Origin of the sequence: Streptomyces sp. NPDC102467, assembly GCF_044765445.1 — a bacterium.
Taxonomy (GTDB): domain Bacteria; phylum Actinomycetota; class Actinomycetes; order Streptomycetales; family Streptomycetaceae; genus Streptomyces.
Genome location: NZ_JBIWKA010000002.1, coordinates 342,104 through 440,545 on the forward strand (window position 1 = coordinate 342,104; position 98,442 = coordinate 440,545).

General features: G+C 71.3%; 93 protein-coding genes and 1 riboswitch (1 of these 94 running past the window's edge). Of the genes, 44 read left to right on the forward strand and 49 right to left on the reverse strand.

The features are described 5' to 3' along the window. The 3 genes in view from dhaK to ACIREE_RS04755 are tightly spaced (at most 53 nt apart) and all read left to right on the forward strand, a layout consistent with a single transcriptional unit that may run on beyond the window. Positions 1–455 carry the 3' end of a dihydroxyacetone kinase subunit DhaK gene (gene dhaK / locus ACIREE_RS04745; protein WP_404146201.1) on the forward strand. Its footprint begins 538 nt before the window's first position, so only the last 455 of its 993 coding nucleotides appear in the window; the start codon falls outside the window, past its left edge; it ends in the stop codon at positions 453–455. A 53-nt stretch (positions 456–508) separates the two neighbouring features. Beyond that, the gene (dhaL, locus tag ACIREE_RS04750) at positions 509–1,117 is read left to right on the forward strand and encodes a dihydroxyacetone kinase subunit DhaL (protein WP_404146204.1); all 609 of its coding nucleotides are present in this window, start codon (positions 509–511) and stop codon (positions 1,115–1,117) included. Then, positions 1,114–1,527, forward strand: a complete 414-nt coding sequence (locus ACIREE_RS04755) for a PTS-dependent dihydroxyacetone kinase phosphotransferase subunit DhaM (protein WP_404146207.1) — start codon at positions 1,114–1,116, stop codon at positions 1,525–1,527. Before dhaL ends, ACIREE_RS04755 begins: the two co-directional genes overlap by 4 nt. Positions 1,528–1,567: 40 nt before the next feature. On the opposite strand, the gene ACIREE_RS04760 is transcribed toward ACIREE_RS04755, so the two are convergent. Beyond that, positions 1,568–2,353 (reverse strand): glycoside hydrolase family 75 protein, encoded by a 786-nt coding sequence (locus ACIREE_RS04760; protein WP_404146210.1) that lies wholly within the window; start codon positions 2,351–2,353, stop codon positions 1,568–1,570. 212 nt (positions 2,354–2,565) lie between these two features. Here ACIREE_RS04760 and ACIREE_RS04765 point away from each other — a divergent pair, with 212 nt between their 5' ends. From ACIREE_RS04765 to ACIREE_RS04775, 3 genes are all read left to right on the forward strand, one after another. Beyond that, positions 2,566–3,561, forward strand: a complete 996-nt coding sequence (locus tag ACIREE_RS04765; protein WP_404146213.1) for a fibronectin type III domain-containing protein — start codon at positions 2,566–2,568, stop codon at positions 3,559–3,561. A gap of 174 nt (positions 3,562–3,735) precedes the next feature. After that, positions 3,736–4,242, forward strand: a complete 507-nt coding sequence (locus ACIREE_RS04770) for a hypothetical protein (RefSeq protein ID WP_404146216.1) — start codon at positions 3,736–3,738, stop codon at positions 4,240–4,242. Positions 4,243–4,384: 142 nt separating this feature from the next. Beyond that, positions 4,385–5,485, forward strand: a complete 1,101-nt coding sequence (locus ACIREE_RS04775; protein WP_404146219.1) for a Gfo/Idh/MocA family protein — start codon at positions 4,385–4,387, stop codon at positions 5,483–5,485. Between the two features lie 42 nt (positions 5,486–5,527). Here the strand turns inward: ACIREE_RS04775 and ACIREE_RS04780 are convergent, their stop codons facing one another. The 3 genes from ACIREE_RS04780 to ACIREE_RS04790 form a co-directional block, all read right to left on the reverse strand. Further along, positions 5,528–6,163, reverse strand: a complete 636-nt coding sequence (locus ACIREE_RS04780) for a PadR family transcriptional regulator (protein WP_404146222.1) — start codon at positions 6,161–6,163, stop codon at positions 5,528–5,530. 79 nt (positions 6,164–6,242) lie between these two features. Further along, positions 6,243–8,258: an FAD-dependent oxidoreductase gene (locus tag ACIREE_RS04785; protein ID WP_404146225.1), complete on the reverse strand. Its 2,016-nt coding sequence runs from the start codon at positions 8,256–8,258 to the stop codon at positions 6,243–6,245. 131 nt (positions 8,259–8,389) lie between these two features. Next, positions 8,390–8,659: a hypothetical protein gene (locus tag ACIREE_RS04790; RefSeq protein ID WP_404146228.1), complete on the reverse strand. Its 270-nt coding sequence runs from the start codon at positions 8,657–8,659 to the stop codon at positions 8,390–8,392. Between the two features lie 91 nt (positions 8,660–8,750). On the opposite strand from ACIREE_RS04790, the gene ACIREE_RS04795 reads away from it, so the two are divergent. Continuing rightward, positions 8,751–9,200, forward strand: a complete 450-nt coding sequence (locus ACIREE_RS04795) for a MarR family winged helix-turn-helix transcriptional regulator (protein WP_404146231.1) — start codon at positions 8,751–8,753, stop codon at positions 9,198–9,200. 35 nt (positions 9,201–9,235) lie between these two features. Here ACIREE_RS04795 and ACIREE_RS04800 read toward each other — a convergent pair whose 3' ends face one another. Further along, positions 9,236–10,009: a GNAT family N-acetyltransferase gene (locus ACIREE_RS04800; protein WP_404146234.1), complete on the reverse strand. Its 774-nt coding sequence runs from the start codon at positions 10,007–10,009 to the stop codon at positions 9,236–9,238. Between the two features lie 222 nt (positions 10,010–10,231). Here ACIREE_RS04800 and def point away from each other — a divergent pair, with 222 nt between their 5' ends. Then, positions 10,232–10,900, forward strand: a complete 669-nt coding sequence (gene def, locus ACIREE_RS04805) for a peptide deformylase (protein WP_404146237.1) — start codon at positions 10,232–10,234, stop codon at positions 10,898–10,900. A gap of 3 nt (positions 10,901–10,903) precedes the next feature. On the opposite strand, the gene ACIREE_RS04810 is transcribed toward def, so the two are convergent. Beyond that, entirely contained in the window at positions 10,904–11,698 is a 795-nt protein-coding gene (locus tag ACIREE_RS04810; RefSeq protein WP_404146239.1) for a VOC family protein, read from the reverse strand. 225 nt (positions 11,699–11,923) lie between these two features. On the opposite strand from ACIREE_RS04810, the gene ACIREE_RS04815 reads away from it, so the two are divergent. The 7 genes from ACIREE_RS04815 to ACIREE_RS04845 all read left to right on the forward strand — a co-directional run bounded on the left by ACIREE_RS04815 (position 11,924) and on the right by ACIREE_RS04845 (position 21,071). Further along, a complete protein-coding gene (locus tag ACIREE_RS04815; RefSeq protein ID WP_404146242.1) occupies positions 11,924–13,024 on the forward strand; it encodes a LacI family DNA-binding transcriptional regulator in 1,101 nt (366 codons plus the stop codon). Between the two features lie 69 nt (positions 13,025–13,093). Further along, positions 13,094–14,692: an FAD-dependent oxidoreductase gene (locus ACIREE_RS04820; protein WP_404146245.1), complete on the forward strand. Its 1,599-nt coding sequence runs from the start codon at positions 13,094–13,096 to the stop codon at positions 14,690–14,692. Positions 14,693–14,864: 172 nt separating this feature from the next. After that, positions 14,865–16,997, forward strand: a complete 2,133-nt coding sequence (locus tag ACIREE_RS04825; RefSeq protein ID WP_404146248.1) for a hydantoinase/oxoprolinase family protein — start codon at positions 14,865–14,867, stop codon at positions 16,995–16,997. After that, on the forward strand, positions 16,994–17,569 hold the full coding sequence (locus ACIREE_RS04830) for a hypothetical protein (protein WP_404146250.1): 576 nt from the start codon (positions 16,994–16,996) through the stop codon (positions 17,567–17,569). The genes ACIREE_RS04825 and ACIREE_RS04830 overlap by 4 nt, the downstream gene beginning before the upstream one ends. A 3-nt stretch (positions 17,570–17,572) precedes the next feature. Continuing rightward, positions 17,573–18,859: a transporter gene (locus ACIREE_RS04835; protein WP_404146253.1), complete on the forward strand. Its 1,287-nt coding sequence runs from the start codon at positions 17,573–17,575 to the stop codon at positions 18,857–18,859. A gap of 60 nt (positions 18,860–18,919) precedes the next feature. Then, a complete protein-coding gene (locus ACIREE_RS04840) occupies positions 18,920–19,924 on the forward strand; it encodes a hypothetical protein (protein WP_404146256.1) in 1,005 nt (334 codons plus the stop codon). A 334-nt stretch (positions 19,925–20,258) separates the two neighbouring features. Beyond that, complete coding sequence (locus ACIREE_RS04845) at positions 20,259–21,071, forward strand: class I SAM-dependent methyltransferase (RefSeq protein WP_404146259.1); 813 nt, start codon at positions 20,259–20,261, stop codon at positions 21,069–21,071. A 132-nt stretch (positions 21,072–21,203) separates the two neighbouring features. On the opposite strand, the gene ACIREE_RS04850 is transcribed toward ACIREE_RS04845, so the two are convergent. Next, a complete protein-coding gene (locus ACIREE_RS04850) occupies positions 21,204–22,475 on the reverse strand; it encodes a phosphatase PAP2 family protein (protein ID WP_404146831.1) in 1,272 nt (423 codons plus the stop codon). 403 nt (positions 22,476–22,878) lie between these two features. Then, positions 22,879–24,372, reverse strand: a complete 1,494-nt coding sequence (locus ACIREE_RS04855) for a SulP family inorganic anion transporter (protein WP_404146262.1) — start codon at positions 24,370–24,372, stop codon at positions 22,879–22,881. A gap of 188 nt (positions 24,373–24,560) precedes the next feature. Here ACIREE_RS04855 and ACIREE_RS04860 point away from each other — a divergent pair, with 188 nt between their 5' ends. Continuing rightward, positions 24,561–24,962, forward strand: coding sequence for a MerR family transcriptional regulator (locus ACIREE_RS04860; RefSeq protein WP_404146264.1), 402 nt, complete (start codon positions 24,561–24,563; stop codon positions 24,960–24,962). 301 nt (positions 24,963–25,263) lie between these two features. Then, positions 25,264–26,058, forward strand: coding sequence for a VOC family protein (locus ACIREE_RS04865; RefSeq protein WP_404146267.1), 795 nt, complete (start codon positions 25,264–25,266; stop codon positions 26,056–26,058). Between the two features lie 36 nt (positions 26,059–26,094). Here ACIREE_RS04865 and ACIREE_RS04870 read toward each other — a convergent pair whose 3' ends face one another. Beyond that, positions 26,095–26,790 carry an Asp/Glu racemase gene (locus tag ACIREE_RS04870; protein ID WP_404146270.1) on the reverse strand — a complete coding sequence of 232 codons (696 nt, stop codon included), beginning with the start codon at positions 26,788–26,790 and terminating at the stop codon, positions 26,095–26,097. 85 nt (positions 26,791–26,875) lie between these two features. Here ACIREE_RS04870 and ACIREE_RS04875 point away from each other — a divergent pair, with 85 nt between their 5' ends. Next, on the forward strand, positions 26,876–27,940 hold the full coding sequence (locus tag ACIREE_RS04875; protein ID WP_404146273.1) for a Ku protein: 1,065 nt from the start codon (positions 26,876–26,878) through the stop codon (positions 27,938–27,940). A 21-nt stretch (positions 27,941–27,961) separates the two neighbouring features. Here the strand turns inward: ACIREE_RS04875 and ligD are convergent, their stop codons facing one another. From ligD to ACIREE_RS04890, 3 genes are all read right to left on the reverse strand, one after another. Beyond that, positions 27,962–28,888 (reverse strand): non-homologous end-joining DNA ligase, encoded by a 927-nt coding sequence (gene ligD, locus ACIREE_RS04880; RefSeq protein WP_404146276.1) that lies wholly within the window; start codon positions 28,886–28,888, stop codon positions 27,962–27,964. A 111-nt stretch (positions 28,889–28,999) separates the two neighbouring features. Further along, a complete protein-coding gene (locus ACIREE_RS04885; protein WP_404146279.1) occupies positions 29,000–29,470 on the reverse strand; it encodes an MSMEG_6728 family protein in 471 nt (156 codons plus the stop codon). 88 nt (positions 29,471–29,558) lie between these two features. Continuing rightward, the gene (locus ACIREE_RS04890; RefSeq protein WP_404146281.1) at positions 29,559–30,797 is read right to left on the reverse strand and encodes a DUF418 domain-containing protein; all 1,239 of its coding nucleotides are present in this window, start codon (positions 30,795–30,797) and stop codon (positions 29,559–29,561) included. Positions 30,798–30,976: 179 nt separating this feature from the next. Between ACIREE_RS04890 and ACIREE_RS04895 the strand changes: the two genes are divergently transcribed. Further along, positions 30,977–31,642: a response regulator gene (locus tag ACIREE_RS04895; RefSeq protein ID WP_404146284.1), complete on the forward strand. Its 666-nt coding sequence runs from the start codon at positions 30,977–30,979 to the stop codon at positions 31,640–31,642. Further along, positions 31,639–32,751, forward strand: a complete 1,113-nt coding sequence (locus ACIREE_RS04900; protein WP_404146287.1) for a sensor histidine kinase — start codon at positions 31,639–31,641, stop codon at positions 32,749–32,751. Before ACIREE_RS04895 ends, ACIREE_RS04900 begins: the two co-directional genes overlap by 4 nt. Before the next feature lie 3 nt (positions 32,752–32,754). Here ACIREE_RS04900 and manD read toward each other — a convergent pair whose 3' ends face one another. The 6 genes from manD to ACIREE_RS04930 all read right to left on the reverse strand — a co-directional run bounded on the left by manD (position 32,755) and on the right by ACIREE_RS04930 (position 39,113). Further along, a complete protein-coding gene (gene manD, locus ACIREE_RS04905) occupies positions 32,755–33,969 on the reverse strand; it encodes a D-mannonate dehydratase ManD (protein ID WP_404146289.1) in 1,215 nt (404 codons plus the stop codon). A gap of 47 nt (positions 33,970–34,016) precedes the next feature. Then, positions 34,017–34,886, reverse strand: coding sequence for a carbohydrate ABC transporter permease (locus ACIREE_RS04910; protein ID WP_404146292.1), 870 nt, complete (start codon positions 34,884–34,886; stop codon positions 34,017–34,019). Continuing rightward, entirely contained in the window at positions 34,883–35,848 is a 966-nt protein-coding gene (locus ACIREE_RS04915; protein WP_404146294.1) for a carbohydrate ABC transporter permease, read from the reverse strand. Before ACIREE_RS04915 ends, ACIREE_RS04910 begins: the two co-directional genes overlap by 4 nt. Continuing rightward, the gene (locus tag ACIREE_RS04920; protein ID WP_404146296.1) at positions 35,848–37,167 is read right to left on the reverse strand and encodes an ABC transporter substrate-binding protein; all 1,320 of its coding nucleotides are present in this window, start codon (positions 37,165–37,167) and stop codon (positions 35,848–35,850) included. Before ACIREE_RS04920 ends, ACIREE_RS04915 begins: the two co-directional genes overlap by 1 nt. Before the next feature lie 171 nt (positions 37,168–37,338). Further along, positions 37,339–38,145 (reverse strand): FadR/GntR family transcriptional regulator, encoded by an 807-nt coding sequence (locus ACIREE_RS04925; RefSeq protein ID WP_404146298.1) that lies wholly within the window; start codon positions 38,143–38,145, stop codon positions 37,339–37,341. Between the two features lie 188 nt (positions 38,146–38,333). Next, complete coding sequence (locus tag ACIREE_RS04930; RefSeq protein ID WP_404146301.1) at positions 38,334–39,113, reverse strand: ANTAR domain-containing protein; 780 nt, start codon at positions 39,111–39,113, stop codon at positions 38,334–38,336. 129 nt (positions 39,114–39,242) lie between these two features. On the opposite strand from ACIREE_RS04930, the gene ACIREE_RS04935 reads away from it, so the two are divergent. Next, positions 39,243–39,602 (forward strand): helix-turn-helix transcriptional regulator, encoded by a 360-nt coding sequence (locus ACIREE_RS04935; protein WP_404146304.1) that lies wholly within the window; start codon positions 39,243–39,245, stop codon positions 39,600–39,602. 172 nt (positions 39,603–39,774) lie between these two features. Here ACIREE_RS04935 and ACIREE_RS04940 read toward each other — a convergent pair whose 3' ends face one another. Further along, a complete protein-coding gene (locus ACIREE_RS04940; RefSeq protein ID WP_404146307.1) occupies positions 39,775–40,149 on the reverse strand; it encodes a VOC family protein in 375 nt (124 codons plus the stop codon). Positions 40,150–40,397: 248 nt separating this feature from the next. Here ACIREE_RS04940 and ACIREE_RS04945 point away from each other — a divergent pair, with 248 nt between their 5' ends. Further along, positions 40,398–40,820: a carboxymuconolactone decarboxylase family protein gene (locus ACIREE_RS04945; RefSeq protein ID WP_404146309.1), complete on the forward strand. Its 423-nt coding sequence runs from the start codon at positions 40,398–40,400 to the stop codon at positions 40,818–40,820. Between the two features lie 48 nt (positions 40,821–40,868). Here ACIREE_RS04945 and ACIREE_RS04950 read toward each other — a convergent pair whose 3' ends face one another. The 4 genes from ACIREE_RS04950 to ACIREE_RS04965 form a co-directional block, all read right to left on the reverse strand. Then, on the reverse strand, positions 40,869–42,008 hold the full coding sequence (locus tag ACIREE_RS04950) for an RNA polymerase sigma factor (RefSeq protein WP_404146833.1): 1,140 nt from the start codon (positions 42,006–42,008) through the stop codon (positions 40,869–40,871). Between the two features lie 8 nt (positions 42,009–42,016). Continuing rightward, positions 42,017–42,424 (reverse strand): YciI family protein, encoded by a 408-nt coding sequence (locus ACIREE_RS04955; protein ID WP_404146312.1) that lies wholly within the window; start codon positions 42,422–42,424, stop codon positions 42,017–42,019. A gap of 105 nt (positions 42,425–42,529) precedes the next feature. Further along, the gene (locus ACIREE_RS04960) at positions 42,530–42,952 is read right to left on the reverse strand and encodes a cupin domain-containing protein (RefSeq protein ID WP_404146315.1); all 423 of its coding nucleotides are present in this window, start codon (positions 42,950–42,952) and stop codon (positions 42,530–42,532) included. A gap of 67 nt (positions 42,953–43,019) precedes the next feature. Beyond that, positions 43,020–43,343, reverse strand: a complete 324-nt coding sequence (locus ACIREE_RS04965) for a carboxymuconolactone decarboxylase family protein (protein ID WP_404146318.1) — start codon at positions 43,341–43,343, stop codon at positions 43,020–43,022. Positions 43,344–43,594: 251 nt separating this feature from the next. Between ACIREE_RS04965 and ACIREE_RS04970 the strand changes: the two genes are divergently transcribed. Further along, complete coding sequence (locus ACIREE_RS04970; protein WP_404146321.1) at positions 43,595–44,509, forward strand: helix-turn-helix domain-containing protein; 915 nt, start codon at positions 43,595–43,597, stop codon at positions 44,507–44,509. A 40-nt stretch (positions 44,510–44,549) separates the two neighbouring features. Here ACIREE_RS04970 and ACIREE_RS04975 read toward each other — a convergent pair whose 3' ends face one another. Beyond that, a complete protein-coding gene (locus ACIREE_RS04975; RefSeq protein ID WP_404146324.1) occupies positions 44,550–46,103 on the reverse strand; it encodes a hypothetical protein in 1,554 nt (517 codons plus the stop codon). Between the two features lie 174 nt (positions 46,104–46,277). Between ACIREE_RS04975 and ACIREE_RS04980 the strand changes: the two genes are divergently transcribed. Together ACIREE_RS04980 and metE are read left to right on the forward strand one after the other, a co-directional pair. Next, on the forward strand, positions 46,278–46,490 hold the full coding sequence (locus ACIREE_RS04980) for a hypothetical protein (RefSeq protein WP_404146326.1): 213 nt from the start codon (positions 46,278–46,280) through the stop codon (positions 46,488–46,490). Between the two features lie 60 nt (positions 46,491–46,550). Continuing rightward, positions 46,551–46,800, forward strand: a riboswitch (cobalamin riboswitch). Positions 46,801–46,965: 165 nt separating this feature from the next. Continuing rightward, positions 46,966–49,293 carry a 5-methyltetrahydropteroyltriglutamate--homocysteine S-methyltransferase gene (metE, locus tag ACIREE_RS04985; RefSeq protein ID WP_404146329.1) on the forward strand — a complete coding sequence of 776 codons (2,328 nt, stop codon included), beginning with the start codon at positions 46,966–46,968 and terminating at the stop codon, positions 49,291–49,293. Between the two features lie 55 nt (positions 49,294–49,348). On the opposite strand, the gene ACIREE_RS04990 is transcribed toward metE, so the two are convergent. Then, positions 49,349–50,905 carry an LCP family protein gene (locus tag ACIREE_RS04990; protein WP_404146332.1) on the reverse strand — a complete coding sequence of 519 codons (1,557 nt, stop codon included), beginning with the start codon at positions 50,903–50,905 and terminating at the stop codon, positions 49,349–49,351. A 155-nt stretch (positions 50,906–51,060) separates the two neighbouring features. On the opposite strand from ACIREE_RS04990, the gene tatA reads away from it, so the two are divergent. After that, positions 51,061–51,264, forward strand: coding sequence for a Sec-independent protein translocase subunit TatA (gene tatA, locus ACIREE_RS04995; protein WP_404146335.1), 204 nt, complete (start codon positions 51,061–51,063; stop codon positions 51,262–51,264). On the opposite strand, the gene ACIREE_RS05000 is transcribed toward tatA, so the two are convergent. The 9 genes from ACIREE_RS05000 to ACIREE_RS05040 form a co-directional block, all read right to left on the reverse strand. Further along, the gene (locus ACIREE_RS05000) at positions 51,261–51,542 is read right to left on the reverse strand and encodes a hypothetical protein (RefSeq protein WP_404146338.1); all 282 of its coding nucleotides are present in this window, start codon (positions 51,540–51,542) and stop codon (positions 51,261–51,263) included. The genes tatA and ACIREE_RS05000 overlap by 4 nt on opposite strands. Further along, a complete protein-coding gene (locus ACIREE_RS05005; protein ID WP_404146836.1) occupies positions 51,542–52,231 on the reverse strand; it encodes an HNH endonuclease family protein in 690 nt (229 codons plus the stop codon). Before ACIREE_RS05005 ends, ACIREE_RS05000 begins: the two co-directional genes overlap by 1 nt. 81 nt (positions 52,232–52,312) lie before the next feature. Then, on the reverse strand, positions 52,313–54,889 hold the full coding sequence (gene mgtA, locus ACIREE_RS05010) for a magnesium-translocating P-type ATPase (protein ID WP_404146341.1): 2,577 nt from the start codon (positions 54,887–54,889) through the stop codon (positions 52,313–52,315). Between the two features lie 8 nt (positions 54,890–54,897). After that, a complete protein-coding gene (locus ACIREE_RS05015; RefSeq protein WP_404146343.1) occupies positions 54,898–55,275 on the reverse strand; it encodes an ArsR/SmtB family transcription factor in 378 nt (125 codons plus the stop codon). Between the two features lie 36 nt (positions 55,276–55,311). Then, on the reverse strand, positions 55,312–56,151 hold the full coding sequence (locus ACIREE_RS05020; RefSeq protein ID WP_404146346.1) for a GNAT family N-acetyltransferase: 840 nt from the start codon (positions 56,149–56,151) through the stop codon (positions 55,312–55,314). 142 nt (positions 56,152–56,293) lie between these two features. Further along, the gene (locus ACIREE_RS05025) at positions 56,294–57,019 is read right to left on the reverse strand and encodes a chitinase (RefSeq protein ID WP_404146349.1); all 726 of its coding nucleotides are present in this window, start codon (positions 57,017–57,019) and stop codon (positions 56,294–56,296) included. A 115-nt stretch (positions 57,020–57,134) separates the two neighbouring features. Further along, on the reverse strand, positions 57,135–57,653 hold the full coding sequence (locus ACIREE_RS05030) for a lytic polysaccharide monooxygenase auxiliary activity family 9 protein (RefSeq protein WP_404146352.1): 519 nt from the start codon (positions 57,651–57,653) through the stop codon (positions 57,135–57,137). Positions 57,654–57,843: 190 nt separating this feature from the next. Continuing rightward, on the reverse strand, positions 57,844–58,089 hold the full coding sequence (locus ACIREE_RS05035) for a hypothetical protein (protein WP_404146354.1): 246 nt from the start codon (positions 58,087–58,089) through the stop codon (positions 57,844–57,846). A 316-nt stretch (positions 58,090–58,405) separates the two neighbouring features. Beyond that, entirely contained in the window at positions 58,406–58,816 is a 411-nt protein-coding gene (locus ACIREE_RS05040) for a hypothetical protein (RefSeq protein WP_404146357.1), read from the reverse strand. A 290-nt stretch (positions 58,817–59,106) separates the two neighbouring features. Between ACIREE_RS05040 and malX the strand changes: the two genes are divergently transcribed. Together malX and ACIREE_RS05050 are read left to right on the forward strand one after the other, a co-directional pair. Then, positions 59,107–60,699, forward strand: coding sequence for a maltose/glucose-specific PTS transporter subunit IIBC (malX, locus tag ACIREE_RS05045; protein ID WP_404146360.1), 1,593 nt, complete (start codon positions 59,107–59,109; stop codon positions 60,697–60,699). A 3-nt stretch (positions 60,700–60,702) separates the two neighbouring features. Further along, a complete protein-coding gene (locus ACIREE_RS05050) occupies positions 60,703–61,878 on the forward strand; it encodes a MalY/PatB family protein (RefSeq protein WP_404146363.1) in 1,176 nt (391 codons plus the stop codon). Between the two features lie 88 nt (positions 61,879–61,966). On the opposite strand, the gene ACIREE_RS05055 is transcribed toward ACIREE_RS05050, so the two are convergent. Further along, on the reverse strand, positions 61,967–62,332 hold the full coding sequence (locus tag ACIREE_RS05055) for a hypothetical protein (protein ID WP_404146366.1): 366 nt from the start codon (positions 62,330–62,332) through the stop codon (positions 61,967–61,969). 177 nt (positions 62,333–62,509) lie between these two features. Between ACIREE_RS05055 and ACIREE_RS05060 the strand changes: the two genes are divergently transcribed. From ACIREE_RS05060 to ACIREE_RS05070, 3 genes are all read left to right on the forward strand, one after another. After that, positions 62,510–64,006, forward strand: coding sequence for a carotenoid oxygenase family protein (locus ACIREE_RS05060; RefSeq protein WP_404146368.1), 1,497 nt, complete (start codon positions 62,510–62,512; stop codon positions 64,004–64,006). 257 nt (positions 64,007–64,263) lie between these two features. Continuing rightward, positions 64,264–64,638 carry a helix-turn-helix transcriptional regulator gene (locus tag ACIREE_RS05065; RefSeq protein WP_404146839.1) on the forward strand — a complete coding sequence of 125 codons (375 nt, stop codon included), beginning with the start codon at positions 64,264–64,266 and terminating at the stop codon, positions 64,636–64,638. 10 nt (positions 64,639–64,648) lie between these two features. Beyond that, the gene (locus ACIREE_RS05070) at positions 64,649–65,068 is read left to right on the forward strand and encodes a VOC family protein (RefSeq protein WP_404146371.1); all 420 of its coding nucleotides are present in this window, start codon (positions 64,649–64,651) and stop codon (positions 65,066–65,068) included. Positions 65,069–65,087: 19 nt separating this feature from the next. Here the strand turns inward: ACIREE_RS05070 and ACIREE_RS05075 are convergent, their stop codons facing one another. Then, positions 65,088–66,101 carry a LacI family DNA-binding transcriptional regulator gene (locus ACIREE_RS05075; protein ID WP_404146374.1) on the reverse strand — a complete coding sequence of 338 codons (1,014 nt, stop codon included), beginning with the start codon at positions 66,099–66,101 and terminating at the stop codon, positions 65,088–65,090. A gap of 158 nt (positions 66,102–66,259) precedes the next feature. Between ACIREE_RS05075 and ACIREE_RS05080 the strand changes: the two genes are divergently transcribed. The 5 genes from ACIREE_RS05080 (at position 66,260) to ACIREE_RS05100 (ending at position 72,943) form a co-directional block, all read left to right on the forward strand. After that, complete coding sequence (locus tag ACIREE_RS05080) at positions 66,260–68,086, forward strand: glycoside hydrolase family 2 protein (protein WP_404146377.1); 1,827 nt, start codon at positions 66,260–66,262, stop codon at positions 68,084–68,086. An 87-nt stretch (positions 68,087–68,173) separates the two neighbouring features. After that, entirely contained in the window at positions 68,174–69,517 is a 1,344-nt protein-coding gene (locus tag ACIREE_RS05085) for an ABC transporter substrate-binding protein (RefSeq protein ID WP_404146380.1), read from the forward strand. Positions 69,518–69,545: 28 nt separating this feature from the next. Further along, positions 69,546–70,451 (forward strand): carbohydrate ABC transporter permease, encoded by a 906-nt coding sequence (locus tag ACIREE_RS05090; protein ID WP_404146383.1) that lies wholly within the window; start codon positions 69,546–69,548, stop codon positions 70,449–70,451. A gap of 2 nt (positions 70,452–70,453) precedes the next feature. Continuing rightward, complete coding sequence (locus ACIREE_RS05095) at positions 70,454–71,395, forward strand: carbohydrate ABC transporter permease (RefSeq protein ID WP_404146386.1); 942 nt, start codon at positions 70,454–70,456, stop codon at positions 71,393–71,395. A gap of 102 nt (positions 71,396–71,497) precedes the next feature. Continuing rightward, positions 71,498–72,943 carry a glycoside hydrolase family 43 protein gene (locus tag ACIREE_RS05100; RefSeq protein WP_404146389.1) on the forward strand — a complete coding sequence of 482 codons (1,446 nt, stop codon included), beginning with the start codon at positions 71,498–71,500 and terminating at the stop codon, positions 72,941–72,943. 267 nt (positions 72,944–73,210) lie between these two features. Here ACIREE_RS05100 and ACIREE_RS05105 read toward each other — a convergent pair whose 3' ends face one another. Then, positions 73,211–75,421, reverse strand: a complete 2,211-nt coding sequence (locus ACIREE_RS05105; RefSeq protein WP_404146392.1) for an MMPL family transporter — start codon at positions 75,419–75,421, stop codon at positions 73,211–73,213. A gap of 321 nt (positions 75,422–75,742) precedes the next feature. Between ACIREE_RS05105 and ACIREE_RS05110 the strand changes: the two genes are divergently transcribed. After that, positions 75,743–76,216 (forward strand): MarR family winged helix-turn-helix transcriptional regulator, encoded by a 474-nt coding sequence (locus ACIREE_RS05110; RefSeq protein WP_404146395.1) that lies wholly within the window; start codon positions 75,743–75,745, stop codon positions 76,214–76,216. Positions 76,217–76,383: 167 nt separating this feature from the next. Next, a complete protein-coding gene (locus ACIREE_RS05115) occupies positions 76,384–77,970 on the forward strand; it encodes a DHA2 family efflux MFS transporter permease subunit (protein ID WP_404146398.1) in 1,587 nt (528 codons plus the stop codon). 92 nt (positions 77,971–78,062) lie between these two features. Here the strand turns inward: ACIREE_RS05115 and ACIREE_RS05120 are convergent, their stop codons facing one another. Beyond that, the gene (locus tag ACIREE_RS05120) at positions 78,063–78,500 is read right to left on the reverse strand and encodes a glutaredoxin domain-containing protein (protein WP_404146401.1); all 438 of its coding nucleotides are present in this window, start codon (positions 78,498–78,500) and stop codon (positions 78,063–78,065) included. A gap of 174 nt (positions 78,501–78,674) precedes the next feature. Here ACIREE_RS05120 and ACIREE_RS05125 point away from each other — a divergent pair, with 174 nt between their 5' ends. Then, entirely contained in the window at positions 78,675–80,249 is a 1,575-nt protein-coding gene (locus tag ACIREE_RS05125) for a subtype B tannase (protein ID WP_404146404.1), read from the forward strand. An 83-nt stretch (positions 80,250–80,332) separates the two neighbouring features. Here the strand turns inward: ACIREE_RS05125 and ACIREE_RS05130 are convergent, their stop codons facing one another. The 6 genes from ACIREE_RS05130 to ACIREE_RS05155 form a co-directional block, all read right to left on the reverse strand. After that, positions 80,333–81,667 (reverse strand): MFS transporter, encoded by a 1,335-nt coding sequence (locus ACIREE_RS05130; RefSeq protein WP_404146407.1) that lies wholly within the window; start codon positions 81,665–81,667, stop codon positions 80,333–80,335. Between the two features lie 211 nt (positions 81,668–81,878). Continuing rightward, positions 81,879–82,847 carry a catechol 2,3-dioxygenase gene (locus ACIREE_RS05135; protein WP_404146409.1) on the reverse strand — a complete coding sequence of 323 codons (969 nt, stop codon included), beginning with the start codon at positions 82,845–82,847 and terminating at the stop codon, positions 81,879–81,881. An 11-nt stretch (positions 82,848–82,858) separates the two neighbouring features. Further along, positions 82,859–84,004, reverse strand: coding sequence for a 4-oxalomesaconate tautomerase (locus ACIREE_RS05140; protein ID WP_404146412.1), 1,146 nt, complete (start codon positions 84,002–84,004; stop codon positions 82,859–82,861). Next, positions 84,001–84,726 carry a 4-carboxy-4-hydroxy-2-oxoadipate aldolase/oxaloacetate decarboxylase gene (locus ACIREE_RS05145; RefSeq protein ID WP_404146414.1) on the reverse strand — a complete coding sequence of 242 codons (726 nt, stop codon included), beginning with the start codon at positions 84,724–84,726 and terminating at the stop codon, positions 84,001–84,003. Before ACIREE_RS05145 ends, ACIREE_RS05140 begins: the two co-directional genes overlap by 4 nt. Next, positions 84,726–85,484, reverse strand: coding sequence for a PIG-L deacetylase family protein (locus tag ACIREE_RS05150; protein ID WP_404146416.1), 759 nt, complete (start codon positions 85,482–85,484; stop codon positions 84,726–84,728). The genes ACIREE_RS05145 and ACIREE_RS05150 overlap by 1 nt, the downstream gene beginning before the upstream one ends. A gap of 43 nt (positions 85,485–85,527) precedes the next feature. Continuing rightward, positions 85,528–86,181: a GntR family transcriptional regulator gene (locus tag ACIREE_RS05155; RefSeq protein WP_404146419.1), complete on the reverse strand. Its 654-nt coding sequence runs from the start codon at positions 86,179–86,181 to the stop codon at positions 85,528–85,530. A gap of 309 nt (positions 86,182–86,490) precedes the next feature. On the opposite strand from ACIREE_RS05155, the gene ACIREE_RS05160 reads away from it, so the two are divergent. After that, positions 86,491–87,795: a phytase gene (locus ACIREE_RS05160; protein ID WP_404146421.1), complete on the forward strand. Its 1,305-nt coding sequence runs from the start codon at positions 86,491–86,493 to the stop codon at positions 87,793–87,795. Here the strand turns inward: ACIREE_RS05160 and ACIREE_RS05165 are convergent. Then, positions 87,773–88,231: a MarR family winged helix-turn-helix transcriptional regulator gene (locus tag ACIREE_RS05165; protein ID WP_404146424.1), complete on the reverse strand. Its 459-nt coding sequence runs from the start codon at positions 88,229–88,231 to the stop codon at positions 87,773–87,775. The genes ACIREE_RS05160 and ACIREE_RS05165 overlap by 23 nt on opposite strands. A gap of 127 nt (positions 88,232–88,358) precedes the next feature. Between ACIREE_RS05165 and ACIREE_RS05170 the strand changes: the two genes are divergently transcribed. From ACIREE_RS05170 to ACIREE_RS05180, 3 genes are all read left to right on the forward strand, one after another. Continuing rightward, positions 88,359–88,916, forward strand: coding sequence for a quercetin 2,3-dioxygenase (locus tag ACIREE_RS05170; protein ID WP_404146427.1), 558 nt, complete (start codon positions 88,359–88,361; stop codon positions 88,914–88,916). Continuing rightward, entirely contained in the window at positions 88,913–89,791 is an 879-nt protein-coding gene (locus tag ACIREE_RS05175; RefSeq protein ID WP_404146430.1) for an alpha/beta hydrolase fold domain-containing protein, read from the forward strand. The genes ACIREE_RS05170 and ACIREE_RS05175 overlap by 4 nt, the downstream gene beginning before the upstream one ends. Positions 89,792–89,931: 140 nt before the next feature. Next, the gene (locus ACIREE_RS05180) at positions 89,932–91,095 is read left to right on the forward strand and encodes an alpha-hydroxy-acid oxidizing protein (protein WP_404146433.1); all 1,164 of its coding nucleotides are present in this window, start codon (positions 89,932–89,934) and stop codon (positions 91,093–91,095) included. 6 nt (positions 91,096–91,101) lie between these two features. On the opposite strand, the gene ACIREE_RS05185 is transcribed toward ACIREE_RS05180, so the two are convergent. The 4 genes from ACIREE_RS05185 to ACIREE_RS05200 all read right to left on the reverse strand — a co-directional run bounded on the left by ACIREE_RS05185 (position 91,102) and on the right by ACIREE_RS05200 (position 97,623). Continuing rightward, positions 91,102–92,208, reverse strand: a complete 1,107-nt coding sequence (locus ACIREE_RS05185; RefSeq protein WP_404146435.1) for a hypothetical protein — start codon at positions 92,206–92,208, stop codon at positions 91,102–91,104. After that, positions 92,199–93,374, reverse strand: coding sequence for a hypothetical protein (locus ACIREE_RS05190; protein WP_404146438.1), 1,176 nt, complete (start codon positions 93,372–93,374; stop codon positions 92,199–92,201). The genes ACIREE_RS05185 and ACIREE_RS05190 overlap by 10 nt, the downstream gene beginning before the upstream one ends. A gap of 74 nt (positions 93,375–93,448) precedes the next feature. After that, positions 93,449–94,339 carry an N-formylglutamate amidohydrolase gene (locus tag ACIREE_RS05195; RefSeq protein WP_404146440.1) on the reverse strand — a complete coding sequence of 297 codons (891 nt, stop codon included), beginning with the start codon at positions 94,337–94,339 and terminating at the stop codon, positions 93,449–93,451. A gap of 101 nt (positions 94,340–94,440) precedes the next feature. Continuing rightward, the gene (locus ACIREE_RS05200; RefSeq protein ID WP_404146443.1) at positions 94,441–97,623 is read right to left on the reverse strand and encodes an amidohydrolase family protein; all 3,183 of its coding nucleotides are present in this window, start codon (positions 97,621–97,623) and stop codon (positions 94,441–94,443) included. A 325-nt stretch (positions 97,624–97,948) separates the two neighbouring features. On the opposite strand from ACIREE_RS05200, the gene ACIREE_RS05205 reads away from it, so the two are divergent. Further along, entirely contained in the window at positions 97,949–98,239 is a 291-nt protein-coding gene (locus ACIREE_RS05205; protein ID WP_404146841.1) for a tetratricopeptide repeat protein, read from the forward strand. The last annotated feature ends 203 nt before the right edge of the window (positions 98,240–98,442 follow it).

The window sequence follows — 98,442 nt, forward strand, 5'->3', positions numbered from 1 at the left end:
TCAATGAGAGCGCGCGCAGTTTCGGGGTGGCGCTGAGCGCGTGCAGCACGCCCGCGAAGGGGTCGCCGACCTTCGATCTGCCCCCTGGTGAGCTGGAGTTGGGCATCGGCATCCACGGCGAGCCGGGCCGCGAGCGGCGTCCGATGATGACATCGAGGGAGATCGCCGATTTCGCCGTCGACGCCGTCCTGGAAGACCTGAACCCGACAAGTCCCGTACTCGCCCTGGTCAATGGGATGGGAGCGACCCCCCTGCTGGAGCTGTACGGGTTCAACGCCGAGGTGCAGCGGGTGCTCGGTGAGCGCGGGGTGCCCGTCGCCCGCACCCTCGTCGGCAACTACGTGACGTCCCTCGACATGGCCGGTGCGTCTGTCACGCTGTGCCAGGTGGACGAGGAGCTGCTGCGCCTGTGGGACGCGCCGGTCAGTACGGCCGGTCTCCGCTGGGGCATGTGACGGACGGCGCCCCCGTGCCCCTCGTCAACGTATCTACCACGCAAGGAGATCATGTGCTCGACGCCGACTTCTTCCGACGCTGGATGGCGGCGACCGCGGCTGCGGTGGACCGCGAGGCCGCCCGGCTCACCGAACTCGACTCGCCGATCGGCGACGCCGACCACGGCAGCAATCTGCAGCGCGGTTTCACCGCGGTGCGGGCCACCCTCGACAAGGACGCGCCCGAGACACCGGGGACCGTACTCACGCTCGCCGGACGGCAGTTGATCTCGACGGTGGGCGGCGCGTCGGGGCCGTTGTACGGGACGTTGCTGCGGCGCACCGGCAAAGCGCTGGGCGATGCCGCGCAGGTGAGCGAAGCGGAGCTGGCGCAGGCGCTGCGCGTCGGGGTGGACGCCGTGGCCACGCTCGGCGGGGCCGCGCCCGGTGACAAGACGATGCTGGACGCGCTGATCCCGGCGGTGGACGCGCTGGACGGCGGGGACTTCGCCGCGGCGCGGTCCGCGGCGGAGCACGGCGCGGAGGCGACGACCCCGCTCCAGGCCCGCAAGGGCCGGGCCAGTTATCTGGGTGAGCGCAGCATCGGGCACCAGGATCCCGGCGCCACGTCGTCGGCGCTGCTGATCGGCGCGCTGGCCGAGGCCGCGGAGGGCACCTCGTGACCGCCCCCGACAAGGCGGTCGGCGTCGTGCTCGTGTCGCACAGCCGGGACGTCGCCGAATCCGTGGCGCGACTCGCCGCCGGGCTCGCCGGAGGCGGAGCCACCGCTCCCGTGGCCGCGGCGGGCGGCACGGAGGACGGCGGCTTCGGTACGAGTGCGGAGCGGATCTCGGCGGCTGCCGCGGAGGTCGATCGCGGCTCGGGCGTCGCGGTCCTGGTCGACCTCGGCAGTGCGGTCCTGACCGTGAAGGCGCTGCTCGCCGAGGGCGACGAACTCCCCGACGGCACACGCCTGGTGGACGCCCCGTTCCTGGAGGGCGCGGTCGCCGCCGTGGTCTCCGCCTCGGCGGGGGCGGACCTGGACGCGGTCGTGGCAGCGGCGTCGGAGGCGTACACGTACCACAAGGAGTGAGAGCCGGCCCCTGAGAGCCTGTCTTTGAACGGCTCGGCGGTCAGTCGGCGCGGCGGAGGAGTTTGCGCGCCGCCGTCCGACCGGCCTCGGCGGCCGCCCGGTGGCTCTCGATGGGGCGGGCGGTCGCGCCGGGGAAGAGGATGTACGTCACCTCACCGGCGGCGCCGCCGCGCACCGGGTCCGGATCGATGCCGAGGCCGCGCGCGGCGGCGTACGACGCCTCGCCGATCAGGCCGCTCGGCCCGCTGTCACCCACGACGGCGTACAGGACCTTGTTCCGGTGGACGAGCGCCGCGACGGTGCCGCCGCGGATGCCGGAGCGGGCCGGGCTCCAGATGCGGCTCGCGCCGGGCACGACGACGTACGGCAGCCGTTCCGCGCTCAACTGCCGCCCGTCGGACTGCTGGTGGGCCGTCGCGTGCTGGTAGACCGGGTCGGTGCGGCGGTTGCAGTGCCGCCCCGCGCGGCCGTCGCAGTCGACGTCGAGGTCGGCCTTCCAGTGCACGGCACCGTGCTGGGCGCAGACCGGGATGGACGCGGGGGCGCCCTCGTCGGTGCGGTAGCGGCCGTGGGAGATCTGGCGGCAGCCGCGTACCGCGGCGAGCAGTTCAGCGGCTCGGACCTCTCTTTTCCGCTGGGAGTGCCTGGAGGGCCTGGAGAGTCGCGAGAGCCTGGAGGGCACGGAGGTCTCGGCGGACACGGAGGCCACCGTGGTCGTGGCCTGCGCCTGGATGTCACTCGGTCGGGCGTCCGCCGCGGGCAGCGCGGCGGGGGCGAGGAGGGCCGCGCCACAGGCGGTGGCGAGCGTCAGGATGCGGGAGTGCACAGCGAGATGCCTTTGCTCGAGGACGGGGGCGGCCGGGGCGGCGGCCGTCGGGACGGCGGACGGACATAAGCGCCCCATCTGTGCCCCTTGTGCGGCGATCTCTACCAGTGGAGGCGGGCAGGCCCGCCCGCCCTCTTGATGAGGACCCGTCATTCGTGCCATACAGGTCTGTACCAATTCGGGTCCATCTGGTTCGAGCGGAAGGCACGCCCGTGAGACGCGTCCCCCTACGCACTCTGCTCCCCCGCGCGGCCTGCGCCGTCGCGCTGCTGACGGCCCTGACCGGCTGCGGCCCCTTCTCGGACGGCGACGATTCGGACAGCGGACCGGCCCTGTCCGAACCGGTCGGTGTCACCGCGCAAGCGGGCAGCGCCACGTCCGTGCACATCATGTGGAACCGGCCGGTGAGCACCACGGACGTCACGGGCTACGAGGTGTACCGGGGTTCGGTGCGCGTCAAGGAACTGACCGCCCAGCAGCACATGGTGGACGTCACCGGCCTGCGGGCGACATCCCGTTACGTGTTCACGGTCCGAGCCCGCGGCAAGGACGGCTCCCTCGGGCCCGCGAGCCGCCGCGTCACCGTCACCACCCCGGCCGCCGTCGCCGCGGACCGCTCCGCGCCGGACCGGCCCAGCGGACTGCGCGGGCACGTGGACGGCGGCCGCGCGGTGTCCCTGACATGGCGGAAGGCATCCGATGACAAGGGCGTCGTCTCGTACGACATCTACCAGGGCACCACAAAGATCCACAGCGTCGCCGGTACGCAGACGCGGGCACTGCTGACCGGGCTGCGGCCGGGCACCGCCTACAAGTTCAGCGTGCGGGCGCGCGACGCCGCCGACAACGTCTCCGCCGCCGGAGAGACCGTGCGGCTGACCACCGCGCAGGGCAAGGACGAGGGGCCGGGGACCGCGCCCAGCGGCTTCCGGGCCACGGCGCGCGGTGCGGACGGCGCGTACTACATCGATCTCGCGTGGACACCGCCGGACACCGGGGGCGAGGTGCCGGCGTACCAGGTGTTCCTGGACGGGCGGCAGGCGACGACCGTGATGTGGGGGGACAGCGCACCCTCCGACGCGGCGAAGTACAGCTTCTACATCGGCGAGGACGCGGGCGCCAGGCACCGGGTGAAGATCCGGGCGCAGCTGCCGGACGGGACGTGGGGCGCCTTCTCGCCGGAACGCGCGGTGACCACGGGGAGTTAGGGGGAGGCGGGGCGGGCCAGGGGGCCGGACGATGGAACCCGTCACCTGCCCGGCCGCGGTCCGCATGCGCGCGCTGTCGTGCGCACGTTGAGTGAGCGTCAGGCAGCACGGGCTTTGCCTACTCGGGCGGGGCACGGGACGTACCGCCTCCCGTGCCGCCGGAGAGCAGACATCATGCGCACCGCTTCACTTCTCGCTCGCTGCGGTCTCACCGTCGCAGCCGCGGCCTCGCTTCCGCTGACCCTCGCCGCGCCCGCCGCGTTCGCCTGGGACAACCTCGACGTCACGGCCAGCGGCTCCACGGTGACGGCCACCACGACCGCCTGCCCGAAGGGCGGCAACGCCTCGCTCCTGACGGCAGGACAGGCGAACTTCGCCCAGGGCAGACAGACACCACTCAACTCCGGCAGCGCCAGCTGGCAGGGGATCGGCTCGGGCTCCTACCAGGTGTTGGTCGCCTGCGCCGACGGGTCCACGGTGGGCCCGGCGTCCGTGACCGTCACCGCGGGCTCGACCATCTCCGCGACGTCCAGCCCCCTCGGCGGTGTCCGGGGCGGGCTCGGTGGCGCGGCGGAGGACTTCGGCACGCTCACGCTCGCCGCGGGCGGCACGCTGGTCGCCGCGGCCGTGGTGGGCGGCGCCTGGTACCTGCGGCGCCGTTCGACCGGTCAGCGCACCTGACCGCTCCCCACCCCGCACGACGGCCGCCGCCCGGTTCCGGGCGGCGGCCGTCACACGTGTGAGGCCCTCTTGTGGGCGCGGCGCGCCCCGGCTTACCGTCCCGGGAGCCGTGTGATCGTCCGCCAACATCCGTGGGGGCTAGGTGAGTTCAGATCCGGTGGGGGTCGCCGTCGTCGGGGCGGGTGTGATCAGCAAGGAGTACCTGCGCACTCTGTCCGGTTTCCCGGACGTACGTGTTCTCGCCGTCGCCGATCTCGATGTACGCCGCGCCGAGGCCGCGGCACGCGCCCATGACGTCCCGTTCGCCGGGGACGTGGACACGGTGCTGGCCGTGCCGGAGGTCGAGCTCGTGGTGAACCTGACGGTGCCGGTGGCGCACGTCGAGGTGGCCGGGGCGGCACTGCGCGCGGGCAAGCACGTGTACGGCGAGAAGCCGATCGCGCTGCTGCCGGGCGAGGCCGAGAAGCTGCTCGACGAGGCGGCCGAGCGGGGGCTGCTGGTGGGCAGCGCGCCGGACACGTTCCTCGGTGCGGGCCTGCAGTCCGCCATACGGGCTGTCGCCGCCGGGCACATCGGGGCGCCGGTCGCGGCGTCGACGGCGGTACGCAGCCTCGGCCCCGAGGGCTGGCATCCGGACCCGGCGTTCTTCTACCAGCCGGGCGCGGGCCCGCTGTTCGACCTCGGCCCGTACCACCTCACGGCGCTGGTGGCGCTCTTCGGCGGCGTGGAGCGGGTCGCGGCGTCGGTGCGGCGGGCCCGCGAGGACCGGGTGGCCGGGGCGGGCCCGGCGGCCGGGCAGTCCTTCCCCGTCGCCGTCCCGACCCATGTCTCGGCGCTGCTCGACTTCGCCTCGGGGCCGACGGCGACGTCCGTGTTCAGCTGGGACTCGGCGCGGCCGCACATCGGCTTCGAGGTCATCGGCGCGGAGGGCACGCTGTCGGTGCCCGATCCCAACACGTTCGGCGGCCCGCTGCTGCTGCGCCCCAACGGCGCGTCCGACTGGACCGAGCTTCCCGTACGCGGACGCACGGACGGCCGTGGCCTCGGCGTCGTCGACCTGGCCCGCGCGATCCGGGCGGGGTCCGCTCCGCGGGCTTCGGGGGCGCTGGCTCTGCATGTGCTGCGTGTGATGGCGGCGGTGACGGATTCCGCTGCCCGGGGGGAGTTCACGCGGGTGGCTGCCCCGGTGGGGGCGCCGACGCCGCTGCCTGTCGACTGGGATCCCACCAGTCCTGGCCTGTAAGGGTGCGGGCGGGCCTCGGGGCTCCGCCCCGGACCCCGCTCCTCAATCGCCGGAGGGGCTTGAGGAACCGGAGGGGCTTGAGGAACCGGAGGGGCCTGAGGAAGCGGACGGGCCTGAGGAAGCGGAGGGGCCTGAGGGACCGGAGGGGCTTGCTTCGAGCTCGGTCAGCGTTCGCTCCAGCCACTCCACCCAGAACGTCTCCAGGTCGATCCCGGCCCGCAGCACCGCATGCTGCAAGCGGTCCGGCACCGTGTCCTTCTCCGGCGGGAAGTCGCGCTTCTCGATGTCCCGGTAGGTCTCCAACTGCAGCCGGTGCAGGTCGAGATGGCGGCGCAACTCGGTGTCGATGCCGTCCGTGCCGACCACCGCGGCGGAGCGCAGCCGCAGCAGCAGCGGGTCCCGCAGCGTGCGCGGGTCCTGCGGTGCGGCCGTCCACCGGGCCAGCTCGGCGCCGCCCTCCGGCAGGACCTCGTACTCCTTCTTCTGACCGCGCGCCGGCACCGTGGCGGGCAGCGCGCGGATCATTCCGTCGCGCTCCAGTTTGCCCAGCTCCCGGTAGATCTGCTGGTGCGTGGCCGACCAGAAGTAGCCGAACGACCTGTCGAAGCGGCGGGTCAGTTCGAGCCCCGACGACGGCTTCTCCAGGAGGGCCGTGAGGATCGCGTGCGGCAGTGACATGACGCCAGGGTAGGTGAGGGTGGTCACGCGGCCGGCGGGCCCGGCCACGTGACCACCCGGTTTCAGGGGTGCAGGGGCTTTAGAGGGCGGCCGCGACCTCGGTGCCCTGCTTGATGGCGCGCTTGGCGTCCAGTTCGGCCGCGACGTCGGCGCCGCCGATCAGGTGCGGGGCGCGGCCGGCGGTGACCAGGTCGTCGTAGAGGGAACGCTTCGACTCCTGGCCCGCGCAGAGGACCACCGTGTCGACGGGGATCAGCGACTGCTCGCCGTCGACGGTGATGTGCAGGCCGGCGTCGTCGATCAGGTCGTACGTCGCGCCCGCGATCATCGTGACGCCGCGGTGGCGCAGCTCGGTGCGGTGGATCCAGCCGGTGGTCTTGCCGAGGCCCGCCCCGACCTTGGACGTCTTGCGCTGGACGAGGTGCACCTGGCGCGGCGGCGCCGGCCGCTCGGCGCGCCTGAGGCCGCCGCGGTCGGCGTAGTCCATGTCGACGCCCCACAGCCGGAAGTACGTCGCCGGGTCCTGGCTCGCCTTCTCGCCGCCGTCGGTGAGGTACTCGGCGACGTCGAAGCCGATGCCGCCCGCGCCGATGACGGCGACGCGGTCGCCGACGGGCGCGCCCTCGCGCAGCACGTCGAGATAGCCGACGACGCTGGGGTGGTCGACGCCGTCGATGGCCGGGATGCGCGGGCTGACGCCGGTGGCGACCACGACCTCGTCGTAGGCGTCGAGGTCGGCCGCGTTCACGACGGTGTTCAACTCGACGGTGACGTCGTGCAGTTCGAGCTGCGTACGGAAGTAGCGCAGCGTCTCGTCGAACTCCTCCTTGCCGGGCACCTTGCGGGCGACGTTCAGCTGTCCGCCGATCTGTCCTGCGCCGTCGAAGAGGGTGACGTCGTGCCCGCGCTCGGCGGCGGAGACGGCACAGGCGAGGCCCGCCGGTCCGGCGCCGACGACGGCGACACGCTTGCGGACCCTGGTGGGCGACAGGACGAGTTCGGTCTCGTGACAGGCGCGCGGGTTGACGAGGCAGGAGGTGATCTTGCCGCTGAAGGTGTGGTCGAGGCAGGCCTGGTTGCAGCCGATGCACGTGTTGATCGCGTCGGAGCGGTCGGCCGCGGCCTTGTTCACGAAGTCCGGGTCGGCGAGCATCGGACGCGCGAGGGAGACCATGTCGGCGGCGCCGTCGGCGAGCAACTCCTCGGCGAGTTCCGGGGTGTTGATGCGGTTGGTGGTGACGAGGGGGACGGACACCTGGCCCATGACCTTCTTGGTGACCCAGGTGTACGCGCCGCGCGGTACGGACGTGGCGATGGTGGGGATGCGGGCCTCGTGCCAGCCGACGCCGGTGTTGATGATGGTGGCGCCCGCCGCCTCGATCTCCTTGGCGAGCTGAACGACCTCTTCCAGGGTCGAGCCGCCTGGTACCAGGTCCAGCATGGACAGCCGGTAGATGACGATGAAGTCGGGCCCCACGCGTTCACGTACGCGCCGCACGATCTCGACGGGGAAGCGGATGCGGTTCTCGTACGAGCCGCCCCAGCGGTCGGTGCGCTTGTTGGTGTGGGCGACGATGAACTCGTTGATGAGGTAGCCCTCGGAGCCCATGACCTCGACGCCGTCGTAGCCTGCCGCCTTGGCGAGTTCGGCGGCGCGCGCGAAGTCCTCGATGGTCTGCTCGACGTCGGCGTCGCTCAGCTCGTTCGGGACGAACGGGCTGATGGGCGCCTGGATCGGGCTCGGCGCGACGAGCTGCTCGTGGTAGGCGTAGCGGCCGAAGTGCAGGATCTGCAGGGCGATCTTTCCGCCCGCCGCGTGCACGGCGTCGGTGACCTCGCGGTGCTGTCCGGCCTCCGCCTCGGTGGTGAGTTTGGCGCCGCCGTCGTAGGGGCGCCCGGCTTCGTTGGGGGCGATGCCGCCGGTGACCATGAGGCCGACGCCGCCGCGGGCGCGGGTCGCGTAGAACTCGGCCATGCGTGCGAAGCCGTTCTCCGCCTCCTCCAGACCCACGTGCATCGAGCCCATCAGGACGCGGTTGGGCAGGGTGGTGAAGCCCAGGTCGAGGGGGGCGAGCAAGTGCGGGAAACGGGTCATGGGGGCCTCCGGGCGCAGCGGACGTCGTCACTGTTCTAGACGACCCCGAGCTCTTTGTGCAACAAGTTGCAAAAGAGAGTTGCACCACGCAGGTGAGCCTTACCGGTCCCTTCCCGAGGGGTCCTCCGGGCCTATCGCTCGTCGGCGACCTCGGCCACCCACCCGTACGGCAGCTCCTCACCGTCGACGGTCAGCGCCTCGACGGTGCGTGTACGCGGGTCGATCTCGGCCTGCACTCCCTCCCCCTCGTACCGCGGATAACCGGATTCCCCCACGGCGCCGGTGGCGGCCACCGTCAGGGACCGCAGCACATTGCCGTGATCGGTACGACCCTCGGCGTCGGTCAGGCGGGGCTTGAGGACGATGGTGCGACGGGCGGGCACATCGGGCGTATGACTCATGTTCCGGAGGCTAATGCGCGACGACCGGGGCCGCCCGTCGCCCGCTCATCGGTTGTAGAGTGCAACCAGCGCTTCGGAAAGGAGCCCGCCCGTGCCAGAGCCCGACCGTCCGGCCGGCCGCGAGTCGGCCGTGGAGACCATCCAGCGTGAACTGACGTCCTTCGCCCGGCGGGCCAGAGCGACGGCCGCCCGGATGCACCCCGAGTTGTCGCTCGTCTCCTACACCCTGCTCAGCCACCTCGACGAGCGGGGCGGCTGCCGCGCCACCGACCTCGCCGCGCACTACGCGCTGGACAAGTCGACGGTCAGCCGGCAGGTCGCCGCCCTCGAACGGGCCGGTCTCGTGATGCGCCGCGTGGACCCGGACGACCACCGCGTCCAGGTCCTGCTCCCCACCCCGGCGGGAGCGGAGATCCTCGCACAGGTCACCGTCAGCCGCCGGCAGATCTTCGGGGAACGGCTCGCGGACTGGCCCGCCGAGGACCTGACGCGTTTCGCCGCGTACCTCACGCGCTACAACGAGTCCTCGCGCGACGACTGACCCCTGTCGACTTCGCCGGCCGCACGGTCCAACTCCTAGGCGTGCGCGAGGTCCGGCACCCGGGCGGCTCGGAAGCGCGTCGTGCGGCGCAGCTGGAAGCCGAGCGACTCGTAGAGCCGGATCGCGCTCGCGTTGCCCGCGCCGGTGTGCAGGAACGGGGTCTCGCCGCGCTCCCTGATCCCGGCGGCGACAGCCCGTACGAGCCGGCCCGCGAGGCCCTGACCCCGCTGGTCGGCGTCGGTGCACACGGCGCTGATCTCGGTCCAGCCCGGCGGGCGCAGCCGCTCCCCCGCCATCGCGACGAGAACGCCACCGCGCCGGATGCCGAGGTAGGTGCCCAGCTCGATGGTGCGCGGCAGGAACGGGCCCGGCCGGGTGCGCGCCACCAGGTCGAGCATCTCCGGCACGTCGGCCGGGGTGAGCAGGACCGCCTCGGGGTCGTGGACCGCGACCACACCCACGTCGACGAGTTGCACACCCGCGATGTCCTGCGTCAGCTCCCAGCCCTCCGGCAGGGTGCGTGTCGTACCGGGCAGCGGCACCTCGGCCCCGGGCCCGGCGAACGCGGCGAGGTCCGCCCAGTCCTCGGGGCCCGGGTCGTCGGGCAGCGCCAGCCACGGCGAGACGTCGAGGGGGTAGCGCAGCACCCGGCCGCGCCGCTCGGCGAGATGCGCGTGCGGCCCGGTCAGCGCCGCGTACGCCGGGTTGTCGAGCGGATGCACGGGCGCGCCGGGGGTGGGCGCCGACGAGGTCCCCTCGTACGTCTTCTCGTACGCCTGCGACCCCGTCGCCGTGTCGGTCTCGGTCATCCGGACCCTTCTCTCATGGCTCGACCCGTGATTCTCGTACGGCGCGCCATGCCGATCACAGTCGATCACACAGCCGCCGCCGCACCATGAAACCCCCAGGTCAGGGCCGCACATTCCCCGGCACACACAGTGTTCACGAGGTCGCAACGCGTTCACATGGGCGCCATGCGCCCGCAAGGTCCGGCGTTGCCGGGCGGAGATCGTTGTTGGCATGCTGGCCCGATGTCGTCCACCTCACTGACCGACCGCGTCGAGGCCCTGCTCGCCGACGCCGCCACCGCCGATGGCGGCGCCCCCGTGCTGCCGATCGTCGCCGCCGGCGATCCCGTCCTGCGCCGCCCCGCCGATCCGTTCGACGGGCAGCTCTCCGACGCCCTGCTGGCCCGGCTGATCGAGGCCATGCGGGTCACGATGCACGCGGCGCCCGGCGTGGGCCTGGCCGCACCGCAGATCGGTCTGCCGCTGCGCCTTGCCGTCATCGAGGACGCGGCGAACGTACCGGAGGAGGTGCGCGCCGCGCGTGGCCGCGTCCCGCAGCCGTTCCGGGTGGTGATCAATCCGTCGTACGAGGACGCGAGCGGGCGCCACGTCGCGTTCTACGAAGGCTGCCTGAGCGTGCCGGGCTACCAGGCCGTGGTCGCCCGGCACGAACGAGTGCGGCTGCGCGCCCTGGACGAGCGGGGGCGCGCGGTGGACGAGGAGGTCGCCGGCTGGCCCGCGCGGATCGTCCAGCACGAGACCGACCATCTCGACGGCACGCTGTACCTGGACCGCGCCGAACCGCGCTCGCTGTCGTCCACCCAGTCACCGGCGGCGGTGGAACGCTGGGCACAGCTCACTCCCCAACTCGCCGCCCAGGAGCTGGGGTTCAGTCTGCCAGAATCCGACTGACCGTCAGCTCAGCTGCGGCATCTCCCCCTTGGCGGCAGTGACGTCGATGATGGAGAACGCCGCGCCCTGCGGGTCCCCGACGGCGGCGAACCTGCCGAACGGGCTGTCCATCGGCCCGAAGTGCAGCCGTCCGCCGAGCCGTTGGACGGTGGCGAGCGCCGCGTCGCAGTCCTCGACGACGAAGTACACGTTCACGTACGACGGCACGTGCTCGGGGAAGTCGTCCGTCATCCGCATACGCCCCAGAGCGGGCTCACCGCCGAGCTCCCAGACGTCGAAGTCGACGTGCTCGTCCGCCACCTTCTTGACTTCGTACGGGAAGACGGAGGTGAAGAACGCGTCGGTCTTCGCGGCGTCACGGGAGTTGACCTCGGCCCAGCAGAAGGCGCCGGGCTCGTCGACCTTCTCGAAGCCCTCGTGCGCGTCGGGCTGCCAGACGCTGAAATAGCAGCCGCTGGGGTCCTGGGCGGTGACCATGGTGCCGAAGTCGCCGACCCGCATCGGTTCCATCGCCGGCATGCCACCGGCGCTTCGGATCCGCTCGGTGGTGGCCGCGATGTCCGACGTGGCGAGGTACAGGTTCCAGGCCGCCGGAACGCCCTCCATGCCGGGCATCTGGGGCGCCAGCGCGGCGACGTGCTTGCCGTCCGCGGTCTTCGCCTGCGTGTAGTTGCCGAACTCCTCGGCGCCCGGATCGTAGGACCAGCCGAACAGCTCGCTGTAGAAGGCCTTCGCGGCCTCCAGATCCGGGAACATGGCGTCGGCCCAGACGGGCGCGCCATCGGGTTGTGCGGGCATGTCACGAAACCCTTCCGACGTTCGCCAGGCGCGACGGGGCCCGGCGGCCACGGTTCCACGCTAGGCGGCCGCGGCCCGCTCCGCTATCCGCGCGGAAAGCCTCGACGCACCGTACGGAAAGTCGTGTCGCGACCCTTGACGCAAGGTCGGAGCGGCCCCCACAGTGCTCGTTAATGCGCATTAGTAATGCGCATTACCAGCGCGGTGAGCAAGGGAGCGGCAGGCGTGGAAGAACCGAAGAAGCGGGCGAAGCCGGGGCGCAGCCCGGCACCCGCGGGCCGTACGTCGCGGCCCCGGCAGGCCGAGGTGGCCCGGCTCGCCGGGGTGTCGCAGGCGACGGTGTCGCTGGTCCTGTCGGCGCGCGGCGACGGCAAGGGGCCGACGATCTCCGAGGAGACCCGTCGGCGGGTCCTCGACGCGGCCGGCAGCCTCGGCTACGTCCCCGATCCCGCGGCCCGGCGGCTCGCGGCCGCCCGCAACAATCTGCTCGGCGTCTTCAGCTTCACCGCCACGTTCCCGACCGACGTGCAGCACTCCTATTACCCGTTCCTGGTGGGCGTGGAGCAGGAGGCGGCCGCGCGCGGCTACGACTTGGTGCTGTTCACCGGTTCGAGCAGCGGCGGCGCGGGGGCCACCGGCCCGGACGCCCTCAGCCGCGTACGGCTCGCGGACGGCTGCCTCTTCCTCGGCCGGCACGCGCCGCGCGCCGAGCTGAAGCGGCTCGTCGCGGACGGGTACCCGGTCGTGCACCTGGGCCGCCGCGAGGAGTTGGAGGGGCTCGCCTGGGTCGGCGCCGACTACGTGAGCGCGAGCCGTGAAGTCGTCGCGCATCTGGCCGAGTTGGGCCACCGTCGCCTCGTTCTCGTACGGGAGGACGACGATGCTCCCGCGTCGACGGACCGTCAGCAGGGCTTCTTGGAAGGCCTCGCGGCAGCGGGTCTCGCGAGCGGCCCGGAAGCGGTGCTGCGCTGCGCCGACCCGGGGCGCGAGATCACGGCGGAGCGGGTGCGGGAGCTGGTCGCCGACGGCGTGACCGCGTTCGTCGCCGAGGAGACGGACACCGGCGCCGCCTGGCGGGCCCTGAGCGCAGCCGTCCAGGAGGCCGGGCTGTCGTGCCCGGAGGACGTCTCACTCGGGCTGCTCGGCAGCCCGCCCGCGGATCTGGCCGGAGGGCCGGTGCCGATGGGCTTCGACATCCCCCGGCACCGGCTCGGCGCCGCGGCCGTACGACTGCTCGCCGCGCTCGTGGCCGGTGAGGAGGCCGAGGAGCCGCTGGTGGCGTGCGAGTTCCGGAGCGGGCACACCGCGGCCGCGCCGAACAGCTGAGTGCGTAGAGCCGTAACCCTCGACCCCCATGCAGCACACGGCAGTTCAGGGACAACCACAAGGAGCACAGTGATACCCGAACCGGACATCCTCATCGTCGGCGGCGGCCTCGGCGGGGTCGCCGCGGCACTCGCCGCCTGCCGTGCGGGGCGGCGGGTCGTGATGACCGAGGAGACCGACTGGATCGGCGGCCAGCTCACGGCGCAGGCCGTGCCGCCGGACGAGCACCCGTGGGTGGAGAGGTTCGGTACGACGGCGACGTACCGGGCGCTGCGCGAAGGCATCCGCGCCTACTACCGCCAGTGGTATCCGATGCGCAGCGAAGCGCTCGGGCTCACGGCTCTCAACCCGGGCGCCGGGCGCGTCAGCAAGCTCTGTCACGAGCCGCGCGTCGCCCTCGCCGTCCTGGAGGCGATGCTGGCGCCGCACCGGGCGGCCGGGCTGCTGACCGTACTGACCGGGCACCGGGCGGTCTCCGCCGAGTGCGACAACGATGTCGTCTCCGCCGTCACGGTGCGCGATCTACGGGACGGCACTCTGCGCACCTTCGCCGCCCGCTATGTCGTCGACGCCACGGAAACCGGTGAGCTTCTCGAACTCGCCGACGTGGAGCACGCCAACGGCGCAGAGGCACAAGGGGAGTTCGGCGAACCGCACGCGCCCGCCGAGGCGCGGCCGGACAACCAGCAGGGCATCACGGTGTGCTTCGCCCTCTCGCACCACCAGGGCGAGGACCACACCATCGACCGGCCCGAGGACTACGACTTCTGGCACTCCTACCGGCCCGACTTCTGGCCGGGCCCGCTGCTCGGTTTCGAGGCGCCGGACCCGCGGTCCCTGGAGCCGGTGCCGCGTACGTTCGTACCCAACCCGGATCTGGACCCCCTCGCCGTCAGCGCGGACCAGAGCGCGGACGCCGGGGACAAGGAACTGTGGGGTTTCCGCCGGATTCTGGCGCGGGGGATGCACCGGCCGGGCTCATTCGAATCGGACATCACGCTCGTCAACTGGCCACTGAACGACTACTGGTTGAAGCCGTACATCGGCCAGGAGACGGAAGCACTGCGCGAGGCACGGCAGTTGTCCCTCTCCGTCCTGTACTGGCTGCAGACCGAGGCCCCGCGCGCCGACGGCGGTACCGGCTTCCCGGGGCTGCGCATCCGGCCGGACGTGACCGGCACCGCGGACGGCCTCGCCAAGTCGGCGTACGTGCGCGAGTCGCGGCGGATCAAGGCGGTGACGACCGTCGTGGAGCAGGACGTCGCCATCGACGTCGTCGGCCCCTACGGCAGGACCCGCTACCGCGACTCGGTCGGTGTCGGCGGCTACCGGATCGACCTGCACCCCTCCACCGGAGGCGACTCGTACATCGACATCGGTTCGGTGCCGTTCGAGATCCCGCTGGGCGCGCTCGTGCCACGGCGGGTACGCAATCTGCTGCCGGCCGGCAAGAACATCGGCACCACCCACATCACCAACGGCTGCTACCGGCTGCACCCCGTCGAGTGGAACATCGGCGAGGTCGCGGGCGCGCTCGCGGCGCACTGTCTCACCGAGGGCCTGGAGCCCCGGCAGGTACAGGCCGAGGACAAGCACGTCGAGGAGTTCGGACGGCTCCTGGACCGGGCGGGCGTACAGCGGCACTGGCCGGACGTCCGCGGTTACTGACTGCCCCGAGGTCTGAGCAGGTCCGCAAGGTCTGAGTAGGTCCACGAGGTCTGAGTAGGTCCACAAGATCTGAGCAGGTCCACAAGATCTGAGTAGGTCCACAAGATCTGAGTAGGTCCACAAGATCTGAGCAGGTCCAGGAATCCGTCAACGCACAAGGAGGTGCCCTGACATGACCCCTGATCGTCGCATCCGCGTCGGCATCGACGTGGGCGGCACGTTCACGGACGCCGTGGCGGTCGACGCCGCGACGCTCGCCCTCGTGGGCCAGGTGAAAGTGCCCACGAGCCATCACCACGAGGACGGTGTCGCGCACGGCATCGTCGAGGCGCTGAGACAGCTCCTGGAACAGGTCGGCCGGGCCCCTGCCGATGTCACGTTCCTTGCGCACGGCACGACCCAGGCCACGAACGCCCTGTTGGAGGGCGACGTGGCGAAGGTCGGGTTGATCGGGATCGGCGGCGGTGCGGGGGCGGTGTTCACGCGCCGGCTCGCCGCGCTCGGCAGACTCGAACTCACCCCGGGCAAGAGTCTGCCGCTCGCGTACGAGCATGTGGCCGACGCGTTCGACGCCGACGCCGTGCGCGCCGCGGTCGCCCGCGTCCAGGCGGGCGGGGCTCAAGTCGTCGTCGCCACCGAACCGTTCGGGGTGGACCGGCCCGAGGGTGAACGGGCCGTGCTCGACGCGGCCCGGCCGACGGGGCTGCCGCTGGCGGCGGCGCACGAGATCACCTCGCTGTACGGGCTGCAGAAGCGGACACGGACCGCTGTGGTGAACGCGGCGATCCTGCCGCGCATGCTGGCGACGGCCGATCTCGTCGACGCGTCCATCACCAAGGCCGGGGTGACGGCGCCCCTGATGGTGATGCGCTGCGACGGCGGCGTCATGTCCCTCGACGAGATGCGCCGCCGCCCGCTGCTGACGGTCCTGTCGGGCCCGGCGGCCGGGGTCGCCGGGGCGCTGATGCAGGAACGGATCAGCGAAGGGGTGTTCCTGGAGACCGGCGGCACGTCGACGGACATCAGCGTGGTGCGGCGCGGCAAGGTCGCGGTGCGGCACGCGACGATCCTCGGCAGGACCTCGTATCTCAACGCGCTCGATGTACGGACCGTCGGCGTCGGCGGCGGGTCCATGGTGCGCGTCGCCGGGGGCCGCGTGGTCGGCGTCGGGCCGCGCAGCGCGCACATCGCGGGCCTGCCGTACGCCTGTTTCGCCTCGCTGGAGGACCTGCGGGACGCGCGGGTCGCGACGGTGCGCCCGATGGAAGGCGACCCCGACGACCATGTGGTCCTCGATGCCGCGGGCGGCCGCTTCGCCCTCACGATGACCTGCGCGGCGAACGCGCTGGGCCGGGTGCCGGAGGGCGACTTCGCGCGCTGCGACCAGCAGGTGGCACGGGCCGCTCTGGCCCCGCTGGCCGCCACCCTCGGCACCGATGTGGCGGGGGCGGCACGGGCCGTCCTCGACGCGGGTACCGCGCAGGTGAGGTCGGTCGTGGACGCGATGGTCAAGGACTACCGGCTCGACCGCGACACGGCCGTCCTGGTCGGCGGCGGTGGCGGCGCGGCCACGGTGACCCCGCATCTGGCGGCGGCCGCCGGTCTCGAAGGGCGGATCGCCCGGCACAGCGAGGTGATCAGCCCGATCGGCGTGGCCCTCGCGCTCGTCCGCGAGCAGGTCGAACGGATCATCCCCGGGGCCACCCAGGAGCAGATCCTCGCGGTGCGCGCCGAGGCCGAGCGGGCCGTGGTCGCGCAGGGCGCGGCGGCCGACGGCGTCGAGGTGGAGGTGACGGTCGACCCGCAGACCAGCACGGTGCGGGCCGTCGCCACGGGCGCGACCGAACTGCGCACGCAGGACCGGGCGCACCGCGCCGACGACGCGGAGCGGCTGCGGGCGGCCGCCGTGAGCCTGAAGGCCCAGGAGGCGCGGGTCCGCGTGCTGGCGGGCACGGACGCGTACACGGTGTACGGCACCGACGTGCGGCGCAGGCTGCGCGCGGACCGGCGTCCTGTGCGGGTGGTGGACGCCGATGGTGTGGTGCGGCTCGGGGTGTCGGACGCGCGGGTGGAGACGACGACGGTGGGCGCGGCCGGTGAGGCGCTCGCGTCACTGGTACGGGACACTACGTCGTACGGAGACGGTGGCATGCGGGCGCCCGCGGTACGGCTGTTGGTCGGCGGGCGGATCGCGGATCTGTCCGGCGTACTCGAACCGGAGGCGCTCCTGGCCCTGGCCCGCAGCGAGTTGCGTTCGCGCGGCGCCGAGGAGCCCGTGGTCGCGGTCGTGGAGTCCCGCACATGAGCGCCGACCACGATCTGGACCTCGCGGTGCGCCTCCTCGCAGCCACGCCCACGCACGAGCACCGCGATCTTCTGACGCTACGTCAATGGGCGGTGACTGCGCAGGAGTTCGGGTCCCATATGACGCCGGAGCCGGTGCCCGTCCGGGTCGTCGAGCGGGACGACGGACTCGCCGCCGGACTTCTCGCGCGCTACCGGTCGAGGCCGCCCGTCGTCGAGGTGTACGTCGACACGCTCGCCCGCGCCGAACAGCTCGTCGCCGAGCGCGGCTGGCGCCACTGGTTCCCCGAGGGCTCCGTACGGGCCGCGGCGCTCGCGCACGAACAGGCGCACGCCTGGCTCCACCACGCCCATGTCCGGGCTGAGTTCAAGCGGGCCCTCGGACACACGGCGCTGCGCATCGGCCGGCGCCGCGTGTACGCCCATGTCGCGGGCGCCGACGAACTCGCGGCGCACGCCTACGCCCGCGCCGCCTGTGGCCTGGGCCGCAGTCCCCTGCTGCTCACGGAGGCGCTGGCCGCCGCCACGCACCCCGCCGCGTATCCCGCCGCGCATCCCGAAAGCGAGAAGTGACCCATGGGTGTCGTCATTCTGCTCGTCATGGCGGCCGGAGTCGCCGCCATGCTCAGCCGCAAACTGCCCACCGCGTTCGCGCTCGTGGTGCTGGCCGTGGTCATCGCGTTCGTCTCGGGCGCTCCGCTGACCGGTAAGAACAGTGTGCTCGACACGGTGCTCCAGGAGGGCGCGCCCGCGCTGGCCGCGACGATGATCGCGATCCTGCTCGGCTCGTGGCTCGGCAAGCTCCTGGAGGAGACCGGCATCGCGGGCACCCTGGTCCGTAAGATCGTCGAGTTCGGCGGCGACCGGCCGGTGCTGGTGGCGTTCGGCGTCCTCGCGGTGTCCGCCCTGGTGGGCACGGTGACGGGCTCGGCGCCCGCGGCGATGCTCGCCGGACTCATCGGCATCCCGGCGATGATCGCGGTGGGCATTCCGAAGGTGACGGCCGCGGGCACGATCCTGATGGGCATCGCGGTGGGCATCCCCTTCGAGCTGCCGGTGTGGCAGTTCTTCTCCACGGCGCTCGAACTGCCGGTGGACACGGTGCGCGGCTTCATGGTCAAACTGTTCCCGTTCGCGCTGGTCGCGGCGGTGGCGTACGTCCTGGTGGAGTCGCGGCGCCGGGGCGTGGAACACACGTGGTCCATCAAGTCGGTCCAGGACAGGCCGACTTCGCGCAGCCGCCGTCAGCTGCTCGGCGACGCCCCGTGGTACGCGCTGCTCACCCCGGTGGTGCCGCTGGTGCTGGCCCTCGGCTTCGAACTGGCCATCATCCCCTCCCTGTTGGCGGGCGTGCTGTACGCGCTGGTGACGACGACGCGGCCGCGCGACATGAACCGGCGGCTCCTGCGCACGCTGTACGGCGGCTTCGAGGTGGCGGCCCCGCCCATCACCTTGTTCGTGGCGATCGGCATTCTGCTCGCCGCGGTGAAACTGCCCGGCGCGGTCGACGCGCTGGAGCCGCTCGTCAAGGCGGTCAGTCCCCAGAACGCGGTGCTCTTCGTCCTGGTCTTCACACTGCTGGTGCCGCTGTGCCTGTACCGCGGCCCGCTGAACGTCTTCGGCCTCGGCGCGGGCATCGCGGGCGTCCTGATCGCCACCGGCATCTACCCGGCCGTCGCCGTCCTCGGCATGGCCACCTCGTACAACCAGGTCTTCGGCGTCGCCGACCCGACCAGCACCCAGACGGTGTGGAGCGCCCAGTACGCGGGTGTGTCCCCGCAGCAGGTGATGGTCAGGACGCTGCCCTACGTATGGGCGGTGGCGCTCGGCGGCCTGTGCGTCACAGCAGCCACGTACCTCTGAACCACAGCAGCCACGTACCTCTGAACTCCCGTAGCACATCACTGACTTCAGGAGCCGATCATGCATGAACCGCAATCCGGCCCGGACCGTCGTATGTTCCTGCGCACCACCGCCGTCACGGGGGCCGCACTCGCCCTCGGTGGCCTCTCGGCGCCTTCCGCGTCGGCCGCGCCCGGCGGTTTCCCCGACTACACCTACGTCCGCACACTTCTGACGCCGTCCCAGCTGAAGTACAACCCGACCGGCGAGATCATCTTCCCGACCGTGCGGGGCGTGTACGACAAGCTGGCCTCCCCGCTGGGCCGTTACTACCTGTACTACGCGCCGCACGACGCGCCGGGCGGGATCTGCCTCGCGTACGGCGACTCGCTGGAGGGCCCGTTCACGGAGTACCCGGCGAACCCGATCGTGTCGAACAAGTGGGATCCGCACTACTCCGTCAGCCATGTGTCGTCGCCGCATGTGCTGTGGAACGCGGACGCGAAGGAGTTCTGGCTGTACTTCCACGGCGAGAACACCACGACCCGCCTGGCCCGTTCAAAAGACGGCGTGCACTTCACGTACGACAAGGTCGTCCTGTCCACATCCATGATGCCGTCGGGGACGACGGAGACCTCGTACGCCCGGGTCTTCCGGCACGACCTGCCGGCCCGCGGCGCGCACTACGTGATGCTGTTCATGCTCAACAACACCACCAACCACCGTGACATCTGCTGGGGTTGGTCGGCCGACGGGCGGACCTGGACCTTCGACCGGACTCCGCTCGTGCGCCACTCCGATGTCGGTGCGGTGAACGTCGGCGGCCCGCACCTGCTGACCCGGAACGGCTCCGCGTACGTCGTCTACAACAAGGACAAGGAGAGCGGTGGCGATCTCATGATCACCGAGGTGGGCGCGGACTTCTCGCTCCGCAGGCACCTGGGCGTCTTCTACAACTCCCGTGCCGGGGCACCCGAGAACGGCCGCTCGGCGTCACCGTCGTTCGGCACACAAGGCGGAGTGCCGTACATGGTGTACGAGGCGGGCGAGCGGCTCGCGGGCGCGATCGCGGTGGCCCGGGGGTAACGGCGGACACCGCGCGGCAGCGGCGGGACCATCGGGGCGATGGTCCCGCCGCTGCCGTGCGCGGCGAGGTCGGGACGCCGAGCGGGGGCTCGGCACGGCACCCCTTCCGCGCTGCCGAATGCGGGCGACGCGGCAATGACGGCGTGACTGGGCCCGTCTTGCCGTGCGGCAGTTCTATCGCAAGATCACCGAGGATGGGGGGCTCGACCAGCCAGGAAACGCATGCGTTTATCGGCCTTTTCCGTCCATAGGTGCCGGCCACGGACGCCGGCCACGGACGGTTGACCGAAAACGGTATCCGCAGAAACACCTTTCACCGCCAGAAGGGGACCAGATGACCCAGACAGCGTTCGACGCGTCCGAGCGGCGTGCGTGGGCGGGGCGGACCGACGCCTACGCCGACAGCTTCGGCAAGCTCTGCGCGTACCCGGTGCCCGACCTCCTCGATGCCGCCGGAGTGCGGGAAGGGGTGCGTGTTCTCGACGTGGGGACAGGGACGGGCACCGCGGCCGCGGCGGCGAGCGCGCGAGGGGCGCAGGTCGCGGCGGTGGACGCCGAACCAGGCATGGTGGCGCGGGCCGCGCAGGCAGTACCGGGAGCTGACATACGATGCGCCGGACTCCCCCGACTCCCCTTTCCGGACGCGTCGTTCGACGCGATTGTCGGCAACTTCGTACTCAACCACGTGGGGCAGCCCCGGGCCGCCCTGAAGGAGCTGCGGCGGCTGGCGCGCCCGGAAGGTCTGATCGCCGTGACGATCTGGCCGGGCTCACCGGCGGCCGGACAGGCGCTGCTGGGCAGGGCGGTCCAGGCGGCCGGCGTCACCCGGCCGGCTCACCTGCCCTCGCTCGCCCCCGAGGAGGACTTCACACGCGATGAGGAAGGCCTCGTCGCCCTGCTGGCCGAGGCGGGGCTGTCGGATGCCGTCTGCACCACCTTGAGTTGGGAGCACCGCACGACTCCCGAAGAGTGGTGGAGCGGCCCGGCGGCGGGAGTGGCGACCATCGGGCAGATCGTCACCGGCCAACACCCGGAGGTGATCGCGCGGATCAAGCAGCACTTCGAGTCCCTGGCCGTGGAATACACCGCTCCCGGCGGTGAACTGGTGCTGCCGCACACGGCGTTGCTCGCGTCGGGCCGGGCATGAGTACACCCTTGGTGCGGTGTGCGGAACTAGCGGTTGCGGCGCTGGTCACCGGGTTCGTCCGAGGGCTGGCCGGCTGAAGCGGGCGCCCGCCCGTCGACTTGTGCGCAACGTCGACGGGCGGGCGGCCGGGGCTCACGCCTGCATGAGCTGGGGTTCCGGGAGCGGGGCCGGCGCCGCCTTCGGGTGCCAGAGCCTGGTGGTCCGCACATAGCCGTAGACCACCGAGGTCATCGCCACTATGAGCAACGGGCCGAACGCCCAGGGGTGTTCGGCCATCCGCACCGGCAGATAGCGGTACATCACCAGCAGCGTGGCGAACACCGCCGTCCCGTAGGTGACCAGCCGGACCGCCGACCGGTCCCAGCCGCGGTCGAACGAGCGCATGGCCGCCTCGACCGTGATCGCGAACACCACTCCGGCGACGAGATCCACACCGTAGTGATAGCCGAATCCCAACGTGGCCGTGAGCGTGGCGACCAGCCAGAAGGCACCGGCGAACCGCATGAGCCGGGAGCCCTTGCGGGAGTGGATGAAGATCGTGGTGGCCCACGCCGTGTGCAGGCTGGGCATGCAGTTGCGCGGGGTGATCCCGTCGAACGGTACGGGGTGCGGGAGGCCGATCGCCAACGGCGTGTTCGGCCACAGATCGGTCACCGCCCAGCTGCCGCCGTCGGCGCCGTAGGCGAAGACCGGTCCGACCACCGGGAAGAGCATGTAGATGCCCGGTCCGAGCAGGCCTATGACCAGGAAGGTGCGCACCAGATGGTGGCCAGGAAAGCGGCGGTCGGCCGCCACGTTGCGCAGCTGGTACAGCGCGATGACGGCCGCCGCCAGCGGGAGTTGACCGTAGACGATGTGCAGGAGGTGCTCACCGATCGGGCCGGTGGCCGCGACCGCCTGGCCCACCAGCCAGGACGGGTTGCCCAGCGCGTGGTCCGCGGTGGCCACGTACGGGTCGAGCACCTCGGGGCGGGTCTTGGACGTGATGAGCAGCCAGGTGTCGCCGGTCTTGTGGCCGGCCACCAGCAGGAGGCCGAGGCCGACGCCCTTCAGCAGAAGCGCACGTTCCGCGCCGGTGCGACGCGTGACCGCGATGACCACACAGCCCAGCATCACCCACAACGCACCGTTGCCGAACATCATCTGGGCGCCGGCCGCCCATCGCACCAGCCAGAAGACGACGTCGATGCCGATGGCGGCGCCCAGCGCGATGAACCGTTGCCGCCAGGTGAGCACCACCATCATCAAGGCGAGACCGGCATACAGCAGCGGCCCCGAACTGGGGATGAAGATGACCTCGCGCGCCTGATTGGTGATCGGCCCGGGAAGGCCGTAGCCACGCGCGATGATCTCCAGGGCGACGAGGAAGCCCAGGGTCGCCACACCTGCCACGGTCCACAGCAGCACCCGTGGTCGACGCCACGCGGGGAGCGCGATTCTGCTTCGTATGCGCGAAGATATTCGCTCTGGTGCGTTCATCAATTATTCAGCCGCTTTGTTAGTTTTAGTAGATATCTCACCCTTCGTGCTAGATAACGTTGTTCTCTAGCGAAGCTCGGGTGCCCAGTGCGACCACTGTGAGATCGCTGTGAGGTCCGATCATGTTACTGGAGCGGTTCGGGCGGCTCACGGAACACGGCGGCGCGCCGCGGTCGTTCGGCAGCGGACCCGGCACGGCACGGCGAAGCCCCGCCACGACGGGGGATGCGTGGCGGGGCCCCAACTACCGGGCGCTGCCCGGCGTACGGCTCCAATATGTCAGCGCTGCCCCGGCGGCGTACCCGGAATCGGATTTCCTCGCGGCGAGTCAGTGGCCGGCCGTGAGATTGCCGCTGAGCGTCCCGTGCAGGACGGCGCTGGGCCGGTTCAGCCCGACGATCTCGACGGTCTTGCCGCGCTGGGCGTACTTGGCCCCGATCGCGTCCAGGGCCGCGACCGACGACGCGTCCCAGATGTGCGCGCCGGACAGGTCGATGACGATCTCGTCCGGATCGGTGGCGTACGCGAACCGGGTCACCAGGTCGTTGGAGGAGGCGAAGAACAGCTCGCCGGTCACGGAGTAGACGACCTGGGTTCCGTCCGGATCCAGGACCGCGGTGACGTCGGCGACGCGGGCCACCCGCTTGGCGAAGATGACCATGGCGGTGACCGAGCCGACGACGACGCCGATGGCGAGGTTGGAGGTGGCGACCACGACAGCGACGGTGATGACCATGACGGCGATCTCACCCGCGGGCATCCGCTTGAGCGTCCTGGGAGCGATGGAGTGCCAGTCGAACGTCGCGAAGGAGACCATCACCATCACCGCCACCAGGGCCGCCATGGGGATGTCGGAGACGACCGGGCCGAAGACGATGCACAGCACCATGAGGAAGGAGCCCGCCAGGAAGGTGGAGAGACGGGTCCTGGCGCCGGAGACCCGCACGTTGATCATGGTCTGGCCGATCATGGCGCAGCCGCCCATGCCGCCGAAGAAGCCGGTGACGATGTTGGCGATGCCCTGACCGATGGACTCGCGGGTCTTGTTGGAGCGGGTGTCGGTGATGTCGTCGACCAGCTTCGCCGTCATCAGTGACTCCATGAGCCCGACCAGGGCCATGGCGAGTGCGTACGGGGCGACGGTGGTGAGCGTGTCGAGTGTGAAGGGCACGTCGGGCAGGCCCGGTACCGGCAGCGAGGAGGGCAGCTCGCCCTTGTCGCCGACGGTCGGCACCGCGATCGCGGCCGCGACGGTGATCGCGGTGAGGACGACGATGGAGACCAGCGGTGCCGGGATCACCTTGGTGAGCTTCGGGAAGAACACCATCAGCAGCAGGCCGCCGACGATCAACGGATAGACGGCCCAGGGCACGTCGTGCATCTCGGGAACCTGCGCCATGAAGATCAGGATCGCGAGGGCGTTGACGAAACCGACCATCACCGAGCGCGGGACGAACCGCATCAGCTTCGCGACGCCGAGCGCGCCGAGCACGATCTGGAAGACCCCCGCGAGGATCACGGCCGCGACGAGATATCCGAAGCCGTGCTCGCGGTTGAGCGGGCCGATCACGAGCGCGACGGCGCCGGTGGCCGCGGAGATCATCGCGCGTCGGCCGCCGACGACCGAGAGGGTCACGGCCATGGTGAAGGACGCGAACAGGCCGATCGCCGGGTCGACCCCCGCGATGACCGAGAACGAGATCGCCTCGGGAATCAGGGCGAGCGCGACGACGAGTCCGGCCAGCACCTCGGTGCGCCACACCTTCGGGTCGGACAGCCAGTCGGGCTTGAGGCCGCGCAGTCGCGCGGCGGGGCTGAGCACGGGAGCAGACAAGAGGGGCAGTACCTGTCGGGTCGTCGGATCGGGCACGCCGGCGAGGTGGGCGTGCGGCAGAGCGCGGCCGAAGCGGGCCCTGACCGTCCCAACTCTACTCTAACGTTACGGTAGAGATGGCGGCGCTTCCGGTGCCGTGGGACGCGATCAGGGCAGAAGACGAGGAAGGCGGGCGCGTGAGCGGCGAGCACATGCAGATCGGCGAGGTCGCGGCACGGACCGAGCTGTCGTTGCGCACCATCCGGCACTATGAGGGGACCGGTCTGGTCATTCCCTCGGCCCGCTCCCAGGGCGGGTTCCGTCTCTACACGGAGGCGGACGTCGCCCGTCTGATGGTGATCCGCCGCATGAAGCCGCTCGGCTTCACCCTCGACGAGATGAGCGACCTCCTCGCGGCCACTGACCGCCTGGACGCCGACGAGGACCTCCCCGACGGCGTACGCGAGCAACTCCTCAACCGTGTAAGGGAGTTCGAGCAGATCACCCAGGAGCGCATCGCGGATCTGCGCACCCAGCTGGCCCGCGCGGAGGAGTTCGCCGACACCCTGGCCCGGCGTCTGCCCGACGACTCCGCTTAGACGGCACCCTCGGTGGCGATCACACGCCCTCGGAGGAAAGGTCGGAGGAAGAGGCTGCCTCAGAAGAGGCGGGCCGGGCGGCAGCCAGCGTTAATGGACCTGTGCGCAGTCGGGTTCTGTCACGTTTCCGCAGTTCGGACAGGTGCGAGAGTGAAGGTTACGCATCTACGCGGCGGGTCGTTCGTTGGAGGGCACGCGCTCTCCCTTTGCTGTGCAAGCCCGCAGTCGCGACCGCAAGGGCTTACGGAACCTCGGGCGAGCGGCGGCGGGGGGCCTCCATCGACCTCAGAACGGTACGGATATGACCAGCGACAACACACCTGCCGGCGCGGGCCCGGCCAGCAGCACGGTATTCGGCGCGCCCTGCTGGGTCAGCCTGTCCACCCGTGATCTGCGTACTGCGGAGAACTTCTACCACGCCGTGCTCGGCTGGGAGTGGCGCACCGGGAAGCTGGGTGACCAGTACCGGTTCGCGAGCGTGGACGGCGTGCCGGTGGCGGGCCTGTCGGCGGTGGAGAGCACGCTGCCGACGACGGTCGCCTGGACGCCCTTCTTCGCCGCGTCCAGCGCGGACGCCACCGTGGCACGCAGTCACGAGCGCGGCGGGACGACCGCCGTGGGCCCGCTCTCCTTCCCGCCAGGGCGGGCCGCCCTGCTGGCCGACCGCGACGGCGCGGTCTTCGGCATCTGGGAGGGCGAGCTGGTGGCCGACTGGGAGAAGTGGCGCCAGGCCGCACCCACCTTCGTGGAACTGCACACCCGCAACGCCTTCGACGCGGCCATCTTCTACGGGGAGGTCCTCGGCTGGGCGTCCGCCGCCCCCGGCTCCTGCGACGTCCAGTACGAGGACGAGGAAGTGGTGCTGCGCAGCGGCGGCGACGTGGTGGCCCGTATCCATTCAGGGGCGGTGGAATCCGCGCCCGATCCCGCGATCCGGCCGCACTGGCAGATCCACTTCATGGTCGCCGACGTGGAGGCGTGCGTCCGGGCCACCAGGGACCACGGCGGCCAGGTCCTGGAAACCGTCAGCGACTCGACCGAAGCAGTACTGACCGATCCCGACGGCGCACGCTTCGTAGTAAACGCACAACAGTGAACGCACAACAGTGAACTCGGGAATCGACAGTGTGGATTACGGCGCCCCGCCCAGCAGCGCCCAAGCAGTGGCTTGGTTCGCGCTGATGACGGGTTTGCCGAGGCGCTCTTCGAGGAGGGGAAGAGCGTCGTAGGTGGGCAGGGTGGTGCAGCTGATGAAGACGGCGTCCGCCTGGGCGTGGTCGCCCCGCACCACGGTGTCCACCACCTGCTGTTCCTGAACGGTGTAGACGTCCTCGACCGTGTCGAGTCCCAGCGCTGTGAGGGCCACGACGTCGAAGCCGGAGGCCGTGAGGTAAGCGGCCAGCAGCCGATCGACCGGTTCCTGATAGGGATGGACGACCGCGACGCGGCGCGCGCCCACCGCACGGAGCGCGTCGACCACCGCTCCGCTGGTCGTCAGCGCCTGCCGGGCGCCGTAGGACAGGATCGCCTCCCGCAACGCCCGCTCGCCGCTCACACCACCGACGAAGCTGCACGCCGCGCAGAGATACCCCACGGTTTCCGCTCCGCGCTCGACGAGTCCGCGGACCGGCCCGGCCAGCAGGCCCGTTCTGCCGAGGCGGGAGACCAGCTCCAGATTGTCCCGGTAGGGGACCTCCTCGGTGAAGGTCAGCGTCCACTCGGCGTCCGGCGGGAACCATCGGCGCAGCTCCTCCCGGCGCGTGAAGTCGTAGGAGGCGACCACGCCGATGTGTCGTTTCCCGTCGCTACGAGGATTCGGCTGACGCATGCTCCGAGGCTAACCGGCGCTCCCCCGGATGCGACGAGGCACCGGCCGGGGTGCCATGGGTGGGACAGAAAGAGGTGGCACGGCCATGGCGCGTCCAGTGTGGAGCGGAACGCTGACCTTCGGTCTCGTCTCCCTGCCCGTCCAGATGTTCACCGCCACGGACAGCCACACCGTCCGGTTCCACCAGTTGCAGCGCGGCACATCGGACCGCGTGCGCAACAAGCGGGTGAATGAGCGCACCGGCGAGGAAGTGCCGCTCGACGAGGTGGTCAAAGCCTTCGACGACGGCGACGAGTACGTGCTGGTCGAGCCGGAGGAGTTGGACGACATCGCCCCCGGCCGCTCCAGGACGCTGGAGATCACGGGCTTCGTCGATCTGCGGGACGTCGAGCCGATCTTCTTCGACAGAACGTACTTTCTCGGCCCCAAGGGCAAGGAGTACACCAAGGTCTACGCCCTGCTCGAGAAGGCTCTCGGTGAAGCGGGCGCGGCGGGTATCGCCACGTTCGTGATGCGCAATCACCAGTATCTGGTCGCGGTGAGGGCCGAGGCCGGTCTCCTGACGCTGCACACCCTCCACTGGGCGGACGAGATCCGCGACCCGCGTCGTGAGATCGACAACCTCCCGGGCAGGACGAAGGTCACCGACCGGGAACTGAAGATGGCGCGTCAGCTCGTGGACACCCTTCGCATCGACTGGAAACCCGAGGACTTCCACGACACATATCAGGAGCGGGTGACCGCTCTCATCGAGGCCAAGCGCACGGGCAAGTCCGTGGAGAAGGCGGAACCTCCGGCCGAGTCCACCAATGTCGTCGACCTGATGGACGCCTTGCGGGCCAGCGTCGACCGGGCGAAGAAACCTTCGGATCAGCCCTCGGGACACGGCGGCAAGAAGCGCGCGAACAGCGGTGACACCTCACCCCCGACGCACATCCGTGACGCCGCCGCCAAGCGCCGGTCCGGCGGCGGGGGCAGACGGAAGGGAGGCGGCGCGGGCAGCTCCAAGGGCGCGTCGCTCGACACCCTGACCAAGGCCGAGCTCTACCGACGAGCCACCGAGGCCTCGGTCCCGGGCCGCTCCTCCATGAACCGGGGGGAGCTCGTCGACGCCCTCCGCGGGGCTCGGCAGCACAGGGCCACTTCCTGATCCAGGCGGGTGTGCCCGTGGTCAGTCCGTGCGTTCCTTGCTCCGCGCCAGGCCCCGCAGGCTCCGGTCCGCCGCGGTCACACCGCGTCCACGACGGGCGAGTCCCGCCCAGGGGTCCTTCTCCAGGCGGTCGCCGAGGTCGGTGACCGTCCAGCGGCGGGCGTGCAGCTCGGCCGCGTCCAGTTCGCTCCAGTCCAGCGGCACGGCCACCGGGGCGCCCGGCCTGGACCGGACGGCGAACGGAGCGACCACGGTCTGGGCGTAGCCGTTGCGTGCGACATCCAGATACAGCCGGCCCTCGCGGGCGTTCTTGCGGGGCTCGGTCGTCAGCTCCCTCGGGTACCGCGCGGCCAGTACCTCCGCGACGGCGCGGGCGAAGGCGAGCACGTCATCCGCGTCATCGCGCCGGTTCAGCGGTACGACGACGTGCAGGCCCCGTGAGCCCGTGGTCATCAGGCCCGACGCGAGGTCCAGCTGATCGAGCAGTTCGTGCAGCTGGTGGGCCGCGCGGCGCACCGGCTCGAAGTCGTCGGCGGGCGGGTCGAGGTCGAAGACCAGGCGGTCGGGGCAGCGCGGCCGGTCGGCGCGGCTCAGCCATCGATGAGGGGTGATACACGCCTGGCTCGCCAGATACACCAGGGTCGCCGTGTCGTCACAGACCACGTGCGTCACCTCGCCGCCCTCCTTGGCCACCGACGCGCGATGGATCCAGTCGGGGAAATAGTCGGAGACCTTCTTCTGGTAAAAGCGCTCCTTGTCGATGCCGTCCGGCATCCGCTCGAGCATCAGAGGCCTGCCTCGCAGCTCGGGCAGCATGCGCGGGGCCACCCGCCGGTAGTGCTCGACGAGATCGGCCTTGGTGATGCCGTCCCGCGGGAACAGCTCCTTGTCGGCCCTCTTCACGTCGACCTTGCGCCGACCGATCCGTACCTCGACGTCGGGGCTCACGTCACCGTCTCCTTCGCACCGGTCCACTCACTCAGCTTGCCGCGCGTTTCGCTGAGTCATGCATGCCCCACCCTGCTCATCTCGGACAAGCCGCGCGGCGGAGGCCACGGCCTAAAAAGGCGCCCGGCCGGAAGCGGGCCAGACGTAGGGGAGGTCGTCGGGAACGTCGGGGAAGAACGGGGTGTACAGCTCCGGCGCCTTGCGCACCAATGCCGACTGGTGGCTGCGGTGGAAGGCGGGGTCGCCCAGCCAGGGCGGCAGCTCACCGTCGGCGGCGAGCTGCTCCTGGACCCGGACAGCGGCGCCGGGGCGGTGCCGGGTGAAGTCGGTGACGAGCGTGCCGGCGCAGGTGTCGGAGCGCCCCTCCGATACCCACATCTCACACATGTCAAGGCCGTAGCGGACCAGAGCCTCCTCGTAGCCGGTCCACATGCGGACCGCCGGGTGGTGCCGCCATCCGTAGCCGGGCACGGTCAGACCGCGCAGCACCTGAAGGGCCTCGACCCGCTGTTTGCCCAGGCGGGCCTGGTCCAGGATTGCGGCGGACTGCATGAAATCGGAGTACGGGAGAAAGGTCTGCACGCAGGATGCCTACCGCGGCCGAGCCGTTCCCATACGGGCGATTCGCCGGATTTTGGGCGGCGTGGGGTGGCCACGGTGAAACCGGCGGTCATTTGACGTAGCGGCTGAGGTCGGTGACGTGGCGCAGCGCGTATTCCAGGGGGCCGCGACGGAAGTGCCGGGTCCACAGGGTGGCCGACAGCGCCGCCGTCACGCTGAAGACGAGCAGCGTGAGCAGGGCGGGGCCGGTCTCCTCCGGCATCCCCACGACGCGGATGGCCAGGATGTGCAGCACGTAGGCGGTCAGCGCGACCGCCCCCACCGCGGAGACCGGAGTGGCCAGGCGGGTGAGGCGCGGCATGCGGTACGTGACCATGACGCAGCCGGCCACCACCAGGAGTGCGAAGCCCGTGTTGCCGAGGATGGAGAACGTCGTCTGGCTGTGCGGCGCGGCGACCAGCAGCCAGGCGGGCGGGACCTGGTCCGGGAGGTCGCCGGCCATGTCGGACCACCAGGCCGAGGCAGCCGCATGGCTGTGCGTGGCGGCGGCGACGCTGCCGACGGCGGAGGGAACGAGACGCAGGGCGAGCCACGAACCGCCGTAGCCGAGCAGGCACAGTCCCCCTCCGGCGAGAGCCAGCCGGGTACCGATCCTGGCGTCGCGGAGGTCGAGGCGGGCCACCGCCATGCCCGCGATCATGAAGGGCATCCAGGTGAGCACCGGGTACTCACCGGTGAACAGCAGCTCGACGAAGCCGTCGGTACCGCTGAACCGGGCCAGCGGATCGCCCGCGATGACGGCGTCCGCCCAGCTCCCGCCCTCGATCGAATTCCGTATCACGTACAGGAGTTGGGGCATGAGCAGTGCGGTCGCCGCGGCGATGACCGCGAGCCTTGTCGCGCTCAATCGGTAGAGCGGCAGGATGAAGAGGAAGGCGAGCCCGTAGAACGCGAGGATGACGTCGACGTCCGTGTCCAGGGCGGTCAGCGCGTAGCCCGCGACGACCAGCACGGCGGAGCGGAGGACGACCCTGGCCACGGCCTGGCGTCCCGCGCGGCCGGTCCGGGGCCGCGGGCGCCCTGTGATGAGCACGAGTGAGAAACCGGCGAGCACGGCGAAGAGGGCGGAGGAACGGCCGCGCGCCAGCTCCGAGACGAATCCCAGCGGCCCGCCCACGGCCGGTTCGGGGCCGACGTGCGCGGCGTACATGCCGAGGACGGCGAGCCCGCGGGCCAGGTCGATGCCGATGAGGCGGGCGGGTGACGGCTTCGGATCAGGGGGGTCGGTGACTCGGCGGCCGTCCTCGAGCGGTAAGCCGGGCCGCGCCGTCGGTGCGTGTTGTGTCATGGGTTTCATCGTCGAAGGTGCGTGGACGGCGGCCCATCCGGCAGGTGGCCGTAGTCGCCCCCGCCGGTCGGCGGGGGCGACTACGGCCACACCAACACCACCGGGGGGACCACGGAACCGAGGCGCGGCGCCTATCGTCGAAAGAGTCCCACCGTGGTTCGACTTCGAGCGGAGCACTTGTGATCCGGGTTCTGGTGGTCGATGACGAGGCGCTGATCCGTTCGGGCTTCCAGCACATCCTCGGCGCCGCCCACGACATCGAGGTGGTGGACGCGGTTCCGGGCGGCCGGGCGGTCAGCACGGTTCAGGAACTGCGTCCCGATGTGGTGCTCCTCGACATCCGCATGCCGGACGTGGACGGACTGACCGTACTGGCCGACCTACGACGTCTGCCGCATCCTCCAGTGGTCGCCATACTCACCACCTTCGACATGGATGAGTACGTCACGTCCGCACTGCGGTGCGGTGCCGCCGGATTCCTCCTCAAGGACACCGACCCGGAGCAACTCCCGCATCTCGTACGCGATTTGGCCCGCGGCGGCATCGCCTTGTCGTCGAAAGTCATCCGTCCCATTGTGGACGGCTTCCTGGACAAGGGGCCGGCGAGCGCGGCCGGTCGCTTCGTCGCCAGGCTCACCGCCCGCGAGCGGGCCGTGCTGCTCCTCGTCGCCGAAGGGCTGCCCAACGGGGGCATCGCCGCGCGCATGCATCTGAGCCCCGCGACGATCAAGGATCACGTCAGCGCCCTCCTCGCGAAGCTGGAGGTCGGCACGCGTCTCCAGGCGGCTCTGCTCGCCGAACGCGCCGGGCTGCTCAGGGCGGACCGGACCCCGGAGAACCGGTGAAGCGCCGCCGCGTACCGGCCCGCGTGGTCGACGCGGGCGCCATCGCCGCCGCCCTGCTGGACTCCTGGGTGCACGTCGACCCCGAGGACCGGATGGCTGTGGTGTGTGCTCTGCTGGCCGTCCTCAGCCTGACGATCCGCCGCCGACTCCCCTTCCTCACCTACGTGTTGGCCCTGCCCGCCGCTTTCGTCACCGACGCGGTCTTCGCGACGCTGGCCGCCCTGTACACGCTCTCTTCCCTGACGCGCCACCGCTCCTTGCTGGTCGTCTGCGCCGGGGCGTTCGTGGCCGGTGACACCACCTCCTGGTCGTGGCCCGCACCGGAGTTCACCGATCTGACCGACACGGCGAACCTGATCACGGTCACTTACAGTCTGGCGACGGCTGCCGCGCCGGTCTTCCTCGGGCAGCTCGTCCAGGCCCGGCGCGAGCTGACGTTGCGGATCGGCGAGATATCGAAGGCCCGGGAGAGCGAGCAGCAGTTGCTGGCCGACAGCGTGCAGGCACAGGAACGCGCGCGGCTCGCCCGTGAGATGCACGACGTGGTCTCCCACCAGGTCAGCCTGATCGCCGTACGCGCCGGAGCACTCCAGATCGGCAACCGCGACCCGGAGACGAAGGAGGCCGCGGCCACGATCCGGCGGCTCAGCGTGCAGACGCTGGACGAGCTTCGGCACATGGTGGGGGTGCTACGCGCCTCCGGAAGCATGCCCATGGAACTGACCCCGCAGCCCTCTCTCACCGACCTGCCGCGGCTGGTCGACAACAGCGGCATCGACGTCGAGCTGCGCACCGACCTGCCCGACGACCTGCCCCCGACGGTCCAACGCGCCGTCTACCGAACCGTTCAGGAAGCCCTCACCAACGTACGCAAACACGCCCCCGGCGCCACCGCCACCATCGGCGTCCGCCACACGGACGGCTTGCTCCGGACGACCGTCATCAACACGGCTCGCACCCGGCCCGCCCTCCCCCTGCCCGGCGCGCATTACGGCCTCATCGGCCTGCGCCAGCGCGCGGAACTCCTCGGCGGAACGCTGAGCACCACCGCGACGGCCGACGGCGGATTCCAACTGTGCCTCGAACTCCCGGTGCAGGGAGCCACCTGAGCGTCACCAGTCGTGGACACTGCCGTCCTGGAGGCGGTTGACCGGAAGGTATGCGGCTTCGTACGGGTGGACGGCCGCCAGTTCCTCGTTCAACTCCACGCCGATGCCCGGGGTTTCACCGGGGTGCAGGTGGCCGTCGGAGAAGGTGTAGGCATGCCGGAACACCTCATCGGTGAGCGGGGTGTGGCCGGAGTACTCCTGGATGCCGAAGTTGTGGACGGCCAGGTCGAGGTGGAGGGCCGCCGCCATGCCGACCGGGGAGATGTCCTCCGGTCCGTGCACGGCGCTCTTGATCTGGTACTGGGCGGCGAAGTCGAAGAGCTTGCGCAGCGGGGTGACGCCGCCGAAGTGGGTGACCGCTGAGCGTACGTAGTCGATCAACTGCTCGGTGATCAGGGCCTGGTAGTCGTGGACCGTGTTGAAGACCTCGCCGATGGCGAGCGGCGTGGTGCTGTGGCGGCGCACGAGGCGCAGCGCCTCCTGATTCTCGGCCGGTGTGCAGTCCTCCAGCCAGAAGGGGCGGTACGGCTCCAGGTCCTTGGCGAGGCGGGCCGCCTGAATCGGGGAGAGACGGTGGTGGGCGTCGTGGAGGAGGGGCAGATCGGGGCCGAACTCGGCGCGCACGGCGTCGAAGACGGCCGGGGTGTGGCGCAGGTAGGCGTCGGTGTCCCAGTCCTCGACGAGGGGGCGGGTCTGCTGGTGGAGGACGGGCGCGCCCTCGTCGTCCGTGCTGTGCACCCCGTAGACGGCCTTGAGTCCGGGGATGCCGGACTGGATGCGGACGGCGTGATAGCCCTCGGCGAGCCGCGCGCGGACCGAGTCGAGGAGTTCGGGCAGGTCGCGGCCGTTCGCGTGGCCGTAGGTGCGCACGCGCTCCCGGCTCGCGCCGCCGAGGAGTTGGTAGAGCGGCAGGCCCGCGGCTTTGGCCTTGATGTCCCACAGGGCCACGTCCACGGCGGCGATCGCGGCCATCGTCACCGGGCCGCGCCGCCAGTAGGCGCCGCGGTAGAGGTACTGCCAGGTGTCCTCGATGCGGTGCGGGTCGAGGCCGACGAGGAGGGGGGCCACGTGGTCGGTGAGGTAGCTGACGACGGCCAGTTCCCGTCCGTTGAGCGTGGCGTCGCCGAGGCCCGTCAGTCCCTCGTCGGTCGTCAGCTTGAGGGTGACGAAGTTGCGACCGGGGCTGGTGACGACGACCTTCGCGTCGACGATCTTCATGGGGATTCTCTTTCGGTTCCGGGAGGAAGGGGGGGCAGGATGTCGGTTCAGCCCTTGGAGGCGCCCGCGGTCAATCCGGCCACCAGGTACTTCTGTCCGAGGACGGCGGCGAGGACGACGGGCACGGTGATGAGGGTGGCGGCGGCCATCAGACCGCCCCAGTCGGTGCTCGCGTAGGAGATGAAGTTGAAGAGGGTGACCGGCACGGTCTGGGTGCGCTCGTCGGCGAAGACCAGCGCGAACATGAAGTTGTTCCAGCTGAAGACGAAGGCGAGGAGCGAGGCCGTCGCGGTGCCGGGTGCGGCGAGCGGGAGCGTGATGCGCCAGAAGGCGCCGAAGGCGCTGAGTCCGTCGGTGCGTGCGGCCTCTTCCAGTTCGACGGGCAGACCCGCGAAGAAGCTGATCATGATCCACATGATCAGCGGTACGGAGACGAACATGTGGCTGAGGATCAGCACGGTGTAGGAGCCGACCAGGCCCATCCGTGCGAACAGGTAGTACCAGGGCACGAGCAGCGAGATCGCCGGGACGATGCGCGCGACGAGGATGACGGAGCCGGTGCGGCGCATCCCGAAGCGGCCCACGGCCCAGGCCGCCGGCACCGCGATGACGGCCGAGAGGACGGTGGACACCACGCCGACGAGCAGGGAGTTGCCCATCGAGCGCAGGATCTGGCCGGCTTCGAGGACGCTGCGGAAGTTGTCGAGGGTGGGGCGGAACCAGAGGCCCACGGTGGGGTCGGTCACCTGAACGTTCGTCTTGAACGCGGCGGCGAACATCCAGATGACGGGCAGCGCGAAGACGAGGGTCACGATGGCGATGGCGACACCGCGAAGCCAGGTCAAGTACCGCCGTTTGGTTGCCTGTTGTGCGCGCGGCGGCGGGGTGGTGACGACAGGGGTGACGGTGGCGCTCATGCGTGCTTCCTTCCGCCGCGGCGGCGCAGCAGCACCACGACACCGATGATGAAGAGCGTGAACAGGACCAGGACGGCGGCCGCGAGCCCGTACTCCTGGTAGTCGAAGGTGAGCCCGTAGGCGTAGACGTTGAGCGTCTCGACCTCGAAGTCGGAGCCGCCGCCGGGCCCCTTGGTCGCGTAGAGGATGTCGAAGGTCTTCAGGCCGTCCACGGCGCGCAGGACGAGCGCGGTGGCCAGCGTCGGGCCGAGCATGGGCAGGATCACGTACCGGAAGCGCTGCCAGCTGCTCGCGCCGTCGACGAGTGCGGCCTCCTCCGGCTCCTCGGGCAGGGTGGTGAGACCGGCGAGCAGCAGCAGGGTCATCATCGGCGTCCACTGCCATACGTCGATGAGCATCAGGGTCGGCAGCGACTGGCTGACGGAGCCGAGGAACTCCTGCGGGGGCAGGCCCACCGAGCTGAGCAGGTGATTGGCGATGCCGTTCGTCGGGTCGAGGATCAGCAGCCACAGGATGCCGATGGCGACCGGCGTGGTGAGCAGCGGGATGATGAGGACGGTACGGACCCAGCGCATGGCGCGGAACGGCTTGCGCATGAGCATCGCGAGGGCGAGGCCGAGCACCGTCTCCAGCACCACCGCGCCCACGGTGAAGACCAGCGTGCGGCGGGCCGCGGGCCAGAACCTGCGGGAGTCGGCCAGCGCGTCGGTGAAGTTGCGCAGCCCGATGTGGTGGGAGTCGGCGTTCACCGCGCCGAAGGCGTCGGTCAGGCTGAGGTCGAGCGTGAAGACCAGCGGGAAGACGATCATCAGGCCGACGAAGAGCAGGGCGGGCGCGAGCATGGCCCACTTCAGCCGCCGGTTGGCCTGCTCGAAGGTGCGGGTCCTGCGGCCTCGCTGGTCCTCAAGTGGCCTATGTGCGCGGGTTGTTGTGCGCGCCGGGGAGACCTCGGTGGCCGGCATCAGGACTCCTTGTGGCGGTTGTCGCGGACGAGGAAATCGGCGAACTCCGCGTCCGCGTCCCGGGCCACGGGCGGTACGGACTGGCCGAGGATGCCGGCGACCAGCGGACGGCCGACGATGTCGCGGGCCCGGCCCACCTGGAGCACGCGGGGCCGGTCGTAGCCGCGGCCCCGCGCCGCGTTGAGGCGCATGGCCTCGGCGAGGTCCGCGGGGAAGGCCGCGAGTGTCTTCGGGTCGGACCACACCGATGTGCGGGCCCCGGGGATGCCTTCCGACTGCAGGGTCGTGGACATCTCGGGGCCCGCCGCCCACCTGATGAACTGCCATGCGTCGTCGCGGAGTTCGGAGAACGTGCTGATGCCCAGGCTCCAGGACGGGATGTTGTGCGGCACCGCGCCCGCGGGGCCCGCGGGGAAGGGTGCGAAGCCCACGCGCTCGCGGACCGTGGATATCTTCGGGTCGAGGAAGTTGCTGTAGATCGCGTCGGCGTCGATGTAGAACGCCGCCTTGCCCTGGGCGAAGATCGGCATCGCCTGTTCGAGGCTCATGTTCGTCGCCCCGGGCGGGCCGGTCCGCGCCAGCAGCTTGCCGTAGTACTCGTACGCGGCCAGCGCCTCCGCACTGCCGATGCCCGACTTGCCCCGGACGACGAAGTCCCCGCCGTGCGAGTACAGGAAACTCGACCACTGGGAGACGGCTCCGTTGCGCTGTCCGCGGCCGACGTACCCGAAGAACCCCTTCTTGCGGGCTGCCAGTTCACCCGCGGCGTCCAGCAGCGCGTCCAGCGTGCGCGGCGGCCCGCCGAGGTTCTCGACCAGGTCCTTGCGGTAGTAGAGCACGGGACGTTCGGTCACCACCGGCACGCTCAGTACCTGACGGCCCGTCACGGAGGCTTCGCGCGGGGCCTTCTGGAAGTCCTGCCAGGCGAAGTGCGCGTCGCTCTCGACCCGGTCGGTGAGGTCGGTGAGCCAGTTGTTGTGCGCGAAGATGAGCTGGTCCTGGAGGGCGCGGACCATCATGACGTCCACGTCGGTGCCGGAGGCGTTCAGTTTGACGTTGTAGCTGCTGGTGAGCTGGTCCGCGGTGAGCAGCGTCATCGAGACGGGCCGCCCGATCAGCTCTTCGAACTCCTGCTTCCGGCGCCGTATCGCCTGGGACCACACGTGATTGATCGCCATGATCCGCAGGGGCGTGTCGGCCGACGGTGTCCCGCCACGGGCCGAACAGGCCCCGAGCGCTCCCGTACCGGCGGCTCCCGCCACCCCTGCGGCCATCCTGCCGAAGGTGCGTCGGCTCAGGAGCGGGCTGCTCGTGGACATCGTCGTCCTCGCCTCTCTGTGGTGCCGTTCTTCCGGGCCGACCTACCGGCCTGGGCCTGCTGGTCCAACTGGTAGTACCAGTTGGACCAGCGAGACAGTAACAAGCGAAAGGCGTGCTGAACAGCCCCCTGCGCGGAAAGTGGAACGTGCGGACCCGAGCGGGACCGCGCGTCAGAGGGCCCGGCCGGGCTGCTCCCTGGCGGGCTCGAGCAGGGTCTCGATGTGATTGCGCGCCATGACGTCGACCTGCAGGTCGAGATCGGCCCCGTAGGTGCGCAGGCCGAGTCGCAGATGCTCCAGCATCCGCGCGCAGGCGAGCTCCACGTCGCCCGCCTCGACGGCCTCGAAGATCTCCGGGTGGTGCGGCACACCCGGCTCACCGATGGACGGGTCCGAGTTCGAGCGGAGCATCATCTCGAACATCATCCCGCTGATCGACGACAGCATGATGCGCAGCACCGGGTTCTTGCTCGCCACCGCGATGGCATCGTGGAACTCCATGTCCGCCCGCGCCTTGACCACCACGTCGGACGCCGACTCCAGGGCGTCCCGGGCGGACCGCATCACCGCGATGTCCTCAGGGGTGGCCCGCTCGGTGGCGAGCCGGACCGTCTCGACCTCCAACGGGATCCGCGCCTCGATGAGCTGACGCACCGTCGGCCGCCCGGCCCGGTACAGCGCGTCGTAGCCACGCGCCTGCCCCGATGTCGGCTCCCGCACGAAGGAGCCACGTCCCGGCTCGACCTCGATCAGATGCTGGGCCTCCAGCCGACGGAGCACTTCCCGTACGACGTTGCGGCTCGCTCCGAACTGCTCGGCGAGTTCACGCTCCGAAGGGAGCTTCGATCCGACGGCGATCTCTCCGGACCTGATGTCGTGCTCGAGCTGACGCGCGATACGTTCCGTCAGGAGCCCTCGTCGGCCGGGCTCCGCAACACGGCCCTGGCGCGACGGATCTGAGGGGGCTGACGACTGCATGACCGCAGCGTACAGGCGACTCGCCGCGGCCGTCGGCGATACCGGCCGCCACCTCGGGCGACGCGCCCGCCGCCGCCGCGACGAGCCGGGCACGACTCGGGTGACGGGCAGGGCGGCACCGCTGCCACGGCTGGCGCCGTCGGTGGCGCGACCGCTCCGAGCGGCGTACACCGGGCCGTCCGCTCGCCCTACTCGCCCTCGCTGATCCTGTCGGCAGGTGAGGGCACCGCGGCGAGGGTGTCCGTGGGCGCGGGCACACCCGCGTGGACCCAGTCCCAGTCGTGCCCGTCGACCGGTTCGCCGATCGCGCCGACCGGTTCGACAGCCGGATCGACCGGGTCGACCGGGTCGTCAGCCGGGTCCTCCTGGTCGGCGCGATCGGCGAACCGGGCCATCACGACGGACAGTTGGGCCTGTACGGCCTTGGGCAGCGGAGCGGTACCCGTGGTCGAATCGACCAGGTGGCCCGCCACCCGGTGCAGCTTTATGTTGGTGCGCTGCGACACGTCGACCAGCACCTCCCAGGCGTCATGCGGGCTGACGCCGAAGGCCGCCACGAGAACGCCCCGGGCCATGTCGATCGTGCCGCGGCTCTGCATCGCCCGCCGCAGCTGCGCGACCTCGCGGCTCAGATCCGCGTCCGAGTCCTCCGTCGGCTCGGCGTGCGGGCCCGCGACCACGGAGTGGTCGATGCTCAGCAGAATGTTCACCCCGGAGTTACCGCAGGCCTCGACCCGGTTCAGGTCCAGGTCGATGCTTCCGTCCGAGGCGAGGAGAAGCGGTCGCAGGACGCTGTCGAGCCGCTGATCGTCGTGCAGATGGAGATCCCCGCGCACGCTGACGACCATCCCGTCGCCGTCCCGGTGGTTGAAGATCGTCAGCCCGGAGAGCCGGTGGGCACCGGCGGAGGAGGCCGGATCGGCGCAGGTGGTGGCCGCCCCGGTCCCGGACTGTGCAGACTCTGGCATGGCCGTCTCCCTCGGTGCAGCCTGGCGGTCCGGTATCAGATTCGCGCGCTATCGTGACACACGTCAAGCGATACCTGAAATTAAGTTCAGGGGTTCTAAGACGTGAACCCTTGGGCCTACGATTCGGGTATGGATGGAGTGCCGGAACCGCATGCTGGATGGACGTTCATCACCAATCACGCACGGGTGCTCGCCGCCATCGCCGACGATCAGAACGCGCGGATCCGCGACATCGCCGCGTACTGCAGGCTCACCGAGCGAGCTGTCCAGAAAATCATCTCGGACTTGGAGGAGAGCGGCTTTCTTTCGCACACGCGCGAGGGGCGCGGCAACACCTACCTGATCTCGCCGGGGATGACCCTGCGCCATCCGGCCGAGGCGGAGGCCGGGCTCACCGTGGCCTCCCTGCTCGGTCTGCTCGCCCAGGACGAGGCGCACCGCGCCGATCAGTACCGCAGCGACGAGCGGCAGGGCGCCGACCGCAGCTGAGCGCACCACGCGGGCCTTCCATGCCGGTCAAGGGCCGGCCCAGCCGTCGAGCGGCAGCCACATCGAGCCGCAGGACGGGAGCGGCCCGGCACCCCGTCGCTCCCCGTCTCAAATCCCACCACGCCGCAGTTCCGTACATCCCCGACCGGCGGCGCTGCCCGGTTCCGGGGCGTCAGGCGCCCGGAAGGAAGAGGCAGAACGGGTGGCCGTGCGGGTCGCGGAGAACGCGTACGTCGTTCTGCGGCTGATGTTCCTCCAGCGTCGCGCCCAAGGCGCAGGCACGCTCGGTCTCTGCCGCCAGGTCGACGACCTGGAGGTCCAAGTGCGCCTGCATCTGCTGAGTGCCGGGGCCCTGGGGCCACACGGGGGGCACGTGGTCGGGCTCCAACTGGAAGCTGAGGCCGGGCCGTTCCCCTTCCGGGGCGCGCAGCCGGACCCACTCCTGCTCGCGCTCGACCTCCTCCCAGCCGAGCAGGGCCCGGTAGAAGTCAGCCAGCGCGGGCGGGTCAGGAGTGCCGAGAACAAAACCACCGAGCGTTGCCGTCATGCCCCGACGATTGCCCATGTCCCCCGCACCTACGCGTACGCCACGCGGTTCGCCCGGCCGGCGCTCCAAGGTCCGGACTACCGGGGCTCGCCGACGCCCGCGCCCCTGCCGGGTGTGGCCCGCTTCGTATGGTGTTCGTAGGGTGGTCGGGCGTGGGTGTGCGCCATGACGCCCGCGCCGGAGGAGGAGATCCACGACTACGAGCGGCTGCTTGCCGGGCTCGGCGGGCCGCCGGAAACGGAGCCATCATGCGTGCTGAACCCGGCGCCGAGAGCCGCCAGGAGCGCTTCGACCGTGGCATGGAAGTGATGGCCCGCGTCGACGGCGAGGGCGGCCCCCGTGTCGTCGACGCGCTCGCCGACGTCAACCCCGAACTCGCCCATCAGATCGTCGCGTGGGGGTTCGGGGAGATCTACAGCCGCCCCGCCCTGCCCCCGCGCGACCGGCAGTTGGTCACGCTCGGCATCCTGGCCGCCCTCGGCGGGTGCGAACCCCAGCTGGAGGTGCACGTCAACACCTCCCTCAACGTGGGCCTCACTCCCGAGGAGATCGTGGAGGCCCTCCTGCACTCGGCCGGTTACTGCGGTTTCCCCCGGGCCCTGAACGCCACCTTCGTGGCCAAGAAGGTGTTCGGCGAGCGCGGTCTCCTGCCGGTGCGGCAGGAGCCGTAACGGGGGGCGGATCGCACCTCTACGGCGGCGCGCGGTCTCCGTTCCCGGTCAACGCCGGGCGTTGAGCCGGGCGGCCTGGCGCGTCAGGTGGTCGCGCTCGGCGAGATTGGGCGCCTTCCCGGCCGCCTCGGCGTAGAGCCGGGCCGCGGCCACCAGGTCGCCGTCGCGCTCATGGAGATACGCCGCCACCGCGGTGTGACGGGGCAGCGCGTCGTCCACGGCCGCGAGCGCCGCCAGTCCGGCGCGCGGTCCGTCGGCCTCGCCGACGGCCACCGCGCGGTTGAGTCGAACGACCGGGCTGTCGGTGAGGCGCGCGAGCTCGTCGTACCACTCGACGATCTGCACCCAGTCGGTCTCCTCGGCGGTGGGCGCGTCGGCGTGCAGTGCCGCGACGGCCGCCTGGGCCTGGAACTCGCCGAGGCGGTCGCGGGCGAGGGCCGCCTGAAGGATCTCGACGCCCTCGGCGATCGACGTGGTGTCCCACCGGCCGCGGTCCTGCTCGGCGAGCGGCACCAGGCTGCCGTCGGGCGTGGTCCGAGCGGCGCGCCGGGCGTGGTGGAGCAGCATGAGGGCGAGCAGCCCCGACACCTCCGGGTGGTCGATCGCGGCCGCGAGCTGCCGGGTGAGCCGGATGGCCTCGGCGGCGAGGTCGACGTCGCCCGAGTAACCCTCGTTGAAGACCAGGTAGAGGACGCGCAGCACGGTGGCGACGTCGCCGGCCCGGTCGAGCCGCACCCCGGAGACGGTGCGCTTGGCCCGGCTGATGCGCTGCGCCATGGTCGCCTCGGGTACCAGGTAGGCCTGGGCGATCTGCCGGGTGGTGAGACCGCCGACGGCGCGCAGCGTGAGCGCGACCGCGGAGGACGCCGTCAGCGACGGGTGGGCGCACAGGAAGTAGAGCCGGAGCGTGTCGTCGGCCGCGGGCGCGGGGCCGGGCGCCGGCTCTTCGTCGAGGCGGTCCTCACGTCGGCGGCGGGACACGTCTGCCCGGGCCGCGTCGAGGAACCGGCGCCAGGCCACCGTGATCAGCCAGCCCTTCGCGTCCCGCGGCGGGTCGGCCGGCCAGACGCGGACCGCCTCGACCAGCGCGTCCTGCACGGCGTCCTCGGCCGTCGCGAAGTCGGCTCCGCGGCGGACGAGGACGGCGAGCACGCTCGGTGTGAGGCTCCGGAGCAGGGCCTCGTCCATCACAGGGGTCACTCCGTGATGGTGTGGCAAGCGCTCATGAAGGGGCGCAGTTCCAGCCACTCGTGGATCGGCTTCCCGCCCGCGCCGGGGGCAGCCGACAGTTCCCCGGCCAGTTCGACGGCGCGCTCGTAGCTGTCGACGTCGATCACCATCCAGCCCGCGATGAGGTCCTTGGTCTCGGCGAACGGACCGTCGGTGACCGGTGGGCGGCCCTCGCCGTCGTACCGGACGAAGGCCCCCTCGGAGGAGAGCGCCTGGCTCTCGACGAACTCACCGCTCTTTTCGAGCCGGGCCGCGAAATCGTTCATGTACTGCCCGTGGGCCGAGATCTCCTCCTGCGTCCACTGGTCCATGGGCGCGTCGTTGACCGACGCCGGGGCGCCTCGGTAGTGCTTCAGCAGCAGGTACTTGGCCATCGCGGTTCTCCTCGATCCTGGTCCGACCCATTGTGGTCGCGTTCATACCAGGGACGGAGCCGGTCACGGGTTCTCGACATCGCCGTACGACTTTTTTCGGGCGGGTCAGTTTCCGGTGCCTCCGGTGCCGGAGAGGGCGGCCGCGTACTGCTCGTCGCTGACGGGCTCGAGCCAGGTGGTGCCGTCGCCGTTGCCGTCACCGACCACGATGGCGATGTGGGCCATGAGGGTGGTGTCCGTGGCGCCGTGCCAGTGCTCCTCGCCGGCCGGGCACTTGACGGTCTCACCGGCGCTGACGCGGACGACATCGCCGTCGCGGGTACCGACCAGGCCGACGCCGTCGGTGATGCAGAGGGTCTGGCCGTTGGCGTGGGAGTGCCAGTTGGTACGGGCCCCCGGGGTGAACCGGACCAGCCCCACCGCGAGACGGGCCGGCTCGGCGGGAGCTTCGAGCAGGTTCAGGTAGACATCGCCGGTGAAGCGTTCGGCCGGGGGCCTGACGGTGGGGGTCGACATGAGGTGTTCCATGTTTTCCTTCTTCTCTTCTGGGTCTCTTCTGGGTCTCTTCTTGGGTGAGCCGGTGGCGGGACAGGAGTCAGGCGGCGCCGCGCTCGTCGGCGATCTTCTTGAGCCGGGTGATCGCGGTCATGGCATTGGGCCAGCCCGCGTAGAAGGCGAGATGCGTGATCGCCTCGGACAGCTCCTCGACACTGAGCCCGTTGTCCAGGGCCACGCCCAGGTGGTAGCCGAGCTGCTCGCCGCGGTAGAGGGCGGCAAGCACGCTCACCGTGACGAGGCTGCGGTCGCGCGGGGAGAGTCCGGGCCGCTCCCACACGTCGCCGAACAGGACATTGTCGGTGACCTCGACGAGCTTCGGCGCGATGTCGGCCAGCTCCCGGGGTGCGGACTGCTTCGGCATGAGGACTCCTGGAACGTAACGCGGCAGAATGGATGAGAACAGAGCAGAACGGAAGATGTCGGCATGAGCCACTGTGCGGCCGGGCCGGTCCCGCGGCAGCCGCTGAGACGCTGGTCCCGACTGCCGCCCGGGGCGTCCCAGCTCCTGCCGGTATCGAGGAAACAGCAGGTCAGTACCGTGGAGGAGGGCCTGGCGTCACAGGTACCGACAGGACCCCCCACAGGTACGCCGTCCGATCTAGCCTGGAATGCGTGAGCACCCAGAGCGACATCCGCGAGTTCCTGGCCTCCCGCCGCGCCAAGATCACCCCTCGGCAGGCGGCCCTGCCGGCGTACGGCGGCAACCGGCGCGTGCCCGGCCTGCGGCGCGAGGAAGTCGCCCTGCTCGCCGGCGTCAGCATCGACTACTACGTCCGCCTGGAACGCGGTCACCTCGCGGGCGCATCGGACGAGGTCCTCGACGCTGTCGCGAACGCCCTCCAGCTCGATGACGCCGAACGCGCGCACCTCTACGATCTGGCCCGCGCCGCCGCCAAGCGGCCTGCCCGGCGCGGCAGGCGCCCCCGCGGGCCGCTACCGGACAGCGTGCTGCGCGTCCTGTACTCCATGACCGACTCCCCGGCGTTCATCCGCAACGGCCGTCTCGACGTCCTGGCGACCAACCGCCTCGGCCGCGCCCTGTACAGCCCGCTGTACGGCGACAAGTACGGCACCGAGTACGGCACCGAGTGCGACGACAGGTACACCGGCAAGGGGCGGCACACGGTGAACATCGCCCGCTTCCAGTTCCTCGATCCCGCCGGGCGCGACTACTTCCCGCACTGGGAGGAGTCCGTGAACACCACGGTGTCGCTGCTGCGCACCGAGGCGGGGCGCGCCCCGGGCGACAGCGAGCTGACCGGGCTCATCGGCGAACTCGTCACCCGGAGCGACGAGTTCCGCACCGCCTGGGCCAAGCACAACGTGCGGCTGCACCACACCGGCCGCAAAGCCTTCCGGCACCCGGCCGTCGGGGCGATCACGCTCGACTTCGATGCCATGGAGCTCCCCGCCCAGCCCGGCCTGACCCTCACCGCCTACAGCGCCCCGCCCCACACCCCCGACCACGACAAGCTCCAGCTCCTCGCCGCCTGGTCCGCCACCGAGGAGACACCGGCCCGGCGGTAGCGGGCCCAGCGGGAGGCCCGAACAGGCCCGCGCCCACGCCCTAACGGCGTCGCAGGTAGAGCCGGAGCATGCCGCTCCGGGTGGCGTGCTCCTCGCTCAGCTCGAAGTCGCGCCGCAGTGCCTCGATCTTGGCCCGGTCCGTGCCGCTCGTGGGCGCCCAGCCCGGGCGCCCGGCCCGGGGATCGATCACCACCCACACCCGGCCGATCTTCCGCAGCCGATGGGCCAGCGTCGCCGCCCCCGTCTCCGCGTCGTACAGTTCACCCGCCTCCGGGCCCGTGCGGGCGAGCGCGACGTCGTGCAGCCGCCGGAAGTCGGCGGGATAAGCGGCGGCCGCGCGCCGCGCGCCCGGGGACGGCACGAACAGCACGGTGTCTCCGGGCTTCAGCTCGCGCGCGGCCAGCACCGCGAGGCCCCGCAGGTCGTCGGATCTCGCCCACGGCCCGCGATCATGCTCATGGGTCGGCAGTTGCGCGACGAACGACGCGCCCACCAGAACCACGCCGCCCGCCGCGAGCAGCCTGCCCACCACCGGATTCCGAGAACGCGTCAGTTCGGGCACCAGTCGCACGATCCGTTCCGCGCCCGCGGCCGCGAGCAGCGGGACGCCTGCCAGGCAGAACAGCAGATAGCGGTCGTAGTAGAGCGGCTGGTACTGCGAAATGCCCAGCAACAGAGCGGGCGGCACGAGCGTCAACGGCAACGCCACCCCGCGCAACGACACCTCCCCCCGGCGAGGAAGCGACGCGCACACCCCGACCACCACCAGCCCCAGCACCACGGCGCACACCACCTCGGTGGGACCGGCGAAGGAGTACACCAGGCCACGCACCTGCTCGCGGCCCGGCTTGTCCAACCAGGCGACCTGAGCGCTCTGCCCGCGCGAGACGAAGAGGAGCGGCAGCAGAGAGACCGACACGCAGGCCACCGCCGCCAGCCAGGCCCTCCATACCGCCCATGGCACCCGGGCGCAGCACAGCGTGCACGCGTGAGCCGCCAGGACGAGCACCGCCATCTCGTGCAACCACGCCGTACCGGTGAGCAACAGCGCGTAGAGCACCCAGTGCCGCCGACCGCGCGCCCGCAGGGCACGCACCAGCGCGACGGTCGCCGCGAGGACACCGGCGGCCACCAACGCGTAGGAGCGGCCCTCCTGCGCGTAGCGGCCGACGAACGGGGTCACCGCGTACAGCAGTCCCGCCCACAGCCCGACCCGGGGCCGCGCCAGCCGTGCGCCGAGCAGGCCCACGAGACCGGCGGCCAGGGTCGCCCCCAGCACCGAGGGCAGCCGCAGCAGCACTTCGCCCGGGTACGGGGCGAGGACGAAGTGCATCAGCGCGTAGTAGAGGCCGTGCACCGCGTCGATGTGCGACACCAGGTGGGCGATCTCCGGCAGTGTGCGGTGTGCCATCTGCAGGGTGACGCCTTCGTCGCCCCACACCCCGTCGCGGTCGAGCCCCCACGTGCCCAGGCCCGCCATCACCACGGACGGCACGGTGACGGCGATCGCGGTGCCGGCCGCCCTGGACCGCGGGTTCTGCCGTCGTGACGGGGGTACGGGCGCGGGATCGTTGCGGACGAGGGCGACGGCCACCGGGCTCTCTCCTGGCTCGAGCCGTGCGCGGCCGACCGCCGGCGCCTGGCGCGCCCATCCTGAAAAGGGCGCGCACACGACAGGTGACGCCACGCGGGGCGGGTCACCTGATGCGCCCAGCCCGCCCCTGCTTCCCAAGATGCAGGAGCGGCGGGCACACCGGACCGTGGAGGCATGAGCAAACCGGTCATCGTCTACCAGCCATCGCCCGACGGAGGGCGCCGTGTCCGCGTGGACGGCGAGATCGTCGGACTCGCGCACGAGCCGCGCGATGTCGCCGAGTTCCTGCGTCGGGCCGGGCACGACATGGACGAGGCGGATGTGGAGGCGTCCCCGTTGATCGACTGGCGCGGCGGCGGCCCCGGCACCTGGCCCGCCCCCTGGTAGCGCCGGGTGGGGTCAGTTGGAGGCGTCGGGTCGGCGTTGAGCACGGGCGGGTGACCCCGTACGCTGGCCGACGCAGCTGGTTCGCCCCGTCCGCCAGGCGGGATGCGTCGCAAGAGGGAACCCGGTGGGAATCCGGGACTGCCCCGCAGCGGTGAGTGGGAACGACCGCCGTCATCAGCACTGGGCCCCGACAAGGGCCCGGGAAGCGACGGCCAGTAGATGTCTCGTACGACTGTCTTGTTACGACTGTCCTGTACGACACGAGGCGCGCCCGCGAGTCCGAAGACCTGCCAACTGCCCGTGTGCGTACGACGCGTGCGCGGACATCCTGGCGACCTCGAGGGCGGGTCGGCGAGCACATCGGGCGGACGACCGTGCCATCGCGCGGCGGTCCGGGTCGCCCGGGCCGTCACCCCTTCGCGTCTCTCGTCCCTTCGCCGGGATCTCAGGGATTCATCTCGCGAAGGAGATCTCCGTGACCAGCAGGAACACAGCCGTGACGGCGCGCGCCACCGTCCACGGCTACCCGCGCCAAGGGCGTGACCGCGAACTGAAGAAGGCCGTCGAGGGGTACTGGAAGGGCCGCGTCGATGCCGACGCGCTGCGCGCCACCGCCGCCGGACTGCGCCGCACGCACTGGCAGGACCTCGCGGACGCCGGAATTCACGAGGTGCCGACCGGCGACTTCTCGTACTACGACCACGTCCTGGACACCACCGTCATGGTCGGTGCCGTGCCCGCGCGCCATCGCGCCGCCGTCGACGCGGACGCCCTGGACGGCTACTTCGCCATGGCCCGCGGCACCCAGGACGTGGCGCCGCTGGAGATGACGAAGTGGTTCGACACCAACTACCACTATCTTGTGCCGGAGTTGGGCCCTGGCACGGTGTTCACGGCCGACTCCGCCAAGCAGGTCCAAGAGGTGCGCGAGGCCCTCGCGCTCGGGCTGACGCCGCGGTCCGTGCTCGTCGGTCCCCTCACCTACCTGCTGCTCGCCAAGCCCGCGCCCGGAGTCGCCGCGGACTTCGTTCCGTTGACCCTGTTGGACCGGCTGCTGCCCGTGTATGCGGAGGTGCTCGCCGACCTGCGCGCCGCGGGCGCCGAGTGGGTGCAGCTCGACGAGCCGGCTCTGGCCCAGGACCGCACCGCGGCCGAACTGAACGCCGCCGAGCGGTCGTTCCGCGATCTCGGCTCGCTCGCGGACCGTCCGCAGCTGCTGATCGGCTCGTACTTCGACCGGCTCGGCGACGCCCTGCCGGTGCTGGCCAAGGCCCCCGTCGAGGGTCTCGCCCTCGACTTCACCGGGGCGGCCTCCGCGAACCTCGACGCGCTCGCCTCGGTCGGCGGGCTGCCCGGCAAGCGGCTGGTCGCGGGCGTCGTCGACGGCCGCAACATCTGGGTGAACGACCTGGAGAAGTCCCTCACCACGCTGGGCACGCTGCTCGGGCTCGCCGGGCGGGTCGACGTGGCCGCCTCCTGTTCGCTGCTCCACGTCCCGCTGGACGCGGCGCGGGAGCGCGACCTCGATCCACAGATCCTGCGGTGGCTGTCCTTCGCCCGGCAGAAGACGGCCGAAGTGGTCACCCTCGCCAAGGGGCTGACCCGCGGCACGGGCGCCATCGCCGCCGAACTCGCGGCCAATCGGGCCGACTTGGCCTCCCGAGCCGCCTCCCCCATCACGTACGATCCCGTCGTGCGGGCGCGCGCCGCCGCCGTCACGGACGCCGACACGCGGCGCTCGACGCCGTACGCCGAACGGGCCGCGGCCCAGCGTGCCCATCTCGGCCTGCCCCTGCTCCCGACCACGACCATCGGCTCCTTCCCGCAGACCGGTGAACTGCGCACGGCGCGGGCGGACTTGAGGGCCGGGCGGATCGGCGCGGCCGCGTACGAGGAGCGCATCGCGGCGGAGATCGGCGAGGTCATCACCTTCCAGGAGAAGGCCGGGCTCGACGTTCTCGTGCACGGTGAGCCGGAACGCAACGACATGGTCCAGTACTTCGCCGAACAGCTCACCGGGTACCTGGCCACACGGCACGGCTGGGTGCAGTCGTACGGCACCCGCTGCGTGCGGCCGCCGATCCTGGCCGGCGACATCTCCCGGCCGGAACCGATGACGGTGCGCTGGACGACGTACGCCCAGTCGCTGACCTCGCGTCCGGTCAAGGGCATGCTCACCGGGCCCGTCACCATGCTCGCCTGGTCGTTCGTCCGCGACGACCAGCCGCTCGGTGACACCGCGCGCCAGGTGGCGCTCGCCCTGCGCGACGAGGTCGGGGACCTGGAGGCGAACGGCACTTCGGTGATCCAGGTCGACGAGCCGGCCCTGCGCGAGACGCTGCCGCTGCGGGCCGCCGACCGGCCCGCCTATCTGCGGTGGGCCACCGAGGCGTTCCGGCTCGCCACCGGCGGGGTGCGTCCCGATACCCAGATCCATACGCACATGTGTTACGCCGAGTTCGGTGACATCGTCGGCGCCATCGACGACCTCGACGCCGATGTCATCAGCCTGGAGGCGGCCCGCTCCCACATGCAGGTCGCGCACGAGCTGGCCGCGCACGGCTACCCGCGCGAGGCGGGGCCCGGCGTGTACGACATCCACTCCCCGCGCGTGCCGGGCGCGGACGAGGTGACCGGCCTCCTGCGCAAGGGACTTGAGGCCGTACCGGCGTCCCGGCTGTGGGTCAATCCGGACTGCGGTCTGAAGACCCGCGGCTGGCCCGAGGTCCGGGCCTCCCTGCAGACCCTGGTCACGGCGGCCCGCACCGTACGCGCCGAACTGCCGGCGGCGAGGGCCGAATGATCGCCTGACACGGCGCGGTGGAGCGGCGCGCGGCGCTCTCCACCGTGGCGGGTGCTCAGCCGTAGGACAGGTTGGAGCAGAGGTCCTCGTCGGCCGAGCGCGCGTCGTCGGCCACGCCCGACGGTACGGATGTGGGGGCCGGTGACGCGGTCGCGGCGCCGGTGTAGTCGGCTCCCAGCACGACGGAGATGCCGTCCGCGTCGGCGGCCCGCACCGCGGCGCCGGGGAAGAGACGGGCGACTTCCTCGGCGTCGGCCCGCTCCCCCGGGCCGTACTCGACCGTGGTGGTGGCCCGGTCCTGGGTGGCGGCGTTGGCGGTGCCGGTGACGGTGAAGTCGTGGCCGGTCAGCGTCCTGGCCGCGCTGGAGGCGAGGCCCTTGGTCAGGGTGCCGTTGTAGACGGCGACGGAGACACCGGCGCCGGACACCTCCCGGACGGTGGGCGACGCGGACGTCTCCACAGTGTTCTTGCCGTTCTTGCCGTTCTTGGCTCCGGCGTTCTTCCCGTCCAGGGTGCGGTCGTCCTTGAGCGCGGCCCACAACGCGTCGGCGTCCGGCTGTACGACGGCGACGCGGTTGCCGTCGTACTTCCAGGGGACGGTGACGAACTTGGTGTTGTGCAGATCCACGTCCTTCAGCCCCATCGCGAACTTCAGCAGCTTGTCCGCCGAGCCGAGGCCGGGGTCGACGGTCATCGACCTGGTGGCGGCGTCGGCGAGCGGCAGGAGTCTGGTGGGGGTGAAACCGTCGTCCTTGATCTTCTTGATGAGGCTGGAGATGAAGGCCTGCTGGCGTTTGATGCGGCCGATGTCGGAGCCGTCGCCGATGCCGTGCCGGATGCGGACGTAGTCGAGGGCCCGCTGCCCGGAGACGGACTGCTCGCCCTTCGCGAAGAGGAGCTTGCCCCGGGTGGCGCGATTCGGGTTGAGGTCGTTCTGGTAGACGTCCTGCGGGAGGCAGACCCGCACGCCGCCGACCACGTCGGTGAGTTGCGAGAAGCCCTTGAAGTCGACGACGACGGTGTGGTCGACGCGCAGCCCGGTCAGGTTCTCCACGGTGTTCTGGGTGCATGCCGGGTTGCCCTCGGCCGTCTCCCCGGTCGAGTAGGCCGCGTTGAACATCACGTTCGTCCGGGTCTTGCTCCACGATCCGTCGGGGAGCTTGCACGGCGGCACGGTGACCAGGGTGTCGCGGGGGACGGAGACCCCGACCGCGTGCTCGTGGTCGGCGTAGATGTGCAGCAGGAACGCGGTGTCCGAGCGGCCGACGTCGTCCTTGTCTCCGCCGCCGAGTTCGCTGTTGCCGCCGGTCCGTGCGTCCGTGCCGATGACCAGGACGTTCTCGCCCTTGGACGCCTCCGCGTCGGGCCGGTTCCTGGATACCCCGTCCGAGGAGAACGTGTCGATGTTCCCGCTCAGCCGCAGGTACAGCCAGCCCGCGCCGGCCGTGACCAGGACGAGGAACGCCAGGCCTGCCGCGAGGCCGAACCGCAGCCTGCCGCGTCGGCGGCGGCGCGTGCCGCGGCGCCCTGGGTCCCGGCGCCTCGTGCCACCGCGCGCCGCCCGGACCGCGCGGCGGGTGCGCTCGGTCGGCGCCTCGGGAGTCTGCGTCATCGACGTGCCCTCATCCTCTGCGTCCCTGTGCGTCCTCCTCGGGGTGACGTGTGACGCCCCCCAAGGTTGTACGGTTGCGCAATGTAGCAAGTAAAGCTGAGGATGCGGTACGCGAACCGTTCCCGTCGGCGCGATCACGACAAGGAGTGCCCACCATGTTCCGCAACGCACTGGAGCCCTGGCACCTGCTCATCCTGGGGCTGGTGATCATCCTGGTCTTCGGTTCGAAGAAGCTCCCGGACACCGCCCGCTCCCTGGGCAAGTCCCTGCGCATCCTCAAGAGCGAGACGCAGGCCATGAAGGAGGAGACCGACAAGAACGCAGAGAGCAGCGGCGAGCGCCGCTCCGCCGGGTCCTAGTACGCGGCCGCGCCGCCCCGCCGGACGCGGTCGATGGCGTCGGCGTGCAGGGCCGCGAGGCCGTCGGGCGGCAGGGTCACGGGGGTGCCGGCGAGCGTGTACCACTCGTCGGCCCGCGTGTACTGGATGGCGACGCGCGCCCGGCCGTCGGGCAGCAGGGTGGTGGCGACGGTGACGTCCCCGGTGATCACTCCGACCTCGTCGGTCATGGCGCCGCCGGGTCCTGCCCGGACCTCGTCCCTCAATGTCCCGTGGTCGCTCGACTCGTGCTCGCTCATCAGGAACAGGTGCCCAGCATGGAGCCGAGCTCCCTCTTCTCCGCGTCCGTCACGGACAGCTCGTAGGTCGCCTTCACCGACACCCACGCCCTCGCGTACGCGCACCAGTACGTCTTCGCGGGCGGCTGCCATGCGTCAGGACCCTGGTCGCCCTTGGCGCGGTTGGTGGCGGCCGAGACGGACAGAAGTTGGGGGTGGGTCAGGTCGTTGGCGAAGGCCTTGCGCCGCTCCTCGGTCCATGAACGCGCGCCGGACCGCCAGGCGTTGGCCAGCGGAACGGTGTGGTCGATGTCCAGATCCTCGGGCTCGGTGAACGTTTTGCCCTCGTAGGCGCTGGTCCAAGTCCCGGACACGGGGCGGCACTCGGCGTCCCGGCGTACGTCCTTGCCGTCCCGTTTCAGGACCACTTCGCGCGTGCTGCAGGAGTCGCCCTGCTCGGCCCAGTGCGGGAACTTGTCGCGGCTGTAGCCGGCCATCGAGCCGTTCGCCGCCACCGTGACCTTGGACAGTTCCTCGCGCGCCTCCCGCACGGTGGGCATGCCGGGCAGGGTGCCGGCCGCCGCCGTCGGCGACGCTTCGGGGCCGTGCGCGCCGTCGCTCCCCCTGTCCTCCGCTGCCGTGCACCCGGCAGCCGCGATGATGGCGAGAACGGTCAGTCCCTGTTGCCACAGCCGTACTTGACGCCCCATGAGCAGCCGGTTCCCCTCGCTCGACACGCACACCCCGCGTCGGGTGCGTTCAGGAACCACCTACCCGCGCCCGCGACGTCCCTACTGGGTCGGGGCATGGGCACATGTGTGCGTGGCCCGTCGCAGCGCCGCCGCGTACAGCGCGAGAACGGCGGCGAGCAGCAGGTAGTAGGCGACGGGCAGACCCGTCATGCCCAGCAGGGGGCCGACCGGGGTCAGCGGGAGCAGGATCCCGATGACCGCGAGGCCGGTGGCCGCCCAGCGCACGGGCCCCGGGGTGCGGCCCTCGGCCGCGCGACGGCCGGTGCGCAGCAGGAGCATGACGAGGGCCTGGGTGAGCAGGTTCTCGGTGAACCAGCCGCCGTGGAAAGCGGCCTCGTCGTGCGGCGCGAGCGTGCCGGGCAGGCAGAGGGCGAGCACGGCGAAGGTGGCGAGGTCCGCGAGGGCGCCGAGCGCGCCGAATCCGGTGATGAAGCGGAGGAAGGCGCGCGGCCGCAGCACGGTCGGGCGGCGCAGGGCGGCCGGGTCGGGCCGGTCGTGGGCGAGGGCGAGCTGCGCCCCGTCGAAGCACAGGTTCTGCACGAGGACCTGCGCCGGGAGCATCGGCAGGAACGGCAGCAGGAGCGCGGCCACGAGCATCGCGATCACGTTGCCGAGGTTCGAGGAGAGCGTGATGCGCAGGTACGAGGCGATGTTGGCGCTGCTGTGCCGGCCCGCGACGACGGCGTGCTCGATGGCCGTGAGGTCCTTCTCCGCCAGGACGACGTCGGCGCTCTCGCGGGCCACGTCGACGCCGTCGCGCGGGCAGATGCCGACGTCGGCGGCGCGCAGCGCGGGCAGGTCGTTGACGCCGTCGCCCAGGTAGCCGGTGGTGCGGCCGTGGGCGCGCAGCGCGGTGACGACGCGGGCCTTGTCCTCGGGGGTGCAGCGGGCGAACACCGTGGTGCGGGCGGCCAGCTCCCCGAGTTGTCCGTCCGTGAGGCCGCTGATCCGCTCGCCCGTGGTCACGTCTGCCGGCGTCAGTTCGATGGACAGGTCACGGCAGACGCGGGCCGCCGTCACCGGATCGTCGCCGGTCAGGACCTTGACGGTGACGCCCCGCGCGGCGAGGGCGCGTACGGCGTCGTACGCGGTGTCGGCCGGGGCGTCATGGAAGGCGACGAAGCCGCGGAAGGTCAGGCCGCGCTCGTCGGCCGGGGTGTAGGCGCGGGTGCGGGCCGGGCGCCGCGCGGTGGCGACGGCCAGCAGCCGGACCCCGTCGGCCGCGCGCCCGGCGGCCCGGCGCAGCAGTTCGGCGCGCTCGTCCGGGTCGAGCGCGCAGCGGTCCAGGACCTCCTGCGCCGCGCCTTTCACGGCAAGGGTGTGCGTCCCCAGGGCGCCGGGTTCCCGTACGACGGCTGTGGCGAGACGGCGTACGGGATCGAAGGGGAGCGCGTCGACACCGTCGTACGCTTCCCAGTCCTCGGGGCCGGTGGCCGCCAGGAGGGCTTCGTCGAGCGGGTCGGGGTCGGCCGGCTCGGCGGTCTGCAGCGTCCACCAGGCCGACGCACCCGCCCAGTGCAGGGCCTCAGCGTCGGTGCGGCCGGGGTCGACGGCCGGGCGGTCCTGGGTGAGGGTGCCGGTCTTGTCGACGCACAGGACGTCGACGGCGCCGAGGTCGTGCAGCGCGGGCAGCCGTCGGACGATCACGCCGTGAGTACGGGCGAGCAGGGACGCGCCGCGGGCCAGGCACGTGGTGACGATGACCGGCAGCATCTCCGGGGTGAGGCCGACGGCGACGGCGACCGCGAACGGGAGGGTCTCCAGACCGCGGCCGCGCAGGGCCGCGTTCGCCATCAGGACGAGCGGCGGCGTGAGCAGCATGAAACGGATCAGCACCCACGAGATGCCGTGTACCGAGCGGTCGAAGGCGCTCGTCCTGGTGCGGCGGCCCGCGGTGCGGACCGCCGCGAAGCGGGTGTCGGCGCCGGTCGCCACCACGACGCCGGTGCCGGTGCCGGAGGCGATGCTGCTCCCCTGGAAGAGCAGGTGCGCGCTGTCGCCCGCGCCGGGCAGGTCCACCGGCTCTTTGGGCACCGGCGCCGACTCGCCGGTCAGGGCCGCCTGGTGCACGGTCAGGCCGCGGGCCCTGAGCAGACGTACGTCGGCGGGGACCAGATCGCCGGGGGCGAGGCGAACCACGTCGCCGGGGACCACATCGTCGACAGGGATCTCGCGCACCCGCGGCGCGGCGTCGGGCGCGGTGCGGCGCTGCACGCTCGCGGTGGTGGCGACGAGTCCGCGCAGCCGGTCCATGGAGCGGTCGGCGCGGTGCTCGCCCTGCGCGCGCAGCACACAGCTGACGGCGACGAGGGTGAGGATCACCCACGCCGTGCCCCACGCGGCGACCAGCGCCGAGACGAGGCCCAGGCAGAACAGGACAGCGGTGAACGGGTCGCGCAGGCTCTGCCACAGCCGGGCCGGCCTCGACGGCGGACGAAGGCCGGGCAGGACGTGCGCTCCGCGGCGGGCGAGCCGCTCCCCCGCCTGCGCCTCGGTCAGCCCGCGCGGCGTGCTGTCCAGGGCGCGCAGCACCTGCAGCGCCGACAGGTCACCGGGGGCCGGGCCGACGGCGGGGGCCTGGACCGTGCGGGAGAAGGCGTGGTCGTGGGCGGACACCGCGTCGCTCAGGCTCCGGCGCCGCGCAGCCGGCGCACCGTCGCGCCGGACTGTTCGGCACGCTCGGTGAGCTGGCCGACCATCAGCCTGACCACGGTCACCACGTCCGGGTCGTCGACGTAGTACACCTGGCGGCGGCCTTCGCGGCGGGAGCGTACGAGGCCGGCGAGCTTGAGCTTGGACAGGTGCTGGCTGACGGCGGGCAGTGCGCCGCCGACGCGCTCGGCGAGCCCGGTCACGTCGCACTCGCCGCCGGCAAGGGCCCACATCATGTGCAGCCGCGTGGGGGCCGCGAGCAGGCCGAACGCCTCGGCCGCCTGGTCGAGCACCTCGGCGGACGGGTCGCTGAACCCGGCCTCGGCCGACCCTGGTGAACCTGCCGCCACTGTTCTCTTCCCTTCCGCACAGACCGACGCCCCAGTCTAGATGCCTCGGGACGGCGCGATTCCGGGAACGACGGCGTGCTCGGTGAAGCGGCCGAAGGCCCGGAAGCCGAGGCGGCGGTAGACGGGTTCGCCGGCGGCGGAGGCCTGGAGAACGGCGAGGGGGTGGCCGCCCCGGCGGGCCGTGTGCAGGGCGGCGAGGGTGATGGCGCCGCCGTAGCCGCGGCGGCGGTGTGCGGCCAGGGTGCTGATGTTGTAGATCCCGGCGACGTCCGCGTGCAGGAACACCTCGGCCGAGCAGACCGGGCGGCCCGCGACGTAACCGACCAGGTAGCGGGCGGGGCAGTCGGCCGCCAGGGCCTGTGGCGCGGTCCGCTCGAAGAAGCGGCGGACCGTGGCGGCGGGCGGCTCCCAGTTCGCGGCGAGGACGCCGGCGTAGTCGGCGAGCCGCTCGGGGGTGGTCACCGGGTGCACGTCCAGGCCGTTGACGTAGGGCTGCGGCAGTGTGTCGGTCAGCTCGGCCCACATGGCGGTCTCCGTCTCGGTCGCGGGCAGACCGGCGTCGACGAGGCGGGCCGAGAGGTCGGGCGGCGTCGAGGCGGGCCCCACCCACCAGGAGAAGGGGCGGCCGGTGGCGGCCAGGGCCGCGATCGTCCCGGTGATCCGGTCCTGGACGGTGTCGGGGGTGAGGCGGGCCGCGGCGACGATGTTGAACGTGTCGTCGTCGAGACCGCTGTCGGCGATCAGGAGGTCGTCGGTCACGGTGACCGTCGCGCCCTGGAGGAGGCGGTGCAGATGGCCGGCGTGCTCGGCGAGGTTCTGCTCCGTCCGGTCCGCGAGGTCGGTGGTGTCACATGAGGAATCCTGCAGAGCGCTCATAGTGGTCGATCACATCACACCCGGACGAATCGCCCCGATTCCGAAGTGCTCGCCGAGACCGGGTCGGCCGTCCACGTGAACGCCGCGCAGGTGCACGCGGCGTTCACGGACGCACCTGACGCCGACCCGGCCTGACCGGCCGTCAGCAGTTCAGGTTGGCGCCGGGGTCGACCCCGAGGATCTGCGAGAACTTCTTGTAGTTGTCGACGCGGCTCTGGACCTGCGACGGATTGCCGCCGTTGCACTCGATGCTTCCGTTGATGCTGCGGATGGTCTCACCGAAACCGGCGCCGTTGACCATCGCGTTGTGCGGGGTCATCGTGCCGGGGCCGGTCTGGGTGTTCCAGTACCAGAGGCCGGTCTTCCAGGAGACCGCCGCGTCGGTCTGCACGAGGTCGGGGTTGTGGAGCAGGTCGATACCGAGGGCATCACCCGCGGACTTGTAGTTGAAGTTCCAGCTGAGCTGGATGGGGCCGCGCCCGTAGTACTTGTCGGTACCGGCCGGGCAGCCGTACGACTGCGAAGTGTCGCAGTAGTGCGGGTAGTTGGTGGTGTTCTGCTCAACGATGTAGACGAGACCGCCGGTCTCATGGCCGACGTTCGCGAGGAAGGCGGCGGCCTCCTGCTTGCGGACCGTGTCACTGCCGGTGCCGGTGAACTCCGGGTAGGCGCTGAGCGCGGCGTTCAGTCCTTCGTACGTGTAGAAGGAGTTCCGGCCCGGGAACATCTGGTCGAACTGCGCCTGGGTGACGACGAAGTCCGCCTGGGCGTCGACCTTTTCGGCGGACGCGGGTGCGGCCAGGGTGAACAGGCTGATGCCGGCGACGGACGCGGTGGCGGTCAGCAGGGCGAGAATACGACGGCGCATGGGGGTGCTCCCATCGGATGGAGAAGTGGGGGGTACGGCGCCGCGAACCATGACGCGCATGCGCGCATGCGCGCCGTGGGGGGATGGTTCGCGGCGCCGCCGATCAGGGGGTTCGTCAGCCGCCGACGTTCACGTCGATGCAGGCGTAGAACGCGTTCGCCGTGTCCGCGATGTTCCAGACGGCCAGCACCTTCTGACGGCCGGTCAGTGAACCGAAGTCGACCTGGTGCGTGACGGTGGCCCCGGGCTTGGCACCGTTGTCATTGAACTCGGCGATCTCCTGGCCGCCGACGAAGTACTGCCAGGTGCTGGTGGCGTGCTGGGCCGTCAGCTTCCATTCGAAGCTGGTGTTGCGCTGGACGGGGGTGGCGATCCAGCCCTTGGAGTCGTCGTCGAGCTCGGCGTACCGGCTGTTGCCGCCGCTGCAACTCGTCAGGCCCTTCGGGCCCTCGACGCTCTGCGGTTCGTACGTGATGTCACCGCAGGACACGGTGCCCGCGGCGCATTGCGCCTGACGGCTGGGCGGGGTGGAGATGTAGCCGTGCGCGCTCGCCGATCCGGCGGGCAGGCCGATGGCGAGGACGGGGGCCAGCGCCGCGCCGATGAGCGCGGCCGTCTTCCTTCTGGCGTTCATACGTACTCCTTCACTGCAGGTCTTCCCGACAGCGCGCGATGTGGGGTCGCACGGTCAGGCCGGCCTCTCGTGGGTGGGGCCAAGAGGCGCGAAGGGACAGCGGAATACCCGCCCGTGAACGCGGGCGAACTTCCGTAAGCGGAACGGCCGTTGCTGCTTGGACTAGACCATACAAGCGGTCGTGACCCTGTCAAGGCGCGCGCGGCCAAACCCTCCGGACGGGGATGACGACGGGCAGGCGGCTAATTCTCGGCCCGCCGCCGACGGCGGACGGCCGCCCGTCGCCGCTGATCATCGGGCGGCCCATGACCGCGGCCGGCTTCACCGCGCAGGTCAGGCGCTTGAGCGACCGTACGGTGCCACGTACGGCCCGCGCGGTCCCGGCCACGGTGTCCGCGCTCGCGCTGGTGGCGGCGCGTCCCGGCGGTGTGTCCACGCTCGTGGCGCACGAGCCGCCGCTGAGCGCGCTGCTCCCCGACGCCGACGCGACCGAAGGGGCGCGCGCCCCTTCGGTCGCGTCGGCCTCACGGCCGTCTACGAGAAGTGTCGCGGCGCCGCGCCGCCGTGTTCCCGAGCCACCACGGCGGGTTCCTCGACGGCGGGTCCGGGGCCACGCGGGCCGCCCGGAGCGCGTTCGCGAACAGGCTGCGGGAGGTATGCGCGAGGCTGAATGCCAGAAGGCCGGGTGACGGGAGCGTGGGGCCGACAGCGCGGAGCGTCGGCAGCCCCGCGCGGGAATCGGCCGCGCCGCGTCAGCCTCCCGTACGCGTAGGTCCTCCACTGCCGTCCGCGCTCAGGGCGCGGACGAAGGCGGCCTCCGTCTCCGCGCTGAAGAACCCCGTGATGCCGCGCAGGAGCTGGAGCGCTGTGCGCACCCCGGCGGGCAGCGGGCGTGGCATGCCCGCGGCCGCCACCGCATGCTGGTCGGGGGCGGTCCTGGCCGCGTCCAAGTGCTGCTGCGCCAGGCCGAGTTCGCCGGTGACCGCGTGCCGCACCGCGCACGTCACGTCGTACGACGCGCTGCGCGAGAGCGCCAGCAGGGACTGGACCCCGGATGTCTCCGCCTCGTCGTGGACCGCGGCGCTGAGATGGCCGCCCGCCCGGTCGAGGATCTTCGCTATGGCGGACAGCCGGCCCGCCTCCAGAACTGCCTGAGATGCCATGCCGATTCCCTTCATCACCCCAACCGCTGCGCCCGTGTCTCCAGCGTTATCACCGGCGCTCACCCGGAGCGAACCTCCGCGTGGGGGCGCACAGCACGCGCAGAGAGGGCGCGGGGCGCCCGGGACGGGGATTGAGGCACAAGGAGGCGCACAGGGCCGCCGGGTGGCCCATGCCCGGCGCACCTGCCACCGACCCGGCCGCCGCGGCCACGGCCCCCATGGACAGCCCCCCACCTGCTGTGATCTCATCCGTCCCGCACGCCTTCCGCCCAGGCCCGAAAGACCCCCACATGCAGAAGACCAAGGCCGCACTCTGGGAATTCCTCCAGGGGCTCGGTAAGACTTTCATGCTCCCCGTGGCCCTGCTCGCGTTCTGCGGCATCATGTTGGGCATCGGCTCGTCGCTGTCCAGCGAGGCCGTCACCGACAATCTGACCTTCCTGCGGGGCGAGGGCTTCCACCTCGTCTTCACCTGGATGGCAAACACCGGGCTCGTCGCCTTCCAGTTCCTGCCCGTGATGTTCGCGATAGCCATCCCGCTGGGCCTGGCGCGCGAGGACAAGGGCGTCGCCGCGTTCTCCGGTTTCGTCGGCTTCGCCGCGATGAACCTGGCGGTGAACTTCTACCTCACCGCCAAGGGCGTCGACTTCGACGACGAGCGCGCCATCGCCCATTACGGCATCGCCGACGTGATCGGCATCCAGTCCATCGATACGGGACTGCTCGGCGCGGTCGCCGTTGGCATCGTTGTCAGCGTCCTCCACCGGCGCTTTCGTACCCAGCGGATGCCCGACGCGCTGGCCTTCTTCGGCGGCCTGCGCTTCGTGCCGATCGTCTCGGCGCTCGCGCTCAGCGTGTTCGGTCTGCTGATTCCGCTGGTGTGGCCGACGTTCAACAGCTGGATCACCGACCTGGGCCGGGGCATCGGCCACACGGGCGTCTTCGGGCCGTTCTTCTTCGGCATGGGTGAGGTGCTGCTGCGCCCGATCGGCCTGCACCACATCCTCGTCGCGATGTTCCGCTTCACCGATGTCGGCGGCTCGGGCACCGTCTGCGGCGACCACGTCTCCGGCGCGCTGAACCTCTTCTACGCCCAGCTCAACTGCTCCCAGCCGCCCACCGACTCGGTCACGAACGCCACCCATTTCCTGTCCCAGGGCAAGATGGCGGTCTACCTCGGCGGGCTGCCGGGCGCGGCCCTGGCGATGTACCACTGCGCGAAGAAGGCGATGCGGCCGGAGATCAAGGCGCTCCTCGTCTCCGGGGTCGTCGCGTGTGTCGTCGGCGGGATCACCGAGCCCCTCGAATTCCTCTTCCTCTTCATCGCCCCGTGGCTGTACCTCCTGCACGCGGTACTCGTCGGCCTCGGCTTCCTCACGGCCGCGGTCCTCGGCGTGTTCATCGGCAACACGGACGGCAACGTCATCGACTGGCTCGTCTTCGGCGTGCTCCAGGGCACGACCACGAAGTGGTACCTGATCCCGGTGATCGCCGCGGTCTGGTTCGCCGCCTACTACTTCCTCTTCCGCTGGGCCATCGTCCGCTTCGACCTCAAGACGCCCGGCCGCGAAGAGCCCGCGGAGGAGGAGGCCGCGGAGGAACCGGACGCCGACGCGATCCCCCGCCAGCTGATCGCCGGCAAGTACGACGCGGTGGCGATCCTCGACGCGATCGGCGGCGCGGACAACATCCAGTCGCTCGACAACTGCATCACCCGGCTGCGGATGACCGTCGCGGACGCCGAACTCGTCGACGAACCCCGTCTCAAGAAGCTCGGCGCCGTCGGCGTCATCAAGCTCGACGCCCACAACGTCCAGGTCGTCATCGGCCCGCAGGTGCAGTCGGTGAAGGACGCGCTCGCCACGATGGTCCCGGTGGGCTGAGCCATGCGACTCCCGCCCACCACACAGGCCTACGACTTCGACATACCCGTGGACCGGCACGGCACCTGGTGCACACAGTGGGACTACGTCGAGGACCGCTTCGGCGTCCCGGACCTGCTGCCGTTCACCATCTCCGACATGGACTTCGAGACGGCGCCCGAGGTCCTGCGCGCGCTCCGCGGCCGCCTCGATCACGGTGTGCTCGGCTACTCCCGATGGCGCCAGGCCGACTTCCTCTCCGCGATCGTCGACTGGTACGGCGTCCGGCACCGGACCGCGGTCGACCCCGACGCGATCGTCTACGGTCCGTCGGTCGTCTACCAGATCGGCCGGCTGCTGCACCTGTGGTCGCGGCCGGGCGACGGCGTGGTGGTCCACACGCCGATGTACGACGCGTTCCCCAAGACGGTCGCCGCACATGAACGGCGCCTGCTGGAATGCCCGTTGGGCGAGTGGGACACACTGGAGCGACTGCTCGCGCGGCCCGACACCGCGATTCTCCTCCTGTGCTCGCCGCACAATCCGACCGGACACGTCTGGACCGAGGAGGAACTCGACCGGACGGCCGCCCTGTGTGCGCGGTACGGCGTGGCGGTGATCAGCGACGAGATCCACTCCGACCTCGCGCACCCGCCCCACGTCCACCGCCCGTGGGCCCTGCACGGTGGTCCGCAGGCGCGCTGGGCGGTCGTCACGTCGGCGTCGAAGTCGTTCAACATCCCGGCGCTGAACGGGAGTTACGGCATCATCGGCGACCCCGCGAGCCGCGACGCGTATCTGCGCCACCTCAAGGAGGCGGACGGTCTGTCGTCGCCGGCCGTGCTGTCGCTCGTCGGGCACGTCGCCGCGTACCGGGAGGGCGGCCGCTGGCTGGACGCGCTGGGCGTCTACCTCCGCGGCAACCTGTCCTACGTCGCCGAACGGCTCGGCGCCGCGTTCCCGGAGCTCAACTGGGCGCCTCCACACGCCGGTTACCTCGCGTGGATCGACGTACGGCCGCTCGAAGTGGACGACGAGGCGCTGCAGCGTGAGCTCATCGAGACGCAGAAAGTCGCCGTGATGCCCGGGGCCGCCTACGGCGCGCCCGGCTTTCTGCGCCTGAACGTGGGCTGCCCGCGCGCCAAAGTGGAGCGCGGAACCGAGGCCGTGATCGCGGCGCTGCGAACCGTCGCGGGCTGACCGGCGCAGCCCGTCGCGTCACCGGTACAGCGTCACGGGTACAGCGTCACGGGTACAGCGTCACCGGTACGGCGTCACTGGTACGGCGTCACCGGTACGGCGGCGGCGCGACGGGAGGCGGCGGCGCCATCGGCTGCGGTGGCACGACCGGCATGTCGGGCCGGGTGTCGTGCACGACGCGGGCCAGCGTGAACTCGTACTCGAAGGTCTGCGTCACGCCCTCGGCGATCACGAGGTACCCGCCGTCGCCGTGCTCGTAGATCGTGCGTCGCTGCAGGTTGAGCGGGTGACGCGGCTCGAAGGCGAGCACATGGCGGTGCAGCGCGTCCCGCGCCTCGCGCCGTGTCCCGCTCACGTGCCCGACCGCCCGGGTCACCATCCGTACACCGCCGAGGCCCCCGCCCAGGGCCGCCATCATCAAGCCCCAGGTCATCCTGGTCGAGTCGTCCGTCACCGCTCCCCCGTACGTCGATCGTCCGCCGAACTCTGCCACACGGACGACGCCGCTCCGGCTGCCGGGGGTGTCGCTGGGAACACCCCCGATCCGGGGCCCAGGCCTCCTGCCCAACTGCCGCTGCCGGAGCAGGATTTCACCCGTGACCGAAACCGGCGACGGACGGGGAGAGAGACGATGAGTGGTCCTACGCGACGCAGGGTCCTGCAAGGTGCGGCGCTCGCGGCGGCGGGCAGTGTGGTCGGCGGGTTCGGCCCCGGCCACTACGCCGCGGCCGCGCAGTCCACGACGACGGACGGCGCGGGTTCGCTGCCGTTCCTGGAGGGCGCCTTCGCCCCCGTCACCGAGGAGTTGACGGCCTTCGACCTGAAGGTGAGCGGGCGCCTCCCCCGCGACCTCGACGGCCGCTACCTGCGCACCGGCCCCAACGCGCTCGGCCTGGAGGACCCGCGGGCACACCACTGGATGCTGGGCGACGGCATGGTGCACGGTGTGCGGCTGCGGGGCGGGCGCGCCGAGTGGTACCGCAACCGCTGGGTGCGCTCCTCACAGGTGGCGAGGAAACTGGGCGAGCCGTACCCGGGCGAGGTGCCCCCGGACGACTTCGCGTGCAACACGCACGTGATCCCGTACAAGGGACGGATCCTGGCGCTGCAGGAGAGCGGGCCGCTGCCCTACGAGCTGGACGGCGAGCTGGCCACCGTACGGCCCTACGACTTCCGCTCCACGCTCACCGGCGCGTTCACCGCGCACACCAAGTACGACGCCACGGCCGACGAGTTGCACGCGGTGGCGTACTACCCGACGTGGGACCACGTACGGCACATCATGATCGACGGGACCGGGCGGGTGGCCGCGTCGCATCGGATCCCGGTGGCGGACGCGCCGATGATGCACGACTTCGCGCTCACCGGGAAGTACGTGGTGGTCGTCGACGTGCCCATCACGTTCGACGCGGCGGCGGCCGAGGCGGGCGCCCCGGTGCCGTACGGCTGGAACGACCGCCATCCGATGCGGGTGGGGGTGATGCCGCGGGCCGGCGGCGCCACCCGCTGGTTCGAGATCGACCCGGTGTTCTACTCGCACACCCTCAACGCCTACGACCAGGGCGACACGGTGGTGCTGGAGTACACCTCCATGCCCGCCCCGTTCTACGTGGGTGGCCGGGGCAACGGCGGGCCCTCGACGACCGGTACACCGACGCTCGACCGCTGGACGATCGATCTGCGCGCGGGCCGGGTGGTGAGTGCCCGCGTGGACGACCTGCCGCAGGAGTTCCCCCGCGTCAACGAATCCCTGGTCTCCCGGCGTCACCGCTACGGTTACGCGGCGAGCGCGGCCGAGATGTGGCGCGCGTACGAGACGGTCGACGGGGTGCCACCGGACGAGAAGTTCTCCAACTGCCTGGTGAAACATGACATGTTGCGCGGCAGCCGGCAGGTGCACCGCTTCCCGCGGGGCGCCGCGGCGAGCGAGCCCGTGTTCGTGCCGCGGCGCGGCGCCCGCGACGAGGACGACGGTTACCTCCTGTCCTACGTCCACGACCCCGACCGGGGCGCGAGCGACCTCGTGATCCTCTCCGCCCAGGACTTCACCGGCCGCCCGCTGGCCCGCGTCCACCTTCCCGGCCGGGTCCCGCTGGGCTTCCACGGCAGCTGGGTCGCGGATGCCTAAGGGCTGTCCCGTAATCCCTGGTGGATCAGCGCGCGGCGTCAGATGCGGTGCATCGCAAGGCGGAGGAGCGCCCGCATACTGGATGTATTCGGGCGTTTCGACAACGCGGCGAGGTGCCGTAGCTGTCGTCGTGCGCCCGCCAGGGATTACGGGACAGCCCTTAGCCGCCTGCACCGGCCCGCCCGCTGTGGGAAACTCGCGGGGTGAAGAGGCAGGAGCTCGACGATCTCGTGCGGCTGCGGCGGGCCCGGGACCTGATGGACCGGGACTATGCCGAGCCGCTCGACGTCACGGCGCTGGCGCAGGTCGCGCTGATGTCACCGGGCCACTTCTCGCGCAGCTTCCGTGCCGCGTACGGGGAGACGCCGTACAGCTATCTGATGACCCGCCGCATCGAGCGGGCCAAGGCGCTGCTGCGCCGCGGCGACCTCACGGTGACCGAGGTCTGCTTCGCCGTCGGATGTACGTCACTGGGTTCGTTCAGCTCGCGCTTCACCGAGCTGGTCGGGGAGACCCCGAGCGCGTACCGGACCCGCGACCACGACGACGCGGTCGCGATCCCGGCCTGCATCGTGAAGATCCATACCCGGCCTGTCAGGAACGGGGACGCGGGGGCCGCCCCCCGGTCGTAGGGTGAGACGCATGGCCGACATCAAGCTTTCCACGTGCTTCATCGCCGTCGACGACCCCGACAAGGCGATCGCCTTCTACCGCGATGTGCTGGGCCTAGAGGTGCGCAACGACGTCGGGTACGAGGGAATGCGCTGGGTGACGGTCGGCTCGCCCGCGCAGCCGGACGTGAGCGTCGTCCTGGAGCCGCCGCTGGCCGATCCGAACGCCTCCGAGGACGACCGGCGGGTCATGGCCGAGCTGCTGGCCAAGGGGCTGCTGCGCGGCGTGCTGTTCTCGACGGAGAACTGCGACGCCACGTTCAAGCAGATCAGCGACGCCGGCGCCGATGTGGTGCAGGAGCCGATGGACCAGTTCTACGGGGTCCGCGACTGCGCGTTCCGCGACCCGGCGGGCAACCTGCTGCGCTTCACCCAGCAACTCGGGGAGTGACGTCCGGGTCGCCGAGGACTCAGCCTCCGGTGCTCTCCCGCACCTTCAGCTCGTGGCCCACGACATGGTCCTGCAGCGGGCCGGTCGACGGCTCCTCGATCCGGTCGAGCAGGAGCGCGACGGCGGCCCTCGCGATCTCCTCCTTGTCCGGGGAGATGGTGGTCAGGCTGGGCACGCTGAAGCGGGAGCCCTCGATGTCGTCGAAGCCGACCACGTCCAGCTCCTTGGGCACGCCGCGGCCCTGCTCGTACAGGGCGCGCAGCGCGCCCAGGGCCAGGTGGTCGTTGAGGCAGAGCAGCGCGTCGGGGCGCGGCTCCGCGTCCATCAGGGCGGTCGCGGCCCGCGCCCCGTCCTTCCAGTGGTACGCGTCCACCGGCACCACGAGCGCGCTGTCGAACGGGACCCCGGCCGCCTTGAGGGCTTCGCGGTAGCCGTCGGTGCGCAGCCGGTCGGTGCCCTGGCGGCCGCGCACCGTGCCGCCGACGACGGCGATGCGGCGCCGCCCGCGCGCCAGTAGGTGTTCGGTGGCCTCGCGTGCCGCCCGTACGTTGTCGATCGCGACGTGGTCGGTGCTGCCCTCGGCGGGGCGCTCGCCGAGCAGCACGACCGGGAGCCTGCGGTCGCGGGTGGCGAGGTCCTTGGGGTTCAGCGAGAGCGGGCTGAGGATGACGCCGTCGGTGAACTGGGCGTCGAAGCCGTGCAGCGCGGCGAGTTCGCGCTCGCGGACGCCGCCGGTCTGGTGCAGCAGGACGGTCTGTCCCCGCCGGTCGGCCTCGGTCATCACGTGCCGGGCCAGTTCGGAGAAGTACGCGACGTCGAGTTCGGGGACGGCCAGCGTGATCATGCCGGTGCGGCCCTGGCGGAGCTGGCGGCCCGCGATGTTCACGCGGTAGCCGAGGGCGTCGATGGCCTCGCGCACGACCTCGCGGGTCCGGTCCGACACGTGCTCGTAGTCGTTGATCACGTTGGAGACGGTCTTGGGCGAGACGCCCGCGTACTCCGCCACGTCCTTGATCCTGGGTCTGGCCGCCACGCTGTTCTTTCCTTCCGTCTGCCACCCGCGATCGTATCCAGCATCACGAATCGGTTTCGAGCCGGATTCCGCACCGCCTCGGATATTTACATCGATGTAATCGCCATGGTGCCATGTGCCTCACATCGACCGGAGCAGCACCACAGGCAAGGAGCACCATGCCCGTCCCGCACCCCACGGCCCTGCCGCGGCCCGAGTACCCGCGGCCGCAGTTCGCCCGTGAGGCCTGGCTGAATCTCAACGGTGAGTGGCAGTTCGAGATCGACCGGGCCGACACCGGCCTCGAGCGCGGCCTGCGCGAGGCCGAGTTGAGCGGCCGGATCACCGTGCCGTTCTGCCCGGAGTCGGAGCTGTCCGGGGTCGGCGAGACCGACTTCCTGGAGGCCGTCTGGTACCGGCGGACCGTGACCGTGCCCGCGGAGTGGACGGACGCCCGGGTGCTGCTGCACTTCGGGGCCGTGGACCACGACACCACCGTGTGGGCGGACGGCGTCGAGGTGGCGCGGCACCGCGGCGGGTTCACCCCGTTCACCGCCGACCTCGGCGAAGTGGCTGTACCCGGCCGCGAGTTGACGCTCGTGGTGCGGGCCCGCGACAGCCGCCACGGCCCGCAGGCCCGCGGCAAGCAGGCCACTTGGTACGCCAACACGCACTGCCACTACACCCGCACCACCGGCATCTGGCAGACCGTGTGGCTGGAGCCGGTGCCGCGGACCGTGGCCCTGAAGCGGCCCCGGATCACGCCCGATCTGGCCTCGGGTTCGTTCTTCCTTGAGCTGCCGCTGACCGGGAACGCGCCGGGGCACCGGGTCCGCGCGACCCTGGCCGACGAGAGCGGCGTCGTCGTCACGGCCGAGGCCCGCGCCGACCTCGACCTCACCCCGCGGCTGGCCCTCACGATGCCCGCGAACCGGCTGCGCGTGTGGTCGCCGGACGACCCGCACCTGTACGACCTCACCCTCGAAGTCGTGGACGCCGAGGGCGAGTCGGTGGACCGCGTCCGCTCCTACGCCGGGCTGCGATCGGTCTCCGTCGACGGCAAGCGGCTGCTCCTGAACGGTGAGCCCGTCTTCCAGCGGCTCGTGCTCGACCAGGGCTACTACCCGGACGGCCTGATGACCGCGCCGTCCGACGCCGCTCTCGTACGCGACATCGAGCTCGGCCTCGCCGCCGGCTTCAACGGGGCGCGGCTGCACCAGAAGGTCTTCGAGGAGCGGTTCCTGTACCACGCGGACCGGCTCGGCTACCTGGTGTGGGGCGAGTTCGGCGACTGGGGCTGCGAGGTCGGCGCCCGCGACGACAACCAGCGCCCGGACGCCAGTTACGTCACGCAGTGGCTGGAGGCCGTGGAGCGGGACTACTCGCACCCCTCGATCATCGGCTGGTGCCCGCTCAACGAGACGTACCAGCACCTGCACGACCGCATCACCCAGCTCGACGACGTGACCCACGCGATGTTCCTGGCCACGAAGCAGGCCGACGGCACCCGCCCCGTCATCGACGCCTCCGGATACGCGCACCGGGTCCCGGAGACCGACGTCTACGACTCGCACTGCTACGAGCAGGATCCGGCCGCGTTCGCGAAGACGATGGCGGGCCTCTCGGAGGACAAGCCGTACCTCAACACCGGCCCCGACGGTCGCGCCTGGTCCGTGCCGTACGCCGGACAGCCCTACTTCTGCAGCGAGTTCGGCGGCATCTGGTGGGACGCGCAGGCCGCCGCCGAGGTCTCGGGCGAGGCGCGGGACGAGTCGTGGGGGTACGGCGAACGGCCGCGCAGCGCCCAGGAGTTCGTGGACCGCTTCGTCGGCCTGACGGGTGTGCTCCTCGACGACCCCGACATGTTCGGCTACTGCTACACCCAGCTCACGGACGTCTTCCAGGAGCGCAACGGCGTCTACGGCTTCGACCGCAGCGAAAAGGTCGACACCGCGCTGCTGCGCGCCGCCCAGCTCCGCCCCGCGGCCTTCGAGGGCCCGCGCTAGTTCCTCTCTGTCCATGATTTACATCGATGTATATCCGGGGTGACAGGGGCGGGTCCGCCCGCCGCCGTCACCCGGGGAAGGAGCCAGATGACCGGCACACCCGCACCCGTCGGTCGCCCCGCACTCACCAGACGACGCGCACTGACGGCCGCGCTCGCCGCCGGGACCACGGTCCTCGGCGCCGGGGCACTCAGCGGCTGCGGCAGCGCGCTGGCGGCCGGCGACTCGACCGTTCGCCTGTGGGACCTGTTCAGCGGGGCCGACGGCGGCCTGCTCAACGACATGGTGCGCAAGGCGCGACCCGACATGCCGGGCACCCGCATCGAGCGCACCGTCCTGGAGTGGGGCACCCCCTACTACACGAAACTCGCCATGGCCTCGGCCGGCGGCCGCGGCCCGGATGTCGCGGTCTCGCACATGTCGCGTCTGGCGGGGTACGCGCCGACCGGCCTGGTCGACCCGTGGGACCTGGACCTGCTCGCCGAATACGGCGTCCACCGCGAGGACTTCACCGACGCGGTGTGGTCGCGTACGCAGTACGAGGGGAAGACCTTCGCGATCCCGCTCGACACCCACCCCTTCATCGTGTTCTTCCACCCGGACATGGTGAAGAAGGCCGGGCTGCTCACGAAGGACGGCACGCTGGACGCGGACGCGTTCTCCTCGCCCGACAAGTTCCTCGCCGCCGGCAAGGAGTTGGCGAAGGCCTCCGGGCAGCAGGGCATCTCGTTCGGGTACGTCACCGACACCGCGCAGGGCTGGCGGCTGTTCTACGGCCTGTACAAGCAGACCGGCGGCGCTTTCAAGGTGCCCCCGGGCGGCCCGGCCGAGGTGGACGTGGACCGGATGGCCCACGTCATCGCGTTCATGGCCAAGCTGGTCGACGGCCGCGTGAACCCCAAGCGGCTCGACTACAACGCGGGCATGGCCTCCTTCAACAACAAGCAGACCGCGATGATCCTGTCCGGCGAATGGGAGCTGGGCACCTACCGGGCCGCGGACAAGAACGTGGGCGCGGCCCCGTTCCCCACCGTCTTCGGCACTCCGGCCGTCTACGCCGACTCGCACTCGTTCGTGCTCCCCCGCCGTGAGAACCCCGACGCGGAGCACCGCCGCCGTACGCACCGCGCGGTGGCCGCGCTCCTGAAGGCCGGGCAGATCTGGGCGACCGCGGGCCACATCCCCGCCTACGAGCCGGTCACCCGGACCAAGGAGTACGCCGCTCTGCTGCCGCAGGCGCACTACAAGGGGGCCGCGGACCACGTCGTCCTCGACCCGGCGGCCTGGTTCGCCGGTGCCGGTTCCGATTTCCAGAACGCCATGTCGCAGGTGCTGCAGCAGGCCCTGCTCGACGGTCTCGCCCCCGACCGCGCGGCGCGCGCGATGGTGCGGCGCCTGAACACCTTCCTCGCCAAGCCCAGCCCGGCCTGACCGGCCGCGCCCCCTAGGAGACACAACGATGTCCTCTCCTCACGCCTCGCCCCGGCCAGGCGCCCTGTCGGTGCGGCGGCTCTTCTCCCCCGGCCTGCTCTTCGCGCTGCCCTTCCTCGTCCTGTTCGTGGTGTTCATGCTCTGGCCGCTGGGCCAGGGGCTGTGGATGAGCCTCACCGACCGGGCCCTTTCGGCGCACACCCCGTCGTTCATCGGCGTCGACAACTTCACCGAGGCGTTCCAGGACGCCGAGATGTGGAAGGCGCTCTGGCACACCGTCCTGTTCACGCTCATCTCGACCGTCCCGCTGGTCGTGGTGGCGCTCGGCATGGCTCTGCTCGTGCACACCGGGCTGCCGGGGCAGTGGGTGTGGCGGCTGGCGTTCTTCGCGCCGTATCTGCTGCCCGTCGGCGTCGTGGGCCTGCTGTGGATCTGGCTGTACCAGCCCGACCTCGGCCTCTACAACCATCTGCTCGACAAGCTCGGCCTCGGCCAACTCGCGTGGCTCAGCGACGAGTCGGTGGCCATGTGGGCGATCGCGCTGACCACTCTGTGGTGGACGGTCGGCTTCAACTTCCTGCTGTATCTGGCCGCGCTGCAGTCGATCCCCGACCACCTCTACGAGGCCGCGGCGATCGACGGCGCCGGGGCCTGGCGGCGCCTGTTCTCGATCACGCTGCCGAGCCTGAGCCGGATCACGGTGGTGATCACGGTGCTGCAGCTCCTGGCGTCCCTGAAGGTCTTCGACCAGGTGTATCTGCTCACCAAGGGCGGTCCGAACAACTCGACGCGGCCCGTCGTCGAGTACATCTACGACGTCGGCTTCACCGGTTACCGGCTCGGTTACGCCTCGGCGATCAGCTACATCTTCTTCGCCCTCGTCGTCCTCGCCTCCGCCGTCCAGTTCGCCGTACTCCGCCGCCGGGAGAAGTGACCATGACCTCCACCGAAGCACCCTCCCGCGCCGAGACCGCGCCTCAAGTGCGCAGGCCCGTGACGCCGCCGAGACGGCCGCGACGTCCCGAGCGGTCCCAGACGAACCTGACCCTCGGCGCGAACCGCACGGCCCGCGTGCTCGCCCTCGCCGTCCTCGGGGTCGCCGCCCTGGTGTGGCTGCTGCCGATGGCGTGGGCGCTGCTGACCGCGTTGAAGTCGGAGCAGGACGCCAGTGATCCGCTCAACTGGCTGTGGCCGAAGCACGGCTTCACGCTCGACGGGTTCCGCACCGTGTGGGAGCGTGGCGACCTGCCCCTGTGGATGCTCAACAGCCTCCTCATCTCGGCCGCCGTCACCGTGATCACGGTGCTGGTCTCCGCGATGGCCGGCTACGCGTTCTCCCGCACCGTGTTCGCCGGGCGACGCTGGCTGTTCGTCCTCACCATCGCGGCCGTCCTCGTGCCGCCGCAGATCCTGATCGTGCCGTGGTTCCAGCAGATGCTGACGCTGCACCTGCTGGACACGTACGCGGCGGTGATCCTGCCGCAGACCGTGGCGCCCGTGATGGTGTTCATCCTGAAGAAGCACTTCGACTCGCTGCCCAAGGAGCTGGAGGAGGCCGCCAGGATCGACGGCGCCGGGCACTGGCGGATCTTCTGGTCGGTGCTGCTGCCGCTGTCGCGTCCGATGCTCGCCGCCGTGGCGATCTTCGTCTTCATCGGCGCGTGGAACAACTTCCTGTGGCCGTTCGTCTCGACCTCCGACCCCTCGCTGATGACGCTGCCCGTCGGCATCACGTCGGTGAAGGACGCGTACGGCATCCAGTACGCGCAGGCGATGGCGTCGGCCGTGCTCGCCGCGCTGCCGCTCGTCGTCGTGTTCGTGCTCTTCCAGCGACACATCGTGAAGTCCGTGGCGACCACCGGCCTCGGCGGCCAGTGAGGCGGCCTCCAACTCGGCCGTCCATCCCTCCCGTTGACAGCTCGGCACCACTTCCCTAACGTCCTGAAGCCGTGAGACTTACATCGATGTAAGGAGCCGCTCATGCGCACCCGGCCCCGTACCGCTCTGGTCGCCGCTCTCCTGGCCCTGCTCGTCGGACTGGTCTGCGCACCGCAGGCCGGCGCGGCGAGACAGGCGCCCGCCGCGGCAGCCGCCTCGGGAACCTTCCGCAATCCGCTCAACACGGGACCCGACCCGTTCATGGCCTACGCGAACGGGGCCTACCACCTCACCACGACCCAGGGCGACAGCATCAAGATGTGGCGCTCGCCGTCCATGGCCACGCTGCTCGACGCCGACCCGATCACGGTCTGGACGGACACCGACACCACGCGCAACCAGCACATCTGGGCGCCGGAGTTCTACCGCTCCGGCAACCGCTGGTACCTCTACTACACCGCCGACGACGGCACGGACGACCACCACCGCGTCTACGTCCTGGAGTCGGAGCGCGACGACCCGGCGGGCCCGTACCACTTCAAGGCGAAGCTCGCCCCGCCCAACCACGCCGACGACTTCGCCATCGACCCGGGCATCCTCCAGGTCAACGGCCGCCTCTACCTCGCGTACAGCGGCATCAACGCCTACCAGCACAACGGCCTGAACATCGCGCCGATGTCGAACCCGTACACCGTCTCGGGCAACGCGACCGCGATCAACGCCGCCGGGGGCTGCCCCGAGGTCCGCGAGGGCCCCGAGTTCCTGCACCGCAACGGCCGTACGTGGATGACGTACTCGACCTGCGACACCGGCAAGCCCGACTACCAGGTCTGGATGATGTCGCTGGCCGACGGGGCCGATCCGCTCGTGGCCGGCAACTGGACGCAGCGCTCCGGTCCCGTGTTCTCCCGCGCCGACTCCCACGGCGTGTTCGGCCCCGGGCACCACGCCTTCTTCACGTCCCCCGACGGCACCCAGGACTGGCTGATCTACCACGCCAAGACCACCTCGACGAACACCTACACCAACCGTACGACCCGCGCCCAGAAGATCAGTTGGAACGCGGACGGCAGCCCGAACCTCGGCGTCCCCCTCGCCATGGGCGCGACCCAGGACCTGCCCTCGGGCGACCCGGGCTCGGGCAACTACTGGATCAATGACGACGGCCGCTCCAGCGGCGCCGGCACGGTCGCGTACACCGGCACCTGGAACTCGGGGACAGGCTGCGCCACGCAGTGCTTCTGGAGCGATGACCACTGGAGCGACCAGGCCGGCAACACCGCGACGTACACCTTCACGGGCACCCGGATCGCCCTGCTGTCCGTCCGCGACACCGGCAACGGCATCGCGGCGATCAGCGTGGACGGCGGCCCCGAACAGCGGGTGGACTACTACAACGCGATCCGTACCGGCGAGACGCTCCAGTACCGCAGCCCGCGCCTGCCGAACGGCAAGCACACGCTGCGGGTCCGGGTGACGGGCGAGCGCAACGGCTCGTCCGGGGCGTCGTTCGTGAGCGTGGACCGGGCCGAGGTGTACACGGACTGACACCGGCCCACGTGCGGGCACACCTGGTCGAGCGGACAACCGTTTGAGGGGATGGTCCGGTTGCCCGTCACCCCGGGACGGGTCCGGCAGTTGAGGTCTCTGGATGCGCCCCGGCGGCCTGCCGGGCGGGCGCGTCCGGGCGGCGGTCACGGCACTGTGCGGGTGTGTTCGACGTGACCGCCGCCGACGCGTGGGGATGGCGGGCAGACGGCGGCGGGCCCGCTCCGGTGATCGGAGCGGGCCCGCGCGCGATGGGTGGAGCGAGACTCAGCCGCGTACGGGCTCCAGCTCCCGGTCGTCCTCGGCGGACGGCGACGCCGCGAGGTTCTTCTGCAGCTTCTCCCCCTCGACGTCGACGTTCGGCAGCAGCTTGTCCAGCCAGCGGGGCAGCCACCAGGCCGCCTTGCCGAGCAGCGCCATGACCGCGGGCACGATCGCCATGCGGACGACGAACGCGTCGAACAGGACGGCCACGGCAAGGCCGAAGCCCATCATCTTGATCATGTCGTTGTTCTCCATGATGAAGCCGGAGAAGACACTGATCATGATGATCGCGGCGGCGGCGACGACCCGGCCGCCGTGCCGGAACCCGGTCACGATGGCCTCGCCGGGCCGCGCCCCGTGGACGTAGGCCTCACGCATCCGCGTCACGAGGAACACCTCGTAGTCCATGGCGAGTCCGAAGACCACGCCGATCATGAAGATCGGCATCATCGACATGATCGGGCCCGGCTGGTCGACGCCCACGATGTCCGCGAGCCAGCCCCACTGGAACACCGCGACCACGGCGCCGAGCGCCGCCGCCACCGAGAGGAGGAAGCCGAGCGCCGCCTTGAGCGGGACCAGGATCGAGCGGAACACCAGCATCAGGAGCAGGAACGCCAGACCGACGACGAGGAGCAGGTACGGCACCAATGCGTCGTTCAGGGTCTGCGAGAAGTCGATCGTCATGGCCGTCTGGCCGGTGACGAGGACGTCCGAGTCGGTGTCCGCCTCCCACGCCTTGGCCTCGGAGCGGATCGTCTTGACCAGTTCCTCGGTCTTGTGGTCGCTCGGGCCCGTGGTCGGGACGACCGACATGATGGCCGTGTCGCCGGCCTCGTTGACCTGGGCCGGGGCGACCGCGGCGACCCCGTCGACCTTGGCGAGCGAGGCGCCGACCGACTTGGCCGCGGCGGCCGCGCCCTTGCCGTCGACGGTCACCATCAGCGGGCCGTTGAAGCCGGCGCCGAAGGACTCGGAGAGCATGTCGTACGCCTTGCGCTGCGTACTGTCGGGAGCCGACGTGCCCTCGTCGGGCAGACCCAGTTCGAGGCTGGTGGCCGGGACGGCGATGGCGCCGAGTCCGAGGACGGCGACCAGCAGGACGGTGAGCGGGCGGCGCATCACGAAGCGGGACCAGCGGGTGCCCAGGTTCGGCTTGCCCGCGTCGGCGCCGTGCGCCGGGACGGCGGCCTTGCGGTCCTTGCGGCGCAGTACCTTCTTGCCCGCGAAGCCGAGCAGGGCCGGGATCATCGTGAGGGCGATGAGGACGGAGATGGCGACGGTCGCCGCGGCGGCCATACCCATCTTCGTCAGGATCGGGATGTTCACCACGGACAGGCCCGCGAGGGCGACGACGACCGTCAGGCCGGCGAAGACGACCGCCGAACCCGCGGTGCCCACCGCGCGGCCGGCCGCCTCTTCGCGCTCGCGGCCCTCGGCTATCTCCGCGCGGTAGCGGCTCACGATGAACAGGGCGTAGTCGATGCCGACCGCGAGACCGATCATCGTCGCCAGCGTGGACGTCGTGCTGGAGAGGTTCAGGACGCTGCCGAGCGCCGCGATGCCCGAGACGCCGATGCCGACGCCGATGATCGCGGTGAGCAGCGGCATGCCCGCGGCGACCAGCGAACCGAAGGTGATGAGCAGGACCACCGCGGAGATCGCGATGCCGATCAGCTCGGCGCTGCCGCCCATCTCCTGTTCGGCCTCGACGGCGTCACCGCCGGACTCGATGGTGAAGCCCTCGGCGCGGGCGTCGTCGGTGGCCTTGGTGAGAGCGTCGTGGGCCTTGTCGGTGAGCTCGGTCGAGGCGACCTTGTACGACACGGAGGCGTAGGCGGTCGTGCCGTCCTTACTGACCGCGTTCGCCTTGTACGGGTCGGCGACGGAGGAGACCTGCGGGCCCTTGCCGAGGGCGGTCACCAGCTTCTGGACGTCGGCCTTGGGCGCCGGGTCCGTGAGCTTCTCGCCCTGGGGGGCGCGGATGACGACCCGGGCGGTCGCCCCCTCGGCACCGGCCGCGGGGAACTTCTGGTCGAGCAGGTCGAAGGCCTTCTGCGCCTCGGTGCCCGGCATCGAGAACGAGTCGGCGGGCGGGGCCGGCGCGGCCGACGACGCGAAGCCGATCCCGCCGAGCAGCAGCACCCACAGCAGAGCCACATAGCGGCGGCGCCTGAAGGACAGCCGCCCGAGTTTGTACAGGAACGTAGCCACGGCGAAAGGGCTCCCGTCGGAGTTGTGAGGCAGGAGCGACTACCCGACGGTGCGTCGTCGCACGTCAGGGTGGTCGGCAGGATCGGATTCCATCGTCTCCGCTCCCGCGGGCCGCCGGGTAAGCCTCTGAGCCGGACTCCGGACCCACGCCTGCGGTAGGCGCGGGCGGTACGTGTCATACCCGGGGAGGAGCCGTGTGCGATACGTGTAGACCCCGGGGTGCAGTCGGCGGAGCGGGAACTGCTCCAAAACCGCAGGTGGGAGGGGATGGACCAATAGCTGCTTTGACATACCTATGCCGTCATACCTAATCTGCTTGTCATGCCCGCCTCCGCTGCCGCCCGCCAGGACATCGACCGCGTCGCCTCCGCGCTCGCGGCGTCCCTGCCGACGCTGCACCGGACCCTCGACCGCCGGATCCTCGGGGACTTCCCGCACGACCGGCTGCCCGAGGCGCAGATCGCGCTGCTCCGCCTGGTGGCGGACCGGGACGGCATCACCGTGCGCGAGGCGGCGCACGAGCTGCTGATGCAGCCGAACAATGTCAGCGCGCTCGTCTCACAGCTCACCCGTTCCGGTCTCCTGGAGCGCCGCTGTGACGCCGCGGACCGGCGCGTGGCCCATCTGCACACCACCCCCGTGGCCCGTGAGCGCATCGCCGAGGCAGAGGGGATCGCCCGGCGCCATCTCGCCGCGGCGCTGCGGCATCTGACCGGCGGCGAGCTGGACGCGCTCGGCTCCGCCCTGGGCGCGCTGAACTCGCTCGACACGCAGCTGCGGCCGACCGCGGGCTGACGCCCCGCCGGTCCGCCGCGCTTCCGCCCTGCCCCGCCCGCCGGGAGCAGGGCGCTTCCGTGCCCCCATCGGCACATTCCCTCATATAGATCCGCATAGATCCGCATAGATCCGCATAGGACCGCATAGGTCCATTCACCGGACCTCGTACCAGACAAGGCAGTCGTATGCCCTCCTCTTCTGTTGCCCCCTCCCCTGCCCGGGTGCAGGCCCCACCGGGCCCGGCGCCCACGGGGCGGCGCGCCAACCCCTGGCTGACGCTGATCGCCGTGGCCTTCGGGCTGTTCATGGTGGGGCTCGACGGGTCCGTCGTCGCGCTCGCCAACCCGGAGATCGGCCGCTCCCTCGACGCCTCCACCGCGGACCTGCAGTGGGTGACCAACTCCTACCTGCTCGCGCTCGCCGCCGCCCTGATCCTCGGCGGCAAGCTCGGCGACCGGTTCGGCCGGCGCACCTTCTACCTGATCGGCGTCGCCGGATTCACGCTGGCGTCGGTCGCCATCGGTCTGGCCGGTTCCATCGAGCTCGTCATCGTGTTCCGCGCCGCGCAAGGCTTCTTCGGCGCACTGCTGATGCCGAACACGCTCGGGCTGCTGCGCGCGGTGTTCCCGCCGCGGAAGTTCGGCATGGCGGTCGGCATCTGGGCCATGGTCTCCTCCGTATCGACCGCACTCGGGCCCATCGTGGGCGGGCTGCTCGTCGAGCACGTCAACTGGGAGTCCGTCTTCTACATCAACGCGCCCGTCGGCGTCGTCGCCCTGATCGTCAGCGTCCTCGTCCTGCCGCAGAGCAGGAACGCGGCGGCGGCCGGCCAGAAGTTCGACGTGCTCGGTGTCGTGCTGCTCGCGCTCGGCATGCTGGTCGTGGTGTTCGGCGTGGTCAAGGGCGAGACGTGGGGCTGGAGTTCGGCCGGCACACTGGGCGCGATCGGCGCGGGCCTGGTGCTGCTCGTCCTGTTCTGCGGGTACGAGTCGCGGATCGCGCATCCGTTGCTGCCGATGCGGCTGTTCCGCAGTTCGGCGCTGACCGTCGGCACCTTCGTCACCGCGCTGAACTTCTTCGTGCTGCTCGGCGGGATCTTCTTCGTGATGCTGTACCTGCAGAACGTGCGCGGGTTCACGCCCGTCGAGGCCGGTGTCCGCACGCTGCCGCTGAGCCTCGCGTCCGTCGTCGCGTCGCCGCTCGGGGCGGCGCTCACCGACCGGTTCGGGCCGCGCCTGACGATGCCGCTCGGCATGGTGCTGCAGGGCGCCGCCTCGTTCCTGATGCTCGGCTGGGGTGCGGAGTCCGGATACGCGGCGATGTGGCCGCCGTTCATCCTGCTCGGTCTGGGCGTCGGCATGGTGATGTCCGCGTCGTCCGCGGCGATCGTGGGCAACGCGCCGGTCGAGGACGGCGGGGTGGCCGGCGGGCTGCAGGCCACCGCGTTGCAGGTGGGCGGCGCGCTCGGCACGTCCGTACTGATGTCGCTGATCAGCAGCCGGGTCGGCGCGACCCTCGGCTCCGAGCTCACCTCGGCCGGCGTCCCGGACCGGGTCACCGGCGGGCTCGCCGAGGCGAAGGATGCCGTGGCGATGGGCGCGGCGCCGGTATCCGGATCGATGCCCGCCCAGCTCAGGGCGGCGGTGACCGAGGGCAGCCACGCCGCGTTCATGAACGGGGTGCACACCGCCGTCCTCGTGACCGGCGTGCTGTGCGCGCTCGGCGCGGTGATCTCGGCGGGAGTGCTGCGCGGGCAGAGCGCGCGGCACTGAGCGAACGAGCCGACGCCGTTCGTGCGGGTCGGTCCCGGTCCCGATACAGGGGGCCGGGACCGACCCGCACGTCTACGCACGTCTACGCACGTCTATTCGCGTGAGGAGGCCTGCTCGCGCACCCATTGGGGATCGGGGTTGGTGTGCGGCCGGCCCGCGACGAAGACCGTCGGCACCGTCTCGTTGCCCTCGTTGGCCGCCCGCACCTCGGCCGCCGCGGCCGGGTCGCGCCAGATGTCCACCCAGTGCACCCGGCGCGCACCGCGGCCCAATCGGAAGCGCAGGCGCAGACAGTACTTGCAGCCCGAGCGCCAGTAGACGACCGGGCGGCCGTCCGCCTCACTGCGGCGCCGGGCCTCCAGAGCGCCGATCGACCGCGGGAAGACCAGAGGGGAGTGCACGCCCGCGAGCAGCGCGAACACCAGCAGGAGAGCCGCGGCTTCGACGGGGCTCCCGTCGAGTGCGGGCCCGGTCGCGACGCCGACGCCGCAGAACACGAACAGCATCGGCAGAATCCAAGCGCGCATCATGACGACGCAGCCTATCGGCCGTGCCTGGGCGGCGAGTTGGGCAGGGAGTTGGAAGCCGAGCAGATAGCTGTGCGACTCCTGAGAATGTGGCCATTATTGTTGACAATCCAGTTGACGCTTGGTGCGGTGGGCTCGGGCCGACCTCTCGCGCCCCACGAGTCACTGGAGACATGTGTGAAGCACCGGGCCATCAAGCGCAGGAACGTCGTCATCGGGATCGGCGCGACCGCCGGTGTCGCCGCGGCCGGCGGCATCGCCCTTCCCGCGCAGGCATCCCCCGCCACCGCGTCGAAATCCGCCGGAGCCCTGGGCGCCCTGGCCTTCGACCAGGACGCCTACACCGAACTGACCGCGACGATCACCACGGACGACGGCGACAAGGAGGTGACGTACCACTTCTGGAAGGCCCTCACCTACGTCGGCAAGCCCGTGGACGAGACCTATCAGAGCCTGAACGTCAGCGTCCCCGTGACGATCGACGGCAAAACGGTCGACGCGACGAACGCCCCGATCCTCTTCTGCAACACCGTGGGCGGGTACATGCCGTCGTCGGTGGCGGAGGCCGACGGCGTCGGCGGGGGCGGGATGACGGGCATGCCGGGCGGCGACCAGAGTGGCGGCCCGGGCGGAGGAGGCGGCCACGGCGGCATGGTCAACCTCGGCGAACTGGGCCTGGCCGCGGGGTACGTCGTCGTGGAGCCGGGCGCCCGCGGCCGCACCCTCACCGATGACAGCGGCACCTACTACGGCACCGCGCCCGCCGCCATCGTCGACTTGAAAGCCGCGGTGCGTTACGTCCGTGCCAACAAGGGGCGCATCCCGGGCGACACCGACCGCATCGTCTCGACCGGTACGAGTGCGGGCGGCGCCCTGTCGTCACTGCTCGGCGCATCCGGCGACAGCGCGAGCTACGCCTCGTACCTGAAGGAGTTGGGTGCGGCCGACGCCTCCGACGCGATCTTCGCGACCGGCGCCTGGTGCCCGATCGCCGACCTGGAGCACGCCGACGGCGCGTACGAGTGGAACTGGGGCACGAACGCCGCCCAGTCCACCGGCGAGCAGGTGGACCAGGCCGTGTCGAAGGAGCTGCGGTCCCAATTCGCCGAGTACCAGGCCTCGTTGAAGCTGAGCGGCCTGGGCGGCTACGGCCGGCTGACCGCGCGCAACTACGACGAATACCTGCTCACGCAGTACCTGCGCCCGTCGGCCACGACGTACCTGAAGGGCCTGTCGGACGGCGACCGCGCGGCGTACCTCGCGGACAACACCTTCATCACCTGGGCGAACGAGAAGGCGACCTTCACGTGGGAGGGCTTCCTGGCGCACGTGGGCGCGCGCAAGAAGACGGTGCCGGCCTTCGACCCGTTCGACCTGTCCTCCGGCGAGAACAACGAATTCGGCACGGGCACCACGCAGGCGCGGCACTTCACGGCGTACGGCCAGCGCAACGACACCACCGGGCTCACCGCGCGGCGGGTGGACGGCGACATGGCCGGGAAGCTGGACCTGATGAACCCGATGCACCACCTCGGGAAGAGGAACCAGGGCCGTTCCAGGCACTGGTGGATCCGCCTCGGCACCAAGGACAGCGACACGTCACTGACGGTCGCCGCCAACATCGCGGCGAGCGCGGCGAACCTCGGTGACGACGTGAACCACCTCTACTACTGGGACGAGGGGCACGGCGCGAACACCGACGCGGCGGACTTCATCATGTGGGTCGCGAAGGTGACGGGACACAAGAAGTAGCCCAACTGCCCTACCTGCGCTCAGCATTGTGGCCCGGACCCTCATGTGGGTCCGGGCCACGGCACTGTGGTCGGCCGATGGTGTCAGTGCGCGGCCGGAAGCGGCAGGTCCGTCGTCCGCCGCGGCGCCTGCTGCGCCTTGCGCAGGGAGGCGATGCCGATGAACACCATCGAGAAGAGGCCGGTCAGGGCGAACGCCGTGAAGCCCCAGTCGCCGTTGCCGGAGGCGAGGAGCTGGCCGCCGAGCCAAGGGCCGAAGACGGCGCCGAAGCGGCCCATGCCGGAGGTCCAGCCGACCGCGGTGGCGCGGCTCTCGGGGTCGGAGCGGATCGAGACCGTCGCGTAGATCATGACCTGGGCGCTGTTGAGGAAGACACCCGCGAGGAAGACGACCACGAAGGTGAGCGCGAGTGCCATGTGGATGCTCAGCAGGTAGACGCTGACCGCCGTGAGCAGGAACCAGAGCGCGGAGATGCGCGGTGCGCCGAAGCGGTCGGCGGCGCGTCCCGCGAGCAGCATGCCGATGATGCCGCCGAGGTTGAAGACGACGACGAACTGCAGCGAGGAGCCGAGGTCGTAGCCCTCCGCGCGCATCAGGGTCGGCAGCCAGGTCGCGACACCGTAGACGAGGAGCAGGCCGCCGAATGAGGCCAGCCAGTACAGCAGGGTCTGGACCCACTGGTTCGCGCGGAACAGGTCGGTCAGCGCGTCCCAGCGGCCGGTGCCGTCCGGGCGCCGCGCCTTCACGGCGGGCAGTTCCACGTCGTACGTGGTGGAGAGCCGCTGAGCCTCTTCGGTGCGGCCCCTGGCGACGAGGAAGCTCAGGGACTCCGGCATGACCTTGGCGATCACCGGCACGAACAGCAGCGGGATGACGCAGAACCAGAACGCCGCCCGCCAGCCGAGGGGTTCGACCACCCACGTGGCCACGTACGCGGAGAGGATGCCGCCCGCGTGGTGGGCGGTCATCAGCGCGCCGACGATGAGCGCGCCGCGCCCGCGCGGGGCGTAGTCGGAGACCATCGTGATCGCGGTGGGCAGCAGTCCGCCGAGGCCGAGGCCCGCGAGCGTGCGGCCGAGGCCGAAGGTCGCCACGTTCGGGGCGAGCGCGCACAGGGCCGAGGCCAGCGAGAAGACGGTGACGCAGCCGACCATCATCCTCTTGCGGCCGATGCGGTCGCAGACGGTGCCCGCGGTGAGGGCGCCTATCAGCATGCCGAAGGTGGCGTAGCTGCCGAGGTCGCCGGCCTGGTCCGGGTCGAGGCCGAGCGCCTTCGTCTCGAGCATGTGCGGCAGCACGGAGCCGTAGATGAACATGTCGAGGCCGTCGAAGAGGACGGCGAGCCAGCACAGGGCGAAGACCAGCTTGGCCATTCTGGCGCCGCGGCGCGCGGCCGGCGGGGTGGCAGAGGAGGACATCGTTGTTTCCTCTCGTCCGGGAATCTCGGCAGGAGGGTCCCTGGAGCGGTGGGCGGGGTCGGGTGGAGACGGCCGTGCGGGTGGCCGGAGCGGGGGGTGTGAGCGGCACGCTAAAAGTCGGGGACCCTGTCGTCAACACTTTTGTTGACAATCTAAGAAACGATTCGGCCCCGGGGGACGCGTGGCGCTCCCCCGGGGCCGGTCGGACCCTTCAGGCCTCGACGGGAGACGGCTCCACGGGCGGGGTGCCGTGGGTGTGGAACGACTGGATCGTCTTCAGGCCCCAGGCCTGCCCCTTGGCGCGTTCGGCCTCGGTCCAGGTGATCAGCGGCCAGTCGGGGGCGAGCACGAGGCGGGTGAGCGGGTTGCACAACTCGATGCGGTTGCCGCCGGGTTCGTAGACGTAGAGGAAGAAGGTCTGCTGGATGGCGTGCTTGTGCGGGCCCGTCTCGATGAAGACGCCGGAGTCGATGGCGAGGTCGGCGGCGCGCAGGATGTCCTCGCGGGTGTCGGTGGCGAAGGCGATGTGGTGCAGGCGGCCTTCGCTGCCGGTCCAGTCCTCGGTGTAGACGACGTCGTACGACTTGTTCGTGAAGGTCAGCCAGCGGGCCGCGACCCTGCCGGTGTCGAGCCGGATCTGTTCCGTGGGGCGGGCGCCGAGCACGTTCTGCTGGAACTCGGCGTTGGCGAGGACGTCGGCGGCCAGGAAGTTGATGTGGTCCAGGCGGCGGACGCCGACGCCCCGGTTGGGCTTGGCCTGCGGCTGGTTCTTCAGGGCCGGCCTGAGCTCGTCGGGGGCCTGGTAGTGCTCGCTCTCCCAGTACAGGGCGTGCTCGTGGCCGTCCGGGTCGGTGGTGACGTACAGCTTGCCGATGCCGGGCTCGTCCTCGACCCACATACCGCTGCCGCCCGCCTCCTCGACCGCCTTCACCCGGCGCTGGAGCGCTTCCTCGCTGGAGGTGCGCAGCGCGAGCCGGCCGAGACCGGGCTGCTCGCGGGCGGTGAGGACGAGGCTGTGGTGCTCGTAGTCGTCGAAAGTGCGCAGGTACACGGTGTCGCCGTCCTGGCCGTTGACGGTGAGGCCCAGGAAGTCGGTGAAGAAGGCGACGCTGGCGTCCAGGTCCGGGGTGAACAGCTGGGCGTGGCCGACGTGGGCGATGTCGCCGAGGGGCGGAGTCATCGGGGCCCTCCTCAAGGGAGCTGGGGTGCTTGCGGGGGTGTCACGGCGGGCCGGGGGAAGACGGTGCCGTCGAAGATCTTGCGGGCCGTGCGGACCACGGCGGTGCGGCGGGCGCGGGGCAGCCCGTCGGAGCCGGTGGCGAGCGTGCTCTCGATGTCGGTGAAGCCTGTGGGGTGCTCTATGCGCAGCCGGTCGCTGTCCCTGTCGCCGTCACCGCCCCCGTCCCAGCCCTTGCCGCCGGATTTCACGGGAAGGGGCGCGAGGGGTGCGCCCACGCCGCCCTCGATCCGCAGCCCCGCGGCCACACTCGCGGCGCCCAGCACCCCGATCGAGGTGTGGCAGCGTACGGGGATGAAGGTGCGGGTGGTCACCGCGCCGCCGTGCCGGGGCGGAGCGAGGAGGCTCACCTTGGGCACGGTGGTCGCCGAGACGTCACCGAGGCCCATCAACTCCCCTGCCGCAAGGCGGAGTTCCTGAACCCGTGCGGCGAGCTCCGGGTTCTCCTCCAGCTCCTTCGGGTCCTCGTATCCGGTGACGTTCAGGGACTCCGCGGGGACGAGGACCGTCGGCATCCCGTTGTCCACGCAGGTCACCTCGGTGCCCGCGACGGTGTCACGGATGTGGCCGGTGGGCAGCAGCGGGCCGCTGCCGGGCGGGAATTCGATGACGACCGCCGCGGCGGCGCCGGGAACGCCGGATATCTCCGCGTCGCCGGCGTAGTCGACGCGCCCGCCCGGGGTCGGGAACGTCGCCGTGGCGAGGTCCCCGGTGTTGACCATGCGGATACGGACGGCGGTCGCGTCCGGGCCGGGTGCGACAAGGCGTCGTTCCACGGCGAACGGGCCGACCCCGGCGAGGAGGTTGCCGCAGTTCTGACGATCCGACACTTCTGGTTTCTCGACGCCGACTTGGAGGAACAAGTAGTCGACGTCGGCCGCGGGATCCGCGGAGGGCGCGACGACCGCGACCTTGCTCGTGAGGGGGTGCGCGCCGCCCAGGCCGTCGATCTGGCGCGGATCGGGGCTACCCATGACGCGCAGCAACAGCTCGTCGCGGGCGGCCGGTTCGGCAGGCAGGTCCCCGGCGAGGAAGTAGGCGCCCTTGGAGGTGCCGCCGCGCATGAGCATGCAGCGCACCTCTTCCGCGGGCCCGGTCACGAGCCGGCTCCTTCAGAAGAATCGGAGGAACCGGTGTGCTCCTCGTACGTGCGGTACTCGACTCCGAGCCGTTTCAGTGTGGGACGCAAGTCGTAGCGGTCCAGGCCGAGTTGGCCTTCCTGGAAGGCGGCGCGGGTGGCGGCCTCCTTCTCCTCGCGGGCCCGGGACTTCTCGGTGACCTCGCGGGCCGTCCCGCGGGGCACGACCACGACGCCGTCGTCGTCGGCGACGATCACATCGCCGGGCCGGACGATCTCGCCGCCGATGACGACGGGGACGTTCACGCTGCCGCCGGTCGCCTTCACGGTGCCCTGGGCGGACACGGCGGCCGACCAGGCGGGGAAGCCCATGGCGCGCAGTTCGGCGGTGTCGCGGATACCGGCGTTGGTGACGACGCCGCGCACGCCGCGCCGCTGGAGAGCGGTGGCGAAGAGTTCGCCGAACATGCCGTCGGTGGAGGGTGAGGTGGTGGTGACGACGAGGATGTCGCCCTCGCCGCACTGCTCGACCGCCGCGTGGATCATGAGGTTGTCGCCGGGCCAGGACAGCACCGTGACGGCGGTGCCGGCGACGCGGGTGTCCTGCTGATTGGCGCGCAGATGGCTGCCGAGCAGTCCGGTGCGGCCCATCGCCTCGTGCACGGTGGCGACGCCGTAGCCGGCGAGCGCTTCGACGTCCTTGGGCTCGGCCTTGGGCGGGTGGGTGACGATGACGCCGGGCATCAGGCGAGCTCCTTCGCGATCTGCGGGTACGGGCGCATGTACGCCTCGGCCATGGTGGTGTGGGCGAGCCCGAGGTTCGGTCCTGCGTTGCGCTTGAGCTGGACGCCGCGGCGCACGGCGAGATCGGTGTAGTAGTCCCACAGGTGCCGCTGCGCGGCCAGGCACTCCATGGCCTTGCGCTTGGTGTCCCAGACCTCGGTGATGTCGAGCAGGACCTCGGGCTTGAAGCCGCTCATCTCCGGCTGGTGCGGCTCGAAGTAGAAGACGGGCGGGGCGCCGATGATCTCGCCCTCGCCGGGATAGCCGATGGCCTGCGCGAGGACGCGGGCCTCCAGGGCCATGCGGTTGGCGGCGGGGTGGTCGCCGTTGTACGGGTCCTCGACGGGATGCGTGAGGACGATGTCGGGCTGCGTCTCGCGGTAGACGGTGACGAGCCGGTCGGTCAGCTCGGCCGTGGCGACGAGTGGGTAGTCGCCGGCGTCGAAGAAGCGGACGTCGGCGCCGAGTTCGGCGGCCGCGCGCTCGGCCTCGTCGCGGCGCAGCGCCTTGATCTCGTCGAGCTTCCTGCCCTCGCGCCAGGCCTTCGCGGATTCGCCGCGCTCGCCGAACGTGAGGCACGCGAGGGTGACCTTCTCGCCCCGGGAGGCGGCCAGGGCAATGGCGCCACCGGCCCGCCACACGAAGTCTCCCGCGTGTGCGGTGATCACCAGGGTCGAGCGTGGTGGGGCCGGGGCGGCGGGCGCGTTGCCGTTGGTCATGCTGCGTCTCCTTGGCTACAGGTGTGCGCCCGCCCGGGCGGCGTCAGCCGACGCGCAAGGCGTCGATCACGCTGCTGAGGTGGGCGCGGACGGCCTCTTCGGCCGCCTGCGGGTCCCTGGCGCGGATCGCCTCGATCACCGCCAGGTGCTCACTCAGGGACTGCTGCGGGCGTCCCGGGCGCAGCGCCAACTGGAAGCGATGGCGCACCAGTTGAGCGTTGAGCCGCTCCAGGAGGCCGACGGCCGTCTGCTGGCCGGAGATGTCCCGGATGCGGGCGTGCAGGTCGTGGTTGAGCTCGGAGTAGGAGAGGGGGTCGCCGTCGGCGACCGCCTTGGACATGGCCTTGCCCACGGCGGTCAGCTCGTCGAGCTGCGCGTCGGTGGCGTCCACCGCCGCCCTGGCCGCACACAGCCCTTCGAGCACCATCCGGCACTCCGTGATCTCCACGGCCTCCTCGACCGTGACCACGCGCACTCGCGATCCGCGGTTACGGATCCGCTCGACCAGTCCCTCGGCGGCGAGGTCGAGCAGCGCTGCCCGGATACTCGCGCGGGTGACGTCGTACTGCTCGGCGAGTTCGTTCTCCACCAGCCGCTGGGCCGGTGACATCTCGCCGCGCAGAATCGCCTGCCGCAACCGCTCCAGCGCGTACTGCTTGGCCTGCTCTCCGGAGCCTGGACGGGCTTCCTTCGGCATCTGCCCTCCCTGAGTGAGTGCGTGTCGACGCTAAATCTAGGCCAACAAGATTGTCAACGATTTTGTTTGCACAATCTGCGATCTCGACCCTGGCCCCCTCCCGCCGCCCGACAGCCCGCGGGACCACCACTCCGGCTGCCTGCGGCCCCGCCGCAGCGCCGCCCCCTTCCACCCTCGAAACCTGCAACTACCGCCCCGGCACCGCGAATTCACCCGCCGTACGGGCCCCCGCCGCATACCGCCCCCTTCGTCCTCACGCCAAGATCACAGGATGCTGCCGCCATGTTCCCGACATGAAGGAGGCCTTTCGTGGTCATCGCCCGGACGCCCCTGGCGGTCCTCGCCACCGCCGTCGCCGCGCTCGCCGTGACAGCCCCGGCCCCCGTACAGGCCGCCGCTCCGCCCCCTGCCGTGACACCGCGCGCCGAGACGGCCGCCCTGCACGACGACGCGGCGGGCGGTGACGCCGACGCGGACGATCCGGCGATCTGGCGCAACGGCGCGGACCCGGACCGCAGCCTCGTCATCGCCACCGCCAAGCAGGGCGGACTGCGCGTGTACGACCTGGACGCGCGCGCGGTGCAGTCGGTGGCCGCGCCCGCCGCACCGGGCCCGGACGACGCACCCGGCCGGTTCAACAACGTCGATCTGGTGCACAGCGCCCGCCTGTCCGACCTCGCCGTCACCACGGACCGCGGCAGCGACCGGCTGCGCGTCTACCGCATCGACCGTGACCGCCCCGGCGGCCCGCTGAAGGACGTCACCGACCCGAAGGCGCCCGCGGTCTTCTCCACGTCCCAGGCGGAGATCAACGAGCAGCGCACCGCCTACGGCCTGGCGACCTGGACCGACCGGAGGACGGGCCGCTCATTCGCACTCGTCAGCCAACGGGAGCGCACCCGCCTCGCCCTGCTGGAACTGACCGCCCAGCGGAACGGCTCCGTCGGTTACCGCCCACTGCGCACCCTGGACCTGCCCTCGACCTTCCGTATGCCGAACGGGACTTCGTGGTCGCCGTGTGCCGAACCCGGCGAACTCCCGCAGGTCGAGGGGATGGTGGTGGATCCGGCGAGCGGCACGCTGTACGCGGGCCAGGAGGACGTCGGCATCTGGCGGCTGCGCGCCGACCTCACGGGCACGCCGAAGCTGGTCGACACCGTGCGCGAGTACGGGGTTCCCGGCACCTATGACGAGGCCACCGAGGAGTGCGTCGCGGGCGCCGACCCCGGTTTCGGCGGCACGCACCTCACCGCGGACGTCGAGGGGCTGACCCTGGTCGCCCAGAAGGGCGGCGACGGGCTGCTGCTCGCCTCGAGCCAGGGCGACAACACCTTCGCGGCGTACCACCGCGACGCGTCCGAGCGTAGTGAGAACGGCAATAAGAGCGGTCATGAGTACGCGGGCGGCTTCCGCGTCACCCCGGCCTCCGCGACACTCGACGGCTCCGAGGAGTGCGACGGCGCGGCCGCGCTGAACGCGCCGCTGGGCCGCCGCTACCCGCACGGCCTCCTGGTCGTCCAGGACGGGCACGACGCGCCCGGTGACCCCGGGCGCGCCTCCACGAACTTCAAGTTCGTGGACCTGCGCGAGGTCACGGACGCGGTCGACGACTGACCGGAGCGGCCGGCGGCTCGCCCCACGGCTCCTCCAGAGCGGACCGCATCGCCGCGACGCCCGCCGCGCCAATGCGGTCGGCGAGCCGTTCCTCCAGGCGGTCGAGGGCGCGGCGGGCCCGCTCATGGGCATGCCGCCCCTCGGCGGTGCGGCGGATCAGGCGCTGTCGCGCCGATGAGGGGTCCGGCACCTGCTCCAGGAGCCCGTCGGCGACCAGGGAGTGCACGGCCTGGTGCACGGTCTGCCGTGTCACGCCCATGCGCCGGGCCAGCTCGGCCACGGTGGTGCCGTCCTCGTCGAGCGCGGCGAAGAGCTGTACCTGCGGTGGCGTCACCGCAGGAACGCCCTCGCTCTCCAGCGCCGCGAGCATCCCTTCCTCGAACCAGCGCCTGGCCTCGGCCAGCAGCTGCGGCAGATCTCGTCGGGTCCCGGTCATCGCTTCCTCGCGCTCGCTCTGGCTCTCGCACGGCCGCGGTCAGGACACTTGCCCGCCACCCGCGCTTCATGTCAGGCTACCTGACATCAATCGTCAGGCATCCTGACAGAGCAGAGGTGAGCACGTCATGACCATCGAGTTCGCGACACGCTACCGGGGCGCGTCCCGCATCCCGCCCGAGCCGGGAAAGCCGTACTTCATCGAGAAGGGCGAGGGCGACAGGGCCCATCTGTTCGGCGACCTGATCACCGTCTACGCGGGCGGCGAGCAGACGGAGAACACCTTCAACTTCTTCACCTGCGAGGGACCCAAGGGCGACATCATCCCGGCGCACATGCACGCCGACACCTATGAGGTCTTCTACGTGACGCAGGGCGCGGTCCGCCTGTTCGTCGAGGACACCGAGGGCGAGCAGACCGAACGGCTGCTCACGCCGGGCGACTTCGGCTTCGTACCGAAGAACTGTCCGCACGCCTACCGCATGGAACGCCACCACACGCAGGTCGTCGGGGTCGCGGCCGGGCCCGGCGGCACCTTCGAGCGGTTCTTCGAGAACCTGGGCACTCCGGCCGACGAGCACGGACTGCCGCACCGGCCGTTCGTCCCCGAGCCGCACAAGTTCGGCACGGTGCCGCAGAAGTACGATGTCCGCTTCCTGCCCGACCAGAAGTGGAGGACCTCATGACACCGGGCGAGTTGCTGGGCCTGATCGCCGCCCCGCACCCCGACGTCGCACCACTGCCACCGGCTGCCGAGCGCGCGGCCGGGGTCCGCGTGCTGCGGGGTGTCCCCTACGGCGTCGTGGAGGGCGGCCGGCCGCTCGAGCTCGACCTGTGGCTTCCCGGCCCGGAGGCTCAACTGCCCGCCCCACTGGTGCTGTTCGCGCACGGCGGGGCGTGGCGGCGCGGGCGCCGTGACGACATGGGCGTCCACACCCGGCCCTGGGAGCCAGGACCGTTCGAGCGGCTCGCCGCGGCCGGTTTCGCCGTCGCCTGCGTCGACTACCGGCTCAGCGGGGAGGCCACCTTCCCGGCGCCGCTGGACGACCTGCGCGCCGCGCTGCGCTGGCTGGGCGTACGCGCGGACGAGCTGGGCATCGACCCCCTGCGCACCGTGGCGTGGGGCGAGTCCGCGGGCGGCCACCTGGCCTCGCTCCTCGCCCTCACCCACCCGGATCCGCCGCTCGCGGGGGCCGTCATCTGGTACGGGCCTGCGGATCTGGAAACAGCTCGGCCTCCGTTCGACCCCGCCGGCGCGGCCACCCCTGAGGCTCTGCTGCTCGGTGCGGCGCCCGCGACCGTTCCCGAGCTCGCCGCCGCCGCGAGTCCGGTGCGGCAGGCGCACGCGGACGCGCCGCCCTTCCTGATCGTGCACGGCGAGGACGACGTGCTGGTCCCGTGCGGGCACGGCGAGGAGCTGGCGGCGGCGCTGCGGGCGGCCGGCTCGCCGGTCGAACTGCGGACGGTGCCCGGCGCGAACCACGGCTGGGTCGGCCTCGACGAGGAAGAGGTGGCCGGCCTCTTCACCACTTCACTGGAGTTCGCCCTCAAGGCCTGCTGATCTCTCGAAGCCTGCTGCTCTTCGAGGCCTGCTGATCTCTCTGTCTCTTTGCCGGGCGCGGAAGAGCTGGCAGATTGGGGTACGTCGGACCGGTTCCTGGATCCGGCGTCAACTTCAGGACTTCGATGACGAGGTGTGCGATGAGTCCGCAGTTCGGCGACTACCAGTACGAGATCTACCTCGACGGACTGCGCGGTGTCGTACCCACCCTTCCGATGGAGTTCGACGCCCTTCAGGAGCGGGCGCGGGCGGCGATGCCCGCGTCCGTGTGGTCGTACGTCGCGGGCGGCGCGGGCGACGAACACACGCAGCGCGCCAACGTGCGGGCGTTCGAGCGGTACGGGCTGATGCCGCGCATGATGGTCGGCGCGGCCCGACGTGACCTGTCCGTGGACCTGTTCGGGCTGCGGCTGTCCTCGCCGCTGTTCATGGCGCCGGTCGGGGTGATCGGGCTGTGCGCGCAGGACGGGCACGGAGATCTGGCGACGGCCCGGGCGGCCGCGCGCACGGGTGTGCCGATGGTCGCGTCGACGCTGTCCGTGGACCCGATGGAAGAGGTGGCCGCCGAGTTCGGGGAGACCCCTGGCTTCTTCCAGCTGTACACGCCGACCGACCGGGAGCTCGCCGAGAGCCTCGTCAAGCGCGCCGAGGCGGCGGGGTACAAGGGCATCGTCGTCACGCTCGACACGTGGGTCACCGGCTGGCGTCCGCGCGACCTGTCGACCTCCAACTTCCCGCAGTTGCGCGGGCATTGCCTCGCCAATTACACCTCGGACCCGCGGTTCCGCTCCCTCGCCCCGAGCACCGACCCGATGGACACCGTGTCCACCTGGGTCGGCCTCTTCGGCAACCCGCTCACCTGGGACGACCTCCCCTGGCTGCGCTCGCTCACCGATCTGCCGCTGATCCTCAAGGGCATCTGCCACCCCGAGGACGTGCGCCGGGCCCGGGACGGCGGCGTCGACGGCATCTACTGCTCCAACCACGGTGGCCGCCAGGCCAACGGCGGGCTGCCCGCGCTCGACGCGCTGCCCGGCGTCGTCGAGGCCGCGGACGGCATGCCGGTCCTCTTCGACTCCGGAATCCGCTCGGGCGCCGACATCGTCAAGGCCCTGGCCCTGGGCGCGACGGCGGTGGGCGTCGGACGCCCGTACGCGTACAGCCTCGCGGTCGGTGGCGAGGACGGCCTGGTGCACGTCCTGCGCACGCTGCTCGCCGAGGCCGATCTGACCATGGCGGTGGACGGCTATCCGGCACTCGCGGACCTGACGCCAGAGGCGCTTGTCACCGTCCCACGTCCCTGAGCGGCGTCACCCCGCGGGGATCGGGCGGGGAGCCGAGCAGCCATGGGCCTTCGCGGAACGGGCGGCGAAAGCGGTGAGGAGGGTGCGTTCCGCCACCAGGTCCGCCGCGGCGGAAGGGGGCTTTCGCACGGAGCCGCTCGCGCCGGCCGTGCCGACGCGCACGGTGAACAGGGCCCGCCCGTCCAGGCATTCGGCGCTGGTCCAGCCGACCCGGCCGTCAGCCGTGCGCTGTCGGGCCGGCCGGTCGTGGGTCGGTCCTTCGCCATAGCCGCGCTCCTCGTGGTAGCGCAGTTCCTCCTCCGCGTACGGGCCGAAGAAGGCGGTCAGGTCGTCCTCCAGAGTCCCGGCGGTGTCGGCCAGCCGGCACATCTCCGTCGGTGCGCCGCCGCGTGCCGTCTCCGTGGCGACCCGCAGACCGCGCGCCGCAGAGAGCCCCGCGCAGGTGCCGTCGGCGCTGCCGATCGGCTGGTACTGGTCCTTGGTGACGGGCAGCCCCAACGACTTGACCGAGCTGCCGAGTTGAGTCGCACAGTGCTGGGCCTTCGCGGCCTCGGCAGCTGTGGACGTGGCGATACGGGCGTACCGCGGGCGGTTCGCCGGGTCGTCGAGGCTGCCGTCGAGTGTGCTGCGGACGCTGACGGCGAGGCCGTCGGGGCCTCCCGTTCCCGTGCACGTGAGGAGCAGCAGCACCGTCCCCTCGACGCCGTTGCCCTGCTCGGGCCGCGATGTGTCGAACTCCGCGTTGAACAGCCCTGACCAGCCGTGCCCGACCGGCACGGCCAACCCGTCGCCGCCCGCTGCGGGCACGCCCGCGGCCGAGCGGAGCGCCTGAGCGGTGTCGTCGACCTGGATCTCGGCGCTGCCGCCCCCCTCGACGGTCACCCGGCAGTGCGCGAGGGCGCCGCCAAGGCCCTCGACGTCGGCATCGCCCGTGCCCAGGACACCGCGCACGGCGCTCCGGTCGAGCAGCCCGGCGCATGCGTCGTCGAGGGCCGAGTTGTCGCTCCAGCGCCCGAAGTCGCCGTGGAACAACAGGAATCCGGCGACGAGCACGATCAGCGCCAGCGGCGCGCCCACGGCGAGGCGGAGGCCCCGGCTCACGGTCACTGCCATCCCTCGACCTCCCCGAGCAGGCGGGTGCCGTGGCAGTGCTGCTGCCGGGGCCAGGCTTCGGGGTCGCCCAGGTAGGCGTTCATCGCCTTGTGTACGTCGGCGCTCAGACGGGCCCGCCGGGTCCGGGTCAGCTCGATGGAATCTCCGTACGCCTCGGCGTGGAACCCCACGCCGACCTGGTGGTAGGTGGGCCCGGCCGCGCACTGCGAGCGCGCCCACAGGACGAGCCCGGCGTCGTCCGTGTCCTCGATCGTGGTCTTCCGTCTGCCGTCCTGGAAGTCGGGGCTCTCCCCCTCTCCGCGGTACTGGGCGTAGGCGCTGTCGCCCACCGGTCCTGCCCAGCCGGCGGCCGAGATCGCCGTCACGTCCCACTGTTTCGGATCCTCGGCCGAGGAAGTCGCGGCGCACATGCCGAGCAGGCGCGACTCCTGGAGATCACCGCTCGTCGTCCACTTGCCCGGGAAGCCGGAACGTGGGCCCACGGCAAGGCACTTGGGTTGGTTGCGGCCCGGCTCGCCCACGGAGGTGATCGTGTGATCCTCCGTGACGTGCTCCTTGTACGGGTCGACGACCTCGGTCGGTTCGCGCAGCGGCGGGCCGCCGCACTTCTGCCGGGCCGCGATGCCGTTGGCCAGGTGCACCGCGGTACGGAACTCGGTGAGGGCTCCCGTGCGGGGCAGGTCGACGAGGGCGGTGACATACATGACGCCGGTCCTGCGCACCTGGCCCCGCAAGCCCGCGGGGCACTCGGCGAGGACCCAGGGGTCGTCCTTGTCGGTCTCGCTGCCGGTGAGTCCGGGTATCTCGTGCCGTGGTCCGCGTCCCCCCGGCACGAGGTCTTCCGACCGCACCGACGCGGGCATCCGTCCGATCAGCGGTACGGCGGCCACCCGCACCGATCCGTGCCCCGGCCAGGTGACGGCGCAGTTCACCAACGAGCGGCTCTCGCGCCCCGGTTCGAGCTCGGTGCCGTACTGCTCGACGCGCCCGGCAACGGCATCCGGCACTCGGCCGGTGAGATCCCCGTAGGGCAGCAGGCCACCGCACGCGCGCTTCAACTGAGCGCGGTTCGCTGCCAGATGCCCGCCTTCCGACCCACCGTTACCCTGCACGACGACCGTGACCGCCACCGCGACGAGCACCGACGCCAGACCGGCGACTGTCACCTTCCGCCCTCGCGGCGACAGCCTGTCCCTCATGAACCGCACGATCCCTCCCCCATGACCCGCGGCAGCGGAACCTACCAGCCGCTGGTGCGCACGGCCTCGATCAGCTCCGCGAGACAGCCCGCGGCCTCGGCCAGTCCGTCGTGCGGGGTGACGGGTTCGTCCAGGTAGATGTCGCGGCGCAGCTCCAGCATCAGGGCGCTCACGCGGGCGTCCTTGCCATAGTGCCGCAGGGGTACGTACGTCCCGGCGAACGGGGTGTCGAGCCCGATCTCGCCGAGCGGCGCGAAGGCCTCGCGGGCCGCCGCCAGCAGCGACGCGGGAGTGTGGAAGGGATCGGTGCCGAGGCAGACGGCCGGGCGGGGGTCCGTGCCGTGCAGTTCGTAGGGCAGGGCGCGGCTCGGGTACGAGTGGACGTCGATGATCACGGCCCGGCCCGTCGCCTCGAGGCGGTCGTCGACGGCCCGGGTCATCGCCTCCGCGTACGGGTGGAAGTACGTGGTGAGGAGGTGCTCCTCGTCGGCGGGCGGTTCGGGGCGCAGGGCCGCGCGCTGTGTGGTGCGGGTGTAGACGGCCCCCATGCCGACCCTGCGCATCTCCTCCCGCTCATCGGGGAACCGCTCGGGGTCGACGACGAGCCGGGACCGCTCATTGACGAAGCGCCACGGCGGCCTGAGCGCGGAACGGGCTGCGTGCTCGGCGATGTCCTGGGTGCGGGCGTCGGTGATGAGGTCCAGCTCCCGCTCCAGTGCGGCCTCGTCGAGCAGGAGTGCGGCGCGGACGTCCGCGGGGACGGCGCGGGAGCCGTGCGGCACATGGAGGATGACCGGCGAGGCCGGATGGCCCGGGACGAGGCGGAATGCGGGCCCGTCGCCCTGCGCGGAGACGTTCGTGGTGTTACCGGTGTTCGCAGCGTCCGTCGCGTCCGTGGTGTTCGCGGTGTCCGTCGTGCCCGTGGTGTCCATGACCGTGCTCTCCTCCGCCTCTCTCGCTCTGTTCCACATGATGAAACGCACGGCCTCTTCGAGGCCGTCGGCAACCGGCTCGCGCCGCGCGGCACGCGTCTCTAGAAGCCGGGGTCGCAGCAGCCTTCGCGGCGCATGTGGCGGCCGACCTCCAGCCAGTCGTCCTGTGCCCCGGCCGCGCGGGCCATGGTGGTCACCGGCTCGAACGCGGCGACCAGGTCGGCCTGTCGGAAGGCGAGGCCACCGCGCAGCACGGACGTCGTACGGACCAGGTCGTCGAAGTCGGTGAACGGGTCGCCGTCGACCACGGTGAGGTCGGCGAGCTTGCCCACCTCCACGGTGCCCAGGTCCGCGTCCGCACCGAAGACCCGCGCCGGCAGCACGGTCGCGGTGCGCAGCGCCTGGGCCGGGGTGAGGCCGCCGCGGTGCAGGGCGCGCAGGGCGAGGTGGAGGTGCAGGCCGACCGGTACCAGTGGCTGGTCGGTGCCCAGGGCGATCAGGCCGCCGGCCGCGAGGATGCCCCGGTAGATGTCGGTCTCCCGCTTCAGGGTGGCGAGTTGGGCGCCGGTGGGTGGCGTCTTGGCCAGTTGGCCGACGAGGGCGGTGTCCCAGGGCGGCATCAGCGCGGTGACGCGTGGGTCGTCCGCGAGCTCGGGGTCCGCGCCGAGCAGGGGCGCGGCGGTGAAGGGCGTCGCGACGAGGTGGAACCCGGACCGGGTGTAGATCTCCTCCACGTCCTGGTACGAGCGGCCGCTCGCGGTCGTCGCGTGTCCGAACTCGAGGCGCTGTGTGGCCTGCAGATGGGTCGTCAGGTCCTGTCCGAGCTGCATGCCGGGAGTGCACAGGTGGCTGCCGCTGCGCACGCCGAGCCGTTCGTGCGCGAAGCGTGCCGCCTCCTTCATCACCCAACCGGGCGCCCGCACATAGGTTTTCACGAAGTCCCAGTCGAGGGCGGCCGCCCGGTCGAGGGAGCGGCGCAGACCCGCGCGGGTGCGGTGGGCGCGGCCCATGCTGTACGCGACGCGGGAGCCGTCCAGGAGTTCGCCGGTGGCCAGCAGGCGTGGTCCGGCGAGCGCCCCCGCGTTCACGGCCTCGCGGATGCGGGCCTGTTCGTAGGCGAAGCCACCCAGGGAGACCGCGGTCGTGATGCCGTACGCGAGTTGCAGCGCGGTCTGCCGGCCGCCGTAGGTGGACTGCCAAGGGTGGGTGTGGGAGTCCCACAGGCCCGGCAGCACCGTCCGGTCGGAGGCGTCGACGCGGCGGACGGCGGGGCGGTGGGTCGCCCGGTGCGGGGCGACGGCGGTGATACGTCCGCGTTCGACGGTGATGTCGACGTCGTCGCGCACCGTGTCGCCGGTGCCGTCCCAGAGCCGTCCCGCGTGCACCACGGTGTCGGCGGGGCGGGGGCGGCGCTGGTCGAGGGGAATACGCACGGTGCGGGCGGTGCCGGATGCGGTGTCCAGGAGCCGGAGTCTTCCGGCGGAGAGGTAGAGCAGCCGGCGGCCGTCGGCGGCCCAGCTCGGGTGGTCCGCCGCTTCCTCGGTGACCTGGTGGGGCGGGCCGTCGGGGGTGCCGTCGGGGCGGACCGGCAGCAGCCACAGCGCGGACTCGACGACGACGGCCATGGTGCGGCCGTCGGGTGACCAGGCGGGCCCCGAGTCGTACCGGTCGGCGAGCGAGACGTGCGGGGCGACGGCGTGCAGCGTCGCTCTGCCGGTGGTGGTGTCGACGACGCGGATCAGGTTGTAGCCCTCGCGGAAGCGCTGGTTGAGGCGGCCGCGGTCGCACAGGGCGACGTACCGGCCGTCGGGCGACCAGCAGGGCCGGCCGGGCAGACCGCCGCTGCCCAGCGGTTTCGCGAGGACCTGGTCCGTTCCTGCCGCGAGGTCGCGGACCACGAGGTTGCCGGACATGTCGAGGCACGCGAGCCGGGTGCCGTCCGGGGAGAGCGCGGGGAAGACCCGGCCGCCCCCGGCGAGGACGGTCTCCTTGCCGGTGGTCAGGTCGTGGCGGCGCACGGAGAACAGGCCCGCGCGATCGTCGGCGTAGACGAGACCCGTGCCGTCGGGGGTCCACGTCGGGGCGAGGACATAGCGTGTCGCCGGGGCCCTGACGATTCTGCGCGGGGCGTGACCGCCCGAAGTGGCGCCGACCCACAGGGAGTTGAGGGCGGCGAAGGCGACCGATCGCCCGTCGGGGGAAAGGGCGGGCAGATGCGGCGAGCGCACCGCGTGCACTCCCCCGGCCTCGAAGTCGTAAGCCTTGACGCGGTACCGGGGCCGGTCGACGGGGTGCCGTGCGGTGAAGGCGATGCGTTCCGCGTCCTCGGGGGCGTCGGGACGCACGATACGGAAGGTGCCGTCGACGGTGAGGAGCAGCGCGTCGTCGCCGGTCCAGCGAGGCGGCGCGGGGGCGAGGTCGCCGGACACCTCGACGGGCCTGCCGTCGACCACGAGCGTGCAGCTCGCGGCAGGTGCGGGGGTGGTCCGCAGGTGGGCGAGGCGGCCGCGCGGCGAGACGGCCGGGGTCATGACCTGGGCGCCGGAGTCGTCGGTGCGCTCGACGGCGACGGGCCCGGTGCCGTCGGCGGCGACCGAGGCGACGGTCGACGCCTGCAGCGTTCCGGCCGCCGTGACGACGCCCCGGACGAACAGCACCCGCCTCCCGTCCGGCGACCAGGTGGGGTCGAAATCCTCCCAGGAACCGGCCTGTCCGGGGCCCGACTGCCCTGACAGGCCGGTCAGTTGAGCCAGCCTCCCCGCCCGTACGTCGATCACCCAGATGCGGTACGGGCTGCCGGTGACCGGATCGCCGCCGCGCTCGGAGGCGAACGCGACGCGGGTGCCGTCCGGGGACCAGGCGGGGCCGCGGTCGTCCCACGGTCCGTCCGTCAGCTGCCGTGGCGTGCCCCCGTCGGCGTCCACGAGCCAGAGATGAAAGCCGCCACCCCGGTAGGCGCTGACGACGAGACGGCGGCCGTCCGGGCTGAACTGCGGCCTGCTGGGTTCCAGTTCGGGCGTGGTGAGCGCGGTCGCGGCGCCGCCCTCGCGCGGGATCGACCAGAGCACGTTCTGGATCTCGGCGACGACGCGGCCGCCCGACGGGTCGAGGGTGGCGGCGCCGTTCGTGGCCGCGGTGAACGACAGCGCGACGGGGTGGGCGTCGGCTGCCGCGGCGCTCAGGTCGAGAGCGGCGCCAGCGGCGACGGCACCGGCCGTGACGGTCGTGGTCTGCAGGAAGCGACGGCGGGAGAGAGCGGGACCGGAGAGAGGGGTGATGTCCATGGGGCTCCCAAGGCGCAGAGGGTGTGCGGGACCGGAGGATGCGCGAGGCGGACAGGAGACGCACAGCAACATACGGGGCGTCCGCACGGAAAAGCCCCGTCCCGCGCGACCAAGGCCGGATCACTGCGCCTTCCGGGTCCGCCGACGGATACTGACGGGCGCTGACGGAGAGGGGTTGCGCTGCGGGTCCGCCTCCGGCGAGCTGCACGGGAGGGCCCGGGGAATATGCCGGGCGCCGCCTCCGTTGAGGGGCGCAAAGGAGGCAACCGTGGAGCAGAAGTACTACACGCACGGGACGGCCGCGGAGCGCTGGGAGCGGGCGCGGATGTTCTTCGACGCGAAGGAGTTCACGACCGCCGCAGGGATCCTGGACGGCCTCGTCGAGGAGGTCCCTGAGCAGGTCGGACCGCGTCTGCTGCTCGCCCGCTCCTACTACCACTCGGCTCAACTGCGGCGCGCCGAGGCCGAGTTGCGCGTCATCGTCGAGCGCGACCCGGTGGAGCAGTACGCCCGGCTGATGCTCGGGCGGACGCTGGAGCGCCAGGGCCGGGACGCCGAGGCGTCGCCGCATCTGCGGATGGCGGCCGCTCTCGCCGGGGAGTTCCCGGAGGAGTGAGCCACGGCACATGGCCGGGGCCACGTCGTGGACGGGTCGGGACAGTCGGGGGCGGCGCCCTCGGGGCGGGGGGGGGGGGGGGGCCCCCCCCCCCCCCCCCCGGGGGGGGGGCCCCCCCCCCCCCGGGGGGGGCGCCCCCCCCGGGGGGGGCGGGGCCCCCCCCCGCGGGGGGGGCGCCCCCCCCGGGGGGGGGGCCGCCGCCC

Excerpts from the sequence above, each read along its gene's own strand:
- ACIREE_RS04770 (WP_404146216.1), top strand. The coding sequence starts at position 3,736 with ATGCGCACCGCTTCACTTCTCGCTCGCTGCGGTCTCACCGTCGCAGCC.
- ACIREE_RS04780 (WP_404146222.1), bottom strand. The coding sequence starts at position 6,163 with ATGTCACTGCCGCACGCGATCCTCACGGCCCTCCTGGAGAAGCCGTCG.
- ACIREE_RS04785 (WP_404146225.1), bottom strand. The coding sequence starts at position 8,258 with ATGACCCGTTTCCCGCACTTGCTCGCCCCCCTCGACCTGGGCTTCACC.
- ACIREE_RS04790 (WP_404146228.1), bottom strand. The coding sequence starts at position 8,659 with ATGAGTCATACGCCCGATGTGCCCGCCCGTCGCACCATCGTCCTCAAG.
- ACIREE_RS04800 (WP_404146234.1), bottom strand. The coding sequence starts at position 10,009 with ATGACCGAGACCGACACGGCGACGGGGTCGCAGGCGTACGAGAAGACG.
- def (WP_404146237.1), top strand. The coding sequence starts at position 10,232 with ATGTCGTCCACCTCACTGACCGACCGCGTCGAGGCCCTGCTCGCCGAC.
- ACIREE_RS04810 (WP_404146239.1), bottom strand. The coding sequence starts at position 11,698 with ATGCCCGCACAACCCGATGGCGCGCCCGTCTGGGCCGACGCCATGTTC.
- ACIREE_RS04825 (WP_404146248.1), top strand. The coding sequence starts at position 14,865 with ATGACCCCTGATCGTCGCATCCGCGTCGGCATCGACGTGGGCGGCACG.
- ACIREE_RS04830 (WP_404146250.1), top strand. The coding sequence starts at position 16,994 with ATGAGCGCCGACCACGATCTGGACCTCGCGGTGCGCCTCCTCGCAGCC.
- ACIREE_RS04835 (WP_404146253.1), top strand. The coding sequence starts at position 17,573 with ATGGGTGTCGTCATTCTGCTCGTCATGGCGGCCGGAGTCGCCGCCATG.
- ACIREE_RS04840 (WP_404146256.1), top strand. The coding sequence starts at position 18,920 with ATGCATGAACCGCAATCCGGCCCGGACCGTCGTATGTTCCTGCGCACC.
- ACIREE_RS04845 (WP_404146259.1), top strand. The coding sequence starts at position 20,259 with ATGACCCAGACAGCGTTCGACGCGTCCGAGCGGCGTGCGTGGGCGGGG.
- ACIREE_RS04865 (WP_404146267.1), top strand. The coding sequence starts at position 25,264 with ATGACCAGCGACAACACACCTGCCGGCGCGGGCCCGGCCAGCAGCACG.
- ACIREE_RS04870 (WP_404146270.1), bottom strand. The coding sequence starts at position 26,790 with ATGCGTCAGCCGAATCCTCGTAGCGACGGGAAACGACACATCGGCGTG.
- ACIREE_RS04875 (WP_404146273.1), top strand. The coding sequence starts at position 26,876 with ATGGCGCGTCCAGTGTGGAGCGGAACGCTGACCTTCGGTCTCGTCTCC.
- ACIREE_RS04890 (WP_404146281.1), bottom strand. The coding sequence starts at position 30,797 with ATGACACAACACGCACCGACGGCGCGGCCCGGCTTACCGCTCGAGGAC.
- manD (WP_404146289.1), bottom strand. The coding sequence starts at position 33,969 with ATGAAGATCGTCGACGCGAAGGTCGTCGTCACCAGCCCCGGTCGCAAC.
- ACIREE_RS04910 (WP_404146292.1), bottom strand. The coding sequence starts at position 34,886 with ATGAGCGCCACCGTCACCCCTGTCGTCACCACCCCGCCGCCGCGCGCA.
- ACIREE_RS04915 (WP_404146294.1), bottom strand. The coding sequence starts at position 35,848 with ATGCCGGCCACCGAGGTCTCCCCGGCGCGCACAACAACCCGCGCACAT.
- ACIREE_RS04920 (WP_404146296.1), bottom strand. The coding sequence starts at position 37,167 with ATGTCCACGAGCAGCCCGCTCCTGAGCCGACGCACCTTCGGCAGGATG.
- ACIREE_RS04925 (WP_404146298.1), bottom strand. The coding sequence starts at position 38,145 with ATGCAGTCGTCAGCCCCCTCAGATCCGTCGCGCCAGGGCCGTGTTGCG.
- ACIREE_RS04930 (WP_404146301.1), bottom strand. The coding sequence starts at position 39,113 with ATGCCAGAGTCTGCACAGTCCGGGACCGGGGCGGCCACCACCTGCGCC.
- ACIREE_RS04935 (WP_404146304.1), top strand. The coding sequence starts at position 39,243 with ATGGATGGAGTGCCGGAACCGCATGCTGGATGGACGTTCATCACCAAT.
- ACIREE_RS04940 (WP_404146307.1), bottom strand. The coding sequence starts at position 40,149 with ATGACGGCAACGCTCGGTGGTTTTGTTCTCGGCACTCCTGACCCGCCC.
- ACIREE_RS04945 (WP_404146309.1), top strand. The coding sequence starts at position 40,398 with ATGCGTGCTGAACCCGGCGCCGAGAGCCGCCAGGAGCGCTTCGACCGT.
- ACIREE_RS04950 (WP_404146833.1), bottom strand. The coding sequence starts at position 42,008 with ATGGACGAGGCCCTGCTCCGGAGCCTCACACCGAGCGTGCTCGCCGTC.
- ACIREE_RS04955 (WP_404146312.1), bottom strand. The coding sequence starts at position 42,424 with ATGGCCAAGTACCTGCTGCTGAAGCACTACCGAGGCGCCCCGGCGTCG.
- ACIREE_RS04960 (WP_404146315.1), bottom strand. The coding sequence starts at position 42,952 with ATGGAACACCTCATGTCGACCCCCACCGTCAGGCCCCCGGCCGAACGC.
- ACIREE_RS04965 (WP_404146318.1), bottom strand. The coding sequence starts at position 43,343 with ATGCCGAAGCAGTCCGCACCCCGGGAGCTGGCCGACATCGCGCCGAAG.
- ACIREE_RS04980 (WP_404146326.1), top strand. The coding sequence starts at position 46,278 with ATGAGCAAACCGGTCATCGTCTACCAGCCATCGCCCGACGGAGGGCGC.
- ACIREE_RS04990 (WP_404146332.1), bottom strand. The coding sequence starts at position 50,905 with ATGACGCAGACTCCCGAGGCGCCGACCGAGCGCACCCGCCGCGCGGTC.
- tatA (WP_404146335.1), top strand. The coding sequence starts at position 51,061 with ATGTTCCGCAACGCACTGGAGCCCTGGCACCTGCTCATCCTGGGGCTG.
- ACIREE_RS05000 (WP_404146338.1), bottom strand. The coding sequence starts at position 51,542 with ATGAGCGAGCACGAGTCGAGCGACCACGGGACATTGAGGGACGAGGTC.
- ACIREE_RS05005 (WP_404146836.1), bottom strand. The coding sequence starts at position 52,231 with ATGGGGCGTCAAGTACGGCTGTGGCAACAGGGACTGACCGTTCTCGCC.
- ACIREE_RS05020 (WP_404146346.1), bottom strand. The coding sequence starts at position 56,151 with ATGAGCGCTCTGCAGGATTCCTCATGTGACACCACCGACCTCGCGGAC.
- ACIREE_RS05025 (WP_404146349.1), bottom strand. The coding sequence starts at position 57,019 with ATGCGCCGTCGTATTCTCGCCCTGCTGACCGCCACCGCGTCCGTCGCC.
- ACIREE_RS05030 (WP_404146352.1), bottom strand. The coding sequence starts at position 57,653 with ATGAACGCCAGAAGGAAGACGGCCGCGCTCATCGGCGCGGCGCTGGCC.
- ACIREE_RS05040 (WP_404146357.1), bottom strand. The coding sequence starts at position 58,816 with ATGGCATCTCAGGCAGTTCTGGAGGCGGGCCGGCTGTCCGCCATAGCG.
- malX (WP_404146360.1), top strand. The coding sequence starts at position 59,107 with ATGCAGAAGACCAAGGCCGCACTCTGGGAATTCCTCCAGGGGCTCGGT.
- ACIREE_RS05050 (WP_404146363.1), top strand. The coding sequence starts at position 60,703 with ATGCGACTCCCGCCCACCACACAGGCCTACGACTTCGACATACCCGTG.
- ACIREE_RS05060 (WP_404146368.1), top strand. The coding sequence starts at position 62,510 with ATGAGTGGTCCTACGCGACGCAGGGTCCTGCAAGGTGCGGCGCTCGCG.
- ACIREE_RS05065 (WP_404146839.1), top strand. The coding sequence starts at position 64,264 with ATGGACCGGGACTATGCCGAGCCGCTCGACGTCACGGCGCTGGCGCAG.
- ACIREE_RS05070 (WP_404146371.1), top strand. The coding sequence starts at position 64,649 with ATGGCCGACATCAAGCTTTCCACGTGCTTCATCGCCGTCGACGACCCC.
- ACIREE_RS05080 (WP_404146377.1), top strand. The coding sequence starts at position 66,260 with ATGCCCGTCCCGCACCCCACGGCCCTGCCGCGGCCCGAGTACCCGCGG.
- ACIREE_RS05085 (WP_404146380.1), top strand. The coding sequence starts at position 68,174 with ATGACCGGCACACCCGCACCCGTCGGTCGCCCCGCACTCACCAGACGA.
- ACIREE_RS05090 (WP_404146383.1), top strand. The coding sequence starts at position 69,546 with ATGTCCTCTCCTCACGCCTCGCCCCGGCCAGGCGCCCTGTCGGTGCGG.
- ACIREE_RS05095 (WP_404146386.1), top strand. The coding sequence starts at position 70,454 with ATGACCTCCACCGAAGCACCCTCCCGCGCCGAGACCGCGCCTCAAGTG.
- ACIREE_RS05100 (WP_404146389.1), top strand. The coding sequence starts at position 71,498 with ATGCGCACCCGGCCCCGTACCGCTCTGGTCGCCGCTCTCCTGGCCCTG.
- ACIREE_RS05110 (WP_404146395.1), top strand. The coding sequence starts at position 75,743 with ATGCCCGCCTCCGCTGCCGCCCGCCAGGACATCGACCGCGTCGCCTCC.
- ACIREE_RS05115 (WP_404146398.1), top strand. The coding sequence starts at position 76,384 with ATGCCCTCCTCTTCTGTTGCCCCCTCCCCTGCCCGGGTGCAGGCCCCA.
- ACIREE_RS05120 (WP_404146401.1), bottom strand. The coding sequence starts at position 78,500 with ATGATGCGCGCTTGGATTCTGCCGATGCTGTTCGTGTTCTGCGGCGTC.
- ACIREE_RS05130 (WP_404146407.1), bottom strand. The coding sequence starts at position 81,667 with ATGTCCTCCTCTGCCACCCCGCCGGCCGCGCGCCGCGGCGCCAGAATG.
- ACIREE_RS05135 (WP_404146409.1), bottom strand. The coding sequence starts at position 82,847 with ATGACTCCGCCCCTCGGCGACATCGCCCACGTCGGCCACGCCCAGCTG.
- ACIREE_RS05145 (WP_404146414.1), bottom strand. The coding sequence starts at position 84,726 with ATGCCCGGCGTCATCGTCACCCACCCGCCCAAGGCCGAGCCCAAGGAC.
- ACIREE_RS05150 (WP_404146416.1), bottom strand. The coding sequence starts at position 85,484 with ATGACCAACGGCAACGCGCCCGCCGCCCCGGCCCCACCACGCTCGACC.
- ACIREE_RS05155 (WP_404146419.1), bottom strand. The coding sequence starts at position 86,181 with ATGCCGAAGGAAGCCCGTCCAGGCTCCGGAGAGCAGGCCAAGCAGTAC.
- ACIREE_RS05165 (WP_404146424.1), bottom strand. The coding sequence starts at position 88,231 with ATGACCGGGACCCGACGAGATCTGCCGCAGCTGCTGGCCGAGGCCAGG.
- ACIREE_RS05170 (WP_404146427.1), top strand. The coding sequence starts at position 88,359 with ATGACCATCGAGTTCGCGACACGCTACCGGGGCGCGTCCCGCATCCCG.
- ACIREE_RS05175 (WP_404146430.1), top strand. The coding sequence starts at position 88,913 with ATGACACCGGGCGAGTTGCTGGGCCTGATCGCCGCCCCGCACCCCGAC.
- ACIREE_RS05180 (WP_404146433.1), top strand. The coding sequence starts at position 89,932 with ATGAGTCCGCAGTTCGGCGACTACCAGTACGAGATCTACCTCGACGGA.
- ACIREE_RS05185 (WP_404146435.1), bottom strand. The coding sequence starts at position 92,208 with ATGGCAGTGACCGTGAGCCGGGGCCTCCGCCTCGCCGTGGGCGCGCCG.
- ACIREE_RS05195 (WP_404146440.1), bottom strand. The coding sequence starts at position 94,339 with ATGGACACCACGGGCACGACGGACACCGCGAACACCACGGACGCGACG.
- ACIREE_RS05200 (WP_404146443.1), bottom strand. The coding sequence starts at position 97,623 with ATGGACATCACCCCTCTCTCCGGTCCCGCTCTCTCCCGCCGTCGCTTC.
- ACIREE_RS05205 (WP_404146841.1), top strand. The coding sequence starts at position 97,949 with ATGTTCTTCGACGCGAAGGAGTTCACGACCGCCGCAGGGATCCTGGAC.